This is a genomic window from Pseudomonas sp. N40(2020), from assembly GCF_014472415.1.
GTDB lineage: Bacteria > Pseudomonadota > Gammaproteobacteria > Pseudomonadales > Pseudomonadaceae > Aquipseudomonas.
In genome coordinates this window covers 1-90,661 of sequence record NZ_JACSZV010000026.1, presented here as the reverse complement: position 1 = coordinate 90,661, position 90,661 = coordinate 1, and the positions used below count along the sequence as shown (strand labels likewise).

78 protein-coding genes and 3 pseudogenes are annotated in these 90,661 nt (G+C 60.6%); 53 read left to right on the top strand and 28 right to left on the bottom strand.

Features of this window, described 5'->3' with window-relative positions:
* Nucleotides 1-134 precede the first annotated feature (134 nt).
* Nucleotides 135-1,619 carry a sodium/proline symporter PutP gene (gene putP / locus IAI51_RS17650; RefSeq protein ID WP_187679643.1) on the bottom strand — a complete coding sequence of 495 codons (1,485 nt, stop codon included), beginning with the start codon at nt 1,617-1,619 and terminating at the stop codon, nt 135-137.
* 456 nt (nt 1,620-2,075) lie between these two features.
* On the opposite strand from putP, the gene putA reads away from it, so the two are divergent.
* Both putA and IAI51_RS17640 read left to right on the top strand, forming a co-directional pair.
* Nucleotides 2,076-6,029, top strand: coding sequence for a trifunctional transcriptional regulator/proline dehydrogenase/L-glutamate gamma-semialdehyde dehydrogenase (putA, locus tag IAI51_RS17645; protein ID WP_187679642.1), 3,954 nt, complete (start codon nt 2,076-2,078; stop codon nt 6,027-6,029).
* Nucleotides 6,030-6,241: 212 nt separating this feature from the next.
* The gene (locus tag IAI51_RS17640) at nt 6,242-8,044 is read left to right on the top strand and encodes an acyl-CoA dehydrogenase (RefSeq protein WP_187679641.1); all 1,803 of its coding nucleotides are present in this window, start codon (nt 6,242-6,244) and stop codon (nt 8,042-8,044) included.
* A 147-nt stretch (nt 8,045-8,191) separates the two neighbouring features.
* On the opposite strand, the gene IAI51_RS28315 is transcribed toward IAI51_RS17640, so the two are convergent.
* The 4 genes and pseudogenes from IAI51_RS28315 to IAI51_RS17625 all read right to left on the bottom strand — a co-directional run bounded on the left by IAI51_RS28315 (nt 8,192) and on the right by IAI51_RS17625 (nt 10,758).
* Nucleotides 8,192-8,923: a methyl-accepting chemotaxis protein gene (locus IAI51_RS28315; protein ID WP_404943128.1), complete on the bottom strand. Its 732-nt coding sequence runs from the start codon at nt 8,921-8,923 to the stop codon at nt 8,192-8,194.
* Between the two features lie 135 nt (nt 8,924-9,058).
* A pseudogene (locus tag IAI51_RS28310) lies at nt 9,059-10,084 on the bottom strand (cache domain-containing protein); the annotation flags it as partial.
* Between the two features lie 144 nt (nt 10,085-10,228).
* Complete coding sequence (locus IAI51_RS17630; RefSeq protein WP_016987569.1) at nt 10,229-10,531, bottom strand: cell division protein ZapA; 303 nt, start codon at nt 10,529-10,531, stop codon at nt 10,229-10,231.
* A complete protein-coding gene (locus tag IAI51_RS17625) occupies nt 10,528-10,758 on the bottom strand; it encodes a hypothetical protein (RefSeq protein ID WP_016987570.1) in 231 nt (76 codons plus the stop codon). Before IAI51_RS17625 ends, IAI51_RS17630 begins: the two co-directional genes overlap by 4 nt.
* A 251-nt stretch (nt 10,759-11,009) precedes the next feature.
* On the opposite strand from IAI51_RS17625, the pseudogene IAI51_RS28305 reads away from it, so the two are divergent.
* The 5 genes and pseudogenes from IAI51_RS28305 to selO form a co-directional block, all read left to right on the top strand.
* Nucleotides 11,010-11,759: pseudogene (locus IAI51_RS28305) on the top strand (MCP four helix bundle domain-containing protein); the annotation flags it as partial.
* 30 nt (nt 11,760-11,789) lie between these two features.
* Nucleotides 11,790-12,662 carry a methyl-accepting chemotaxis protein gene (locus IAI51_RS28300; protein WP_371042268.1) on the top strand — a complete coding sequence of 291 codons (873 nt, stop codon included), beginning with the start codon at nt 11,790-11,792 and terminating at the stop codon, nt 12,660-12,662.
* 330 nt (nt 12,663-12,992) lie between these two features.
* Nucleotides 12,993-14,735, top strand: coding sequence for a potassium/proton antiporter (locus IAI51_RS17615; protein WP_187679638.1), 1,743 nt, complete (start codon nt 12,993-12,995; stop codon nt 14,733-14,735).
* A gap of 34 nt (nt 14,736-14,769) precedes the next feature.
* The gene (mscK, locus tag IAI51_RS17610; protein WP_187679637.1) at nt 14,770-18,123 is read left to right on the top strand and encodes a mechanosensitive channel MscK; all 3,354 of its coding nucleotides are present in this window, start codon (nt 14,770-14,772) and stop codon (nt 18,121-18,123) included.
* A gap of 48 nt (nt 18,124-18,171) precedes the next feature.
* Nucleotides 18,172-19,635 carry a protein adenylyltransferase SelO gene (gene selO, locus IAI51_RS17605; protein WP_187679636.1) on the top strand — a complete coding sequence of 488 codons (1,464 nt, stop codon included), beginning with the start codon at nt 18,172-18,174 and terminating at the stop codon, nt 19,633-19,635.
* Nucleotides 19,636-19,641: 6 nt separating this feature from the next.
* Here selO and IAI51_RS17600 read toward each other — a convergent pair whose 3' ends face one another.
* Complete coding sequence (locus IAI51_RS17600; RefSeq protein ID WP_187679635.1) at nt 19,642-20,043, bottom strand: type II toxin-antitoxin system HigA family antitoxin; 402 nt, start codon at nt 20,041-20,043, stop codon at nt 19,642-19,644.
* The gene (locus IAI51_RS17595; protein WP_187679634.1) at nt 20,040-20,336 is read right to left on the bottom strand and encodes a type II toxin-antitoxin system HigB family toxin; all 297 of its coding nucleotides are present in this window, start codon (nt 20,334-20,336) and stop codon (nt 20,040-20,042) included. The genes IAI51_RS17600 and IAI51_RS17595 overlap by 4 nt, the downstream gene beginning before the upstream one ends.
* 194 nt (nt 20,337-20,530) lie before the next feature.
* Here IAI51_RS17595 and trxC point away from each other — a divergent pair, with 194 nt between their 5' ends.
* Entirely contained in the window at nt 20,531-20,965 is a 435-nt protein-coding gene (gene trxC / locus IAI51_RS17590; RefSeq protein ID WP_187679633.1) for a thioredoxin TrxC, read from the top strand.
* Nucleotides 20,966-21,016: 51 nt separating this feature from the next.
* Here trxC and IAI51_RS17585 read toward each other — a convergent pair whose 3' ends face one another.
* Entirely contained in the window at nt 21,017-21,787 is a 771-nt protein-coding gene (locus IAI51_RS17585) for a ParA family protein (RefSeq protein WP_102355587.1), read from the bottom strand.
* A gap of 356 nt (nt 21,788-22,143) precedes the next feature.
* On the opposite strand from IAI51_RS17585, the gene IAI51_RS17580 reads away from it, so the two are divergent.
* From IAI51_RS17580 to IAI51_RS17475, 22 genes are all read left to right on the top strand, one after another.
* Nucleotides 22,144-22,869, top strand: a complete 726-nt coding sequence (locus IAI51_RS17580) for a beta-ketoacyl synthase chain length factor (protein WP_187679632.1) — start codon at nt 22,144-22,146, stop codon at nt 22,867-22,869.
* Complete coding sequence (locus tag IAI51_RS17575) at nt 22,845-23,654, top strand: lysophospholipid acyltransferase family protein (protein ID WP_187679631.1); 810 nt, start codon at nt 22,845-22,847, stop codon at nt 23,652-23,654. Before IAI51_RS17580 ends, IAI51_RS17575 begins: the two co-directional genes overlap by 25 nt.
* Nucleotides 23,635-23,895, top strand: coding sequence for a phosphopantetheine-binding protein (locus IAI51_RS17570; RefSeq protein WP_187679630.1), 261 nt, complete (start codon nt 23,635-23,637; stop codon nt 23,893-23,895). The genes IAI51_RS17575 and IAI51_RS17570 overlap by 20 nt, the downstream gene beginning before the upstream one ends.
* 9 nt (nt 23,896-23,904) lie before the next feature.
* Nucleotides 23,905-24,159 (top strand): acyl carrier protein, encoded by a 255-nt coding sequence (locus IAI51_RS17565; RefSeq protein WP_187679629.1) that lies wholly within the window; start codon nt 23,905-23,907, stop codon nt 24,157-24,159.
* Entirely contained in the window at nt 24,156-24,701 is a 546-nt protein-coding gene (locus tag IAI51_RS17560; RefSeq protein WP_187679628.1) for a hypothetical protein, read from the top strand. Before IAI51_RS17565 ends, IAI51_RS17560 begins: the two co-directional genes overlap by 4 nt.
* The gene (locus tag IAI51_RS17555; protein WP_187679627.1) at nt 24,698-26,377 is read left to right on the top strand and encodes an acyl-CoA synthetase family protein; all 1,680 of its coding nucleotides are present in this window, start codon (nt 24,698-24,700) and stop codon (nt 26,375-26,377) included. The genes IAI51_RS17560 and IAI51_RS17555 overlap by 4 nt, the downstream gene beginning before the upstream one ends.
* Nucleotides 26,370-27,104 carry a glycosyltransferase family 2 protein gene (locus IAI51_RS17550; protein ID WP_187679626.1) on the top strand — a complete coding sequence of 245 codons (735 nt, stop codon included), beginning with the start codon at nt 26,370-26,372 and terminating at the stop codon, nt 27,102-27,104. The genes IAI51_RS17555 and IAI51_RS17550 overlap by 8 nt, the downstream gene beginning before the upstream one ends.
* Nucleotides 27,101-28,048 (top strand): glycosyl transferase, encoded by a 948-nt coding sequence (locus tag IAI51_RS17545; protein WP_187679625.1) that lies wholly within the window; start codon nt 27,101-27,103, stop codon nt 28,046-28,048. The genes IAI51_RS17550 and IAI51_RS17545 overlap by 4 nt, the downstream gene beginning before the upstream one ends.
* On the top strand, nt 28,029-29,573 hold the full coding sequence (gene hutH / locus IAI51_RS17540; protein WP_187679624.1) for a histidine ammonia-lyase: 1,545 nt from the start codon (nt 28,029-28,031) through the stop codon (nt 29,571-29,573). Before IAI51_RS17545 ends, hutH begins: the two co-directional genes overlap by 20 nt.
* Nucleotides 29,566-29,991 carry an acyl-CoA thioesterase gene (locus tag IAI51_RS17535; RefSeq protein WP_095187415.1) on the top strand — a complete coding sequence of 142 codons (426 nt, stop codon included), beginning with the start codon at nt 29,566-29,568 and terminating at the stop codon, nt 29,989-29,991. Before hutH ends, IAI51_RS17535 begins: the two co-directional genes overlap by 8 nt.
* Nucleotides 29,988-30,590: an outer membrane lipoprotein carrier protein LolA gene (locus tag IAI51_RS17530; RefSeq protein ID WP_187679623.1), complete on the top strand. Its 603-nt coding sequence runs from the start codon at nt 29,988-29,990 to the stop codon at nt 30,588-30,590. Before IAI51_RS17535 ends, IAI51_RS17530 begins: the two co-directional genes overlap by 4 nt.
* Nucleotides 30,574-32,913 carry an MMPL family transporter gene (locus tag IAI51_RS17525; protein WP_187679622.1) on the top strand — a complete coding sequence of 780 codons (2,340 nt, stop codon included), beginning with the start codon at nt 30,574-30,576 and terminating at the stop codon, nt 32,911-32,913. The genes IAI51_RS17530 and IAI51_RS17525 overlap by 17 nt, the downstream gene beginning before the upstream one ends.
* Nucleotides 32,910-34,073 carry a sodium:proton antiporter gene (locus tag IAI51_RS17520; RefSeq protein ID WP_187679621.1) on the top strand — a complete coding sequence of 388 codons (1,164 nt, stop codon included), beginning with the start codon at nt 32,910-32,912 and terminating at the stop codon, nt 34,071-34,073. Before IAI51_RS17525 ends, IAI51_RS17520 begins: the two co-directional genes overlap by 4 nt.
* Nucleotides 34,060-35,307, top strand: coding sequence for an NAD(P)/FAD-dependent oxidoreductase (locus IAI51_RS17515; RefSeq protein WP_187679620.1), 1,248 nt, complete (start codon nt 34,060-34,062; stop codon nt 35,305-35,307). The genes IAI51_RS17520 and IAI51_RS17515 overlap by 14 nt, the downstream gene beginning before the upstream one ends.
* Nucleotides 35,304-36,029: a class I SAM-dependent methyltransferase gene (locus tag IAI51_RS17510; protein WP_187679619.1), complete on the top strand. Its 726-nt coding sequence runs from the start codon at nt 35,304-35,306 to the stop codon at nt 36,027-36,029. The genes IAI51_RS17515 and IAI51_RS17510 overlap by 4 nt, the downstream gene beginning before the upstream one ends.
* Nucleotides 36,030-36,157: 128 nt before the next feature.
* Nucleotides 36,158-36,625 (top strand): hypothetical protein, encoded by a 468-nt coding sequence (locus tag IAI51_RS17505; RefSeq protein WP_410458012.1) that lies wholly within the window; start codon nt 36,158-36,160, stop codon nt 36,623-36,625.
* Nucleotides 36,622-37,818, top strand: a complete 1,197-nt coding sequence (locus tag IAI51_RS17500; protein WP_187679618.1) for a beta-ketoacyl-[acyl-carrier-protein] synthase family protein — start codon at nt 36,622-36,624, stop codon at nt 37,816-37,818. Before IAI51_RS17505 ends, IAI51_RS17500 begins: the two co-directional genes overlap by 4 nt.
* A complete protein-coding gene (locus IAI51_RS17495) occupies nt 37,815-38,279 on the top strand; it encodes a hotdog family protein (protein ID WP_187679617.1) in 465 nt (154 codons plus the stop codon). Before IAI51_RS17500 ends, IAI51_RS17495 begins: the two co-directional genes overlap by 4 nt.
* Complete coding sequence (gene fabG / locus IAI51_RS17490) at nt 38,272-39,000, top strand: 3-oxoacyl-ACP reductase FabG (RefSeq protein WP_187679616.1); 729 nt, start codon at nt 38,272-38,274, stop codon at nt 38,998-39,000. The genes IAI51_RS17495 and fabG overlap by 8 nt, the downstream gene beginning before the upstream one ends.
* Nucleotides 39,000-40,226 (top strand): beta-ketoacyl-ACP synthase, encoded by a 1,227-nt coding sequence (locus IAI51_RS17485; protein ID WP_187679615.1) that lies wholly within the window; start codon nt 39,000-39,002, stop codon nt 40,224-40,226. Before fabG ends, IAI51_RS17485 begins: the two co-directional genes overlap by 1 nt.
* A 25-nt stretch (nt 40,227-40,251) precedes the next feature.
* Entirely contained in the window at nt 40,252-41,055 is an 804-nt protein-coding gene (locus tag IAI51_RS17480; RefSeq protein ID WP_187679614.1) for a hypothetical protein, read from the top strand.
* A gap of 279 nt (nt 41,056-41,334) precedes the next feature.
* A complete protein-coding gene (locus IAI51_RS17475) occupies nt 41,335-41,772 on the top strand; it encodes an excinuclease (protein ID WP_187679613.1) in 438 nt (145 codons plus the stop codon).
* Between the two features lie 36 nt (nt 41,773-41,808).
* On the opposite strand, the gene IAI51_RS17470 is transcribed toward IAI51_RS17475, so the two are convergent.
* On the bottom strand, nt 41,809-42,705 hold the full coding sequence (locus IAI51_RS17470; RefSeq protein WP_187679612.1) for a LysR family transcriptional regulator: 897 nt from the start codon (nt 42,703-42,705) through the stop codon (nt 41,809-41,811).
* 118 nt (nt 42,706-42,823) lie between these two features.
* On the opposite strand from IAI51_RS17470, the gene IAI51_RS17465 reads away from it, so the two are divergent.
* Nucleotides 42,824-44,098: an MFS transporter gene (locus IAI51_RS17465; RefSeq protein WP_187679611.1), complete on the top strand. Its 1,275-nt coding sequence runs from the start codon at nt 42,824-42,826 to the stop codon at nt 44,096-44,098.
* A gap of 79 nt (nt 44,099-44,177) precedes the next feature.
* Here IAI51_RS17465 and hemE read toward each other — a convergent pair whose 3' ends face one another.
* The 11 genes from hemE to IAI51_RS17410 form a co-directional block, all read right to left on the bottom strand.
* Nucleotides 44,178-45,245: a uroporphyrinogen decarboxylase gene (hemE, locus tag IAI51_RS17460; protein WP_100846503.1), complete on the bottom strand. Its 1,068-nt coding sequence runs from the start codon at nt 45,243-45,245 to the stop codon at nt 44,178-44,180.
* A gap of 252 nt (nt 45,246-45,497) precedes the next feature.
* Entirely contained in the window at nt 45,498-46,916 is a 1,419-nt protein-coding gene (locus tag IAI51_RS17455) for an FAD-dependent oxidoreductase (RefSeq protein ID WP_187679610.1), read from the bottom strand.
* Between the two features lie 33 nt (nt 46,917-46,949).
* Nucleotides 46,950-51,395, bottom strand: a complete 4,446-nt coding sequence (gene gltB, locus IAI51_RS17450; protein WP_187679609.1) for a glutamate synthase large subunit — start codon at nt 51,393-51,395, stop codon at nt 46,950-46,952.
* 350 nt (nt 51,396-51,745) lie between these two features.
* The gene (locus IAI51_RS17445) at nt 51,746-53,338 is read right to left on the bottom strand and encodes an AAA family ATPase (RefSeq protein ID WP_187679608.1); all 1,593 of its coding nucleotides are present in this window, start codon (nt 53,336-53,338) and stop codon (nt 51,746-51,748) included.
* 10 nt (nt 53,339-53,348) lie between these two features.
* Complete coding sequence (aroB, locus tag IAI51_RS17440) at nt 53,349-54,449, bottom strand: 3-dehydroquinate synthase (protein ID WP_187679607.1); 1,101 nt, start codon at nt 54,447-54,449, stop codon at nt 53,349-53,351.
* Nucleotides 54,450-54,601: 152 nt separating this feature from the next.
* Nucleotides 54,602-55,120 carry a shikimate kinase AroK gene (aroK, locus tag IAI51_RS17435; protein WP_187679606.1) on the bottom strand — a complete coding sequence of 173 codons (519 nt, stop codon included), beginning with the start codon at nt 55,118-55,120 and terminating at the stop codon, nt 54,602-54,604.
* 4 nt (nt 55,121-55,124) lie between these two features.
* A complete protein-coding gene (gene pilQ, locus IAI51_RS17430; RefSeq protein ID WP_187679605.1) occupies nt 55,125-57,212 on the bottom strand; it encodes a type IV pilus secretin PilQ in 2,088 nt (695 codons plus the stop codon).
* A gap of 13 nt (nt 57,213-57,225) precedes the next feature.
* On the bottom strand, nt 57,226-57,753 hold the full coding sequence (locus IAI51_RS17425; protein ID WP_187679604.1) for a pilus assembly protein PilP: 528 nt from the start codon (nt 57,751-57,753) through the stop codon (nt 57,226-57,228).
* Nucleotides 57,750-58,373 (bottom strand): type 4a pilus biogenesis protein PilO, encoded by a 624-nt coding sequence (gene pilO, locus IAI51_RS17420; protein WP_187679603.1) that lies wholly within the window; start codon nt 58,371-58,373, stop codon nt 57,750-57,752. Before pilO ends, IAI51_RS17425 begins: the two co-directional genes overlap by 4 nt.
* Nucleotides 58,370-58,936 (bottom strand): PilN domain-containing protein, encoded by a 567-nt coding sequence (locus IAI51_RS17415; RefSeq protein ID WP_187679602.1) that lies wholly within the window; start codon nt 58,934-58,936, stop codon nt 58,370-58,372. Before IAI51_RS17415 ends, pilO begins: the two co-directional genes overlap by 4 nt.
* Nucleotides 58,936-60,000 carry a pilus assembly protein PilM gene (locus IAI51_RS17410; protein WP_187679601.1) on the bottom strand — a complete coding sequence of 355 codons (1,065 nt, stop codon included), beginning with the start codon at nt 59,998-60,000 and terminating at the stop codon, nt 58,936-58,938. Before IAI51_RS17410 ends, IAI51_RS17415 begins: the two co-directional genes overlap by 1 nt.
* Nucleotides 60,001-60,220: 220 nt before the next feature.
* Here IAI51_RS17410 and IAI51_RS17405 point away from each other — a divergent pair, with 220 nt between their 5' ends.
* The gene (locus IAI51_RS17405) at nt 60,221-62,665 is read left to right on the top strand and encodes a penicillin-binding protein 1A (protein WP_410458011.1); all 2,445 of its coding nucleotides are present in this window, start codon (nt 60,221-60,223) and stop codon (nt 62,663-62,665) included.
* A gap of 237 nt (nt 62,666-62,902) precedes the next feature.
* Here the strand turns inward: IAI51_RS17405 and IAI51_RS17400 are convergent, their stop codons facing one another.
* From IAI51_RS17400 to rpmE, 3 genes are all read right to left on the bottom strand, one after another.
* On the bottom strand, nt 62,903-64,171 hold the full coding sequence (locus IAI51_RS17400; RefSeq protein WP_187679599.1) for a malic enzyme-like NAD(P)-binding protein: 1,269 nt from the start codon (nt 64,169-64,171) through the stop codon (nt 62,903-62,905).
* A 182-nt stretch (nt 64,172-64,353) separates the two neighbouring features.
* Nucleotides 64,354-65,154: a thermonuclease family protein gene (locus IAI51_RS17395; protein ID WP_187679598.1), complete on the bottom strand. Its 801-nt coding sequence runs from the start codon at nt 65,152-65,154 to the stop codon at nt 64,354-64,356.
* A 14-nt stretch (nt 65,155-65,168) separates the two neighbouring features.
* Nucleotides 65,169-65,396, bottom strand: a complete 228-nt coding sequence (gene rpmE, locus IAI51_RS17390; protein ID WP_187679597.1) for a 50S ribosomal protein L31 — start codon at nt 65,394-65,396, stop codon at nt 65,169-65,171.
* 167 nt (nt 65,397-65,563) lie between these two features.
* On the opposite strand from rpmE, the gene IAI51_RS17385 reads away from it, so the two are divergent.
* The 10 genes from IAI51_RS17385 to IAI51_RS17340 all read left to right on the top strand — a co-directional run bounded on the left by IAI51_RS17385 (nt 65,564) and on the right by IAI51_RS17340 (nt 78,400).
* Nucleotides 65,564-67,783 (top strand): primosomal protein N', encoded by a 2,220-nt coding sequence (locus IAI51_RS17385; RefSeq protein WP_187679596.1) that lies wholly within the window; start codon nt 65,564-65,566, stop codon nt 67,781-67,783.
* 213 nt (nt 67,784-67,996) lie between these two features.
* Entirely contained in the window at nt 67,997-69,733 is a 1,737-nt protein-coding gene (gene argS, locus IAI51_RS17380; RefSeq protein WP_187679595.1) for an arginine--tRNA ligase, read from the top strand.
* A gap of 1 nt (nt 69,734) precedes the next feature.
* On the top strand, nt 69,735-70,445 hold the full coding sequence (locus tag IAI51_RS17375) for an SPOR domain-containing protein (protein ID WP_187679594.1): 711 nt from the start codon (nt 69,735-69,737) through the stop codon (nt 70,443-70,445).
* Between the two features lie 232 nt (nt 70,446-70,677).
* On the top strand, nt 70,678-71,208 hold the full coding sequence (gene hslV, locus IAI51_RS17370) for an ATP-dependent protease subunit HslV (protein WP_016984593.1): 531 nt from the start codon (nt 70,678-70,680) through the stop codon (nt 71,206-71,208).
* 54 nt (nt 71,209-71,262) lie between these two features.
* Complete coding sequence (hslU, locus tag IAI51_RS17365) at nt 71,263-72,600, top strand: ATP-dependent protease ATPase subunit HslU (protein ID WP_187679593.1); 1,338 nt, start codon at nt 71,263-71,265, stop codon at nt 72,598-72,600.
* A 71-nt stretch (nt 72,601-72,671) separates the two neighbouring features.
* Nucleotides 72,672-73,049, top strand: coding sequence for a gamma-butyrobetaine hydroxylase-like domain-containing protein (locus IAI51_RS17360; RefSeq protein ID WP_187679592.1), 378 nt, complete (start codon nt 72,672-72,674; stop codon nt 73,047-73,049).
* 258 nt (nt 73,050-73,307) lie between these two features.
* Nucleotides 73,308-74,987: a class II poly(R)-hydroxyalkanoic acid synthase gene (gene phaC, locus IAI51_RS17355; protein ID WP_187679591.1), complete on the top strand. Its 1,680-nt coding sequence runs from the start codon at nt 73,308-73,310 to the stop codon at nt 74,985-74,987.
* Between the two features lie 86 nt (nt 74,988-75,073).
* Nucleotides 75,074-75,928: a poly(3-hydroxyalkanoate) depolymerase gene (gene phaZ, locus IAI51_RS17350; protein WP_187679590.1), complete on the top strand. Its 855-nt coding sequence runs from the start codon at nt 75,074-75,076 to the stop codon at nt 75,926-75,928.
* A 138-nt stretch (nt 75,929-76,066) separates the two neighbouring features.
* Complete coding sequence (gene phaC, locus IAI51_RS17345) at nt 76,067-77,749, top strand: class II poly(R)-hydroxyalkanoic acid synthase (RefSeq protein ID WP_187679589.1); 1,683 nt, start codon at nt 76,067-76,069, stop codon at nt 77,747-77,749.
* Nucleotides 77,750-77,779: 30 nt separating this feature from the next.
* Nucleotides 77,780-78,400 carry a TetR/AcrR family transcriptional regulator gene (locus IAI51_RS17340; protein ID WP_187679588.1) on the top strand — a complete coding sequence of 207 codons (621 nt, stop codon included), beginning with the start codon at nt 77,780-77,782 and terminating at the stop codon, nt 78,398-78,400.
* Nucleotides 78,401-78,657: 257 nt separating this feature from the next.
* On the opposite strand, the gene IAI51_RS17335 is transcribed toward IAI51_RS17340, so the two are convergent.
* The 3 genes from IAI51_RS17335 to IAI51_RS17325 all read right to left on the bottom strand — a co-directional run bounded on the left by IAI51_RS17335 (nt 78,658) and on the right by IAI51_RS17325 (nt 80,522).
* Nucleotides 78,658-79,572 (bottom strand): phasin family protein, encoded by a 915-nt coding sequence (locus tag IAI51_RS17335; RefSeq protein WP_187679587.1) that lies wholly within the window; start codon nt 79,570-79,572, stop codon nt 78,658-78,660.
* A gap of 10 nt (nt 79,573-79,582) precedes the next feature.
* On the bottom strand, nt 79,583-80,005 hold the full coding sequence (locus IAI51_RS17330) for a phasin family protein (protein WP_187679586.1): 423 nt from the start codon (nt 80,003-80,005) through the stop codon (nt 79,583-79,585).
* Nucleotides 80,006-80,246: 241 nt separating this feature from the next.
* A complete protein-coding gene (locus IAI51_RS17325; RefSeq protein ID WP_187679585.1) occupies nt 80,247-80,522 on the bottom strand; it encodes a polyhydroxyalkanoic acid system family protein in 276 nt (91 codons plus the stop codon).
* A gap of 154 nt (nt 80,523-80,676) precedes the next feature.
* On the opposite strand from IAI51_RS17325, the gene ubiE reads away from it, so the two are divergent.
* The 11 genes and pseudogenes from ubiE to IAI51_RS28290 all read left to right on the top strand — a co-directional run bounded on the left by ubiE (nt 80,677) and on the right by IAI51_RS28290 (nt 88,727).
* Complete coding sequence (gene ubiE / locus IAI51_RS17320) at nt 80,677-81,447, top strand: bifunctional demethylmenaquinone methyltransferase/2-methoxy-6-polyprenyl-1,4-benzoquinol methylase UbiE (protein ID WP_187679584.1); 771 nt, start codon at nt 80,677-80,679, stop codon at nt 81,445-81,447.
* Entirely contained in the window at nt 81,447-82,070 is a 624-nt protein-coding gene (locus IAI51_RS17315; protein WP_187679583.1) for an SCP2 domain-containing protein, read from the top strand. Before ubiE ends, IAI51_RS17315 begins: the two co-directional genes overlap by 1 nt.
* Nucleotides 82,067-83,671 carry a ubiquinone biosynthesis regulatory protein kinase UbiB gene (gene ubiB / locus IAI51_RS17310; protein WP_187679582.1) on the top strand — a complete coding sequence of 535 codons (1,605 nt, stop codon included), beginning with the start codon at nt 82,067-82,069 and terminating at the stop codon, nt 83,669-83,671. The genes IAI51_RS17315 and ubiB overlap by 4 nt, the downstream gene beginning before the upstream one ends.
* A gap of 81 nt (nt 83,672-83,752) precedes the next feature.
* Nucleotides 83,753-84,154 (top strand): phosphoribosyl-AMP cyclohydrolase, encoded by a 402-nt coding sequence (gene hisI, locus IAI51_RS17305; protein WP_187679581.1) that lies wholly within the window; start codon nt 83,753-83,755, stop codon nt 84,152-84,154.
* Complete coding sequence (locus IAI51_RS17300) at nt 84,147-84,479, top strand: phosphoribosyl-ATP diphosphatase (RefSeq protein ID WP_007909355.1); 333 nt, start codon at nt 84,147-84,149, stop codon at nt 84,477-84,479. The genes hisI and IAI51_RS17300 overlap by 8 nt, the downstream gene beginning before the upstream one ends.
* Nucleotides 84,480-84,504: 25 nt before the next feature.
* Nucleotides 84,505-84,786 (top strand): twin-arginine translocase TatA/TatE family subunit, encoded by a 282-nt coding sequence (locus tag IAI51_RS17295; protein WP_187679580.1) that lies wholly within the window; start codon nt 84,505-84,507, stop codon nt 84,784-84,786.
* A gap of 10 nt (nt 84,787-84,796) precedes the next feature.
* Complete coding sequence (gene tatB / locus IAI51_RS17290; protein ID WP_187679579.1) at nt 84,797-85,234, top strand: Sec-independent protein translocase protein TatB; 438 nt, start codon at nt 84,797-84,799, stop codon at nt 85,232-85,234.
* A complete protein-coding gene (gene tatC / locus IAI51_RS17285) occupies nt 85,231-86,022 on the top strand; it encodes a twin-arginine translocase subunit TatC (RefSeq protein ID WP_222944196.1) in 792 nt (263 codons plus the stop codon). Before tatB ends, tatC begins: the two co-directional genes overlap by 4 nt.
* A complete protein-coding gene (locus tag IAI51_RS17280; protein WP_187679578.1) occupies nt 86,019-86,726 on the top strand; it encodes a 16S rRNA (uracil(1498)-N(3))-methyltransferase in 708 nt (235 codons plus the stop codon). The genes tatC and IAI51_RS17280 overlap by 4 nt, the downstream gene beginning before the upstream one ends.
* 84 nt (nt 86,727-86,810) lie before the next feature.
* Nucleotides 86,811-87,872 (top strand): annotated as a pseudogene (locus IAI51_RS28295) (methyl-accepting chemotaxis protein); the annotation flags it as partial.
* Nucleotides 87,855-88,727 carry a methyl-accepting chemotaxis protein gene (locus tag IAI51_RS28290; protein ID WP_410458010.1) on the top strand — a complete coding sequence of 291 codons (873 nt, stop codon included), beginning with the start codon at nt 87,855-87,857 and terminating at the stop codon, nt 88,725-88,727. The pseudogene IAI51_RS28295 and the gene IAI51_RS28290, both read left to right, overlap by 18 nt.
* A 124-nt stretch (nt 88,728-88,851) precedes the next feature.
* Here the strand turns inward: IAI51_RS28290 and IAI51_RS17270 are convergent, their stop codons facing one another.
* Together IAI51_RS17270 and IAI51_RS17265 are read right to left on the bottom strand one after the other, a co-directional pair.
* Nucleotides 88,852-89,586 (bottom strand): amino acid ABC transporter ATP-binding protein, encoded by a 735-nt coding sequence (locus IAI51_RS17270; protein ID WP_077570385.1) that lies wholly within the window; start codon nt 89,584-89,586, stop codon nt 88,852-88,854.
* Nucleotides 89,579-90,538 (bottom strand): amino acid ABC transporter permease, encoded by a 960-nt coding sequence (locus tag IAI51_RS17265; RefSeq protein WP_187679576.1) that lies wholly within the window; start codon nt 90,536-90,538, stop codon nt 89,579-89,581. Before IAI51_RS17265 ends, IAI51_RS17270 begins: the two co-directional genes overlap by 8 nt.
* Nucleotides 90,539-90,661: the final 123 nt, after the last annotated feature.

The following is a 90,661-nucleotide window of genomic DNA, read 5'->3' as shown; positions in this document are numbered from 1 at the left end:
CTGATAAACCGCTATCGCGAGCAGGCTCACTCCTACAGGGGTTTGTGGTGAGTCAGAGCAATCACAGGCACAAAAAAACGGCCCGCCTCCTTGTAGGAGACGGGCCGTTTGTTTGTGAGCCTAAGCTCAACGCATCACTTGTTCAGGTGGAAATCTTTTTCCGCCGCTTCGAAGCGCTGCACCATGCCTTTGGATGGCTCGCCCATCTTGCTGACGATGAAGATGGCCAAACTGGCGAAGATGAAGCCCGGGATGATTTCGTACAGACCCATCACTTCCCAGTGCTTCCACGCCACCACGGTGATCGCGCCGACCAGGATACCGGCCAGTGCGCCGTCGCGGGTCATGCCTTTCCAGATTACCGAGATCAGCACAACCGGGCCGAACGCAGCACCGAAACCGGCCCAGGCGTAAGACACCAGACCCAGCACACGGTTATCCGGGTTGGCAGCCATTGCGATGGCGATCAGTGCAACCAGCAACACCATGGCGCGGCCGACCCAGACCAGTTCGGTCTGCGAAGCGGATTTACGCAGGAAGGTCTTGTAAAAGTCTTCGGTCAGGGCGCTCGAGCACACCAGCAACTGGCAGCTCAGGGTGCTCATGACGGCAGCCAGAATGGCCGACAGCAGCACGCCAGCAATCCATGGGTTGAACAGCAGTTTGGCCAGCTCGATAAACACGCGCTCGTGGTTCTCGGTCACGGGACCGGCAACTTCCGGGTGTGCCGAGAAGTAAGCGATACCGAAGAAGCCCACGGCTACAGTGCCGCCCAGGCACAGGATCATCCAGGTCATGGAGATGCGACGGGCGTTGGCAATCGACTTCACCGAGTCAGCGGCCATGAAACGCGCAAGGATGTGCGGCTGACCGAAGTAGCCCAGGCCCCAGCCCAGCAGCGAGATGATGCCGATGAAGGTGGTGCCCTTGAGCATGTCGAAGTTGCTTGGGTCGTTGGCTTCGATCGCCAGGAACGTGGTGTCGACGCCGCCGGTAGCCAGCAGGACGATGATCGGCGTCAGGATCAGCGCGAAGATCATCAGGGTGGCTTGTACGGTGTCAGTCCAGCTCACCGCGAGGAAACCGCCCACGAAGGTGTAGGCAATGGTCGCTGCAGCACCGGCCCACAACGCCGTCTCGTAGGACATGCCGAAGGTGCTTTCGAACAAGCGAGCGCCAGCGACGATGCCGGAAGCGCAGTAGATGGTGAAGAACACCAGAATCACGATCGCCGAGATGATCCGCAGCAGGCCGCTTTTATCTTCGAAACGGCTGGCGAAGTAGTCTGGCAGGGTCAGCGCATCACCGTTGTGCTCGGTCTGCACACGCAGACGGCCGGCGACAAACAGCCAGTTCAGGTAGGCACCGACGATGAGGCCGATGGCGATCCAGCTTTCGGACAGACCAGACATGTAGATGGCGCCCGGCAGGCCCATCAACAGCCAGCCGCTCATGTCGGAAGCACCGGCAGACAAAGCCGTCACGACGCTGCCCAAGCTACGGCCGCCAAGAATATAGTCAGAAAGGTTGTTGGTGGAGCGATAGGCCATGAGGCCAATCAGCACCATTGCTGCGATGTAGATCACGAACGTGATCAGTGTTGGATTGCTTACGCTCATTGAGTTACGCCCTGGCTTTGTTTTTATGTAGCAGCGGTGATGAATCACGCACAAACGAGGATGTTTGGCAGACGATTCCGGATCCCGCGCATTTAGGACTGATGTTTCCCCAGGAAAGCCACCAGCCGGTGCACCGGATATCCCGGTTGCACCTTGGGCGCGAATGCTATGCAACAAATCAAATAAGGTGCAACCAGTTTCGAGCGAATAAGTTGCACCTAGTCGGATTTCCTCCTGAAAGCGTCGTTCTTGCTCCCTTTTAGCGCAGTCATGCCGGTTTCTCAGAAGCAAATGCACCTAGTAAGAGCAGCACTTTCGTACCAGAAAATAATTCCTGACGAGCTGCTTATTATTCCGACAAAAAAAGGGTTGCACCCGGTTGCACCTCTTTCAGCGCACGGCTAATCTTGCGGCCAGCTGATGCCACGCAACTGTGGCAACCATGAGGATAAAAATATGGCTACCACCACCCTTGGGGTCAAACTCGATGACCCGACCCGCGAGCGCCTGAAGGCTGCCGCGACCTCGATTGATCGCACACCGCACTGGCTGATCAAGCAGGCAATTTTCAATTACCTGGAAAAACTCGAGGGTGGTGCAACCCTGACCGAGCTGAACGGCTTGTCCGCCAAGGACGCCGACGACGCGGGCGAAGTCCACACCGATCACGCTCACCAATGCTTCCTCGAATTCGCCGAAAGCATCCTGCCGCAGTCAGTACTGCGCGCTTCGATCACCGCCGCTTACCGTCGCCCTGAGCCGGAAGTCGTGCCGATGCTGATCGAGCAGGCTCGCCTGCCGGCACCGATGGCCGAAGCCACCAACAAACTCGCCGCCTCTATCGCAGAAAAACTGCGTAACCAGAAAAGTGCCGGCGGTCGTGCAGGCATTGTTCAGGGTCTGCTGCAGGAATTCTCCCTGTCGTCCCAGGAAGGCGTGGCGCTGATGTGCCTGGCCGAAGCGCTGCTGCGTATCCCGGACAAAGGCACTCGCGATGCGCTGATCCGCGACAAGATCAGCACCGGCAACTGGCATCCGCACTTGGGCAACAGCCCTTCGCTGTTCGTCAACGCCGCCACCTGGGGTCTGCTGCTGACCGGCAAACTGGTGTCGACTCACAATGAAGCTGGCCTGACCTCGTCGCTGAGCCGCATCATCGGCAAGAGCGGCGAGCCGATGATCCGCAAGGGCGTCGACATGGCCATGCGCTTGATGGGCGAGCAGTTCGTCACCGGCGAAACCATCGCTGAAGCACTGGCCAACGCGAGCAAGTTCGAAGCCAAGGGCTTCCGCTACTCCTACGACATGCTCGGCGAAGCGGCACTGACCGAACACGATGCGCAGAAGTACCTCGCCTCGTACGAACAAGCCATCCACTCGATCGGCAAAGCCTCCCACGGTCGTGGGATTTATGAAGGCCCGGGCATTTCCATCAAGCTCTCGGCACTGCACCCGCGTTATAGCCGTGCGCAGTACGAGCGTGTGATGGACGAGCTGTACCCGCGCCTGTTGTCGCTGACCCTGCTGGCCAAGCAATACGACATCGGCCTGAACATCGACGCCGAAGAAGCCGATCGCCTGGAGCTGTCGCTGGATCTGCTCGAGCGCCTGTGCTTTGAGCCGCAACTGACGGGCTGGAACGGCATCGGTTTCGTGATTCAGGCTTACCAGAAGCGTTGCCCGTACGTGATCGACTACGTGATCGATCTGGCACGCCGCAGCCGTCATCGCCTGATGATCCGTCTGGTGAAAGGCGCGTACTGGGACAGCGAGATCAAGCGCGCCCAGGTCGAAGGTCTGGAAGGCTATCCGGTCTACACCCGCAAGGTGTACACCGACGTTTCCTACATCGCTTGCGCACGCAAACTGCTGTCGGTACCGGAAGTCATCTACCCGCAGTTCGCCACCCACAACGCCCATACCCTGTCGGCCATTTACCACATCGCCGGTCAGAACTATTACCCGGGCCAGTACGAATTCCAGTGCCTGCACGGCATGGGCGAACCGCTTTACGAGCAGGTTGTAGGCAAAGTTTCCGAAGGCAAGCTGAACCGTCCGTGCCGCGTGTACGCTCCGGTCGGTACGCACGAAACCCTGCTGGCCTATCTGGTCCGTCGTCTGCTGGAAAACGGCGCCAACACTTCGTTCGTCAACCGCATCGCCGACCAGTCGATTTCGATTCAGGAGCTGGTGGCCGATCCGGTTGCTCAGATCGAGCAGATGGCGACCGTGGAAGGTGGTTTCGGCCTGCCGCACCCGCGTATCCCGCTGCCGCGTGACCTGTATGGCTCCGAGCGCGCCAACTCCAGCGGTATCGACATGGCCAACGAACATCGTCTGGCTTCCTTGTCTTGCGCATTGCTCGCCACCGCGCACAACAACTGGAAAGCCGCGCCGATGCTCGGTTGCGCTTCCAGCACTGAAACGCCGGCACCGGTGCTGAACCCGGCAGATCACCGCGATGTGGTCGGCCACGTTCAAGAAGCCACTGTCGAAGACGTCGACAACGCCATTCAATGCGCCCTGAATGCTGCGCCGATCTGGCAGGCCACCCCGCCCGCCGAACGCGCCGCGATTCTGGAGCGTGCCGCTGATTTGATGGAAGGCGAGATCCAGCCGCTGATGGGCCTGCTGGCCCGTGAAGCCGGCAAGACCTTCGCCAACGCCATCGCCGAAGTCCGTGAAGCCGTCGACTTCCTGCGTTATTACGCAGTGCAGGCGCGCAACGATTTCAGCAACGACGCCCACCGCCCACTTGGCCCAGTGGTGTGCATCAGCCCGTGGAACTTCCCGCTGGCGATCTTCAGTGGTCAAGTTGCCGCCGCGCTGGCTGCCGGTAACCCGGTACTGGCCAAACCGGCTGAACAGACTCCGCTGGTCGCTGCACAAGCCGTGCGTTTGCTGCTCGAAGCCGGGATTCCGGAAGGCGTGTTGCAATTGCTGCCGGGTCGCGGTGAAACCGTCGGCGCTGGCCTAGTGGGTGATGAACGCGTCAAAGGCGTGATGTTCACCGGCTCCACCGAAGTCGCTCGTTTGCTGCAACGCAACATCGCCGGTCGCCTCGACAACCAGGGCCGTCCGATTCCGCTGATCGCCGAAACCGGTGGCCAGAACGCGATGATCGTCGACTCGTCGGCCCTCACCGAACAAGTCGTGATCGACGTGGTGTCCTCGGCGTTCGACAGCGCCGGTCAGCGTTGCTCGGCACTGCGCGTGCTGTGCTTGCAGGAAGATTCCGCAGATCGCGTCATCGAAATGCTCAAAGGTGCGATGGCTGAAAGCCGTCTCGGCAACCCTGAGCGCCTGTCCGTGGACATTGGCCCGGTGATCGACGCCGAAGCCAAGGCTGGCATCGACAAGCACATCCAGGGCATGCGCGATAAAGGTCGCAACGTGTACCAGGTGGCCATTGCCGACAGCGAAGAAGTCAAACGCGGCACCTTCGTCATGCCGACCCTGATCGAACTGGAAAGCTTCGACGAACTGCAACGCGAAATCTTCGGCCCGGTGCTGCACGTGGTGCGCTACAAGCGCAAAGAGATCGATCAGTTGATCGGCCAGATCAATGCGTCCGGTTACGGCCTGACCCTCGGCGTGCATACCCGTATCGACGAGACCATCGCCAAGGTGATCGACAACGTCAACGCCGGTAACGTCTACGTCAACCGCAACATCGTCGGTGCCGTGGTCGGCGTGCAGCCGTTCGGCGGCGAAGGCCTGTCGGGTACGGGTCCGAAGGCCGGTGGCCCGTTGTACCTGTACCGCTTGCTGTCGACTCGTCCTACCGACGCTATCGAACAATCCTTCGCTCGCGGTGATGCTGCCGTGGCACCGGACGTTCGCCTGCGCGACGCCATGAGCAAACCACTGAACGCCCTGAAAGCCTGGGCCGACAGCAACAAGTTTGCCGACCTGAGCACTCTGTGCGTGCAGTACTCTGCACAATCGCAGAGCGGCATCACTCGTGTGCTGGACGGCCCGACCGGTGAGAAGAACAGCTATGCGATTCTGCCGCGCGAGCACGTGCTGTGCCTGGCGGACGTCGAAGGCGATCTGCTGACCCAACTGGCGGCGGTATTGGCGGTAGGCGGTTCGGCGGTATGGCCGGAGTCCGACATCAGCAAGGCATTGTTCGCACGCCTGCCGAAGGACATTCAGGCGCGGATCAAGCTGACTTCCGACTGGAACAAGGACGAAGTGGTGTTTGATGCGGTTCTGCATCACGGCCATTCCGACCAGTTGCGCGGGGTCTGCCAGCAGATCGCCAAGCGTGCCGGCGCAATTGTTGGCGTTCAGGGCTTGTCCCAGGGCGAGACCAACATTGCCCTGGAGCGTCTGGTGATCGAACGGGCGTTGAGTGTTAACACCGCTGCGGCGGGTGGTAATGCCAGTTTGATGACGATCGGTTAAACCGCTGCAAATCCAGGCGACCGCAATGGTCGCCTGGAATCACTCCTACAGAAGATCAAAAGATCGCAGCCTTCGGCAGCTCCTACACCGTCCCATGTAGGAGCTGCCGAAGGCTGCGATCTTTTGCTTCTGTATCACGCCCATCAATCATCCTGTTCAGCCTTTATCCGCACGCCTAGACTCGGCCCAACCCCAATTTCAGGTAGGCCGCCATGTCCGAGACGCTGCTCAGTTCCCGCAATCTGGCTTTCGAGCTGTATGAAGTCCTTGATGCCGAGGGCCTGACCCGGCGTGAGCGCTTTGCCGAGCACAACCGCGAGACTTTCGACGCTGCCATCGGCACCGCCCGCAGCATCGCCGAGAAGTATTTCGCGCCGCACAACCGCAAAGGCGACGAGAACGAGCCGCGCTACGAGGACGGCAAGGCGATTCTGATTCCCGAGGTGAAGCCGGCGGTGGATGCCTTCCTTGAGGCTGGTTTCCTCAACGCCGCGCGAAGTTTCGACGCCGGCGGCATGCAACTTCCTACACTGCTGTCGCAAGCCTGCTTCGCGCATTTCCAGTCGGCCAACGCCGCTTCGACTTCGTACCCGTTCCTGACCATGGGTGCGGCCAACCTGATCGAGAGCTTCGGCACTGACGAGCAAAAACAGCGCTTCCTGCAACCGATGATCGACGGGCGTTTCTTCGGCACCATGGCCCTGACCGAGCCGCACGCCGGTTCATCGCTGTCGGATATTCGTACCCGCGCCGAGCCAGCGTCCGACGGCACTTATCGCCTCAAGGGCAACAAAATCTTTATTTCCGGCGGCGACCACCCGCTCTCGGAAAACATCGTGCACATGGTCCTGGCCAAGCTGCCGGACGCTCCGCCGGGGGTGAAAGGCATTTCGCTGTTTATCGTGCCGAAGTTTCTGGTCAACGAAGACGGCAGCCTCGGCGAGCGTAATGACGTGTTGCTGGCCGGACTTTTCCACAAGATGGGCTGGCGCGGCACCACGTCCACCGCGCTGAACTTCGGCGATAACGGTGAGTGCGTCGGCTATCTGGTAGGCAAGCCGCACCATGGCTTGAGCTACATGTTCCAGATGATGAACGAGGCGCGGATCGGCGTCGGCATGGGCGCGGTGATGCTCGGTTACGCCGGTTACCTGTATTCGCTGGAGTACGCCCGTGAACGTCCGCAAGGCCGGGTGCCGGACAGCAAGGACCCGAGCACCGCGCCGGTGGCGATCATTCAGCACGCCGATGTCAGACGCATGCTGCTGACGCAAAAGTCCTACGTCGAAGGGGCGTTTGACCTCGGCCTGTACGCCGCGCGGTTGTTCGATGACACCACGACGCTTGAGACCGAAGCCGAGCGTAAGCAGGCCCATGAGCTGCTGGATCTGCTGACGCCGATCGTCAAATCCTGGCCATCGGAGTTTTGCCTCAAAGCCAACGAACTGGCGATCCAGATCCTCGGCGGTCACGGTTACACCCGCGAGTATCCGGTGGAGCAGTATTACCGCGACAACCGCTTGAACCCGATCCACGAAGGCACCCACGGCATTCAGTCGCTGGACTTGCTCGGGCGCAAACTGGCGCAGAACGGTGGCGCCGGGCTCAAGCAATTGGTTCGCCTGATTGCCGACTCCGCTGAACGCGCTACGGCGTACGAATCGCTGACTGCATTGCGCGAGCCGCTGGAGAAACTGGTCGCGCGTCTGCAAGTGGTGACCCTCGGTTTGCTCACCGATCTGGCGCAAGGCAAGGTCAACAGCAGCCTGGCGAACTCGGCGTTGTACTTGAAGGTGTTCGGGCACACGGTGATTGGCTGGCGCTGGCTGGAGCAGGCGATTCGCGCCGAGGAAGGCTTGGCCAAAGGAAATGCGGCGGATGCTGACTTCTATAAGGGCAAGTTGCAGGCGGCGCGGTATTTCCTGACGTGGGAAGTGCCGGGTTGTCACCATGAACTGGCATTGCTGGAGGCGCGGGATGAGACGTGTCTGGCGATGCAGGATGAGTGGTTCTGATCTGAATTTTGCGTAACGACTGGAGGCCATTCGCGAGCAGGCTCGCTCCCACAGGGGTTCTGTGGTGATCACACAATTTGTGAACACCCTGATCCAACTGTGGGAGCGAGCCTGCTCGCGAAGACGTCAGTTCAAACAACACATCTCTCAGGACAACTTGAACCCGCCCATCTGCCGCGCCAGATCATCCGCCAACCGCTGCAACATCTGACAATCCTCTCGACACGCCCGAACCTCACCCGCCGTCGCCCGGGCCAGATCGGAAATCCCCTGCACGTTGCGGTTGATCTCTTCGGTCACCGCCGACTGTTCTTCCGTCGCCGTGGCCACCTGATGGTTCATGTCACTGATGCGCTCGACCTGCCCGGTAATCGCGGTCAACGACGCGCCAGTGCGCTGGCTAGATTCAACCCCCGTGCCCGTTGCAGCCTGACCGGTGCGCATCGACGATACGGCGTTTTCGGCGCCCTGCTTGAGGCTGCCGATCATCTGCTGAATCTCATCGGTAGACGCCTGAGTCCGTCGCGCCAATGTCCGCACTTCGTCCGCCACCACCGCAAAACCACGCCCCATGTCGCCGGCACGCGCCGCTTCGATGGCGGCGTTCAGCGCCAATAAGTTGGTCTGTTCAGAAACCCCACGAATCACCGCCAACACCGAATCGATGGACGCCACTTGATTGGCCAGTTCCCCCACCGCGCCGGCCGCCACGCCGATTTCGTCGGACATGCTTTCTATATGCCGGATCGAACCACCCACCACTTCCCGCGCCTGCATCGCTTCATCCCGAGCGGTTTGCGAGGCGAGCGCTGCGTTGCCGGCGTTCTGGGCGATTTCCTGCACGGTCAGGCCCATTTCGTGGACGGCGGTGGCAACCATGTCGGTCATTTCCTGTTGGCGGCCGGAACGCTCGGCGGTGTTTTCCACCACTTTCGCCACTTGGCTAACGGCCGTGCGCAGACGCTCGCTGGTGGTCAGCACTTCGCCGATCATCCCGCGCTGGCTGTCGAGGAAGCGATTGAAGCCCCTTGCCAAGTCGCCGAGTTCATCGGCGCGGCTGGAATCTAACCGGTGGGTCAAATCTCCCCCACCGCTACCGATTGCTACCAGTGCCGCTGTTACCTGACGAATCGGCCGCACCAGCCCTTGGGCCAGCCACACCACCAGCGCCAGGCATACCAGCGCCACCGCCAGACCGATGCCGCCGCTCAGCCACATCGCCTTGCGGGCTTCCGCGTAGATCTGCGACTGCGGCACTTCGGCCACCAGCGTCCAGCCGAGGTCGCGCAACGGCAGGCTGAAGGCGAGGAAGTCTTCGCCTTCGCGCTGGAAGCTGCTGCTCACGGCATTTTTTTGACCGAGGACTGATTGCGCCGCCGAAGCACCAATCTGCTCGCTCAAGGTGCGTTTGCCACTGAACTGCGCCTCAGGATGCACCTGAATCAAACCGTCGGAACGCACGAGATAGACCTTGCCGCGCTCGCCAAAGCTGAAGTTGTGGATCAGCTCCGACAGCTCTTTCATGCTCAGCCCCAGCCCAGCGACACCGACCACTTTGCCGGCCTGCTCGACCTTCAGATCGATGAACAGCGCCAACTCGCCGGTGGCGCCATCGTTGTCGATATTGAGGGTGCGCGGCTGATTGCTATCGAGGAAGGAATAAAACCAGGCATCGGCCGGCTTGGCCCGACTCAGGGTGCGATCCAGGCCTTTTTCGGTGATGTAGTGATTGGATTCGGTGCCGATGATCAAAGCCGTAAATGCTTTGTGTTCGGCGCGGATGCCTTCCAGATACTGCGCGAAGGCCGCCGTTTTGCTGCTGTCTTCACCCGCTGCCAACCAGTCGCGCACCATGGAGTTGCTGGCGATATCTTTCGCGGCGGTCAGGGGTTGGACGAGGATGCGTTCGATGTCGTTGCGCGTCGCTTCGATGCTCGACGGCAGCGCTTGTTCGACCAGATAGCTCTGGGCGAGGCGGTTGACCACCAGGGTATAAATGCCAACCACGATCAGGATGCTGACCAGCAGGGCGGTGCCCATGCTGAGAATCAGCTGCCATTGAATACTGCGTCGCCACAACTGCATGGAGCACCCCCAAAGAATAAGAGGCGGAAGCAATGCAACAGCCGTGCCGATTGTATACAACCCAATCGACAATCTATTCTTTGGTTGTGCGCAACCCCATCAACCCTGATTGATGGTCTTGGCGATGGTATCGACCGTGGCGCTGACTTGCTCTTGGTAACGGTCGAGTTCTTCCTGATGCTGCTTCTTCATTTCAATCTGCTGCGAGCACAGATTCATCGCCGCCAGCACCAGCAGGCGGTCGCCGATCAGCGTCGGGTATTTGCGTTTGGTGTCATCCAGCGCGGCCTTGAGCATCATTGCCGCGTCCAGCAGGGTCTGTTCTTCCCCGGCCGGTGCCTTGATCGAATAGTCCTCCCCGAGAATGGAGACGACTTTTACCCCTGCTGTGTGGTGGTTCATGCGCTGACAGGACCTGCGTTGACGCGATCAACCAGGGCTTGAATGCGTGCGGCGGTGGCGCCGTGCTTTTCTTCCTGTTCCATCAGGTTCAGTTGCAGGCTTTCGTTCTCATCCTTGGCCTGGGCCAGTTCCGTAGACAAGGTCTGGTTGGTTTGCGCAAGGCTCTGGTTCTGTTGCACCAGGTCGCTGACGAGCTGTTCCAATTGGCTGAGGGATGCTTCCAACATTTTGATCTTCCAAGCGTTTTTCAAAGGGCGCGTACGATAAAGAAAAGTCACCACGGATGCCAGGGTTAAACCGGTGCAAAGCCTTGATTTTCCTGGCGGGAGACCGTTCTCGCGAGTTTAAAAGACTGTGATCTGCCGATCTGGTTCCTGCACTTCGTCGCTCAAACCCGGATGCGACAAATACGCACATGGACTAAAGAGTTCATCCGCCTGACCGATAAGTCACTCAACAGCAGTCTCAGCCCGCATGGATGCGGCCCTCTCTTGGTATCCGCACCATGTCCCTTCGTAATATGAATATCGCCCCCCGGGCGTTCACCGGTTTTGCCCTGATCGGCGGCCTGATGCTGATTCTCGGCGTGTTCGCCTTGAATCAAATGAGCAAAATCCGCGACGCCGCCGAGGACATCTCGTCGAGCAGCGTGCCGAGCATCAAGAACCTCGACGAATTCACTCAGTTGACCCTGCGCCTGCGCGTGCTGTCATACCGCTTGCTGGTCAACCGCGAGCCGGACGTGCAGCAGAAAACCATGGAACTGCTGGACATGCGCAATCAGCAGATCCGCAAAGCCCAGTCTGATTACGAGCCGCTGATCGGCAGCCCGGACGAGCGTTCGGCCTACGACCAATACGTGCAGTTGCTGGGTCAGTACCGCCAGATCGAAGACCGGATGAAGACCCTGTCGCGCAACAATCAGGTGGATGAGTTGCGCAACCTGCTCAACACCGAATTGCTGAATAACTCCGAAGCGATGAACGGCGTGCTCAACCGCCTGATGCAGATTAACGGCGAGCAAATCAGCCAGACCAATCAGCAAGCGGCCGATCAATATTCCTCGGCATTTAATCTGGTCGTCACGTTGCTGGTCATCGCCACCGGCCTGACTGTCCTGTTCGCCTGGCTGCTGACCGTCAGCATCACCAAGCCGATCTCCAAGGCACTGGACGCAGCGGAAACCATCGCCGAAGGCAACCTGACCCAGCCGATCCATGTCGACGGCTCCGATGAAGCCGGACGTCTGCTGGCGGCCATGGCCAAGATGCAATCGAAACTGCGCGACACCTTGCAGCGGATTTCCGGTTCGGCCACGCAGCTGGCCTCGGCCGCTGAAGAGCTGAACAGTGTCACCGACGAAAGCGCTCGCGGCCTGACTCAGCAGAACAACGAAATCGAACAGGCTGCTACCGCCGTCAACGAGATGACAAGTGCGGTAGAAGAAGTCGCGCGCAATGCGGTCAGCACCTCGGAAGCCTCGAAGAACGCCACCACCTCTGCCGGCGACGGCCGTGATCTGGTCCAGGAAACCGTCAGCGCCATCGAACGCATGAGCGCCGACGTGCAGAGTACGGCGAGCCTGATCGGTGATCTGGCCAATGAATCCCGCGACATCGGCAAGGTGCTGGACGTGATCCGTGGCCTGGCTGACCAGACCAACCTGTTGGCCCTGAACGCAGCGATTGAAGCGGCGCGCGCCGGTGAGGCCGGTCGTGGTTTTGCGGTGGTGGCTGATGAAGTTCGTGCCCTGGCGCATCGCACCCAGCAGTCGACCAGCGAAATCGAACGCATGATCGGCAGCATTCAGAGTGGCACCGAACACGCTGTGGATTCGATGCGTAACAGCACCGAGCGCGCCGAGTCGACGCTGAACATTGCCCGTGGTGCCGGGATGTCGCTGGACACCATCAACACCGCCATCGTCGAGATCAACGAGCGCAACCTGGTGATCGCCAGCGCCGCCGAAGAACAGGCGCAAGTGGCGCGGGAAGTGGATCGCAACCTGGTGAACATCCGTGATCTGTCGGTGCAATCGGCGACCGGCGCGAATCAGACCAGTGCGGCGAGCAATGAGCTGTCGCGCCTGGCGCTGGATCTGAACAATATGGTTGGGCGGTTCAGCCTCTAAGATCAAAAGCAGGATCAAAAGCTCCCCCCTCACCCCACCCAGCCCTCTCCCCCAAGGGGGCGAGAGGAAAGGGAGCAGTTCTTCATACTTTTCAAAGTCTGAGTTCGACTAGGACTTTCAGGTCGGCGTACCACGCACAAACACCTCGATCAGTCCCCTCTCCCCCCGGGAGAGGGCTAGGGTGAGGGCAGCAATAGCCCGCCGAACACAAAACCTGATGCCACACTGAAAAACCTTTTTGACAGCATCACATTTCAACAGGTTAGAATCGCTGGCACGCAGACTGCATGGTCAGTTTGTGCCCGTCTTTACGCTTCTGGAGTACTGCCTTTGAATGCGACGACCATCAACAGCCTGTTCTTGATCGGCGCGTTGCTGGTAGGCGCAAGCATTCTTGTCAGCTCTCTTTCTTCCCGTCTCGGCATTCCGATTCTGGTCATCATTCTCGCGGTCGGCATGGCGGCCGGGGTCGATGGCGGCGGGATCATTTTCGATAACTACCCCACGGCCTATCTGGTCGGCAACCTCGCACTGGCAGTGATCCTCCTCGACGGCGGCTTGCGCACGCGGGTTTCAAGTTTTCGCGTGGCGTTATGGCCGGCGCTGTCGCTGGCCACGGTCGGGGTGTTGATCACCACCGGGCTGACCGGCATGGCGGCTGCGTGGCTGTTCGATTTGAACATGATTCAGGGCCTCCTGATCGGCGCCATCGTCGGCTCGACCGACGCCGCAGCGGTGTTTTCGCTGCTCGGCGGCAAAGGTCTGAACGAACGGGTGACCGCCACCCTGGAAATCGAATCCGGCAGCAACGATCCGATGGCGGTGTTTCTCACCGTGACCCTGATCGATATGCTCGCCAGCGGCCAGACCGGGTTGCACTGGAGCCTGCTGACGCACCTGATCCGCGAGTTCGGCATCGGTGGCGTGATCGGTCTGGGCGGTGGCTGGCTGATGCTGCAACTGGTCAACCGGATCAACCTCGCCGCTGGTCTGTATCCGATTCTGATGATCGCCGGCGGTCTGGTGGTGTTCGCCCTGACCAACGCCTTGCATGGCAGTGGTTTCCTCGCGGTTTACCTGTGCGGCCTGGTGATCGGTAACCGTCCGGTGCGCAGTCGCCACGGCATTCTGCATATGCTCGACGGCATGGCGTGGCTGGCGCAGATCGGCATGTTCCTCGTGCTGGGCTTGCTGGTTACCCCGCATGATTTGCTGCCAATCGCCCTGCCCGCCCTCGGTCTGGCGCTGTGGATGATTCTGTTCGCGCGGCCGCTGTCGGTGGTGGTGGGCCTGCTGCCGTTCAAGGCGTTCCATGGCCGCGAAAAAGCCTTTATTTCCTGGGTCGGCTTGCGCGGCGCGGTACCGATCATTCTCGCGGTGTTCCCGCTGATGGCCGGGCTGCCGAATGCGCAGCTGTACTTCAACCTCGCGTTCTTTATCGTGCTGGTGTCGCTGTTGGTGCAGGGCACGAGCCTGCCGTGGGTGGCCAAACTGCTGAAGGTGACGGTACCGCCCGAGCCCGCGCCGATTTCCCGATCCGCACTGGAAGTGCACGTCACCAGCGAGTGGGAACTGTTCGTTTATAAGCTCGGCGCGGAGAAATGGTGCATCGGTTCGCCCCTGCGTGAGCTGAAAATGCCCGAGGGAACACGTATTGCCGCGCTGTTTCGTGGCCAGCAACTGCTCCATCCGTCGGGTAGTACGGTGCTGGAAGTCGATGATTTGCTGTGTGTTATCGGCCACGAACACAACTTGCCAGCCCTCGGAAAACTGTTCAGCCAGGCGCCACAACGCGGCCTCGATCTGCGCTTCTTCGGTGATTTCGTGCTCGAAGGAGACGCCCAGCTTAAAGCCGTTGCAGCGCTTTATGGCTTGCCGGCCGAAGGCATCGACCCAGACATGACCCTCGGCACCTTCATTGCCCATAAAGTCGGCGGTGCTCCTATCGTCGGTGACCAGGTGGAGTGGAACAACACCCACTGGACCGTCGCGGTCATGGACGGGAACAAGATTGGCAAAGTGGGCGTCAGATTCCCCGAAGGAAGTCGCCCGGGCCCCGGGCTCTTCCTCTAAACTGCGTCCACTATCACTTGCTTGACCGGTCTCTATGCCTAACCTGCGCTCCTTTTTCGCCGCGGCCCTGCTGGGCCTGAGTCTTACTGTCGGCCCGCTTTATGCCGCCGAACCACCGTCCAGCGAAGCCGTGCAGGCCAGTCTGGACAAGCTCGCCGACAGCAAACTGCCGGAGGCCGATAAAAAGTCCCTGCAGTCCGTCCTGCAGAGCACGCTCAATCAGCTGAACAATCAGCGTGATTACGCACAGAAGCTGATCGACCTCAAGCAGCAGTTGGCCACGGCGCCGAAGCAGACGATCGAGAATGCCCGCGAACTGACGCGCCTCAAGGCCACTGCGGTGGTGCCGGTCGCACAGCGTTTTCCCAAGGAGTCGATCCCGCAGCTGGAGCAGATCCTCACCGACCGCTCGACTCAGCAAAGTGATCTGCAAAAGGCCTTGGCCGACGCCAACAGCCTGATCATCACAGCCCAGACCCGCCCCGAACGCGCCCAGGCAGAAATTTCCGCCAGCCAGACGCGCATCCAGCAGATAAACAACATCCTCAAGTCCGGCAAAGACGCCGGCAAGACTGTCAGCAACGAGCAACGCGACCAGTTGAACGCCGAGCTGGCGGCACTGAATGCGCTGATCCCGCTGCGCCGTCAGGAACTGGCCGGTAACAGCCAGTTGCAAGACCTGGGCAACGCTCAACATGACTTGCTCTCGGAGAAGTCCGACCGCCTCGACCGCGAGATTCAGGAACTGCAAACCCTGATCAACCAGAAGCGTCTGGCGCAATCTCAGGAAACCGTCACGCAACAGTCAATCGAGGCGCAAAAGGCCGGCAGCAGCAGCCTGCTTGCCACAGAAAGCGCAGCCAACCTCAAGCTCTCGGACTACCTGCTCAAAAGCACCGACCGCCTCAACGAAGTCACCCAGCAAAACCTGCAAACCAAACAGCAACTCGACGCCCTGACCCAGAGCGATTCGGCCCTCGACGAGCAGATCAACGTGCTCAAGGGCAGCCTGTTGCTGTCGAAGATTCTCTACAAACAGAAGCAGGCCTTGCCACGGCTCAAGGTAGACCGTGATCTGGCCGATCAAATCGCCGACATTCGCCTGTATCAGTTTGATGTCAGCCAGCAGCGTGAACTGCTGAGCAATCCGGCGGCCTATGTCGACAATCTGCTGGCCACCCAGTCGCCAGAGCTCGTCACCCCGCAGTTGCGCAAAAGCCTGCTGGATCTGGCCAACACTCGCGTCGACCTGCTGGAGCGTCTGAACCGCGAACTGAGTGCGATGCTCAATGAATCGATCACTCTGCAACTCAACCAGAAGCAACTGCTGAGCACGGCCCAGAGCCTGCGCGCGACCCTCGATGAGCAAATGTTCTGGATTCCCAGCAACAAGCCGCTGGACCTGGAGTGGATGCGTGGCGTGCCGGAGCGGCTGAAACGTCAGGTCGACACGCTGCCATGGGCATCCAGCCTGAGCGAACTGACCGACGGTCTGACCCAGCGCCCCTTACTGTTCCTGCCGCTGGCGTTGCTGATCGGCGCACTGCTGTGGCGGCGCAAAAGTCTCTACGGTCGGCTGAACAAGGTTCACCAGGACATCGGCCATTTCAAACGCGACAGTCAGTGGCACACCCCGCAGGCGATTCTGATCAACATTCTGCTGGCGATGCCAGTGGCGCTTGGTCTGGGACTGTGCGGTCTGGCCTTGCAGATCGATGCCCGCGGCCAGAACGCCAACATGGGCGCGGCACTGCTGCAAATGGGCCAGGCGTGGCTGGTGTTCTACACCGCCTACCGGATTCTCGCGCCGGGCGGCGTGGCTGAGTTGCATTTCCGCTGGGAAAAACCCCAGGTCGAATTCCTTCAAGGCTGGGTACGCCGACTCGGGCTGGTGGTCATGGCGCTGGTCGCCGTGGTGGCCGTCGCCGAGTTGCAACCGGCGGCGCTCGCCGACGATGTGCTTGGCATGCCGGTGGTGCTGACCTGCTACGCGTTGATGGCGTGGTTGCTCAGTCGCTTGCTGATCAGCAGCCCGGCCCACGAAAACGCCTCGCTGTTCCGCAAGGCTGTCGGGGTGATGTTCACCCTGCTGCCAATCGCCCTGTTCGTCGCGGTGTGCTTCGGCTACTACTACACCGCGCTGAAACTCAGCGACCGCTTGATCAATACCCTCTATTTGCTGATGTTCTGGTTGGTGATCGAAGCCACTTTCGTCCGTGGTCTGAGTGTCGCGGCGCGACGTCTCGCCTATCAGCGCGCCTTGGCCAAACGCCAAGCGGCGAAAGAGGCCGGCGACGGCGAAGCGGTGATCGAAGAGCCGACCCTGGATATCGAAAAGGTCAACGAGCAGTCTCTACGCCTGATTCGTCTGGCCCTGCTCGGCGGCTTTATCGCGGCGCTGTACTGGGTCTGGTCGGACCTGATTTCGGTGTTCTCGTACCTCGACAACATCACCCTCTACGAATACACCAGCGGCACCGGCGCCAACATGAGCATGGTGCCGATCAGTATCGGCGACATGCTGGGTGCGCTGATCATCATCGGCATCACCTTCGCTCTGGCGCGCAACTTGCCGGGCCTGCTTGAAGTGTTCGTGCTGTCAAAACTCAATCTGGCCCAAGGCAGTGCCTACGCGACGACGACGCTGCTGTCGTATGTGATCGCCGGCGTCGGTTTTGTCTCGACCCTGTCGACCCTCGGCGTGAGTTGGGACAAGTTGCAATGGCTGGTGGCGGCGCTGTCGGTCGGCCTCGGTTTCGGCATGCAGGAGATCTTTGCGAACTTCATCTCCGGCATCATGATTCTGTTCGAACGCCCGGTGCGGATCGGCGACACCATCACCATCGGCAACCTGTCGGGCACGGTGAGCAAGATCCGCATTCGTGCCACGACCATCACCGACTTCGACCGCAAGGACATCATTGTCCCGAACAAGACGTTCATCACCGGGCAACTGATCAACTGGTCGCTGACGGATACCATCACCCGAGTCACGCTCAAGCTTGGTGTCGATTACGGTTCCGATCTGGATCTGGTGAAAGAACTGCTGCTCAAGGCTGCCCGGGAAAATCCGCGCGTGCTCAAGGAACCCGAGCCGCACGTGTACTTCCTCAACTTCGGCGAAAGCACCCTCGACCACGAACTGCGCATGCACGTGCGTGACCTGGGTGACCGCAACCCGGTGCTCGATGAGGTCAACCGCTTCATCAACCGCGAGTTCAAGAAACAGCAAATCAACATCTCGTTCCGGCAGATGGAGGTTTACCTGAAGAACCTCCACGGTCAGGAATACAAGATGGTGCCAATCGAGCCGGAAACCAAAACCATCGTCGCGGTGCCCGACGAGCAGAAACCGCTGCAAGAGCCGCCGCCGGCCAAACTCGACTAACCGGTCTAATCCCAGCAGAATGCTCGGACATTCTGCTGGAGCCGGCCCTTGAAAGCCCTCGACGAACTGACCTTCGACAATCGCTTCGCCCGCCTGGGCGACGCGTTCTCCGCCCACGTGCTGCCCGAGCCGATCGACAACCCGCGTCTGGTGGTGTCGAGCCCTGCGGCCATGGCCCTACTCGACCTCGACCCGACGACAGCTGAAACCCAGGAATTTGCTGAATTGTTCGGCGGCCACAAACTATGGGCCGATGCCGAGCCACGGGCGATGGTCTATTCCGGGCATCAGTTCGGCGGCTACACCCCGCAATTGGGCGATGGTCGCGGCTTGCTGTTGGGCGAGGTCTACAACGAAGCCGGCGAACACTGGGATCTGCACCTCAAGGGCGCCGGGCAAACACCCTTTTCGCGTATGGGCGATGGCCGCGCGGTGCTGCGTTCGTCGATACGTGAATTCCTGGCTTCCGAAGCCCTGAATGCGCTGAACATTCCGTCCTCACGCGCAGCCTGTGTGATCGGCTCCGACACCCCGGTCTGGCGCGAAAAGCAGGAACGCGCGGCGATGGTGCTGCGTCTGGCGCCGAGCCATATCCGCTTCGGCCACTTCGAATATTTCTACTACACCAAGCGTCCCGAGCAGCAGAAGCAGCTCGGTGAGCATGTGCTGGCGATGCACTTCCCGGAATGCCTGGAACAGCCTGAGCCGTATCTGGCGATGTTCCGCGAGATCGTCGAACGCAACGCCGAACTGATCGCCAAATGGCAGGCCTACGGCTTCTGCCACGGCGTGATGAACACCGACAACATGTCGATCCTGGGCATCACTTTCGACTTCGGCCCGTTCGCCTTCCTTGACGACTTCGACGCCAACTTCATCTGCAACCACTCCGATGATCAGGGCCGCTACTCGTTCAGCAATCAGGTACCCATCGGCCAATGGAACCTCAGCGCACTTGCTCAAGCGTTGACGCCGTTCATCAGCGTCGAAGCGTTGCGCGAAACGCTGGGTCTGTATTTGCCGCTGTTTCAGGCGCATTACCTCGACCTGATGCGCCGTCGCCTCGGCTTCACCATGCCTGAAGATGACGATCAATTGCTGCTGGAAAACCTGCTGCAACTGATGCAGAACAGCGGCGTTGATTACACGCTGTTCTTCCGCCGGCTCGGTGATCAATCCGCAGAACTGGCCGTTGCTCAATTGCGTGACGACTTCGTCGATATCAAAGGCTTCGATGCCTGGGGCGAACGTTACGTCGCCCGTGTTACGCGCGATGGCGCGCTCGATCAGGAACAGCGCCGCGCGCGGATGCACGCGGTGAATCCGCTGTACATCCTGCGTAATTATCTGGCGCAGAGAGCGATCGATGCCGCCGAACAAGGGGATTACTCAGAGGTGCGCCGGCTGCATGCGGTGCTGAGCAAGCCGTTCGAGGAGCAGCCGGGGATGGAGAGCTACGCCGAGCGTCCGCCGGAGTGGGGCAAGCATTTGGAAATCAGTTGTTCGTCTTGAGTAGGCTTAGATAAATACATCTACGGGCAGCTTGAAATACTCGGACAACCAGCGGACCTGTCTCAAGTTCAGCTGCCTCTTGCCGCTCAGGATTTCCGATACGACCGACTGAGTACCGACACCGGGCAAATCGCTCTGGGTCAAACCATGTTCACGCATCAGATATCCCAAGACCTCAAAACCGGGTGGTTTTGGCGCTGGGTGATGCGTGCGATCCCATTCTTCGATCCAGTCGCCGATTATGTCCACCAAACTCATCAACGGATTGGACTCGTCATCACCAGTCATCTCGAGCAACTCGTCAAGCGCCTGTACCAGCATGTCGTAATCGTCTTCGCTTTTCGGCTTGCGCAGTAATGGCGACACGAATTCCCAGTGCTCGGCGGCTTTTTTGATCAGAACACTCATGCCCTTCCCTCCTTCCATTTGCCGCGGTCGTACTCGCGGTGATCCAACACGTGCTTGATGTAAAGTTTTTGAGGTCGATATCTGACGTAGGCAATCAGCCTCAGCTTATTCCCACCAATATCGAAAACATGAAATTCAACCACCTTATCGATGGCGGGAAACAGCGCCTTCATGGCGGCAAAGTCCGTAGGTTTGCCCCCTTTGGCCACTTCAAGCCAATGATCCAGCGCATTGGCCGCATTAGGCCATTTTTCCTTTGCTTCTCGTATTCGTTTGTCAGTGATGACATGCATGCAACATCCTTATCGCATTCTGCTATGGGGAGTTAATCACAAACCAAAAATATCGCAAGTTGCGATACTGGAAGGCAGACCAACGGACTCGCCTGCTTCGTCCTCAGCCTAGGCATAACGCGAAGAGGTGCACGATTGAAATATGAGCAAACGTCTCCAACTAGCTGTTATCAGCTCTCCCTTGGATCTCGCTTATGACCAACCCACTGCTAATCCCCTGCCCATCCTGCAACGGCCTCAACCGCATCCCCGCCGAGCGCCTCGCGGACCAGCCGAAGTGCGGGCGCTGCAAATCTGCGGTTCTGTCAAGCAAACCGTTCGAACTCAAGCAAGGCGATTACGCCAGCCAGATCAAGGGCGATCTGCCGCTATTGGTGGACGTGTGGGCGGACTGGTGCGGGCCGTGCAAGTCGTTTGCACCGGTGTTTGAGCAGGCGGCGGCACAATTGGCGGGCAAGTGCCGGTTGGCCAAGCTCGATAGCGAAGCCAATCAGCAGTTGTCGGCGCAGTTGGGGATTCGTTCGATTCCGAGCCTGATTCTGTTCAAGAACGGCCGGGAAGTGGCACGGCAGAGTGGCGCGTTTCCGTTGCCGCAGTTGATGAGCTGGCTGCGTAGCCAGGGGATCTGATACCCCGCGCATCCCCTGTGGGAGCTAGCCTGCTAGCTCCCACATTGGTTTTCAGGCATCTTCGAGCAGATTGTGCAGTTCGACAAATTGCTGGGTCAGCTTGTGCCGCGGATCGAGGTGGATCAGCGGCGTATTGGCCTGATGCGACTCGCGCATCCGCACTGAACTGGTCAGATACACCGGCAACACCGGCAGACCTTCGGCGATCAACTCATCGAGAATCTGCTGCGGCAGGCTTGCCCGGGCCTGGAACTGGTTCACCACGATGCCTTCGACTTCCAGCCCTTCGTTGTGGTCTTCCTTCAATTCTTCGATTTCCGCCAGCAAGCCATACAAGGCTTGGCGCGAGAAACTGTCGCAATCGAAAGGAATCAACACGCGATCAGCAGCAATCAGCGCCGATACCGCGTAGAAATTCAGCGCTGGAGGCGTATCGAGGTAGATCCGGTCGTAATCTTCCGATAGCTCATCTAGCAACTTACGCAGCTTGTTGATCTTGTGCTTGGCCTCAAGCTTGGGCTGCAGGTCGGCCAGCTCGGCCGTGGCGGTGATGATGTGCAGGTTGTCGAACGGGGTTTCGTAGATATCGGCCTGGTTCTTTTTCGAAAAAGGTCCGGAAGACAGGGTCTGCTTGAAGAAGTCGGCAATGCCCATCGGGATGTCGTCGCCGGTAAGCCCGGTCAGATACTGAGTGGAGTTGGCCTGGGCATCGAGATCCACTAACAGCGTGCGATACCCCTCGCTCGCGCTGACCGCCGCCAGATTGCAGGCAATGCTGGATTTGCCCACGCCACCTTTCTGATTGAACACCACGCGCCGCATGACCAAACCTCCGTGTATCAAAGAATGATCGAGTGTAGATGCGCGCGGCCTCGCTTCGCTACCTTCACAGCGGTGGACTACAAGGTCAGGTGCAAATATCCGCGTGCAGACCGACTAAAAACCGCCATCAATTGCCGAGATGCCCGACAGACAAGCCTCTGCCAATCTGGATAATGGCCAATTGACAGTTTTTCAGCGAACCATTCGGTACATTTCGTTGCGCAAAATGTAACCAGCATTTGCTACACACTCGTCGCACCGGGATAATGCGCGCCACCCGGTGCCTAGCGCCACGTCAAGCCTGCTGCGGTTTTGGCGACTCAACGCGTCAACAAATGCCCGCAGGGGCGGGATGAATGTCCGTGATCAACTTCAACATCGCCCAATGGCGCGCATGGGCCCCGGGGCTCGATAGCGTGGACGCCTGGCAGGCCTGGAGCCGACAACCGGTCGTGCTCCAGAGCAGCGATGCCGCGCCCGATGTGTCGTTTTTGCCGGCCATGCAGCGCCGCCGTCTCAGTCGGTTGGCGCGAATGGCCTTCAGTGTCGGCTGGCCATTGGCCGACGGACGGGACAACCTGCCATTGGTGTTTGTCTCGCGACACGGCGAAACTCCGCGTACTTACGAGATTCTCAGTGATCTGGCCAAGGACGAACCGCTGTCGCCGACCCAGTTCAGCCTGTCGGTGCACAACGCGATCATCGGTCTGTGGTCGATTATGCGTGGCGAAACCAGCGAAATGACTGCCCTCGCCGCCGCGGGTGACGGTCTGGAACACGGCATGCTCGAAGCCGCGGCCCTGCTCAATGAGGGCGCGCAGGCCGTGCTGTTGGTGATCACCGAAGAACAACCGCCCGAAGCCTATTCGCGGTGGATAGACGACGTGCCGTTTCCTTACGCGGTAGGCCTCTTGCTCACCCCGGGTACCGACTGGCGGCTGACCCTGAACAGCACCTCAGAAGCACTGTCCAAGGCGCACTGGCCACACGCGTTGAATCTGCTGCGTACCCTGCTCGGCCAGCAAACCCTTTGCCAACATGCCTGGAAAAATCGTGTATGGACCTGGCAACGCAAACCGTGACCGAAAAGCACCGCGACGCCTATTACTGGCGCCTGCTGGCCACCGCCGCAAGCTTCGCTCTATTCGGGCTGGGCGGGCTGTGCCTGCGGATACTGGTGTTTCCGCTGCTCGGCTGCCTGCCGGGCGATGCCCTGAAACACCGCCAACGCGCGCGGCAGACCGTCAGTCGGCTGTTCTGGTTTTTTGTCCGGTTCATGGCCCGCACCGGCGTGCTCACTTACGACATTCAAGGCGCTGAACGTCTCGGCCGTCCCGGGCAGATGATCATCGCCAATCACCCGTCGCTGATCGACGTGGTGTTCCTGATCGGCCTGGTACGTCAGGCCAATTGCGTGGTGAAGAAAAGCCTGTGGGAAAACCCTTTCACCCGTGGCCCGCTGCGCAGCACCGAATACATCAGCAATGACGGCAGCATGGACATGCTCGATGCCGCCGCCGAGTCCCTGCAAAACGGTCAGACCCTGATCATTTTCCCCGAAGGCACCCGCACTCAACCGGGGCAGGCACCGTCCTTTCATCGGGGCGCGGCGGCGATTGCCCTGCGCGGTGCGAAAATTCTTACCCCGGTGATCATCAAGGTCAGCCCGACCACGCTGACCAAAGCCGAGCCCTGGTATCGGATCCCCAGCCGTCGCGTGCATTTCAGTTTTCGCGTCGGGGCCGATATAGATCCACAGACATTCGCAGCGCTTGGCCCGGCACCGCAGGCTTCGCGCAAGCTCAACGATTATTTGCACTCTTACTTCATCAAGGAGCTCGCCGAAGATGAGCGATCTGCACCGTGATATCAAACTGCTGATCATCGACGCCCTAGGTCTCGAAGACATCAGCGTCGACGACATCGGCGACGACCAGACGCTGTTTGGCGAAGGCCTGGGCCTGGATTCGGTCGACGCGCTTGAACTGGGTCTGGCGATCCAGAAAAAGTACGGCATCAAGATCGACGCCGACGCCAAAGACACCCGTAACCACTTCACCAACGTGACGAGCCTTGCGGCCTTCGTCACGGCAAAACAGGCAGCTTGAGACCGGACCATGCAAACTCGTGACGACATTTTCAACACCCTGCGCGATGCCCTGGTCGAGCTGTTCGAACTGGAGCCTGCGCGCATCAGTCTGGAATCCAACCTGTATCAGGATCTGGAAATCGACAGCATCGACGCGGTCGATCTGATCGATCACATCAAGCGTCAGACCGGCAAGAAAATCGCCGCCGAAGAATTCAAATCGGTGCGTACCGTGCGTGACGTGGTCGAGGCGGTGTACCGCTTGGTTCAACCGGCCGCATGAGCCGATTGATCGGCCTCGGCCTGCTGCTGGCCGGCCTGCTGTACCCCTTTGCGGTGTATTTCGGCATGGAGCACTTCGCCCCGTGGCAGTTCGGTCTGCTGCTGGGCAGCCTGTGGCTGGCGCGCGCGCTGACCGGCGAGCGCAAACCCGGCAGCCTGTGGATGGCCGGCGTTGCGATCGGGTTCTGCCTGCTGCTGGCAGTGTTCGACAGCCCTTTGCTGCTGCGCTGGTATCCGGTGCTGATCAGCGGCTTCATGCTGGTGCTGTTCAGCCTGAGCCTGAAATTCGGCCCGCCGATGGTCGAGCGTCTGGCGCGGCTACGTGAACCGCAACTGCCGCCCGAGGCGATCCGCTACACCCGTCAAGTCACGGTGGCCTGGAGCGTGTTTTTCTTCTGCAACGGTTTGTGCGCCGCCCTGCTCACCCTTTGGGCGCCGCTGAATTGGTGGATGTTGTACACCGGCCTGATCTCCTACGGATTGATCGGCCTGATGTTTGCCATTGAATGGCTGATACGACAACGGGTAAGAGGCCGTACATGAACTGGATAAAACTTGAGCAGCTGTTGCTCAAGGCCCTGCCGGCGCGGGCGATCAGCCACGCACCGGCACTCGATCACGCGCAACTGTGCGAACAGGCGTTGCGCCTTGCCGCCGGCCTGCAAGCCAAAGGCGTGCAGCGTCTGGCCGTGCATCTGGAAGATGCCGCCGAACTGGCCATCGCCCTGCTTGGCGCGTGGCGTGCTGGCGTCAGTGTCTTGCTGCCCTCGGATCTGCAAGCGCAGACCCGTCAGCGCTGGTCGGGTGAAGTCGATCTGTGGCTGACCGATCAAACCGGTGACAGTCGCTTGGCTGACTTGCATGAACCTGCAATGCCAGGCGCTGAACTGGATCTCGATGAGTGCCGCTTGAGCCTGTGTACTTCCGGCTCCAGCGGTGAACCCAAGCGCATCGACAAGACCCTGCGTCAATTGGCCAATGAGGTCGAAGCGCTGGAACAACTGTGGGGCGCGGATCTCGGCGAAGCCTGCATAATCGGCAGCGTTGCCACCCAACACATCTACGGTTTGCTGTTCCGCGTGCTATGGCCGCTGTGCGCCGGGCGGACGTTCGTGCGCAAGCAACTGGCCTTCCCCGAGGATTTGCAGCGCGCCAGTCGCGAGCATTCGGCTTTCGCCTGGGTCGCCAGTCCGGCGCTGCTCAAGCGCATGGGCGATAACCTCGACTGGCCGGCGCTGAGTGCGGTGCGTCGGGTGTTTTCCTCCGGCGGTGCGTTACCGGCCGAAGCGGCGCAGAGCCTGCATCAGCGTCTGCAGCAATGGCCGACGGAAATCCTCGGCAGCTCGGAAACCGGCGGTATCGCCTGGCGCCAGGGCGAAACCCTGTGGCAGCCGTTCGCCGCTGTCGAACTGAGTCAGGACGCCGACGGCGCCCTGCTGATCGCCTCACCATATCTGCCTGCCGGGCATGTTGAACACACCGCCGATGCCGCGCGCATTGCAGCCGACGGTCGTTTCCAATTGCTGGGGCGACTGGACCGGATCGTCAAACTCGAAGAAAAACGCATTTCCCTGCCGATGCTGGAGCAAGCGCTGGTCGCCCACGACTGGGTCGCCGAAGCGCGGCTGGGTGTGGTGCAGGAAAATCGTGCCGTCCTCGGCGCATTGCTGGTGCTCAGTGAAGACGGTTTGTTTGCGTTACGCGAACATGGCCGCCGCAGCCTGACCGAAACCCTGCGCAAGCACCTGAGTCAGCATTGCGAAGCCCTGGCCCTGCCGCGTCGCTGGCGTCTGGTGCGGCAACTGCCGCTGAACAGCCAAGGCAAACTGCCGCAAGCCGATGTCGAAGCGCTGCTGCTGGCGTCTCGACCGAAAGCCCCCGAAGTGCTGGAGCAAGTCGAAACCGACGGCGAATGGAGCCTGCAACTCAGTGTGCCGCCGGACCTGGCCTACTTCAGCGGCCACTTCCCCAAAGCCCCGGTGCTGCCCGGCGTGGTGCAGGTGGAATGGGCGCTGAACCTCGGTCGCCAACTGCTGAACCTGTCCGGCACGTTCGCCGGCATGGAAGTGCTGAAATTCCAGCAACTGGTGCGCCCCGGCGATGAAATCCAGCTGCACCTGCGCTTCGATCCCGAGCGCGGCAAATTGTATTTCGCCTACCGCAACGACAGCGCCACGTGCTCCAGCGGGCGGATTTTGCTGGAGGCCGATCATGCATAACCCCTGTGCCGTCATCCCGGTCTACAACCACGAAACCGCAATCGGCACCGTGGTCGACGCCCTGCTCGCCCAGGGCCTGCCGTGCATTCTGGTGGACGACGCCAGCACACAATCCTGCGCACGCTTACTCGATGCTCTGGCCGAGCGCGACAACGTGTTTCTGGTGCGGCTGACCGCCAATCAGGGCAAGGGCGGCGCGGTGATGACCGGTCTGCGTGAAGCGTCGCGACTGGGCTTCAGCCATGCCTTGCAGGTCGACGCCGACGGCCAGCACGACCTGCACGATGTCGCCCGTTTCGTCGAGGAATCCCGCGCCTGTCCTGAAGCAATGATCTGCGGTTTTCCGCTGTTCGATGAGAGCGTGCCCAAGGGCCGTTTGTACGCGCGTTACCTGACCCACGTGATGGTGTGGATCAATACGCTGTCGCTGCAAATCCGCGATTCGATGTGTGGCTTCCGCGTTTATCCGCTGGCGCCGACGCTGGCCGTGATCGACTCGGCCAAAGTCGGCAAACGCATGGATTTCGATTCGGACATTCTGGTGCGCCTGTCGTGGCGCAATCAGCCGATGCGCTGGCTGCAAACCAGCGTGCATTACCCGCTCGATGGCGTGTCGCACTTCCGGCTGTTCCACGACAACGTGCTGATTTCCAGCATGCACACGCGGCTGTTCTTCGGCATGTTGCTGCGCCTGCCCGTCATCCTCTGGCGACGGTGGCGCACATGAGCGTCGAGACCGACAAGAAGCACTGGGCCGACCGCGAAGAGCGCGGCAGTTTTCTGCTGATGAAATTCACCGCGTTCGCCGCCAAAGTCCTTGGCCGGCGGCTGCTGAGCCCATTGCTGTACGGCATCGTTCTGTACTTCTTCCTGTTTGGCCGCACCGCGCGGCGCAGTGCCTGGCAGTACCAGCAGCGACTGGCCGAATGGAGCCAACGCGACGACTTGCGTCCGAGCCATTGGCGGGTGTTCGGCCAGTTCATGGCGTTCGCCGATTCGATGCTCGACAAGCTCGACGTATGGAATGGCAAGCTGCGTATCGAGCAGATCGAAATCATCGATCCGGCGCTGCTGCGCAATCAGTTGCGCGGCAGTCGCGGGCAACTGCTGGTCGGCGCGCACCTGGGCAATCTTGAAGTGTGCCGGGCGCTGGCCGAGATCGGCGAGAAGGTCACGATGAATGTGCTGGTGCACACCAAGCACGCCGAGCAATTCAACCGCTTGCTCGGCGAGGCCGGGGCGACCAATCTGCGCCTGATTCAGGTCAGCGAACTCGACCCGGTGATCATGCTGCAACTGCACGAACGCCTGGAGCGCGGCGAATGGCTGGCGATTGCCGGCGACCGTGTACCGTTGCACGGCGGGCGTAGCGTCAGCGTGGACTTTCTCGGCCACCCGGCGCCCTTTCCGCAAGGCCCGTGGTTGCTGGCCGGCCTGCTGAAGTGCCCGGTCAATCTGCTGATGTGCCTCAAGCAATCCGACGGCCACTATCGCCTGACCCTCGAACCCTTCGCCGATGCTGTGGTGTGGACACGCCGCGAGCGCGAGCAGGTTATTCACCAGTGGGCCACTCGCTATGCGCAGCGCCTGAGTCACTATTGCCTTGAAGCTCCGCAGCAATGGTTCAACTTTTACCCTTTCTGGAAGACCGATGACGACGCCAACTCATGAGCCGGTAACCTTCGGCGAACGCCCTTTGCGCATCGAAGACGTGCTGGCCCTGGCCAACCGTCAGGCGCCCGTGCAGTTGCAGAGCGACGCGGCTTACCGCGAGCGCATCGCCAAGGGCGCGCGGTTCCTTGATTCGTTGCTGGACAAGGAAGGCGTGATCTACGGCGTGACCACCGGTTACGGCGACTCCTGCGTGGTCGCGGTGCCGCTGCATCACGTCGAAGCGCTGCCGCGTCATCTCTACACTTTTCACGGTTGCGGGCTGGGCAAACTGCTCGACGCGCAAGCCACCCGCGCCGTACTGGCGGCGCGTTTGCAGTCGCTGTGCCACGGCGTGTCCGGGGTGCGTGTGGAACTGCTCGAGCGTCTGCACGCCTTCCTCGAACACGACATCCTGCCGCTGATCCCGGAAGAAGGTTCGGTCGGCGCCAGCGGCGATCTGACGCCGTTGTCCTACGTCGCAGCAACCCTGTCCGGCGAGCGCGAAGTGATGTTCCGTGGCGAGCGCCGTCAGGCTGCCGATGTGCATCGCGAATTGGGCTGGACACCATTGGTGCTGCGCCCGAAAGAAGCGCTGGCCTTGATGAACGGCACCGCCGTGATGACCGGCCTCGCCTGCCTCGCCTACGCCCGCGCCGATTACCTGCTGCAACTGGCCACGCGCATCACCGCGCTCAACGTGGTGGCGCTGCAAGGCAACCCGGAACACTTCGACGAACGCCTGTTCGCCGCTAAACCGCATCCGGGGCAGATGCAAGTCGCCGCGTGGCTGCGCAAGGATCTGGCGATCGATGCGCCGACCGCGCCGCTGCATCGCTTGCAGGATCGCTACTCGCTACGCTGCGCCCCGCACGTGCTTGGTGTGTTGGCCGACAGCCTGAACTGGCTGCGTTCGTTCATCGAGATCGAACTCAACAGCGCCAACGACAACCCGATCATCGACGCCGAAGCCGAGCGCGTGCTGCACGGCGGGCACTTCTACGGCGGGCACATCGCGTTCGCCATGGACAGCCTGAAAAACCTCGTGGCCAACGTCGCCGACCTGCTCGACCGCCAACTCGCGTTGCTCGTGGACGAACGCTACAACCACGGTTTGCCGAGCAACCTGTCCGGCGCCAGCGCCGATCGAGCGATGCTCAACCACGGCTTCAAGGCTGTACAGATCGGCACCAGCGCGTGGACCGCCGAGGCGTTGAAAAACACCATGCCGGCCAGCGTGTTCTCGCGCTCCACCGAGTGCCACAACCAGGACAAGGTGAGCATGGGCACCATCGCTGCCCGCGATGCGATCCGCGTGCTGGAGCTGACCGAACAAGTCGCCGCGGCCACGCTGCTCGCTGCTAACCAAGGGGTGTGGCTGCGGGGTCAGGCCGAAGACGCCCGACCACTGCCGCCAGCGTTGGCCGCCATGCACGAGGAGCTGGCCAAGGACTTCCCGCCGGTCATCGAAGACCGTGCACTGGAGGGCGAGCTGCGCCTGTGCCTGCAACGCATCGCCGCACAACACTGGAGGCTGCATGCGTAGTGCCGGAGTGCTTCACGCCGATACGGAAATCCTCGTGCCGTTCTTTGACGTCGATACGATGCACGTGGTCTGGCACGGCCATTACGTCAAATACCTGGAAGTGGCGCGTTGCGCGCTGCTCGACAAGATCGGCCACAACTACACCCACATGGTCGAATCCGGTTACGCCTGGCCAATTATCGACCTGCAATTGCGCTACGTGCGTGGCGCGGTGTTCGGCCAGAAGCTGAACGTGCGCGCCAGTCTGGTCGAGTGGGAAAACCGCCTGAAGATCAATTATCTGATCACCGACCTGCAAAGCGGCGAACGCCTGACCCGCGCCAGCTCGGTGCAAGTAGCGGTCGAAGTGAGCAGCCGCGAGATGCAACTGGCTTCGCCGAAAGTCTTCACCGATGCCGTGGAAAGGATGCTGCGATGAACCTGATTTCCAAAAGTCTTGGCGCTCTGGCGCTGCTGGCCGTTTCAACGCTGGCCAACGCCTTCGACCTGCAACAACTCAGCCAGCAACTGGCCAGACCGGACGTGATCCACGGCCAGTTCATCCAGGAAAAACACCTGCGCGCCCTGCCTCAGCCGCTGATCAGCAAGGGCAGCTTCGTCCTCGCGAAAAATCACGGCCTGCTCTGGCTGCTGAAAACCCCGCTGCAACAGGATTACCGCATCAGCGCCAAAGGCATTGCCCGGCGTGACGGCAACGGCTGGCAATTGCTGCCGAACAAGAGCGCCGGCGCCGAGCAGAACCGTTTGTTCCTCGCTGTGTTGCAGGGCGACAGCAGTGGCCTGCAACGGGATTTCGAACTGGCCCTGAGCGGCGATGCGCAGAAATGGAAACTGACTCTGACCCCGCGCTCGATGCTGCTCAAGCAAGTGTTCAACCAGATCAACATCGACGGCGGCGAGTTGGTGCAAACCATCGAACTGCTGGAAACCCAGGGCGACAGCACCGTGCTGCGCATGCAGGACAGCACGGCCGGCCAACCGTTGAGCGACGCGGAGCAACATGACTTTGCCGAGTGAACGCAAGCTGCCCTGGCTGTTCCTGATTCTGCTGCTTGCGGTTGTCGCCCTGGCCGGTTGGCAGTGGCGCGACGGTGCGCCGCTGTCGGCGAACCTGATGGAGTTGGTGCCGGGCACCAATCCCGATGCACTTGAACTGCGCGCCGAACAACGCATGCAGGAACCGCTCAACCGCGAAATGCTGGTGTTGGTCGGCCACGCCGATCGCCAGCAAGCGGTGGCCATGGCGCAGACGCTGGGCGAGCAATGGCAGGCCAGCGGCTTGTTCGAAAAAGTGCAGTGGAACCTGCAAGCCGACCTGCCGGCCCTGCGCACGCAATTGCTGCAAGGGCGGCTGGCGATGCTCTCGGCGGATGATCGGCAACTGCTGATCGAACATCCCGACGCCTTTATTCAGCAACGGGTGCAGGCGCTGTTCGACCCCTTCACCGGTTTCAGTCTGGTGCCGAACCAGGATGACTGGCTGGGCCTCACCGGGCGCATCCAGAACAGCCAGCCGCAACACGGCGCGGTGCAACTGGACATCGGCAGCGGTGCATTGGTCGCCGACGCCGACGGCAAGAGCTGGGTGCTGCTGCGTGCGCGCACCACCGGCAACGCTTTCGATATGAACCTGCCGCTGCAAGTGGCGGATCTGCTCCAGCACAGTCGCGAGCAGGCGGCGAAATCCGATGTGCAATTACTGGCCGCCAGCGGATTGCTCTACGCCGCAAACGGTCAGCAGCAAGCCACTCGCGAGATGACTTGGGTCGGTGGTGGTGCCACCCTCGGCATCCTGCTGCTTTTGCTATTGGCGTTCCGCCGCTGGCGGGTGTTGCTGGCGTTTGTACCGGTGCTGGTCGGCATGCTGTTCGGGGCGGTAGCGTGTGTAGCGCTGTTCGGCCGTATGCATGTGATGACCCTGGTACTGGGTTCCAGCCTGATCGGCGTGGCAGTGGATTACCCGCTGCACTATCTGTCGAAGAGCTGGAGCCTCAAGCCTTGGCGCAGCTGGCCGGCCCTGCGCCTGACCCTGTCCGGGCTGACGTTGAGTCTGATCACCAGCGCCATCGGTTATCTGGCGCTGGCGTGGACACCGTTCCCGGCGCTGACACAAATTGCCGTGTTCTCCGCCGCCGGGTTGCTCGGCGCCTATCTGTCGGCGGTGTGCCTGCTGCCGGCGCTGCTGAACAATGTCGAACTGCGCCCGGCGCAATGGCCGCTGCATCTGGCCGAACGCCTGATTAGTCTGCGGGAAAAATTGCTCGAGCGTGTCCATACACCGGTGCTGCTCGCACTGCTGATCGCCTTCTGCATCGGCGGTCTGTTGCAACTGCAAAGCAAAAACGACATCCGCCAATGGGTCGGCGCACCGCAACGCCTGACCGATGAAGCGCAGACCATTGCACGCATCACTGGCTATCAGCCGACCAGTCAATTCTTCCTCGTTCGCGCGGCCAACCAGCAAGAATTGCTCGAACGTCAGGCCGCGCTGAGCGATCGGCTGCAGCAACTGGTCAACCTCGACAAACTGCAAGGCTATCTGGCGCTGGATCAACTGGTCAGCCCGCCGAGTCAGCAACAGCAAGTGCGCGACGCGCTGAACAAACTGCCACAGGTCTGGCAGCCATTGCTTGATCTCGGCGTCCCCCTCGCCGCCCTGCAAACCGAGCTGCAACAGTTGCAGGCGCTACCGCTTGAAGACATCGACGCCGCGCTGGCCGGCCCGCTCGGCGAGCCCTATCGCACGCTGTGGCTTGGCCCCACCGAAGACGGTGTGGCAGCGATGACCAGCCTGCAAGGCCTGAACAACCCTTCACTGCTGCGGGTGCAGGCGCTGGATCTGCCGGGCGTGGTGCTGGTGGATCGACTCGGTGAGCTGAACAACGTTTTCGCGGCCACGCAGATCAGCGCCGCCGAACTGAAACTCGCCTCCTGCGTGTTGATCGTGCTGGTATTGATCCTGCCATTCGGTTTCGGCGGCGCGTTGCGCATCGTCGCCCTGCCGTTGCTGGCGGCGCTGTGCAGTCTGGCCAGCCTTGGCTGGCTCGGCCAGCCGCTGACCCTGTTCAGTCTGTTCGGCCTGTTGCTGGTGACGGCGATCAGCGTCGACTACGCGATTCTCATGCGTGAGCAGGTCGGCGGCGCGGCGGTAAGCCTGCTCGGCACCTTGCTGGCGGCCGTGACCACATGGCTGTCGTTTGGCTTGTTGGCAGTTTCCAGCACACCGGCAGTGAGCAATTTCGGCCTGTCGGTGAGTCTCGGTCTGGCGTTCAGTTTCATGCTCGCGCCGTGGGCCGGGCGTCATGAACACACGGCCACCGTTACGGAGCATGCCGCATGATGGTCATCGGTTTCTGGTTGCTGGCCCTGGCGTTGTTCGCCGTGGCCACTCGCATCGGTCGCCACTTCGGCCTGATCCCGATTGTCAGCCAGTTGCTGCTGGCGAGTTTCGGCTTGCCGCTGCTGATGTATTTCTGGATCGAACCGGGCTGGCAACTCAGCGGCGCTGAACTGATCGCGCCGGTGTGGCTGAAAAACCTCTACAGCCTGAGTTTCGCGCTGTTGCTCGGGCATATCCTCAGCGATGTGATCGACCTGCGCCTGGATCGCCAGAGCGTGAAAATCGCCGTGCCGAGTTTCGCCGTGCCGTTCGCCTGTGGTCTGGCGGCTGCGTACTGGTTGCTACCCGCGCAACCGTGGCTGAACTCACTGGCCATCGGACTGGTGTTCGCGATTACCGCGATCCCGGTGCTGTACCTGTATCTGCGTCACATCGATTACCCACCCGCTGCCACCCGGCGTCTGGTGCAAACCGCGATCCTGATCGACCTGACCTGCTGGACGTTGTTCGGTCTGGCTCAGGGCAGTCTGCATTTGAGCAGTCTGTTGCTGCCGCTAGGGCTGGCTTGCGTGCCCTTGCTGCTGCGTCTGTTCGGTGTTCGCCGACCACTGACCTACAGCCTCGGTTTCTTCGCGCTGCTGGTCATGGCCGAGCACTACAAACTCAACGCGCTGATCTTCGGCATCGGTTATCTGCTGTGCATGGCGGCGTTGAAAGTGCCGCTGGTTTTGCCGCTGCCGGCGCGCTGGATGAGCCGTTTGCAAACGTGGATCGCGATCCCGCTGATCCTCACGTTCGGCATCGTCCAGATCGACGTACACGCCGCCCTCGCCAGCCTCGGCGCCGTGCAATGGGCGGCGCTGCTGCTGTTGCCGATTGCCAGTAAAGTGCTCGGCAACTGGCTCGGCCTCGGCTGGGCTGGCGCCTCCTTCGAAGGCGCCAGCCGCTGGCGCGAAAGCGTGCTGCTGAATATTCGCGGCCTGAGCGAAATCGTCTTTCTCAACTTGCTGTTGCAACAACAACTCATCACGCCTGCGCTGTACTTCGCGCTGATGGTGATGGGCCTGATCGCGACGCTGTTGCCGGCCCTGATCGGCCTGCACCGCACGCCCCTCAAACACACCGCCATCGCGCCCGGGAGTTCACGTGCCAACCGTTGAAATGCAACGTCGTCAGGTAGTGATCATTGGCGCCGGCCCGTCCGGCGCCATCGCCGCCGCGCTGCTCAAGCGCAAGGGCCACGACGTGCTGGTGATCGAGCGCCAACACTTCCCACGGTTTTCCATCGGCGAAAGCCTGCTCAGCCACTGCCTGGACTTCGTCGAAGAAGCGGGCATGCTCGACGCCGTCAACGCCGCCGGATTCCAGCGCAAGACCGGCGCCGCGTTTGCCTGGGGCGAGCGCTACAGCGCGTTCGATTTCGGCGACACCTTCACCAACGGCAAGCCGACCACGTTCCAGGTGCAGCGCGCCGATTTCGACAAGCTGCTGGCCGATCAAGCGGCACTGCAAGGTGCCGAGATCCGCTACGGCGACGCCATTGTCAGCGTTGATTTTGACCGAGCCAAACCGCTGCTGAACGTGCTTCGCGAAGACGGCAGCGAATACCGCGTCGAGGCCGATTTCGTCCTCGACGCCAGCGGTTACGGTCGTGTGCTCTCGCGCTTGCTGGATCTGGAAGCGCCGTCGAATTTCCCGGTGCGTCAGGCCGTGTTCACCCACGTCGAAGATCACATCGACAACCCGGCCTTCGACCGCGAAAAAATCCTCGTCACCACGCACCCGCAGCATCGCGATATCTGGTTCTGGACGATCCCGTTCAGCAACGGTCGCTGCTCGGTGGGCGTGGTCGCCGCCGCTGAACATTTCCACGGTCGCGACGCGGACCTCGACGCCTGCCTGCGCGGTTTCATCGCCGAAACGCCTAGCCTTTCCGGCGTGCTGAACAACGCCGTGTGGGACACCCCGGCGCGCACCCTCGGCGGCTACGCGGCCAACGTCAAAACCCTGCATGGTCCGGGCTTCGCGCTACTGGGCAATGCGGCGGAATTTCTCGACCCGGTGTTCTCCTCCGGCGTGACCATCGCCATGCGTTCGGCGAGCATGGCGGCCGCTGTGCTGCATCGTCAGTTGCAAGGCGAAACCGTCGACTGGCAAAGCGAATTCGCCGAACCGTTGAAGCGCGGCGTTGACACCTTCCGCTGCTACGTCGAGGGCTGGTACGCCGGGACCTTTCAGGACGTGATTTTTTATGAGGACAGCCAGGCGGAAATTCGCCGGATGATCTGCTCGATCCTCGCCGGTTACGCCTGGGACGAACGCAACCCGTTCGTCAGCGAAGCGCGTCGCCGGTTGAAGATGATTTCCGAACTTTGTGCAAAGGACGCCCCATGAGTTACCTGAGCGACAGCTACGTCGAGGAAACCCGCTTCGGTTTCTGGTTCCTGCGCAGCCATACCTGGCAGCACCATGTGTTGCGCGTGGCGATCAACGATCTGCGCGGTCTGTTCAGCGAGTCGCTGCCGGCGAACCCGGTACTGCTGGATGCCGGTTGCGGTCAGGGCAAGTCGTTCCGCCACCTGCGCCAGACCTTCGCGCCACAGCGTTTGATCGGCGTTGACGCCGATCCGCACAGCCTTGAGTTGAGCGGCGAAGAAGCGGCGCGCCAGGGCCTGGACGTCGAGTTGATCGGGAGCGATTGCGCGACACTCAACGTGCCGGATGCCAGTGTCGACCTGCTGTTCTGTCATCAGACCTTTCATCATCTGGTCGAGCAGGAAAAAGCCCTCGCCGAGTTCTATCGCGTACTCAAACCGGGCGGTTATCTGCTGTTCGCCGAGTCCACCGAGGCTTACATTGATACCTGGGTGATCCGCTGGCTGTTCCGCCATCCGATGCATGTGCAGAAGAGTGCGGCGCAGTATCTGCAGATGATTCGCGAGCAGGGTTTCGAGTTTGACGAGCGCAATGTCTCGTACCCGTATCTGTGGTGGAGCCGCTCGAAGGACTTCGGTTTGCTGGAGCGCTCCGGGTTGCGCAAACCGAAGCCGTTTGGCGAGCGTGAGGAAACGCTGGTGAACGTCGTGGCGCGCAAGCCAATGGCAGAGGCCTCATGATGTACCCCATTACCTGTAGGAGTGAGCCTGCTCGCGATAGCGGTGGGTCAGCCAACCTGTATTTTGAATGTATGAGCGCTATCGCGAGCAGGCTCACTCCTACAGTGACCGCATTGCTGCGACTGGTGATGATCGGCGCAATATGTCTGTTAAGTGCATGCGCCAGCCAGGCGCCGCTGCCCGCAGGCAGTCCGACGCTGCCCCTACCGCTGCAACTGCACATCGAGCGCCAACAAGCCGATCAGCGTCAGGACTGGCTGCTCGTGATCCAGCGCGAAGGCCCGGGCATCCGCTGGTCGATGATGGACCCGCTGGGCATTCCCCAGGCGCGCCAGCAACTGATCGACGGCCACTGGCAGGCCGACGGCCTGCTGCCGCCCAACCCGGAAGCCAGGGAGCTCTTCGCCGCGCTGCTGTTCGCCCTGACACCACCGGGCGAACTGCTGCGCAATTACCCCACCGCGCAGCAACAGGACGGGCAACGTTCGCTGCCGACGCGCTGGGACATCCGTTATGCACAACCGTTGAGCTTCGAATTGAACCTGCCCCAAGGCCCGCACTATCGCGTCTCCCCCCTAGGTGAACCGACGCCATGACTGCCTACCTGAATGCCCTCGGCTTAATCTGTTCCCTGGGCCGCGCCAAGCAAGAAATCGCGCGCAATCTGTTCGCCGGCGATTGCTCGGGCATGCGCCCCGAGGCGGGCTGGGTGGCGGAGCGTGAGTTGCCGGTGGCCGCCGCACACGGTGAACTGGCGCCGATCCCGGCAGCGCTGGCCGACCAGAGCAGTCGCAACAATCAGTTGCTGCTGGAAGCCGCGCTGCAGATTCGCACCGACATTGATCACGCGATCCAGACCTACGGCCGCGACCGCATCGGCATAGTGCTCGGCACCAGCACCTCGGGTATCGACGAAGCCAGCCGTGGCCTGGCGCATTTCCTCCGTGAGCAGCATTTCCCGGCGCAATACGACTACGGACAACAGGAACTCGGCGCCCCGGCGAATTTCCTCGCCGACTGGCTGCAACTGAGCGGCCCGGCCTATGTGATTTCCACCGCGTGCACCTCCAGCGCCCGCGCATTGATGAGTGCACAACGCCTGCTCGATCTCGGTCTGTGCGACGCGGTGTTGTGCGGTGGCGTCGACAGTCTGTGCAAGCTGACCCTTAACGGCTTTTCGTCGCTGGAAGCGGTGTCCGACGAGCGCTGCAATCCGTTCTCGGCCAACCGCAACGGCATCAACATTGGCGAAGCGGCGGTGCTGTTCGTGATGAGCAAGCAGCGTGGCGACGGCCCGGCCATCGCCTTGCTCGGTGCCGGTGCCAGCTCTGACGCGCACCACATCTCGGCGCCGGAACCGAGCGGTCGCGGCGCCCTGCAAGCGATGCAAAAAGCCTTGAGCCGCGCCCATCTGCAAGCCGCGCAGATCAACTATCTGAACCTGCACGGCACCGCGACCCAACACAACGACGCCATGGAAAGTCTGGCAGTCGCCTCGCTATTCCCCGAGGGCGTTGCCTGTTCTTCGACCAAACCGATGACCGGCCACACTCTCGGCGCAGCCGGCGCATTGGAAGCAGCGTTCTGCTGGCTGAGCCTCAGCGCCGACAACCCGCAACACGCGCTGCCGCCGCACGTCTGGGATGGCCAGGCCGATCCCGATCTGCCGCCGCTGAAGTGGGTGACCGCGAACGAACGCCTGTCGTCCATTGCACCCCGCTACCTGATGAGCAATTCGTTTGCCTTCGGCGGCAATAACGTCAGCCTGATTATCGGAGACGCCCCATGACCGACTGGCCGCTCGCCGAACTGTTGCCCCACGCTGGCGACATGATCCTGATCGACAAGATCCTCAGCTTCGACGAAGAACAGATCTACACCCGCCTCACGGTCAAGTCCGAGGGTTTGTTCAACCTGCCCGACGGCAGCCTGCCGGCGTGGGTCGGCATTGAGTTGATGGCGCAAAGCGTCGCCGCGTTCGCCGGATGCCACGCGCGACAGAAAGGCAATCCGGTGGAGCTGGGCTTTCTGCTCGGCACGCGCAAGTTCGAGTGCAACGTCGACGCGTTTCCCGCGGGCAGCGAGTTGACCATCCATGGCATCCGCTCGCTGGAAGACGACAATGGCATGGGCGTGTTCGAGTGCCATATCAACGCGCCCGGCATCGAGGTCAGTGCTCGACTGAATGTGTTCCGCCCGCCACAGCCAACCCAATATCTGCAACAAGCACAGGAGTCGAACGATGACTGAATCCGTACTGGTCACCGGCTCCAGCCGTGGCATCGGCCGCGCCATTGCCTTGCGTCTGGCGCAGGCCGGGCATGACATCGTCCTGCATTGCCGCAGTGGCGTTGCCGACGCACAAGCCGTGCAGGTCGAAATCGAAGCGCTGGGCCGCAGCGCGCGCATCCTGCAATTCGACGTCGCCGACCGTGAAGCCTGCAAAAGAATTCTTGAAGCCGACGTCGAAACCCATGGTGCCTATTACGGCGTGGTGCTCAACGCCGGTCTGACCCGCGACGGCGCTTTCCCGGCCCTGAGCGATGACGATTGGGACGTAGTCCTGCGCACCAACCTCGACGGTTTCTACAACGTGCTGCACCCGGTAATGATGCCGATGATCCGCCGCCGTGCCGCTGGTCGCATTGTTTGCATCACCTCGGTATCGGGATTGATCGGCAACCGTGGCCAGGTCAACTACAGCGCCTCCAAGGCCGGCGTGATCGGCGCGGCGAAGGCATTGGCGATCGAACTGGGCAAGCGCAAAATCACCGTTAACTGCGTCGCGCCGGGCCTGATCGACACGGCGATGCTCGACGAAAACGTGCCGGTGGAAGAACTGATGAAAATGATACCCGCGCAACGCATGGGCACCCCGGAAGAGGTGGCCAGTGCGGTGAATTTCCTGATGTCGGCGGAAGCCTCGTACATCACCCGCCAGGTGCTGGCGGTCAACGGAGGCCTGTGCTGATGAAGCGCGTCGTCGTCACCGGCATGGCCGGCATCACCTCGCTGGGCAGCGACTGGAACACCATCGCCGGCAACTTCGCGGCCAACCGCAGCGGCATCCGCCGGATGGACGAGTGGGATCGCTTCAGCGAACTCAACACGCGCCTGGCCGGCCCTATCGATGATTTTGTGGTGCCCGCACACTGGACCCGCAAGCAATTGCGCAGCATGGGCCGGGTGTCGCGGCTGGCAGTCGGTGCGGCGGAACAAGCCTTGGCCGATGCCGGTTTGCTTGGCGACGAATCGATCAAGGACGGACGCATGGGCGTAGCCTGTGGTTCGTCCACCGGCAGCACCGACGAGATCAAAGCGTTCGGCAACATGCTGCTCAACTCGGTGGCCGAAGGCCTGAACGCCAACTCCTACGTGCGGATGATGCCGCACACCACCGCCGCGAATATCAGCATCTTCTTCGGCCTCACCGGACGCCTGATCCCGACGTCCAGCGCCTGCACCAGCGGCAGCCAGGGCATCGGCTATGCGTATGAAGCGATCAAGTTCGGTCGGCTGCCGTTGATGCTCGCGGGCGGCGCCGAAGAACTCTGCCCGACCGAAGCGATGGTCTTCGACGCGCTCTACGCCACCAGCCTGAAAAACGATGCGCCACAAACCAGCCCGCGCCCGTACGACAAGGGCCGCGACGGCCTGGTGATCGGCGAAGGTGGCGGCATGTTGGTGCTTGAGGAGCTGGAGCACGCCCTCGCTCGCGGCGCCCACATCCACGCCGAGATCGTCGGTTTCGGCAGCAACGCCGACGGCCAGCACACCACGCGCCCTGAACAAACCACCATGCGCCGGGCGATGGAACTGGCGCTGGAAGACGCTGGCCTCACGCCCGATGCCATCGGTTATGTAAATGGTCACGGCACGGCTACAGAACAGGGCGACATTGCCGAAACACTGGCAACCAGCAGTTTGTTCGGTGCGCGCATGCCGATCAGTTCGCAGAAGAGTTTTCTCGGCCACACGCTCGGGGCCTGCGGGGCGCTGGAGTCGTGGTTCAGCATCGAAATGCTCAACCGCGACCTGTACGTGCACACGTTCAACCTCGACGAGGTCGATCCGCATTGCGGCAAGCTCGATTACCTGCGCGGCGAATTCCGCCAGATGCATCACGAGTACGTGATGAACAACAATTTCGCTTTTGGTGGCGTCAACACCTCGTTGATTTTCCGCCGCTGGCACTGACCGCAACACGTTTGGAGTGAAGGGAATGACTCAGTTTCACCGCATCGCCGCCCTGTTGGCCCTGGCCTTTGTACTTGGCGGTTGCACCAGCAAACCGGTGTACAACGCCAAGGAAGAGTTCTCGCCGAACCTCGGCTTTACCCAGTCACAAATGAGCCGCGCCATCGTCACTGCGCTCAACGACCGTCAATGGGTCGTGCAATCGGTACGCCCGGGCATGATCAAAGCCGCGATCACCGTACGCGGTCGCCATCATGCCGAAGTCGACATCCCGTTCACCCCAACCTCGTTCGAAATCGACTACCGCAGCAGCTACGGCCTGAACGCCAAGGACGGCAAGATCCACGGCAACTACAACCGTTGGGTCAACCGCCTGCGCGACAACGTGCTCAAAGAGCTGTCGATCAACCCGGACATCGAATTCGTCAACGACCTGGGCATCGTCAAACAAGGCGCCGACGAGCCGACCTACCTGAGCTTTCGCGAAGGCGTCAAACGCGCCACCGACGCCGGCCTGCTCGACGGCAGCGTGAAGTTCTACCTGGCCGGCGAAACCCTGCCCAAACAAGTGCGCAAACTCGACACCGTGAGCAGCAGCCGCAAAACCAACGGCTCGAACAAATCCGACGAAGACGCCTGCTTCTGGGCCCTGCAGTCGGCCCTCGCGACCCTGCAAAACGCCGCGAAAAAAGCCGACGCCAACGCCGTGATCAACATCGCCAGCGTCGACCAGCGCGACCTGTACAAAGACACCGAAAAATTCCAGTGCCGCGCGGGGATGGTGGTGTCGAGCGTGGCGTTGCGTGGAGATTTGGCGCACGTGGATTGATTGAATAAAATCCTGTGGTGAGGGGATTTATCCCCGATGGGTCGCGCAGCGGCCCCAAACCAAAACCTCGAAATATCAGACATGCCGAGTGCACAGGTTTGGGACTGCTGCACAGTCCATCGGGGATAAATCCCCTCGCCACAAAGGGCGCCATTTGGCGCCCTCTTCATTTTCAGCATCTACACTCGTTCCGGCAGGTCGCCGAATCGCGCCTGCCAGAACAGCGAGCCACAATCAGTCAAGCACTCGCTGCTCTCTTTCACCGTCAAGGAGATGACCATGCAAGTGAAAGCCCTGATCGCCGCCACGCTCTTCGGCCTGCTCCCCAGTGCCAGCCATGCCACCAATCTGATGTACATGCCCTTCGAGACGGTGTTGTCGGACGCGATTCGTGCCGGGCGGCTGGATGGCAGTGTGAAGTTTTATCTGGCCGGGAATGGGCCTCAGGGCACTCAGCGGTTGTTGCAGCGCGATGTGACCAGTGATCTGAAGACCAATGGCTTCAACAAGAGCGATCACGATTCCTGCGAGTGGGTGTTGCAGTCGAACCTGATCAAGTTGCAGGCCGAGGCCAAGCGGGTCGGGGCGAATGCGGTGGTCAATATCGTCAGTTATTACGACCAGCATGTGCGCAAGGATCTGAATACCTATGAGTGCCGGGCGGGGATTTTTGTCACGCGGGTGGCGTTGAAGGGGGATTTGGTGCGGTTGCCTTAACGGCAAGATCAAAAGATCGCAGCCTTCGGCGGTTAATCAATCACCTTCAACCTTGCGCGTGAGCAATTCGACAAAGGCCTTGGCCATCGGCGATTTCTGATCCTTGCGCTGCACCAGCCACACCGCTGAAATCGCTTCAGGATCCAGCAGCGGCCGGTAGACCACGCCGTCGATGCGCATCCGCTGATAGGACGCAGGCAATACCGACACACCCAACCCCGCCGCCACCAGCCCGATGATGGTCATCGCCTCCCCGGCCTCTTGGGCAAAATGCGGACTGAATCCGGCATCGCGAGCCAGGCTGAGCAGTTGTGCGTAAAGACCGCTACCATAGCTGCGCGGGAAAAACACGAACGGCTCCAGCGCCAGCGCCGAGAGAAACAGACCTTCTTCGCTGCCTTGGGCCAACGGATGCTTGGCACTGAGCACCGCCACCAAAGGCTCGCGCATCAGCTCCACCACGCTCAACGAATCGGGCAGACCCAGCGGGCGCATGATGCCAACTTCAATCGACTCGTCCACCAAGGCGTCGGCAACCATGGTGCTACTCATCTCACGCAGGTTCAGGTGCACCGCCGGAAAACGCTGACGAAACGAGAAAATCGCCTGGGGAATGGTCGAGTTGAACGGCGCCGACGAGGTAAAACCGATCTTCAATTCACCGAGTTCGCCGAGTTGCGCACGCCGGGCGACATCCGCCGCTTTGTCGACCTGCGCCAGAACCAGCCGCGCCTCCTCCAGAAACAAACGCCCGGCCTCACTCAGCTCGACCCGACGATTGGTCCGCTCGAATAGCCGCGCGCCAACTTCTTGCTCTAGCGCCTGAATCTGCTGGCTCAGCGGCGGCTGAGAAATCCCCAGCACTTGTGCGGCGCGGCCGAAGTGCAGTTCTTCGGCGACGGCGATGAAGTAGCGCAGGTGACGCAATTCCATGAAAACCCCATTAGGTCGTGAAAGCTATCAAACAGGTCGAACAATATATTGGATAGAAACATTAGCCAGCTATATGATTTTTTCATTGCCTGCCTGGCCGTGCTCTCCGAGGTCTGATGTGAAAACCGCCGCCGCCCCTCTTGCCCATGAAGTCCCGCCCGCTGCGGCCGACGATGTCGTCGCCGAGATGCAAGAGATCTATATCGAAAAAGGCACGCCGATGTTCATGCGCACGGTGCTGGCGTTGTTCAGCGGCGGGTTTGCGACGTTTGCCCTGCTGTATTGCGTGCAGCCGATGATGCCGCTGCTATCTCACGAATATTCGATCAACGCGGCGCAGAGCAGCCTGATCCTCTCGGTCGCCACCGGCATGCTCGCCATCGGCCTGCTGATTACCGGGCCGATTTCCGATCGGATCGGACGCAAACCGGTGATGGTCACTGCACTGTTTGCGGCGGCGCTGTGCACCATGGCCAGTGCGATGATGCCGAGCTGGGAAGGCGTATTGATCATGCGCGCGCTCATCGGTTTATCGCTGAGCGGGCTGGCGGCGGTGGCGATGACTTACTTGAGCGAAGAGATTCATCCGCAGCACATCGGCCTGGCAATGGGCCTGTACATTGGCGGCAACGCGATTGGCGGGATGAGCGGACGCTTGATCACCGGGGTGCTGATCGACTTCGTCAGTTGGCACACGGCGATGCTGGTGATCGGCGGTCTGGCGCTGATTGCGGCGGCAGTGTTCTGGAAGATTCTTCCGGAGTCGCGAAATTTCCGCTCGCGTTCGCTGCATCCGCGCAGTCTGCTTGATGGCTTCACCATGCACTTTCGCGATGCCGGTTTGCCGCTGCTGTTTCTCGAAGCGTTCGTGCTGATGGGCGCGTTTTTCACGCTGTTCAACTACATCGGTTATCGCTTGCTGGCTCAACCATACAACCTCGATCAGGTGTTTGTCGGTTTGCTGTCGGTGGTGTACCTGTCGGGTATCTACAGCTCGGCGAAAATCGGTTCGCTGGCGGACAAGCTGGGACGGCGCAAAGTGTTGTGGGCGACGATTGCGCTGATGTTCGTCGGCCTCGCCCTGACGATGTTCACGCCGTTGCCACTAGTGATCATCGGCATGCTTATCTTCACCTTCGGCTTCTTCGGCGCGCACTCGGTGGCGAGTAGCTGGATCGGCCGGCGCGCAATCAAGGCCAGGGGCCAGGCGTCGTCGTTGTATCTGTTCAGCTATTACGCCGGGTCGAGCATTGCCGGGACGGCAGGCGGGGTGTTCTGGCACTTGGGCGGATGGAACGGGATTGGCTTGTTCATCGGCGCGCTGTTGCTGGTGGCGCTGTTGGTGGCGTTGAAGCTGGCGAAGTTGCCGCCGCTCGGCGGAGTCAAAGCCTGACGCAAAACCCATTGCAAAACAAAAACGCCCGGCATAAGCCGGGCGTTTTTGTTTTGCAGAATTTAAAGCTGGGCGTCGATCACTCGTGATACTGCGCCGACAGCTCATGCACTGCGCGCAGGAAGGCGCCGGCGTGTTCAGGATCAACCTCAGGGGTGATGCCGTGACCGAGGTTGAACACGTGGCCGCTGCCTTTGCCGTAGCTGGCGAGGATGCGCCCGACTTCGGTGCGGATGGCTTCCGGCTTCGCGTAAAGCACGGTCGGGTCCATGTTGCCTTGCAGTGCAACCTTGTCGCCGACGCGGGCGCGGGCGTTGCCGATGTCGCAGGTCCAGTCCAGGCCCAGTGCGTCGGCCCCAGCCTCGGCGATGCTTTCCAGCCACAGGCCGCCGTTCTTGGTGAACAGGATCACCGGCACCTTACGACCGTCGTGCTCGCGGATCAGCCCGCTGACGATTTTCTTCATGTAGGCCAGCGAGAACTCCTGGTACGCCGCCGCCGACAGGTTGCCGCCCCAGGTGTCGAAGATCTGCACCGCTTGCGCACCAGCCATGATCTGGCCGTTGAGGTACGAAGTCACCGACTGCGCCAGTTTATCCAACAGCAGGTGCATGGCTTGCGGGTTGTCGTAGAGCATGGCTTTGGTCTTGCGGAAGTCTTTCGACGAGCCGCCTTCGACCATGTAGGTGGCCAGCGTCCAAGGGCTGCCGGAGAAACCGATCAGCGGCACACGGCCGTTGAGTTCGCGGCGGATGGTGCTGACCGCGTCCATCACATAGCCGAGGTCTTTGTGCGGATCAGGGATCGGCAGGGCTTCGATGTCGGCCAGGGTGCTGACGACTTTCTTGAAGCGCGGACCTTCACCGGTCTCGAAGTACAGGCCTTGGCCCATCGCGTCGGGAATGGTGAGGATGTCGGAGAACAGAATCGCCGCGTCCAGTTGTGGATAACGGTCGAGCGGTTGCATGGTGACTTCGCAAGCGAATTCCGGATTCATGCACAGGCTCATGAAGTCACCGGCGTGGGCACGGCTGGCGCGGTATTCCGGCAGGTAACGGCCGGCCTGACGCATCATCCACACGGGGGTGACGTCTACGGGTTGCTTGAGCAGGGCGCGGAGGAAACGGTCGTTCTTCAGGGCAGTCATGTCGGCATCCGGAAAAAAAGTGCGGGCATTTTCTCAGAGCGCGACGCAAAAGGCACGGATGCAGGTCAGCCTTTTGTCTATCGGGTCAATTAATTGCGCTGGAATGCGCTACTAGCAACACTGAGAAACAACTGTGGGAGCGAGCCTGCTCGCGAAGAGGCCGGTACATCCAACATTGAAGTTGGCTGACAGACCGCTTTCGCGAGCAGGCTCGCTCCCACAGGGTTATTGCATTTGGCTCAGGGCCCGGGGTTAGACGCCCAGGTAATCCAGAATCCCTTCAGCCGCATTACGGCCCTCGAAGATCGCCGTCACTACCAGATCCGAACCGCGCACCATGTCGCCACCGGCGAAGATTTTCGGGTTGCTGGTCTGGTGCTTGTACTGACCTTGCTCCGGGGCCACCACGCGGCCCTGGCTGTCGGTCTGGATCTCGAACTGTTCGAACCACGGCGCCGGGCTCGGGCGGAAACCGAAGGCGATGACCACGGCGTCGGCCGGGATGATCTCTTCGGAGCCCGGGATCGGCTCGGGGCTGCGACGGCCACGGGCGTCCGGTTCGCCGAGACGGGTCTCGACCACTTTGACGCCTTCGACCTTGTCTTCACCAACGATGGCGATCGGCTGGCGGTTATAAAGGAATTTCACGCCTTCTTCCTTGGCGTTCTTCACCTCTTTACGCGAGCCGGGCATGTTCGCTTCGTCACGACGATAGGCACAGGTCACCGACTTGGCGCCCTGACGGATCGACGTACGGTTGCAGTCCATCGCCGTGTCGCCGCCGCCGAGTACCACGACCTTCTTGACCTTCATGTCGACGAAATCTTCCGGCGACTTTTCAAAGCCCAGGTTGCGGTTGACGTTGGCGATCAGGAAGTCCAGCGCGTCATAAACGCCCGGCAGATCCTCACCGGCAAAACCGCCCTTCATGTAGGTGTAGGTGCCCATGCCCATGAACACGGCATCGTATTCGGCGAGCAGTTGCTCCATGGTCACGTCTTTGCCGACCTCGGTGTTGAGGCGGAACTCGATGCCCATGCCGGTGAAGACTTCGCGGCGATTGCTCAGCACAGTCTTCTCAAGCTTGAACTCGGGGATGCCAAAAGTCAGCAAGCCACCGATTTCCGGGTTCTTGTCGAACACCACCGGAGTCACGCCGCCACGTACCAGCACGTCAGCACAGCCCAGACCCGCCGGGCCTGCACCGATGATCGCGACACGCTTGCCGGTCGGTTTGACCTTGGACATGTCCGGACGCCAGCCCATGGCGAACGCGGTGTCGGTGATGTACTTCTCGACCGAACCGATGGTCACCGCGCCGAAACCGTCGTTAAGGGTGCAGGCACCCTCGCACAGACGATCCTGCGGGCAAACCCGGCCGCAAACCTCAGGCAGGGTATTGGTCTGGTGCGACAGCTCGGCGGCCTGGAGGATGTTGCCCTCGGCCACCAGCTTCAACCAGTTGGGAATGAAGTTGTGCACCGGGCACTTCCATTCGCAATACGGGTTGCCGCAACCCAGGCAGCGGTGGGCCTGATCGGCCGACTGCTGGGGTTTGAACGGTTCGTAGATCTCGACGAACTCTTTCTTGCGTTGACGCAACAGTTTCTTCTTCGGATCTTTGCGCCCGACATCGATGAACTGGAAGTCGTTATTCAGACGTTCAGCCATTGTTAAAACCTCATCAAACTCTTCAGGCGCATATCACTGCGGGTTGGCACGAGTGCTGGAAAGCAACGACTTCAGGTTGGCAGCCTTCGGCTTGACCAGCCAGAAACGGCGCAAGTAGTCATCGAGGTTTTCGGCGAGTTCACGACCCCACTCGCTGTCGGTTTCGGCGACGTACTCGTTCAGCACGTTTTGCAGGTGGCTGCGATAAGCCTCCATCGCTTCGCCGCTGATCCGCTGGATTTCCACCAGTTCGTGGTTGACCCGGTCAACGAAGGTGTTGTCCTGGTCGAGCACGTAGGCGAAACCACCGGTCATGCCAGAGCCGAAGTTGTAACCGGTCTTGCCCAGAACGGCGACAAAACCACCGGTCATGTACTCGCAGCAGTGATCGCCAGTGCCTTCAACAACCGTGTGGGCACCGGAGTTACGCACGGCGAAACGCTCGCCTGCGGTGCCGGCGGCGAACAGCTTGCCGCCCGTGGCGCCGTACAGACAGGTGTTGCCGATGATGGCGCTTTCCTGAGTCTTATAAACGCTGCCCTTCGGCGGCACGATGGTCAGCTTGCCACCGGTCATGCCTTTGCCGACGTAGTCGTTGGCATCGCCTTCCAGATACATGTTCAGACCGCCGGCGTTCCACACCCCGAAGCTCTGCCCGGCAGTGCCTTTGAAGCGGAAGGTGATCGGCGCCTTGGCCATGCCCTGGTTGCCGTGCTTGAGCGCGATTTCGCCGGAGATCCGTGCACCAATCGAACGGTCGCAGTTGCAGATGTCCAGTTCGAACTCGGCACCGCTCATGTCGTTGATTGCCGACGTCGCCATCTCAACCATTTCCTCGGCCAGCAGGCCTTGGTCGAATGGTGGGTTGCGCTCAACGCCGCAGAACTGAGGCTTGTCCGCCGGGATGTGATCGCTGCCCAGCAGCGGAGTCAGATCCAGGTGGTTTTGCTTGGCGGTCTGGCCTTCGAGGATTTCCAGCAGATCGGTGCGACCGATCAGCTCTTCGAGGGAGCGCACGCCGAGCTTGGCCAGCCACTCACGGGTTTCTTCGGCGACATAGGTGAAGAAGTTCACCACCATGTCGACGGTGCCGATGTAGTGATCCTTGCGCAGCTTCTCGTTCTGAGTCGCAACGCCGGTGGCGCAGTTGTTCAGGTGGCAGATACGCAGGTATTTGCAGCCCAGCGCGATCATTGGCGCAGTGCCGAAGCCGAAGCTTTCGGCGCCGAGGATCGCAGCCTTGATCACGTCGAGGCCGGTTTTCAGGCCGCCATCGGTCTGCACCCGGACTTTGCCGCGCAGGTCGTTGCCGCGCAGGGTCTGGTGGGTTTCGGCGAGGCCGAGTTCCCACGGCGCACCAGCGTACTTGATCGAGGTCAGCGGCGAAGCACCGGTGCCACCGTCGTAGCCGGAGATGGTGATCAAGTCCGCGTAGGCCTTGGCCACACCGGCAGCGATGGTGCCGACGCCTGCTTCTGCTACCAGTTTCACCGAGACCAGCGCCTTCGGGTTGACCTGCTTGAGGTCAAAGATCAGCTGCGACAAGTCTTCAATCGAATAGATGTCGTGGTGCGGCGGTGGCGAAATCAGGGTTACGCCCGGCACTGCATAACGCAGCTTGGCGATCAGCCCGTTGACTTTACCGCCCGGCAGTTGCCCGCCCTCGCCCGGCTTGGCGCCCTGGGCAACCTTGATCTGCAGCACTTCGGCGTTGACCAGGTATTCCGGGGTTACCCCGAAACGGCCAGTCGCGACTTGCTTGATTTTCGAGCTCTTGATGGTGCCGTAACGCGCCGGGTCTTCGCCGCCTTCGCCGGAGTTGGAACGCGCGCCGAGGCGGTTCATGGCTTCGGCCAGGGCTTCGTGAGCTTCCGGCGACAGGGCGCCCAGCGAGATACCGGCGGAGTCGAAGCGCTTGAGCACCGATTCCAGCGGTTCGATTTCACTGATGTCCAGCGGCGTGTCGAGGGTCTTGACCTTGAGCAGGTCGCGAATCATCGACACCGGACGGTTGTCCACCAGCGAGGTGTATTCCTTGAACTTGGCATAGTCGCCCTGCTGCACAGCGGCTTGCAGGGTGTTGACCACGTCCGGGTTGTAGGCGTGATATTCGCCACCGTGGACGAACTTCAGCAGACCGCCCTGCTGGATCGGCTTGCGCGGACTCCAGGCTTCGGTGGCCAGCGCTTTCTGCTCGGCTTCGATGTCGACGAAACGCGCACCCTTGATGCGGCTCGGCACGCCACGGAAGCTCAGCTCGCACACTTCTTCAGACAGACCGATGGCTTCGAACAACTGAGCGCCACGGTACGAAGCGATGGTCGAGATGCCCATCTTCGACAGGATCTTCAGCAGACCTTTGGTGATGCCTTTGCGGTAGTTCTTGAACACCTCGTAGAGGTCGCCCAGCACTTCACCGGTACGGATCAGGTCGCCCAGCACTTCGTAAGCCAGGAACGGATAGACCGCCGAGGCACCAAAACCGATCAGCACCGCGAAGTGATGCGGATCGCGTGCAGTAGCGGTTTCAACAAGGATGTTGGAGTCGCAGCGCAGGCCTTTTTCGGTCAGGCGGTGGTGTACCGCGCCGGTGGCCAGCGAAGCATGGATCGGCAGTTTGCCCGGAGCGATATGGCGGTCGCTCAGAACGATCTGGGTACGACCGGCACGCACGGCTTCTTCAGCCTGATCGGCGACATTGCGGATGGCCGCTTCGAGGCCGACGCTTTCGTCGTAGTTGAGGTCGATGATCTGCCGCTCGAAACCCGGGCGGTCGAGGTTCATCAGCGAGCGCCACTTGGCCGGGGAAATGACCGGCGAGCTGAGGATCACGCGCGAGGCGTGTTCCGGCGACTCCTGGAAGATGTTGCGCTCGGCACCGAGGCAGATTTCCAGCGACATCACGATCGCTTCACGCAGCGGGTCGATCGGCGGGTTGGTCACCTGCGCAAACTGCTGACGGAAATAATCGTACGGCGTGCGCACACGCTGGGACAGCACGGCCATCGGCGTGTCATCGCCCATCGAACCCACGGCTTCGTAGCCTTGCTCACCGAGCGGACGCAGTACCTGATCGCGCTCTTCGAACGTGACCTGATACATCTTCATGTATTGCTTGAGCTGATCAACGTCGTAGAAGGCCGAACCGTGATCGTTGTCTTCCATGGTCGCCTGAATGCGCAGGGCGTTCTTGCGCAGCCATTGCTTGTACGGATGACGGGATTTCAGACGGTTGTCGATCGCATCGGTATCGAGGATCTGTCCGGTTTCGGTGTCCACGGCAAGGATCTGGCCCGGGCCTACGCGGCCCTTGGCGATCACGTCTTCGGGCTGGTAGTTCCAGACGCCGATTTCCGACGCAACGGTGATGAAACCGTTGGTGGTGGTGACCCAGCGCGCCGGGCGCAGACCGTTACGGTCGAGCAGGCACACCGCGTAGCGACCGTCGGTCATGACCACGCCGGCCGGGCCGTCCCACGGTTCCATGTGCATCGAGTTGTACTCGTAGAACGCACGCAGATCCGGGTCCATGGTTTCGACGTTCTGCCACGCAGGCGGAATGATCATCCGCACGCCACGGAACAGGTCGATGCCGCCGGTGACCATCAGCTCAAGCATGTTGTCCATGCTCGAGGAGTCGGAGCCGACACGGTTGACCAGCGGGCCGAGCTCTTCCAGATCCATCAGATCATTGGAGAACTTGGTCCGACGGGCCTGTGCCCAGTTGCGATTACCGGTGATGGTGTTGATCTCGCCGTTGTGGGCGAGGAAGCGGAATGGCTGAGCCAGCGGCCATTTCGGCAGGGTGTTGGTGGAGAAGCGCTGGTGGAACACGCAGATCGCGGTTTGCAGGCGCTCGTCACTCAGGTCCGGATAAAACGCGGCCAGGTCGGCCGGCATCATCAGGCCTTTATAGATGATGGTCTTGTGCGAAAAGCTGCAGATGTAGTGGTCGGAGTCGACGGCGTTAGACACCGACGAACGACGACGGGCGCTGAACAGCTTGACCGCCATGTCCTGATCGCTCAGGCCTTCACCGCCGATGTACACCTGCTCGATCTGCGGCAGGCGCTCCAGGGCCAGGCGGCCGAGGACGCTGGTGTCGATGGGCACTTTGCGCCAGCCGATCAGTTGCAGGCCTTCAGCAAGGATCTCGCGGTTCATGTTCTCGCGAGCGGCTTCGGCCTTGGCCGGATCCTGATTGAAGAAGACCATGCCCACGGCATATTGCTTGGGCAACTCGACGCTGAAGGATTCCTGGGCAATGGCACGCAGGAACGCGTCAGGCTTTTGAATCAGCAGACCGCAACCGTCACCGGTCTTGCCGTCGGCATTAATCCCACCGCGGTGGGTCATGCAGGTCAGGGCCTCAATGGCCGTTTGCAAAAGGGTATGACTGGGCTCGCCCTGCATGTGGGCTATCAGGCCGAAACCGCAGTTATCCTTGAATTCATCTGGTTGGTACAGACCTGCTTTCATAGACACTTTCTCACCAGGCTGCCTCTTTTCGAGGCAAATTTCTTTTCAATTCAACCACTTGCGATCCGCGCCGAACGTACGCCGGCTTAGCGGGGGCAAAAGGGTGGTCATTGTACACAGCGACACAGACGCTCACAAATTTGACGACGAAATGTCGCAAATCTATGTCGCATTTGTGAAAGGTTTAAAGCGATCTGCTGTGCTAGTCAAAACTTTTTTAATTTTGACTGCAACGACTCAAAGACTACTGTGACGCAGACACCACAAGGCACGCGGCCTGTAGAGGCGGCGCGCACTTGCGGAAATTTTGAGGTGCCTGGAGTGGCGGCCTGGGTAAGGCCGCCGAATCTTCAGCGAGTTGTTGCCAGTTCCTGTTGGACGCTGGCGACAGTGCGAGGCCAAGGTTTACCAGCCTGAACCTTCGCTGGCAAGGCCTTGATGGCAGAAACAGCCGCATCACGATTGGCGAAGTTGCCGTAGGTGATCACGTAGAGAGGCTTGCCGTTGAGGACTTTCTTGAAATAACGGTACTCGCCGCCCTGTTCCTTGACGAAGCTTTGCGCGGCCGCTTCGGAGCTGGTGCCTAGGATCTGCACCACGTAGTTGCTCGTCGGCTGACCGGCATACCAGCTGCCACCGGCGGCTTTGGCCACGGTAACCGGCTTATCGGCCGGTTTGGCGGCGGCGACTGGCTTGGCTGGCGCTGGCGCCGGTTTCGCCGCTGGTGCTGCCGGAACCGGCTTGGCGGTAGCGATTTGCGTCGGAGCAGGCACAGGCTTGGCAGCAGGCACTGGAACCGGAGTCGGTGCAGGCCCGGCCGGAACGCCCGCTGGTGGCGCCGAAGTGGTCACGGTTGGCGGCGTATCGCTGGAGCCTTCCAGTGGCACGCCGTCATCGCCTTCGGTGATTCCGCCAGCGGCTTCAGCCAACGGGCCGCGCATCACCGGTTGCGAATTGCCGACCAGCGGCAATGGCATCGGCTGCGTGTTGCCGGCGAACTCGACGTTCGGTGCAGCGCCATTGGCAGCGCCCTGGCCCAATGGCAGTTGTGCCTGTTCGTTGGCGGGTGCGCCGGTGGTTGGCGCCTTGTTGCGACCCGGCATCAGCCAGGCGGCGGCGACCGCGACCACAACGACGGCGGAAATCGCCAATACGTGTTTCTTCGGCATGTTGAACCCCATACTTGGACGCTTGACCGCAGAGCGGCTGGCAATCATGACTTCTATCAGAGCATCGCGAGCGACCTGGTTGATGTTGCCCGGCCAACCCTCGGAGCTTTCGTGAATATCAGAGATCTGATCTGCGGTGAAAAGTTCGACACCCCGGCCGGCACCTTCCAGCCGTTGGTCGAGATACTCGCGGGTCTCTTCTTCGGTGTACGGCTGCAGTTCGATGACGTGGAAGCGCTCTTCCTCGAGGTGCAAAGCCTCGAGCTGAGCGATCAGCGACGACTCACCGAACAGGAACACATGCGGACGACCTTCCGGAGCGCCGGCACCCAGCGCCATCAGCGCTTCGAGAGCGGACTCGTCGAGTTGCTCGGCGTCATCCACCAGCAAATAGACTTCCTGGCCAGTCAGCGCGAGTTGCACCACCTGATCCAGAATCGCGCCGACTTCGGCCTGGGCCACGTTCAGCGCCTGAGCGACCTGACGCAGCACGCCCGCCGCATCGCCGGCACCGCGTGCGGAGACAACAACGCTCTGCACCGATTGCTTGTTGGTGCTGGCCACCAGTGCCTGACGCAGCAGCGTCTTGCCGCTGCCCTGCGGGCCGGTGACTACCAACAGCAACTGGCTGTAACGCGCCAGGTGATGCAGTTGACCCAGCACCGGTTTGCGCTGGGCCGGGAAGAACTTGAAGCCCGGCACCCGCGGAGCGAAGGGGTCGTGACTTAACTGGAAATGGCCGAGGAACGCCTCGTCGGCATGCAAACTAGTCATCGGAATCTTATTAACCTTTAAGCTGAGCCAGGGCGCGGTAATCCGCTCCCAGCGTGGCCTGTAGAACTTCTTTCGGATAATCGTCGGTCACTACCGCTTCACCCATCCGGCGCAGCAGCACCAGGCGCAGACGACCGTCGATCACTTTTTTATCAATAGCCATGTGTTCGAGAAAATCAGCTTCGCTCATCTCTATAGGCGGAACCACCGGCAGACCGGCGCGCTGGAACAGACGAATGCCGCGATCGCGCTCCTGTTCGCTGATCCAGCCCAGACGCGCAGACATCTCCAGCGCCATCACGGTGCCAGCCGCCACCGCTTCACCATGCAGCCAGACACCATAGCCCATGTGGGTCTCGATGGCGTGGCCGAAGGTGTGGCCGAGATTGAGCGTGGCACGTACGCCGGTTTCCTTCTCATCGGCGCCGACCACCGCAGCCTTGGCTGCACAGGAGCGCTCGATGGCATACGTCAGGGCTTTCTGGTCCAGCGCGCGCAGGGCGTCAACGTTGTCCTCCAGCCAGGTCAGGAACGGCTCGTCGCAGATCAGGCCGTACTTGATGACTTCCGCCAAACCCGCCGACAGCTCACGCGGTGGCAGGGTTTTCAGGGACGCGGTGTCGATCAGCACCACGTTCGGCTGATAGAACGCGCCGACCATGTTTTTGCCCAGCGGATGGTTGATCCCGGTCTTGCCGCCCACCGACGAATCGACCTGGGACAGCAATGTAGTGGGGATCTGTATGAAATCGACGCCACGCTGGTAGCAGGCAGCAGCAAAACCGGCCATATCGCCGATCACGCCGCCGCCAAGGGCGATCACGGTAGTGCGGCGATCATGACGAGCGGTCAGCAGACCGTCGAAGATCAGTTGCAGGGTTTCCCAGTTCTTGAAGGCTTCACCGTCCGGCAGCACCACGGAAATCACTGAGAACTGCGCAAGGCTGCGAGTCAGACGCTCGAGATAGAGCGGCGCAACGGTCTCGTTGGAGATGATTGCCACTTGTCGCCCATGGATATGCGGAGCCAGCAGCTCGGGCTGATCCAACAAACCTTCGCCAATATGAATCGGGTAGCTGCGCTCGCCTAGATCGACCTTGAGTGTCTGCATGTGTCCCCACAGTGAAGATGGAAGCAGGCGTCCTGCCCTGAATTATTGGTTATCTGCGGCCTATAGCGGGTATGACGCCGCTCGCACGCCATCCGCCACAACCTCGCCGGGCTGTGACAGGACGCCGAGGATAGCGCATTTCGGGCGATGCTTTAACGGGGTGGAAGCTGCGCCAGGCGGTCGAGAATGTCGAGCACTACCATGCGCGGTGGCCGTTCATCGGTTTCCACTACCAGATCGGCGATTTCCCGATAGAGCGGATCACGTATTGCGAGGAGGTCGCGCAGGGTTTTCTCGGGATTGGCGGTGCGCAGCAGCGGCCGATTGCGATCGCGCGCCGTGCGGCCGACCTGCTGTTCGACGGAGGCGTGCAGATACACCACACGGCCGCCTTCATGCAGGGCCTTGCGGTTGGCGTCACGCATTACCGCGCCACCGCCGGTCGCCAGCACCACGCCGTCGAATCCGCACAGTTCGGCGATCATCGCCTGCTCACGGTCACGAAAGCCGGGCTCGCCTTCCTTGTCGAAGATCCACGGGATATTGGCGCCCGTGCGCAGTTCAATTTCCTTGTCGGAATCTTTGAACGGCAGGCGCAGCTCTTTGGCCAGCAACCGGCCGATGGTGCTTTTTCCAGCGCCCATCGGTCCTACAAGAATCAAATTTCGCACAGAATCAACGACTCACAGCAATCGCCTGGTTATTCATGATACGCGGAGTGAGAAATACCAGCAGCTCGGATTTTTTCTCCGAAACCACATCACGCCGGAAAAGGCGGCCAAGATACGGCACATCGCCAAGAAATGGCACCTTATCTACAACCTTGCTTTGAGTATTTGAGAAAACGCCGCCAATCACGATGGTTTCACCGTCATTGACCAGCACCTTCGCGTTGACCTCGTTCTTCTTGATCGGCGGTACATCCTGCACTTTGTTCAAGTAGTCCGGTTCGTCCTTGGTGACCTTGACCTCCATGATGATGCGGTTGTCGGGGGTGATCTGCGGCGTCACTTCCAGCGACAGGGAAGCCTCCTTGAACGACACCGACGTGGCGCCGCTGGAGCTGGCTTCCTGATAGGGAATCTCGGTGCCTTTGAGGATCTTCGCGGTTTCCTTGTCGGAGGTGACCACCTTCGGTTGCGAGACGATTTCGCCGTTACCGGTCTTCTCCATGGCCGTCAGCTCAAGATCGAGCAGAACATTGTCAGTGATGAAGGCAATACCAATCCCGGACGTGTTGTTGACGGTGCCCATGTCGACGAATGGCGAATTGGTGCTGGTGCTGCCCGGCGTGCCGATGGTGGTCGATGAGCCGTTACTGACCCCGGAAGTGTTCCAGTTGCCCTTGTTCTGGATCGACCCACCCCAGCGCACGCCCAGGCTCTTGTCGTAATCCACGTTGGCTTCAACGATCCGCGCCTCGATCATCACCTGACGCACTGGAATATCCAGTTGCGCCACGATGCGCCGCAGTTCATCGAGACGATCCTGAGTCTGGTAGGCAATGATGTTGTTGGTGCGCTCATCGACGGTAATCGAACCACGCTCGTCGATTTTGGCCTCGGCACTGGTCACCGACTGGAACAGCTTGGCGATGTCCGCTGCCTTGGCGTAGTTCACTTGCAACAGCTCACGGCGCAGCGGCGCCAGTTCGGCGATCTGTTTCTGGGATTCGAGCTCCTGGCGTTCGCGGGCGGCGATTTCATCGGCCGGAGCGACCAGCAACACGTTGCCGATCTTGCGCTTGTCCAGCCCCTTGGTTTTCAACACCAGATCCAGCGCCTGATCCCACGGCACATTTTGCAGACGCAACGTGATGCCGCCCTGAATCGTGTCACTCGCCACCAGATTGAGGTTGGTGAAATCGGCGATCAGCTGCAGCACCGAGCGCACGTCGATGTCCTGGAAGTTCAGCGATAGCTTGTCGCCGACGTAGGCCTGTCGATCAGCATTGCGTTTTTGCAGGTCGTCCGCCGTGATCGGCCGGATGCTGACGGTCAGTTTGTTATCGGTCTGGTAGGTGGAATAGTCGAAGGTGCCGCTGGGCTCGACGGTAATAATTGCGCGATCACCGGTCGCGGCAGCGTTGATGAACTGCACCGGCGTGGCGAAATCCTTCACGTCGAGGCGTACCCGCAGCTTGTCGGGCAATTGCGTGCGGGCGAAGCTGAGGATGATCTTGCCGTCATGTTCCTGGATATCCGGGGCGATGGTCGGATCGGACAGGTCGATGACCACGTTACCCTCGCCCGCCGTACCGCGTTGAAAATCCACGCCGCGAATGGCTTTGGTTTTCGGCACGAACGCCTTGGCGGGTGCGGGAGTCGGTGCCGCGGTCGCACGGGATGCCGCCGCAGCGACCGGGCGCGCAGCGGTTGTCGGCGCACCCTGACCTACCACCACAAAAAGATTGTTGCCCTCGACCCGCGTGTCATATGGCGCCAATTGCGTGAGATTGACGATCAGGCGCGTCCGATCCTTGGCTTCAACCACCGTGGCCGTGCGTGCATTGCCCCTACCCAGATCGACATGCTTGCTGGCCAACTGGCTGGCGACACCGGGCAAATCCAGCGCGATCCGCGCCGGCGAATCGGTGGTGTAGCCCTTGGGCTGCGGCGGCGGCCCGTCGAATGACAGCTTCAACTCGACACGGTCACCCGGCAACGCTGCCACATCCAGCGTCTTCAGATTAGCCGCCTGAACCATCGGTGACATCAGCGCTATCCATAGCGAAAAACCGAGGGTGGAGAAAATCCTGTTCATTATTCGACTTCCACTATGAGTGCTCTTTCAAAGGAATGGTGCGCGGACGCTCCAGCCAGGCGCCGTCGCCATCAGGCACGATTTCGACTACATCGACCTGGGTGGCGCTGATGGCAACGATGCGGCCATCGTTGCGCCCCAGGTAATCGCCAACCTTCAGGCGATGCACGCCACCCGCTCCGCGCAACAGCGCGAAAGAACCGGCGGCATTGCCGATCGTACCGACCATCTCGAACTGCTCGATGTTGAAACCTTCGAGGTATTGCTTGATCCGGTTGGGATCAGGTTTTACGTTGCGCGAGCCCTGTTTCTGCCCGGCCAGATCGACGCGCACCTGGCGCGAGAACGGGCTACGCAGGTTGGCGGCGCTGTAAGTGAATGTCGGGTAAGACCGAAATGTCGGGGTTGGTTCAATCTTGCCTGCCGGGCGCAGCCGTACTTCATTCATGTAGGCGTCGAGGTCGCTGACGTCATCGCTGCCACCACACCCGCTTAATGCCAGCAGCACCATCGACAAGGCCGAATAACGAATCAGGCTCATTTTTGCAGCCCTTTGTCGTTATAGCGGTAAGTCTTTGCAAGGATGCTCATGCGCAGTTTCGGCCCGCCCTCCTTATTGGCGGGGGCCAGTTCGAAGTCATGCAGGGTGACGATGCGCGGCAACCCGGCCACTCCGCTGACGAAGGTAGCGAGGTCGTGATAGGCGCCAGTGACGGTGATCTGAATCGGCAGTTCGATGTAGAACTGCTGGGCGACCTCCGGCAACAGTTTGATCTCTTCAAACTCCAGGCCGCTGCCCAAACCTGTACGCGTGATGTCTTCCAGCAGGCCTGGAACCTCCGTGTCGCTGGGCAGTTGCCGCAGTAACACGCCAAAGGTGTTTTCCATCTCTTTCATCTGCTGGGTGTAGAGCTCCAGATTGGCCGACAGTCGCGCCTTGCTGGCGAATTGCTCCTTGAGCGTGGTCTCCTCCTCGCGTTTGGCATCGAGCTGGTTTTCCATGTCACTGATGAAAAAGTTGTAACCAAGCGCCAACACCAACACCATCAACAGCGCCCCGGCGATGGCCTTCACTGCCGCCGGCCAGGAACCGATATTGCTGGTATCCAGATCGTTGAAGTCGATGCTGCGCAGACTGTCCAGCCATTCGGACGGCTTCATGGCTCGTCCTCCACGGTTTTGGGCTGGGTCTGACGAACAGTCAACTGAAAGAGATTGGCCTGCTCCTGCTGATCGGCGGAGGTTGATTTCACTTCGTTCAGGCTAGGGGCGTCGAACCAGTCGGACGCATCCAGATTGCGCATCAACTCGGAGACACGATTGTTCGACTCCGCCGCTCCGCTGATCGACAGGGTTTTGCCGGCCATTTTCACGTCGGTGAAATACACGCCGTCAGGCAACGTGCGCGCCAGTTGATCGAAGATCCGCCCGCTGACCTGCCGATTGCCTTGCAAGTCCTGAATGATGCGCATGCGTTCGACCAGTTGCTGGCGATGGGCCTTTAGCTCGCTGATCTGCTTGATCCGCTCGTCGACCACAGCAATCTGCTTGCCGATATAGTCGTTACGCGCCACTTGCCGGGCGATGGCGTTGCTGATGATCTGATCGGCAATGAATACGGCGCCAACCGAACCGACCACCACGCCGATCAAGGTCAACAGGAAGCGTTTGCGCCGCTCTTCGCGGCGCTCTTCACGCCACGGTAACAGGTTGATCCGCGCCATCAGTCGAAACTCCTGAGCGCGAGCCCGCAGGCAATCATCAGGGCCGGCGCATCACTGGCCAGAGCCCCTGCGTTGACCTTGCTGCTCAAGGCCATGTTGGAAAACGGATTGGCCACCTGGGTCGGGGTACTCAGACGCTGCTCGATCAGCCGGTCCAGCCCTGGCACCGACGCCGTGCCGCCGGCCAGCAGAATGTGGTCGACCGCGTTGTATTGCCCGGAGGCGAAGAAGAACTGCAAAGAGCGCGACACCTGCTGCACCAGCGCCTCGCGAAACGGCTGCAGCACCTCGCTGACGTAGTCGTCGGGCAGGCCGCCCTGTTTTTTCGCAAGGCCCGCCTGCTCGATGGTCAGGCCATAGCGACGCTGGATTTCCTCGGTCAGTTGCCGGCCTCCGAACAGTTGCTCGCGGGTATAGATGATCTTGCCGTTGTGCAGGACGCTGAGGGTGGTCATGGTCGCACCGATGTCGACGACCGCCACGGTCAGGCGCTCCTGGGAAGCGGCCAACTGCGTCGCGAGCAAGCCGAACGAGCGCTCCAGTGCATACGCCTCGACGTCGACCACGCGAGCGGTGAGCCCGGCCAGCGCGAGCGCAGCTTCGCGGACTTCGACGTTTTCCTTGCGACAGGCGGCGAGCAGCACGTTGACCCGTTCCGGGTTGCGCGGCGACACGCCTTGGACTTCGAAGTCGATGGCGACCTCGTCCAGCGGATAGGGAATGTATTGGTCGGCTTCAATCTTGAGCTGGTTCTCCAGCTCGTCGTCGGTCAGGCCCGCATCCATTTCGATGATCTTGGTGATCACCGCCGAACCGGCCACCGCCACCGCCACGTTCTTGTTGCCGGTGCGTGCCTTGACCAGCACCCGGCTCAGGGCCTGGCCCACACCTTCGAGCTCGGCGATGTTTTTTTCGACCACGGCGTTCGCCGGCAACGGCTCCACCGCGTATGCCTCGACCCGGTAGCGGTCGCCCTGACGGCTCAATTCCAGCAGCTTCACTGACGTGGAGCTGATGTCGATCCCCAGTAACGTATTGGTCTTTTTATTGAAGAGTCCCAGCACTACCAATTCCCTATGACTTTCCGTGAGTTACGGACTCTGTAATACGCATTGCGTTCCTTCACCCCGTCTTGACAGAAGCGCAAATGACGCCTCCAGCAGAAAAGTGCTTATAATGCCCAGCGATTTTTTCCGCTTTTTACTGCCAGCGCGGGTCGTTCTGTGTGTCGCCACAACCCCCGTTGCCAAATTCATTCTTTGCCCTGGATGTCCAAACGCCTTGATTCGTTTGCTGAAATTTTTCGGTTGGTCCATCGTCGCCGTTTTCTGCGGACTGCTTTTAGGTCTCAGCGGCGCGTATCTTTACCTTAGTCCGGGTTTGCCATCCGTGGAGGCTCTGAGAAGCATTCAGTTGCAGATTCCACTGCGGGTCTACAGCAGCGATAACAAGTTGATCGCAGAATTCGGCGAAATGCGCCGGACTCCGATCCGTTTCGCCGACATTCCCCCCAATTTCATTAATGCGTTACTAAGTGCTGAAGACGACAATTTCGCCAATCACTACGGTGTCGATCCAAGCAGCCTGATGCGCGCCGCGACCCAACTGGTCAAGAGTGGACACATTCAATCCGGCGGCAGCACCATCACCATGCAGGTGGCGAAGAACTTCTTCCTGACCAGCGAACGCAGTTTCTCGCGCAAAACCACCGAAATCCTCCTGGCTCTGCAAATCGAACGTCAGCTGACCAAGGACGAGATCCTCGAGCTGTATGTGAACAAGATCTATCTGGGCAACCGCGCCTACGGCATCGAGGCGGCGGCGCAGGTTTATTACGGCAAGTCGATCCGTGACGTCAGCCTCGCGCAGATGGCGATGATCGCTGGCCTGCCGAAAGCTCCGTCGCGTTTCAACCCGCTGGCCAACCCGGCGCGCAGTAAAGAACGTCGCGACTGGATCCTCGGGCGCATGTACAAGCTTGGCAAGATCAACGAAACGGACTACACCGCTGCGATCAACGAGCCACTGAACGCCAGCTATCACGTGCCGACCCCGGAGGTGAACGCACCGTACATCGCCGAAATGGCCCGTGCCGAAATGGTGGGCCGCTATGGCAGCGACGCCTACACCGAAGGTTTCCGCGTCACCACCACGGTGCCAAGCAATTTGCAGGAAATGGCCAACACCGCGCTGCACGAAGGTTTGATGACCTACGACCAGCGTCACGGCTACCGTGGCCCCGAGTCGCGCCTGCCGGGCAAGACCCGTGAAGCGTGGGCAACCGAACTGACCAAACAGCGCACTATCAGCAGCCTGGAACCGGCGATCGTCACCCAGATCGACAAGAACGGTCTGCAAGTGCTGACCCGCACCGGCGAAGAGCACGTTGCCTGGGACACCATGAAATGGGCACGGCCGTTCCTCAACACCAACAGCATGGGCGCCAACCCGCGCCAGCCCTCGGATGTGGCGCAGGTCGGCGATCTGGTTCGCGTGCAACGCCAGAAAGACAATTCGTTGAAGTTCAGCCAGATTCCGCAGGCGCAAGGCGCGCTGGTATCGCTGGATCCGCAGAACGGCGCGATTCGCTCGCTGGTTGGCGGTTTCGCTTTCGAGCAGAGCAACTACAACCGCGCCATGCAGGCCAAGCGTCAGCCAGGTTCGAGCTTCAAGCCGTTCGTCTACAGCGCGGCACTGGATAACGGCTACACCGCCGCCACGCTGGTCAACGATGCGCCGATCGTGTTCGTCGACGAGTACCTGGACAAGGTCTGGCGTCCGAAGAACGACACCAATACCTTCCTCGGCCCGATCCGTCTGCGCGAGGCGTTGTACAAGTCGCGCAACCTGGTGTCGATCCGCTTGCTGCAGGCGATGGGCGTGGGCAAGACCATCGACTACATCACCCGCTTCGGCTTCAACAAGCAAGACTTGCCGCCGAACCTGTCGCTGGCGCTGGGCACTGCGACTTTGACGCCAATGGAGATCGCTACCGGTTGGAGCACCTTCGCCAACGGCGGCTACAAGATCACCCCGTACATCATCGACAAGATCGAAAGCCGTAACGGCGACTCGCTGTTCGTCGCCAACCCGCCGACCGTACCGCAGGGCGGCTCGGCCACCGACGGTATCGCAGTACCGGCCGAGCAGTCGTTCACCGTCAACGCGGCGCCAGTTCCGGGTGAAGCCCCGGGCGCCGCAGCGGCACCACAAGCGCCGGCCGTGGCGGAGCGGATCGTCGATGGTCGCACTACTTATATCCTCAACAGCATGTTGCAGGACGTGATCAAGCTCGGCACCGGTCGTCGCGCACTTGCTCTTGGCCGTACCGACATCGCCGGTAAAACCGGTACCACCAACGAATCGAAAGATGCCTGGTTCTCCGGTTACAACGCCGACTACGTTACCACCGTGTGGACGGGCTTTGACCAGCCGGAAAGCCTTGGTCGCCGCGAGTTCGGTGGCACCGTGGCGCTACCGATCTGGATGAACTACATGGCCGCCGCGCTGAAGGACAAGCCGCCTCACGTCCAGCCTGAGCCGGAAGGGTTGCTCAGCCTGCGGGTGGACCCGGTCAGCGGTCGCGCGGCGACGCCGAGCACGCCTGGGGCGTACTTCGAGCTGTTCAAGGCTGAAGACACGCCACCGTCGGTGAACGAGCTGGGTAATGGCTCGGCACCGGGTAGCCCGCTGCCGGCGGATGAGCAGGCGCCGATCGATTTGTTCTGATCCTGATCTGGCAAAAAGCCCCGCCTTCGTGAGAAGCGCGGGGCTTTTTTTGTGCTTCAAAGCAAGATCAAAAGATCGCAGCCTGCGGCAGCTCCTACAGAATCGGCGCCGATCCGCAAAATCGGCGGCGACAGGGCCAACTGTAGGAGCAGCCGCAGGCTGCGATCTTTTGATCTGCCAAACAAAAAGCCCCGACTCATAACGAGCCGGGGCTTTTGGTTGAAGCACTACAACGACTTAGCCGCTGAACACGTCATCCACGCTTTTCAGCGGGTAGTTCTTCGGATACGGCAGGGTGGCCACACCGGTCTCGATCGCGGCTTTGGCCACAGCATCGGAGATCAGGGTGATCAGGCGCTTGTCCATTGGCTTCGGAATGATGTACTCACGGCCGAATTCCAGCGGGGCACCGCCGTAGGCGTCGCACACGTCCTGTGGCACCGGCAGTTTGGCCAGTTCACGCAGAGCGTTGGCTGCAGCCACTTTCATTTCTTCGTTGATGCGCTTGGCGCGAACGTCCAGGGCACCACGGAAGATGAACGGGAAGCCCAGTACGTTGTTGACCTGGTTCGGGTAGTCCGAACGGCCGGTGGCCATGATCACGTCGCTACGGGTGGCGTGCGCCAGTTCCGGGGAGATTTCCGGATCCGGGTTCGAGCAGGCGAACACGATCGGGTTCGGCGCCATCGACAGCAGGCCTTCAGCGCTCAGCAGGTTCGGGCCGGACAGACCGACGAACACGTCAGCGCCTTTCAGAGCGTCAGCCAGGCTGCGCTTGTCGGTGGCGTGAGCGAACACGGCTTTGTACTGGTTCAGGTCGTCACGGCCGGAGTGGATCACACCGGTACGGTCAACCATGAAGATGTTTTCAATGCGTGCGCCCATGCTCACCAGCAATTTCATGCAGGAGATGGCGGCAGCGCCGGCGCCCAGGCAGACGATCTTGGCTTCCGGCAGGGTTTTGCCAGCGATTTCCAGGGCGTTGATCATGCCGGCAGCGGTCACGATAGCAGTGCCGTGCTGGTCATCGTGGAACACCGGAATGTCGCACTGCTCGATCAGAGCGCGTTCGATCTCAAAGCACTCAGGTGCCTTGATGTCTTCCAGGTTGATGCCACCGAAGGTGATGGAGATGCGTTTTACGGTGTCGATGAAGGCTTGCGGGCTTTCGGAGTCGACTTCGATGTCGAAAACATCGATGCCGGCGAAGCGCTTGAACAGTACGCCTTTACCTTCCATGACTGGCTTGGAAGCCAGTGGGCCGAGGTTACCCAGCCCCAGAATCGCGGTGCCATCGGAAATGACTGCAACCAGGTTGCCCTTGCCGGTGTATTTGTAGGCCAGTTCAGGATCGCGAGCGATCTCACGCACTGGTTCAGCTACGCCGGGGCTGTAGGCCAGCGACAGGTCGCGGGCGGTAGCAGTGGCCTTGGTGAGCTCGACACTCAGCTTCCCTGGACGAGGATGGGCATGATATTCGAGAGCGGCAGTTTTCAGATCAGACATTTTGGCATTCCGCTTTTTACTGTTGGACAGACTGGTCAGCGAGGATACGCGCCTCGCAAAGTCCCCACAAGACTGAGCGGTCACCACTGTCAAGCGCCCTGCCCTACGACTTTGGGCCAAGAGCCACGGCGCACAAGGGCTTGACTGTTCACAATCGACAGAAAAAATGTCTACAATTTTCTTCAGCGGGAAGTTTGCAGCATCGAAGGATCCGTCAGCGGCAACAGCCAACGCGCTTGACCCGATTGCAGTCCACCGCGTCGCGAGCGATCAACCACCCAGCCGCGCGCCTCGACCTGCATGCCCTTCAGCGCTTGCAAGCGAGCATTGTCGAATTGTCCGACTAGATTGGGTGCAACACGCAATACAAGTGAGCCCTGTAACTCGATCCAGATTCCGCCGCGATTGCGTTGCACCTTGCTCACGCGACCGCTGATCACAGCAAAACCCGAGCGCTGGATCTGCTCCGCTTTCAGTACAGGTGATTGCCGCCAGAGACCTCGCCCAGCCTGTCGCGCGTTGCGCTCGGCGGCTTGCTGACAGGCAACCAGATCGACATTCGGCGCCACGGCGACTTGAAAGCCGAGGCCATCGGCGAGCATCTGAGCTTCGAGATTGGCGCCGCTGACGCTATAGAGGTGGGCGAGCGTACGTCCGTAATGATCTGTCGCTTGCTTGCCGGGGAGCAAACCGACGCGTCCGCCGCTGTCAGCCACCAATGATTCCAGGCGTTTGCGCGCCGCCACGGCGAAAGGCTCGTCACTGCGACCCTGCTTGCCCAGTTCAGGTGTGTTGAGGCCGATCATGCGAACACTGCGGCCGTCGCTCAGGCGCAAGGTGTCGCCATCGACCACGCGCTGCACCGCGACGGTGGCAAGTCCCGAAGGAGCCGGACAGAAGGCTTGCGCGGCGGACAGCCAAATCGCGGACACAAAAAAGGCGCCCGCGAGGGACGCCTTTTTCAGCAGTGAGGAACAGCCCACCGGGCTCTTCAACCTTACTCTGCAGCAGCAGGTTTCTTGCCGAAAGCACCGAAACGGTCGGCGAAGCGCTGAACGCGGCCGCCAGTGTCCAGAGTCTTTTGCTTACCGGTGTAGAACGGGTGGCATTCGTTGCAAACGTCGATCGACAGGGCTTTGCCGAAGGTCGAACGAGTTGCGAATTTGTTACCGCAGCTGCAGGTAACAGCGATTTCTGGGTAGTTCGGGTGGATATCAGCTTTCATGGTGTCTTCCTCAGCTAGCGTGCCGCCATCCAACACTATTGTTGAATACCGCACGTAATTAGGCCGCGGATTCTACCAGACAATGTCAATCGCGCAAGCTGTCCCTTAGACCGACCGTCTGCTAGGCTCCCGGCCTTGTTCACCGCCCGACATCGAGATCCCCCCGCGTGCCCGACGCCATTCTGCGCCTCGCCCTGCCTTCGCCCTTGCGCCGCCTGTTCGACTATCGAGCCCCGGCGGGCGTGCTGCGCGCCCAGTTGCAGCCGGGCATGCGCTTGCGGGTGCCGTTTGGCCGGCGGGAGATGATCGGGATTCTGGTCGAAGTGACCGATACCAGCGAAGTACCGGTGGAAAAACTCAAACCGGCGCTGGCCTTGCTCGATGCCACGCCACCGCTGCCCCCGGCGCTGTTCAAGCTGTGCCTGTGGACTTCGCAATATTATCAGCACAGCCTCGGCGATACCTTGAGTTGGGCGCTGCCGGTGCTGTTGCGTCAAGGCGAATTGGCCGAGGCCCGCCAGGAACGCTTTTGGTCAATCGTTCCCGGCGCCAGCGTGGATGATCCGCGTATCGCCCGAGCACCGCGCCAGCGTGAGGCGCTGACAACGCTCGCCCAACACCCGCACGGCGTCGCCCATCAGTTGCTGAGCAAACTGATGTTGAGCAAGGACAGCCTCGACCTGCTGCTGGCGAAGAATCTGGTGCAGGTGGAAATCCGTCGACACGCACCCGGCGCACGCCATGAACATTGGCTCGCGCAGCCGGAACTGCCGCTCAACGCCGAGCAGCGCGCCGCCTATGAAGCCATTCGCGCCGGCTTCGACTGTTATCACGCGTTCCTGCTGGCCGGCGTCACCGGCAGCGGCAAGACCGAAGTCTATTTGCAGTTGATCCGCGAAACCCTTGAGGCCGGCAAGCAGGCGCTGGTGTTGATCCCGGAGATCAACCTCGGCCCGCAAACCCTGGCCCGTTTCGAGCAGCGTTTCAATGCACGTATCGCCCTGATCCACTCGGCAGTCAACGATCGCGAACGCCTCGAAGCCTGGCTCGCTGCCCGCGATGGTGAGGCCGACATTATTATCGGCACCCGTTCGGCACTGTTCACCCCGATGAAAAACCCGGGGCTGATCATCATCGACGAAGAGCACGATGGCTCTTATAAACAGCAGGAAGGTTTGCGTTATCACGCCCGCGATCTGGCGCTGGTGCGCGCGCGACAGGAAAACATCCCGATCGTCCTCGGCTCCGCCACGCCTTCACTGGAAAGCCTGCACAACGCCTACACCGGGCGGTATGGCCTGCTGCGTCTGAACGAACGCGCTGGCGGCGCGAAACAACCGCGCTTCCTGCGCCTGGACGTGAAAAGCCGTCCACTGGACAGCGGCATCTCCGGGCCGATGCAGCAAGCCATCGGCCAGACGCTGGCGAACGGGCAACAGGTGTTGGTGTTCCTCAACCGCCGCGGCTTTGCTCCGACGCTGCTTTGTCACGATTGCGGCTGGATGTCCGAATGTTCGCGGTGCGATGCGCGGATGACTGTGCACCAGCGCCACGGTGAACTGCGCTGCCATCACTGCGGGTACGTCGAACGCACACCGCGCCAGTGCCCGAAGTGCAACAAGGTCGACTTGCGGCCCGTCGGCGCCGGCACCGAGCGTGCTGAAGAACGGCTGGCGATTCTGTTCCCCGATTACCCGGTGTTGCGCGTTGACCGCGACAGCACTTCGCGCAAGGACGCGATGAATCAGCTGTTCGCTACGATTCAGAAGGGCCAGCCGTGCATTCTGGTCGGCACCCAGATGTTGGCCAAGGGGCACCACTTTCCGCGAGTGACGCTGGTGTCGATCCTTGATGCCGACGGCGGGCTGTTCTCCGGCGACTTCCGCGCCAGTGAGCGCATGGCGCAGTTGATCGTACAGGTTGCCGGGCGTGCCGGGCGCGCGGAGGAGCCGGGCAAAGTGATCATCCAGACCCACCTCGCCGACCATCCTTTATTGGTGCAACTGACCGAACAGGGTTACTTCGCCTTTGCCGAACAGGCCTTGAGCGAGCGCCGCGCTGCCGGGCTACCGCCCTTTGCACATTTGGCGTTGTTGCGTGCCGAAGCGCACAAACCGGGGCAGGCTGAAGGCTTTCTCGATGAAGCGTGCAGCGAGGCTGAGCGCTTGCTGACCGAGCAGAATCTGAACGGGATTGAATTGCTCGGACCGGTGCCGGCGCCTATGGAACGTCGTGCCGGGCGTTATCGCGCTCAGCTACTGTTGCAAGCGACAGCGCGAGCGCCATTGCATCGGCTGCTGGCCAGTTGGTTGCTGGTGCTTGAGCAAATGCCAAGCGGGCGGGCGGTGCGCTGGTCGCTGGATGTCGATCCCGTCGATTTGTACTGAAAATCAAAAGATCGCAGCCTGCGGCAGCTCCTACAGAGGGATTCGCATTTATCTGTAGGAGTTGCCGCAGGCTGCGATCTTTCGCTCTTAATGTCACCACATATCCATAAGCTGCCTGCTAAGGTTGGCAAGCCCGTCTTCGCAACGGATAATGCCCAGTTTTTCCACCCGCGCATCGATGCGCCGCCGCGCTTGCGGTCGAAAGAGAAGACCATGAAAGACACCATTCGCCAGCTGATCCAACAAGCCCTCACCCAACTCGTCAACGAAGGTGTGTTGCCTGAAGGCCTGTCGCCGGCGATCCAGGTGGAGAACGCCCGTGACAAGACTCACGGCGACTTCGCCAGCAACATCGCGATGATGCTGGCCAAGCCTGCGGGCATGAAGCCACGCGATCTGGCGGAAAAAATCATCGCCGCGCTGCCGGCCGACGAAAACGTCACCAAGGCCGAAATCGCCGGCCCGGGCTTCATCAACTTCTTCCAGAACACCCAGGCCCTGGCCAACCGCCTCGACGCCGCCCTGGCCGACGCCCATGTTGGCGTGCGCAAGGCCGGCCCCGCACAACGCACCGTGGTCGACCTGTCGGCACCGAACCTGGCCAAAGAGATGCACGTCGGCCACTTGCGTTCGACCATCATTGGCGACGGTGTGGCGCGCGTTCTCGAATTCCTCGGCGACGAAGTGATCCGCCAGAACCACGTGGGCGACTGGGGCACCCAGTTCGGCATGCTGATGGCTTACCTGCAAGAAAACCCGATCACCAGCGACGAGCTGTCCGATCTGGAAAACTTCTACCGTGCCGCCAAGCAGCGTTTCGACGAGTCCGCAGAGTTCGCCGACCGCGCCCGTGGTCTGGTGGTCAAGTTGCAGGCCGGCGATGCCGAGTGCCTGGCGCTGTGGACCAAGTTCAAGGACATCTCGCTGTCGCACTGCCAGAAGATCTACGAACTGCTCAACGTCAAACTGACCATGGCCGATGTGATGGGCGAAAGTGCCTACAACGACGACCTGATCAACGTGGTCAACGACCTCAAGGCCGCTGGCATGCTGGTCGAGAGCAACGGCGCTCAGTGCGTGTTCCTCGACGAGTTCAAGAACGCCGATGGCGACCCGCTGCCGGTGATCATCGTCAAGGCTGACGGCGGTTACCTGTACGCCACCACCGACCTGGCGGCCGTGCGCTACCGCAGTGGCAAACTGAACGCCGATCGCGCGCTGTACTTCGTCGACCAGCGTCAGGCCCTGCACTTCCAGCAAGTGTTCGCCGTGGCGCGCAAGGCCGGTTTCGTGACCCATCCGATGGAGATGGAGCACATGGGCTTCGGCACCATGAACGGCGCAGACGGCCGTCCGTTCAAGACCCGTGACGGCGGTACCGTGAAGCTGATCGATCTGCTGACCGAAGCGCAAGAGCGCGCCTACAACCTGGTGAAAGAGAAGAACCCGACGCTTGCCGAAGACGAACTGCGCAACATCGCCAAGGTCGTCGGCATCGGTGCGGTGAAGTACGCCGACCTGTCGAAACACCGCACCAGCGACTACAGCTTCAACTTCGACCTGATGCTGAATTTCGAAGGCAACACCGCGCCGTACCTGCTGTACGCCTACACCCGCGTGGCCGGCGTGTTCCGTAAACTGGGCAAGGACTTCAGCGAAGTCGACGGCCAAATTGTCCTCGAAGCGGCGCACGAACAAGAGCTGGCAGCGAAGCTGGCGCAGTTCGGCGAAGTGCTCAACAACGTGTCCGACAAAGGCACCCCGCACATCCTTTGCACCTACCTGTACGACGTTGCCGGTCTGTTCTCCAGCTTCTATGAGAACTGCCCGATCCTCGCCGCCGAGACCCCGGCACAGATGCAGAGCCGTCTGCGCCTGGCCGCGCTGACCGGCCGCACCCTCAAGCAAGGCCTGGAGCTGTTGGGTCTGGAAACTCTGGAGCGTATGTAAGTTGGCTGCCAAGAAAAAACCTGCACCCAAGCGTGGCGCCAGCCGTTACCAAGCTCCTGCGAAGCAACCGATCCCGGGTTGGCTGTGGATGGCCATCGGCCTGACGGTCGGTGCTTTCATCGTGTTCCTGATGAAGCTGGAACCGGGCAAGGGCAGTGACACGGTCAAGCGCGAGAAGGTCGAACAACAGCAGAAAGCGTCAAAGATCGCCGAGGCCAACAAGACCCCGCCGAGCCCGACGCAACCGGTGAAGCCGAAGTACGATTTCTACACCCTGCTGCCGGAATCGGAAGTGATCGTGCCGCCGGACGCCGTGCCGGAGAAAACCCTGCCGACGCCGCAAGTGCCGAACATCCCGACCACGCCGGTGACCCCGGCGGAAGCGGCGAAGATCGACACCGCCCGCGCTCAGGCGGCATTGGCCGGGATTACCCCGCCGCCAGCGCCTCCTGTCAGCAAAGCGGCACCCGTGACCAAGTTCTTCCTCCAGGCCGGCTCTTTCCGCAAAGAGGCGGATGCAGATAAGGTCCGCGCGCAGATCATTCTGCTTGGCCAGGCCGTTTCGGTTGAGTCGGGCACGGTGAAGGACGAAACCTGGTACCGCGTACTGGTCGGCCCGTTCAGCAACCGCGAACAACTGACCACGGCGCAGAAACAACTGGCCGGCAGCGGTTTCAGCAACCTGTTGTTACAACAACGCCAGAGCCGCTGACCCGCGGCCGATCGTTCCCACGCTCTGCGTGGGAATGCCTCAAGGGACGCTCCGCGTCCCAGCGGTTAAGTGACGCGGAGCGTCACGGGCTGCGTTCCCACGCAGAGCGTGGGAACGATCAGATGTAGAACGCCGTTCGTCCCTCTGTGCCGCCCCCGGTTGAAATCCTCTCCACCACCCCCATATGAATGGGCATAAGGCATTTTCGCCCCGCAGTGTGGAGACTCTTCCCTTGACCACCATCGTTTCAGTCCGCCGCCACGGCAAAGTCGTCATGGGCGGCGACGGCCAGGTTTCTCTTGGCAACACCGTGATGAAAGGCAACGCGAAAAAAGTCCGTCGCCTGTACCACGGTCAGGTCATCGCCGGTTTTGCCGGTGCCACCGCCGACGCCTTCACCCTGTTCGAACGTTTCGAAGGCCAGCTTGAGAAACATCAGGGCCATCTGGTACGCGCTGCCGTCGAACTCGCCAAAGAATGGCGCACCGACCGCTCGTTGAGCCGCCTCGAAGCCATGCTTGCGGTCGCCAACAAAGACGCCTCTTTGATCATTACCGGCAACGGTGACGTGGTCGAACCTGAAGATGGCCTGATCGCCATGGGTTCCGGCGGCGGCTACGCACAGGCAGCGGCCAGCGCACTGCTGAAGAAGACCGACCTGTCGGCCCGGGAAATCGTCGAAACCGCGCTCGGCATCGCCGGCGACATCTGTGTATTCACCAACCACACCCAGACCATTGAGGAGCAGGATCTCGCTGAATAAGCCTGACGCGGCCCTGTGCCACGGCTTGTTTTTGCTTGAGGACCGTCAACTACTATGTCCATGACTCCCCGCGAAATCGTCCACGAACTCAACCGCCATATCATCGGCCAGGACGATGCCAAGCGCGCCGTCGCGATTGCCCTGCGCAACCGCTGGCGCCGGATGCAGCTGCCTGAAGAGCTGCGCGTTGAAGTGACCCCGAAAAACATCCTGATGATCGGCCCGACCGGTGTCGGTAAAACCGAGATCGCCCGTCGCCTGGCGAAACTGGCCAACGCACCGTTCATCAAGGTCGAAGCGACCAAGTTCACCGAAGTCGGCTACGTCGGCCGTGATGTCGAATCGATCATCCGTGATCTGGCCGATGCCGCGATCAAGATGCTGCGCGAGCAGGAAATGACCAAGGTTCGCCACCGCGCCGAAGACGCTGCCGAAGACCGCATCCTCGACGCGCTGCTGCCGCCGGCACGCATGGGCTTCAGCAACGAAGAAGCGCCAAGCTCGGATTCCAACACTCGCCAGCTGTTCCGCAAGCGCCTGCGCGAAGGTCAGCTGGATGACAAGGAAATCGAAATCGAAGTCGCCGAAGTGGCCGGCATCGAGATCGCCACGCCGCCGGGCATGGAAGAGATGACCAACCAGTTGCAGAGCCTGTTTGCCAACATGGGCAAGGGCAAGAAGAAAGCTCGCAAGCTCAAGGTCAAAGAAGCGCTGAAGATGGTGCGCGACGAAGAAGCCGGGCGTCTGGTCAACGAAGAAGAGTTGAAGGCCAAGGCCCTGGAAGCCGTCGAGCAGCACGGTATCGTGTTCATCGACGAAATCGACAAGGTGGCCAAGCGTGGCAACGTCGGCGGCGCTGATGTGTCCCGTGAAGGCGTACAGCGCGACCTGCTGCCGCTGATCGAAGGCTGCACCGTCAACACCAAACTGGGCATGGTCAAAACCGACCACATCCTGTTCATCGCTTCCGGCGCGTTCCACCTGAGCAAGCCGAGCGATCTGGTGCCGGAGCTGCAAGGCCGTCTGCCGATCCGCGTCGAACTCAAGGCTCTGAGCCCGGAAGACTTCGAACGCATCCTCAGCGAACCGCACGCCTCGCTCACGGAGCAGTACTGCGCGCTGCTGAAAACCGAAGGCCTGAACATCCAGTTCCAGCCCGAAGGCATCAAGCGCCTGGCGGAGATCGCCTGGCAGGTCAACGAGAAGACCGAGAACATCGGTGCCCGTCGCCTGCACACGCTGCTTGAGCGTCTGCTCGAAGAGGTGTCGTTCAGTGCCGGCGATCTGGCCAGTGCTCATGACGACAAGGCAATCCTGATCGACGCCGAGTACGTCAACAGCCACCTCGGCGAATTGGCGCAGAACGAAGACCTGTCCCGTTATATCCTGTAGGTCACCTACTCCTTGTAGGAGCTGCCGCAGGCTGCTCCTACAGGGGGATTCATTTAGTCGGATGACCTTCAATGACTACTATCCCCACCGACATCAAACTGCACAAAGCCTCGAAAACCCTGACGCTCACTTACGCGTCCGGCGAGGAGTTCACCCTGCCCGCCGAATTCCTGCGCGTGCATTCCCCCTCCGCCGAGGTCCAGGGCCACGGCAAGCCGATCCTGCAATTCGGCAAGCTCAACGTCGGCTTGACCAAACTGGAACCGGCCGGTCACTACGCACTGAAACTGACCTTCGACGACGGCCACGACAGCGGCCTGTTCACCTGGGACTATCTCTACGAACTGGGGCGACGTCATGACGCACTCTGGGCCGATTATTTGGCCGAGCTCAAAGCCGCCGGCAAAACCCGCGACCCGGACCAGTCGATCGTCAAGCTGATGCTCTAGCCCAAGTGTCTTGCTCTTTAGAGGGCATTTTCTAAATTCATCTGTTTGAATGCTCTGCTGCGTGGTCGAGGATCGGCCTGCTTGCGAAAAAAATTAAACTCGGGTAACCAATGGAGCTGGCAAGTTCCCTGCAGTGCTCTACGACTGTAAAGCAGCTATGCAGAATTAACGGTCACCCGAGCAGTAGTACCTGGCATTGGCTGTGGAACTGCACAGCAGAAAACCGGGTACTCGTCTCAGGACAATGGAGCGTCGTAGATGAGTAACAAGAATAACGATGACCTGAAGTACCAAGCCTCGGAAAACACCCTGGGGCTTAATCCCGTCGTTGGGCTGCGCGGAAAGGATCTGCTGGCCTCTGCTCGTATGGTGCTGAAACAGGCCATCAGACAACCTATCCATAGTGTCAAACACGTCACCCATTTCGGCCTTGAACTGAAGAACGTGCTGTTAGGCAAATCCGAACTGCAACCGGCCGGCGATGACCGTCGCTTCGCCGATCCCGCGTGGAGCCAGAACCCGCTCTACAAACGTTATCTGCAAACTTACCTGGCGTGGCGCAAGGAACTCCATTCCTGGATCGACGACAGCAGCCTTTCACCCAAAGACATCGCCCGCGGCCACTTCGTGATCAACCTGATGACCGAAGCCATGGCCCCGACCAACACGGCGGCCAACCCGGCGGCGGTCAAACGCTTCTTCGAGACCGGCGGCAAAAGCCTGCTCGACGGCCTCTCCCATCTGGCCAAGGATCTGGTGCACAACGGCGGCATGCCGAGCCAGGTCAACATGGGCGCGTTCGAGGTCGGCAAGAGCCTGGGCGTGACCGAAGGCGCGGTGGTGTTTCGCAACGATGTGCTGGAGCTGATCCAATACAAGCCGATCACCGAGCAAGTCCACGAGCGCCCTCTGCTGGTGGTGCCGCCACAGATCAACAAGTTCTATGTATTCGACTTGAGTCCGGACAAGAGTCTGGCGCGTTTCTGCCTGCGCAATAACGTGCAGACGTTCATCGTCAGCTGGCGCAACCCGACAAAGGCGCAGCGCGAGTGGGGCCTGTCGACGTACATCGATGCGCTCAAAGAGGCGGTCGATGTGGTCACCGCGATCACCGGCAGTAAAGACATCAACATGCTCGGCGCCTGCTCCGGCGGCATCACCTGCACCGCCCTGCTCGGCCATTACGCAGCGCTTGGCCAGAAGAAGGTCAATGCCCTCACGTTGCTGGTCAGCGTGCTCGATACCACGCTCGATAGCGACGTCGCGCTGTTCGTCGATGAACAGACCCTTGAGACCGCCAAGCGCCACTCGTATCAGGCTGGTGTGCTCGAAGGCAAAGACATGGCCAAGGTCTTCGCGTGGATGCGCCCCAATGACCTGATCTGGAACTACTGGGTCAACAACTACCTGCTCGGCAACGAGCCGCCGGTGTTCGACATCCTGTTCTGGAACAACGACACCACAAGGTTGCCGGCCGCATTCCACGGCGATCTGATCGAGATGTTCAAAAACAACCCACTGATCCGCCCCAATGCACTGGAAGTGTGCGGCACACCGATCGACCTCAAGCAGGTCACGGCGGACATCTTCTCGCTGGCCGGGACCAACGACCACATCACCCCGTGGAAGTCCTGCTACAAGTCGGCGCAGTTGTTCGGTGGCAAGGTGGAATTCGTGTTGTCGAGCAGCGGACATATCCAGAGCATTCTGAACCCGCCGGGCAACCCGAAATCGCGTTACATGACTGGCGAAGAAATGGCTGCCAATGCCAATGACTGGCAAGAGAACTCGACCAAGCACACCGATTCCTGGTGGCTGTACTGGCAGGCGTGGCAGGCCGAGCGTTCGGGCAACTTGAAAAAAGCCCCGACCAAACTGGGCAACAAGGCGTACGCGCCAGGTGAAGCATCGCCGGGCACTTATGTACATGAGCGGTAACTGACACATCTCGCTCTCAATGTAGGAGCTGCCGAAGGCAGCGCCTACATGAGGCGCGGTGAATTTAAATTCACAGGGCCTGAAGCATGCCGCAACCGTTCATCTTTCGCACCGTCGACCTGGATGGCCAGACCCTCCGCACGGCAGTACGCCCCGGCAAGCCTCACTTGACGCCCTTGCTGATTTTCAACGGCATCGGCGCCAACCTGGAGCTGGTGTTTCCGTTTGTCGCAGCGCTGGACCCGGATCTGGAAGTGATCGCCTTCGACGTGCCCGGTGTCGGTGGTTCCTCGACGCCGAACCGGCCGTATCGCTTTCCCGGCCTCGCCAAACTGACTGCGCGGATGCTCGATTACCTCGACTACGGCCAGGTCAATGTGATTGGTGTGTCGTGGGGCGGCGCACTCGCGCAACAATTCGCTTACGACTACCCCGAGCGCTGCAAGAAACTGGTGCTGGCCGCGACCGCAGCCGGTGCAGTGATGGTGCCGGGCAAGCCGAAAGTCCTGTGGATGATGGCCAGCCCCCGACGCTACATTCAGCCGTCCCACGTGATCCGCATCGCGCCGTTGATCTACGGCGGTTCGTTCCGCCGCGACCCGACCCTGGCCGCCAGCCATGCAGCGAAAGTGCGTTCGGCGGGCAAGCTCGGTTACTACTGGCAACTGTTCGCCGGCCTTGGCTGGACCAGCATTCACTGGCTGCACAAGATCAATCAACCGACGCTGGTGCTGGCCGGCGATGACGATCCGCTGATCCCGTTGATCAACATGCGCATGCTCGCCTGGCGGATTCCCAATGCTCAGTTGCACATCATCGACGACGGTCATCTGTTCCTGATTACCCGCGCCGAAGCGGTGGCGCCGATCATCATGAAATTCCTCGAAGAGGAGCGACAGCGGGCGGTGATGCACCCGCACCCGTCACCGCTGGGCGGTTAACCGCCGCGGCAGGCTTTATGCAGGGCTTCGAACAACATGCGCGGCAGGACGCCGCGCAGGCAACAAGCCACAACAGCGTCTATGGTGTTCTGGTTCGGTGAGTTTGTTTTTGGCCTGAAGACGAAGGAGTGTTGAGTCATGCGCGAAAAACCAGCGACGGGCGTGGTCCCCAGCCCCGCCGTGTTCATCAACGCACAAAGTGCGATCACCGGCTTGCGTGGTCGGGACCTGCTCTCGACCCTGCGCAGCGTCGCAGCCCATGGCCTGCGCAATCCGATCCACAGTGCCAAGCACGCCCTGAAACTTGGCGGCCAGCTCGGCCGAGTGCTGCTTGGCGAAACCCTGCACCCGACCAATCCACAGGACACTCGTTTTGCCGACCCGGCGTGGAGCCTGAATCCGTTTTACCGGCGCAGCCTGCAGGCCTATCTGGCCTGGCAGAAACAGGTCAAAAGCTGGATCGACGACAGCGACATGAGCCCGGATGACCGCGCCCGGGCGCAGTTTGCCTTCACGCTGCTCAACGACGCCGTGGCGCCGTCCAACACCCTGCTCAACCCGCTGGCGATCAAGGAGTTGTTCAACTCCGGTGGCAACAGTCTGGTGCGCGGTCTTAGTCATTTGTTCGATGATTTGCTGCACAACGACGGTCTGCCACGGCAAGTCACCCGGCAGGCTTTCGAGGTCGGCAAGACCGTCGCTACCACCACCGGCTCGGTGGTGTTTCGCAACGAAATGCTGGAACTGATCCAGTACCGACCGATGAGCGAAAAGCAATACGCCAAGCCGCTGCTGGTGGTGCCGCCGCAAATCAACAAGTACTACATTTTCGACCTCAGCCCGCAAAACAGCTTCGTCCAGTACGCCCTGAAGAACGGCTTGCAGACGTTCATGATCAGTTGGCGCAACCCTGATGTGCGCCATCGCGAATGGGGCCTGTCGACCTACGTCGAAGCGGTGGAAGAAGCGATGAACGTGTGCAGGGCGATTACCGGCGCCCGTGAGATCAACCTGATGGGCGCCTGCGCCGGCGGCCTGACCATCGCCGCCCTGCAAGGGCATTTGCAGGCCAAGCGGCAGCTGCGGCGCATATCCAGTGCTACCTATCTGGTCAGCCTGCTCGACAGCGAGATCGACACCCCGGCCACACTGTTCGCCGATGAGCAGACCCTGGAAGCCGCCAAGCGTCGTTCCTATCAGAAAGGCGTGCTGGATGGTCGCGACATGGCCAGGATCTTCGCCTGGATGCGCCCCAACGACTTGATCTGGAGCTACTTCGTCAACAACTACCTGTTGGGCAAAGAGCCGCCGGCCTTCGACATCCTTTACTGGAACAATGACAACACCCGGCTGCCCGCCGCGTTTCATGGCGACTTGCTGGACTTCTTCAAACATAACCCGCTGACCCATCCGGGCGGCCTCGAAGTCTGCGGCACGCCGATCGATCTGCAGAAAGTCACCGTCGACAGTTTCAGCGTCGCTGGCATGAACGACCACATCACGCCGTGGGACGCGGTGTATCGCTCGACCCTGCTGCTGGGTGGTGACAAGCGCTTCGTGCTGTCCAACAGCGGCCACGTGCAAAGCATCCTCAACCCGCCAAGCAACCCGAAAGCCGCTTACGTCGAGAACGGCAAGATGAGCAGCGACCCGCGCGCCTGGTACTACGACGGCAAACACGTCGACGGCAGTTGGTGGCCGCAGTGGCTGGAATGGATTCAGCAGCGCTCGGGCGCCCAGCACGAAACCCAGATGACCCTCGGCAACCCGAACTATCCACCGATGGAGGCAGCACCCGGTACTTACGTGCGTGTGCGCTGACGCTTAACCGAACTTTTCTAAGAAGACTGGATGAAAACCCGCGACCGGATTCTCGAATGTGCTCTGCAACTGTTCAATGAGAAGGGCGAACCGAACGTCTCCACCATGGAGGTTGCCAACGAAATGGGGATCAGCCCCGGCAACCTCTACTACCACTTCCACGGCAAGGAGCCGCTGATACTCGGGTTGTTCGAACGCTTCCAGAATGAACTCGCGCCGCTGCTCGATCCACCGCCGGATGTGGAATTGGCGCCGGAGGATTACTGGCTGTTTTTGCACCTGATCGTCGAGCGCCTCGCGCAGTACCGGTTCCTGTTTCAGGACTTGTCGAACCTGGCCGGACGCCTGCCGAAACTGGCGAAGGGGATTCGTCATCTACTCAATGCATTGAAGCGCACGCTGGCGTCGTTGCTGGCGCGTTTGAAAGCGTCGGGGCAGTTGGTCAGCGATACCCAGGCACTGGGGCAACTGGTGGAGCAGATCACCATGACGCTGCTGTTTTCGCTGGACTATCAGCGCATTCTTGATCGGGAGGGTGAGGTCAGATTGGTGGTTTATCAGATCATGATGTTGGTGGCGCCGCATTTGTTGCCGCCGGTGAAGGTGGCGACAGAGCGGATGGCCCTGCAATACCTCGAAGATCACGAATGAAATCAAGAGCCCCTCACCCTAACCCTCTCCCAGAGGGAGAGGGGACTGACCTTATTGTCTTACGCGATACGGCGACCTGAAAAATCCAGTCGATTATGAATTCAATACGACACTTTCAGGTCGGTGTAAGGCTGAAGCATCCCCGAATCGGCCCCCTCTCCCTCGGGGAGAGGGCTGGGGTGAGGGTAAGCTTTTAAAAAGCACAAACAAAAACGCCCGACCTTCACAGGCCGGGCGTTTTGTTTTGCCCTGAAAAATCAGGACTGACTGGTTGGCGTCGACGGGGTCGATGCTGCAGTCGGAGTGGCTACCGGAGTCGGTGCCGCGGCGGAGTTTGACGCGCTCACCGGAGCTGCCGGGGTAGCAGGCTTGGCCGCGGGAGCTGCCGGTTTCGGCGCTGCGGCTTTCGGTGCGGCCGGTTTTTTCACTGCCGGTTTCTTCGCCGCAGCCGGTTTGGCCGCTGGCTTGGCAGCAGGTTTGGCGGTAGCGGTTTTCGCTGCTGGCTTGGCTGCTGGCTTCGCCGCGGTTTTAGCGGCGGGCTTCGCGGCTGCCTTGGCGGCTGCAACCGGCTTGGCCGCTGCTTTCGCAGCAGGTTTGGCGGCAGCAGTTTTTGCTACGGATTTAACTGCTGCTTTAGCCTTCGCCACCGGTTTGGCAGCCGCTTTGGCCAGTGGCTTGGCGGCTGTTTTGGCTGCCGGTTTTGCCGCTGCAGTTTTAGCTGCTGGCTTGGCCGTAGCGGTTTTCGCGACAGGACGGGCCTTCTCGCCAGTCAGTTTTTCGATCTGCTTGGTCAAGGTTTCCACCTTGCTGTGCAGCGCTTTGACTTCATTGCGGCTCGGTACGCCCAAGCGCGAAATCGCGCTGTTCAGACGCTTGTCGAAAGCCCCTTCCAGCTCATCCCACTTGCCCAGTGCGCGATCTTTCACGCCGCTGATGCGCGACTTGGCCGAGGAAGCGGAATCCTTGGCGGCATCGACTTTTTTGCCGACTGCAGACTTGGTGAGCTTCTCGGCTTTCTCGCCGTCTTTGACCAATGTATCGAAGAGCTTGCTGCCGTCAGTGTCGATCTTCGAGTACACGCCTAAACCAGCCAGCCAGATTTTGCGGGAGTAGTCTTCGACTTTCCCAATCCACGAGCTGCCTTCTTTATCGGTGTTCTTTTTACCAGCCATCCCGTTCTCCTTAAGATTTACGCGCGACGCGTTCGAGCAATGCCGTCAGCTCATCGAGCTTAGCAGAGAGTGTCTCAACGTCATGTTTAGACGGAATGCCGATACGATTCAAGGCGCTTGCTACGCGGCTGTCGAACGCCTTCTCGACCTTGTCGAGCTGAACTTCGACACGGCCTTTGAAAGAACTGACTTCGTCACGGGCTTCATCGATCTCGGCGTTGGCCGCTTCGAGTTTTTCGGTGACGACTTTTTTGCCTTTCTTTTCAACAGTTTGACCAGCCTTGATCAACTCTTGAAAGTAGTCACTACCCTCTTGGCCGACCTTGGCGTAGGCACCCAGGCCTGCCAGCCAGATCTTGCGGGCATAGGATTTGACGTCGCTCAGAGCGGTTGTCGAAGCGTCGATTTTTTTCTTCAAAATAACTTTGGCCATGGTGCACCTCACGCGCAGAAGGTTTGAGGAACTGCCCGCGAAAGTGTCGGGCTCTGGCACAAAGTAGGTAGAAAAATTAGAAACGGCACCCTAACAACTGACATAAACCTCTGGCTTCACACGAAACGAATGTGGGAGCGAGCCTGCTCGCGAAAGCGTTTTATCAGTCGGATTTTCTGTGACTGACACACCGCATTCGCGAGCAGGCTCGCTCCCACACGGGATTCGTTTCAGGCAGAAATCAAACCAGCGCTTTGTCCAACGCCTTCTCGATCTCGGCTTTGATCATGCCGCTCATGGCCGACATCATCAGGCCCAGTTCCACGTCGACCTTGATCGAATCGTCAGCCACATGCACCGCGCCTTTAACGCCCGAACGCTTGAGGTTCAAGGTGTCGCCCGACCACTGCGGCTCCAGGCCGTATTGCTCGGAAAGTTTCTGCGCCAGCTTGTCGGCCTTCTCGCGGGCAGCTTCCTTGCCCAGGCTATGGGCACGTTCAACACTAATACGGGCCATCGAATGACTCCTGACTTATGAATGTTCATCGGTAAATCTTGACCGCGTCTGCGGCAAATCGTCCCGAAGGTTGTCCATCTTACCTTTAGCCATTCCAAGACAAAGCATGGCTTGGGGATTAGAATGTCGCGCATTCTCTTTTGGTGACAGCGATATGACTGATCAGCGCAAAGGCAGCGATGCCGAACCCACCACTCACTTCGGCTTCAAAGACGTTCCGGAAAGCCAGAAAGCGGAAAAAGTCGCTGAGGTGTTCCACTCCGTAGCCGCCAAGTACGACCTGATGAACGACCTTCTGTCGGGTGGCATGCACCGCTTGTGGAAGCGTTTCGCGATCGAATTGTCGGGCGTGCGTAGCGGCAATCGCGTTCTGGACATTGCCGGCGGCACTGGTGACCTGACCAAAAAATTCTCCCATCTGGTAGGCCCTACCGGTCAGGTGGTGTTGGCCGACATCAACGAATCCATGCTCAAGGTCGGCCGCGACCGCCTGCTGGATCTGGGTGTGGCCGGCAACGTCGAATTCGTTCAGGCGGACGCTGAAAAACTGCCGTTCCCGGACAACCATTTCGACTGCGTGACCATCGCTTTCGGCCTGCGCAACGTGACGCACAAGGAAGACGCCCTGCGCTCGATGCTGCGTGTGCTCAAGCCCGGCGGTCGCTTGCTGGTGCTGGAATTCTCCAAGCCAACCAACGCGCTGATGTCCAAAGCCTACGACGCCTACTCGTTCGCCTTCATGCCGCTGATGGGCAAGCTGATCACCAATGACTCGGAAAGCTATCGCTACCTGGCCGAATCGATCCGCATGCACCCGAATCAGGAAACCCTGAAGTCGATGATGGTCGACGCCGGTTTCGACCGCGTGACCTATCACAACATGACCGCAGGCATCGTCGCCCTGCACCGCGGCATCAAGCCCTGATGCTGCTCACCGGGCTGCTCGCCAGCGTCGAACTCGGCCTCAACCGGGTGCTGCGTCTCGACAGCACGGCGCTGCCGCGGCTGGCGCATCTGACCGGCAAGGTGATTGCCATCGACTGCCGTAGCCCGGCGCTGCAACTGTTCATTCTGCCGAGCGATGAAGGTTTGATGCTCGCGTCCCACTGGGAAACCGGTGTCGACTGCACCCTGCGCGCCCCGGCTTCGAGCCTGCTGAAACTGGCCCTGAGCAAAGACAAGACAGCGGTGCTGCACGCCCCGGAAGTCGAGCTCGACGGCGACAGTGGCGTGCTGCTGGAACTGGCCGGTGTGCTGCAGGATCTGGAGCTGGACTGGGAGTACGAACTCTCGCGCTGGCTGGGACCTGTCGCCACGCAACTGGTTGGCGGTCATTTGCGCAGCCGCGCACGCTGGTATCAACAAGGATTTGCCAGCCTCAACCAGAACCTCGCCGAATACCTCGCCGAAGAATCGCGCACCCTCGTCGGGCAGCGCGAAGCCGAAGCGCGGTTCAGCGAACTGGACCGGATCAAACTTGATCTGGAACGTCTCGAGGCGCGTTTCGAGCGCCTTTCCCGATCCCTCGACCCAAGCGATAACGCATGAAGCTGCTTGCCGTCCGCCGTCTGTTGCGCATCCAGCGCGTCGTGATCCGCTACCGTCTCGATGACCTGCTGTTCGATCTGCCGCTGCCCTGGTTCCTGCTGGCGCTGCGCTATGTGCTGCCGTGGCGCTGGTTCCCGCGCAAGCCGCTGGACCTGAGCCGTGGCGCGCGCCTGCGCCTGGCATTACAGGATCTGGGGCCGATCTTCATCAAGTTCGGGCAGATTCTCTCGACCCGCCGCGACTTGCTGCCGGAAGACATCGCCGATGAGCTGATGCTGTTGCAGGATCGTGTACCGCCGTTCGATTCGCAGCTGTCGATCAAGCTGATCGAAGAACAGCTCGGCAAAAAAATCAGCGAAGTCTTCAGCCGTTTCGACGTCGCTCCGCTGGCTTCGGCCTCGGTGGCGCAGGTGCATGCCGCGCAGTTGAAAACCGGCGAAGAAGTGGTCGTCAAGGTGATCCGCCCAGGCCTCAAACCAATCATCGCCCAGGATCTGGCGTGGCTGTTCATCCTCGCCCGCGCCGCCGAAAAGGTCTCGGCTGACGCCCGCCTGCTGCACCCGGTGGACGTGGTGCAGGACTACGAAAAAACCATCTACGACGAGCTCGACCTGCTGCGCGAGGCGGCCAACGCCAGCCAGTTGAAGCGCAATTTCGAGGGCTCGCCGTTGCTTTACGTGCCGCAAGTCTATTGGGACTGGTGCCGGCCGAAGGTGCTGGTGATGGAGCGCATCTACGGGATTCAGGTGACGGATCTGGCGACCCTTGCCGATCAGCGCACCGACATGAAAATGCTTGCCGAACGTGGTGTGGAGATCTTCTTCACCCAGGTGTTCCGCGACAGTTTCTTCCACGCCGACATGCACCCGGGCAACATCTTCGTCAGCACCGTCAACCCGTGGAGCCCACAGTACATCGCGATCGACTGCGGGATCGTCGGCAGCCTGACCCCGGAAGATCAGGATTATCTGGCGCGCAACCTGTTCGCCTTCTTCAAACGTGACTACCGCCGCGTGGCGCAACTGCACATTGATTCGGGCTGGGTGCCGGCGGAAACCAAACTCAACGAGTTCGAAGCGGCGATCCGTACCGTGTGCGAACCGATCTTCGAAAAACCGTTAAAAGATATTTCATTTGGCCAGGTGCTAATGCGCCTGTTCCAGACCGCGCGGCGATTCAACATGGAAGTGCAGCCGCAACTCGTACTGCTGCAAAAGACCTTGCTGAACATCGAAGGCCTCGGTCGTCAGCTCTATCCGGATCTGGATCTGTGGAACACCGCACAGCCGTTCCTTGAACGCTGGATGCGCGAACGTGTCAGCCCGAAAGCCTTGCTCGGCAACGTGCAGAGCCAGTTCGAACAGATTCCGCATCTGGCCAACATGGCCCGCGATCTGCTTGAACGCATGTCCCAGCCTCACGCCAAAGACCCACCGCCGCCGTGGCACAAACGCAAGGACGACTGGTTCCTGCGCCTGCTCGGCAGCGCCCATCTGGCAGGCGGTGCGATCCTCGCCGCCGGTGGCCCGCTGAACGAATTGGGGCATTGGCCCGCCGGGATCATGGTAGCCGTAGGCTTGTATCTGGTCGTTCGCCGATAGCCAGTTCCGTGATCGGCTGGCACACTGTTTCAACGCCTGAACCCGACTATTTGAAGTGTGGGTTCGCTGTCGGAGTCGAAGATGAAAAACTGGCTGGACGAGATCAAGTGGGACGCTGACGGCCTGGTGCCCGCGATTGCCCAGGATCACAAGACCGGACGTGTACTGATGATGGCCTGGATGAACCGCGAAGCGCTGGAACTGACCGCTGCGGAAAACCGTGCAATCTACTGGTCACGTTCCCGTGGCAAGCTGTGGCGCAAGGGCGAAGAGTCCGGCCACGCACAGACCTTGCATGAGATGCGTCTGGACTGTGACGCCGACGTGATCATCCTGATGGTTGAACAGATCGGCGACATCGCTTGCCATACCGGCCGTCAAAGCTGCTTTTACCGCGTCTTCGAAAACGGCGACTGGAAAACGGTCGACCCGGTGCTGAAAGACCCGCACGCAATCTATTCCGCAGGACACAAACATGAGTGACACCCTGACCCGCCTGGCCGAAGTGCTCGAAGAGCGCAAAGGCGCAGCGGCCGACAGCTCGTATGTCGCCAGCCTGTATCACAAGGGTCTGAACAAGATTCTGGAGAAAGTCGGCGAAGAGTCGGTCGAAACCATTATTGCCGCCAAGGACGCCGCCATCAGCGGCGACTGCAGCGACGTGATCTACGAGACCGCCGACCTGTGGTTCCACAGCATGGTCATGCTCGCTCAACTGGGGCAGCATCCACAGGCTGTGCTTGATGAACTGGATCGTCGCTTCGGCCTGTCCGGACACGTCGAGAAAGCCTCGCGCCCGTCCGCCTGAACAACTATTAGAGAGGAACAGCAACATGGGCATTTTTGACTGGAAACACTGGATCGTCATTCTGGTAGTCGTGGTGCTGGTGTTCGGCACCAAGAAACTGAAAAACCTCGGCACCGACGTGGGTGAGTCGATCAAGGGCTTTCGCAAAGCCATGAACGACGACGACAAGCCGGCCGCCGATCCAACCGTGACGCCTGCGCAGCCAGTGCCACCGGTGCAGCCGCAAGCCACCGCTCAGGCCAACCCGCCGCACACCATCGACGTGCAGGCGCAGAAAGTCGAAGAGCCGATCCGCAAAGACGTGTGAGCACTGACTAATGTTTGGTATCAGCTTCTCTGAACTGCTGCTCGTCGGCCTCGTTGCCCTGCTGGTGCTGGGCCCCGAGCGTCTGCCGGGCGCTGCACGCACCGCCGGCCTGTGGGTCGGACGGCTGAAGCGCAGCTTCAACGCGATCAAACAGGAAGTTGAACGTGAAATCGGTGCCGACGAGATTCGTCGGCAACTGCACAACGAGCACATTCTGTCGTTGGAGCAGGAGGCACGGAAGATTTTCAATCCGGTTCAGCAGGAACCGACGCCAGTTGAGCATGTGGGCGAGCAGACGATTCACAGCGCTGCCGCTGCGACAACACCTGCGACTGTTGCCGCTGTCGAAACCGTGTCGGTCACGCCTTCCGTAGAACCTGTTGCCCCTGCGGCTGCGCCTGTTGCGCCAGCCCCTCATGATCCAACATTACCGCCGCGAGCCCCATGAGCGATCTCCCCGAAAACGACCAGCACATGCCGCTGGTTTCGCACCTCACCGAGTTGCGCACCCGCCTGCTGCGTTGTGTGGCGGCGATCTTCATCATCTTCGCCGGGCTGTTCGCCTTCACCCAGCAGATCTACACCTTCGTCTCGACGCCGTTGCGTCAGTACCTGCCGGTCGGCGCGACGATGATCGCCACCGACGTGTCGTCGCCGTTCCTGACGCCACTGAAGCTGACGATGATGGTCTCGCTGTTCCTCGCGATTCCGGTGATCCTGCATCAGATCTGGGGCTTCATCGCGCCGGGCCTGTACAAGCATGAGAAGCGCATCGCGGTGCCACTGCTGGTCTCCAGCATCCTGCTGTTCTACACCGGCATGGCTTTCGCCTATTACTTCGTGTTCCCTCTGATCTTCAAGTTCTTCGCCGCCGCCACCCCGGCCGGCGTGGAAATGATGACCGATATCGCCAGCTACCTCGATTTCGTCATGACGTTGTTTTTCGCCTTCGGCGTGGCGTTCGAGATACCGGTGGCCGTTGTGCTGCTGGTGTGGATCGGCGTGGTCGACGTCGCCTACCTGAGAAAGATCCGTCCGTACGTGATCATTGGCTGCTTCGTAGTCGGCATGATCCTCACGCCGCCGGACATTTTCTCGCAGACCCTGTTGGCCGTGCCGATGTGGATGCTGTTTGAAATCGGCATTCTGTTCGGTGGTCTGGTCAGCAAGCGCGAACGTCCGGATGAAAAACCGGCCGACGATCACAACGACCAGCCGCCAGCGACCCAGGCATGAACCTGCTGCTGCTCGAAGAGGCCGACTTCATTGCGGCCGACCGTGTGGTGCTGCGTGATCGACGCCTGACGCACATGCAGGAAGTTCATCGCTCGCAAGTGGGTGACAGCCTGCGGGTCGGGCGCATCAATGGGCTGATGGGTTCGGCTGAGCTTTTGCGGCTGGAGGCTGGTGAAGCTGAACTACGCGTCAGCGTCGATCAGCCGCCACCGGCCAAACTGCCGCTGACCTTGGTACTGGCCCTGCCGCGTCCAAAAATGCTGCGGCGGGTGTTCCAGACCGTGGCGACCATGGGTGTGTCAAAGGTCATTCTGGTCAACAGCTATCGGGTCGAGAAGAGTTTCTGGCAGACACCGTTTCTCGAACCTGACGCAATCCGCGAACAGCTGATCCTCGGCCTCGAACAGGCGCGGGATACGGTGCTGCCGCAAATCATCATCGAGAAACGCTTCAAGCCGTTTGTCGAAGACCGCCTGCCAGCGATTACTGAAGGCACACTTGGTCTGGTCGGCCATCCCGGTAACTATCCGCCCTGCCCGCGCGCATTGAGCGAACCGGTGACTTTGGCCATCGGCCCCGAAGGTGGCTGGATTCCTTACGAAATCGATCTGCTGGCCAAATCCGGCCTGCAACCGGTGCAACTGGGCGAACGCATCCTGCGCGTCGAAACCGCCGTCACCGCCCTCCTCGCCCGCCTCTTCTAGCCCGGACAGATGGCATTACAGAATGCCATCACGCAGCCGATACAGCTCCCATAAGTCCAATGAGTGGTCTGAGGGAGTCGTCGCATGTACCGTTGGTTAGCCGAGAGTCTTGGAAACGTCAGCGTCAAACGCAAACTGGGAATCGGTTTCGGCCTGGTGCTGGTGCTGACGCTGTTGATCACCTTTACCGGCTGGACCGGCATGAGCGGCATCATCAGCCGTGGCGACAAGCTCGGTTTCATCTCCAGCCTAAACGAGCTGACCAAAGACCTGCGCCTGGCGCGCGTGGACTATGACGCACGCCGTGGTGAACAAGGCCCGGGCGCGGTCAACGAGTTGCTGAACAAACTCGACAGCGGCCTGCAAACCGCACGCGGCCTGATTGAACAACCATCCGACGCCGCCATGGTCGATCAGCAATTGGCCGCCGTTGCCGAATACAAACGTGCTTTTGCCGACATGACTCAAGCCACCGTCCAGCGCGAAGACGCCCGCAGCAAGCTGGGCGCCAGCGCCGACAACGCCGTGGCAAAGGTATCGGAAGTTGAAAAATCCTTGCTGCAAGGTGACAGCGTCGCGCAGTTCAACAGCGTGATCGAACTGAGCAAACTGCTCCAGCAGGCGCGCTATCAAGTGCGCGGCTACACCTACAGCGGCAAGGCTGAAGCAGAACAACCGGCACTGAATGCCATCGACAATGCCCTCAAAAACCTTGAAAGCCTGCAGTCGGAACTGCCGGAACAACACATCGCCAACCTGCAACAGGCCACCGAATCGATCAAAGCCTATCGCGCGGCGGTCGCTCAGTTCCGCGATTCGCAGGTCACCAATGCCAAGTCACTCGCGCGCATGTCCGCTCAGGGCGACATCTTGATCGACCTCAGCAAGAAGCTGACGGCTTCGCAAACTATCGTGCGCGACACCGATGCCGCCCACGCCAAGAACATGCTGTTGATCGCCACCCTGCTGGCCCTGGCTTTCGGCTTGCTGGCGGCATGGGCGATCACTCGTCAGATCATCATTCCGCTGAACCAGACCCTGAAAGTCGCCGAGCGCGTCGCTGCCGGCGACCTGACCCACAACCTGGTCTCGTTGCGCCGCGACGAACTTGGCCAGTTGCAGCGTTCGATGCAGAGCATGACCCAAGGCCTGCGCGAGTTGATCGGCGGGATCAGCGATGGCGTCACACAGATCGCCAGTGCCGCCGAAGAGCTGTCCGCCGTGACCGAGCAAACCAGCGCCGGGGTCAACAATCAGAAAATCGAGACCGATCAGGTCGCCACCGCCATGAACGAAATGGCTGCCACCGTGCAGGAAGTTGCGCGCAACGCTGAAGAGGCTTCCGAAGCCGCTGTCGCTGCGGACCAACAGGCCCGCGAAGGCGACAAAGTCGTCGGCGAAGCCATTGCGCAGATCGAGCGTCTGGCCGTTGAAGTCGGTCACTCCACCGAAGCCATGGGCGAACTCAAGCGCGAAAGCGACAAGATAGGCAGCGTCCTCGACGTAATCAAATCCGTGGCCCAGCAAACCAACCTGCTGGCGCTCAACGCGGCCATCGAGGCGGCGCGTGCCGGTGAGGCCGGTCGTGGTTTCGCCGTGGTTGCCGATGAAGTACGCAGCCTCGCCCAGCGCACGCAGAAGTCAACCGAAGAGATCGAAGAGCTGATCGTCGGCCTGCAAAACGGCACCCAGCAGGTGGCGACGATCATGGACAACAGCCGCACCCTGACCGACAGCAGCGTTGAGCTGACCCGTCGGGCCGGTGGCTCGCTGGCAAGCATCACCCGCACTGTTTCGGCGATTCAGGCGATGAACCAGCAGATCGCTGCGGCGGCAGAGCAGCAGAGCGCGGTGGCGGAAGAGATCAACCGTAGCGTGCTGAATGTGCGCGATGTGTCGGATCAGACATCGGCGGCGAGTGAAGAGACGGCAGCGTCCAGCGTTGAGCTGGCGCGGCTGGGGACGCATCTGCAGACGCTGGTTGGCAAGTTCAAGGTCTAAGTAGTCGGACTGATCGTTCCCACGCTCTGCGTGGGAATGCATCCTGTGACGCTCTGCGTCACGCTTGAGAAGGGACGCGGAGCGTCCCGGGCGGCGTTCCCACGCAGAGCGTGGGAACGATCAGTTACAGAACCTGACGCAGGAATGCCTGAGCGCGCGGATCCTTCGGCGCATCAAAGAACTCCGCCGGCGACGCATCTTCCAGCAACTTGCCGTGATCGAAGAACAGCACCCGATCTGCCACTTCCCGGGCGAAGCCCATTTCGTGGGTGACGCAGACCATGGTCATGCCTTCCACGGCCAGGTTCTTCATCACATCCAGTACTTCGCCGACCATTTCCGGGTCGAGGGCCGAGGTCGGCTCATCGAACAGCATCACCTTCGGCTCCATCGCCAGCGCCCGGGCGATTGCCACGCGCTGCTGCTGACCGCCGGACAGGCGTGACGGAAACTCGTTGGCTTTCTGCGCGATACCGACCTTTTTCAGCAACTCCATGGCCTTCGCCTCGCGCTCTTTCTTGCCGCGCTTGCGCACGACTTTTTGCGCCAGACAAAGGTTTTCCAACACGGTCATGTGCGGGAACAGGTTGAAATGCTGGAACACCATGCCGACTTCGCGGCGGTAGGCGTTGACGTCGGTTTTCGGGTCGGCCAGTTGCAGACCGTCGATGCTCACCGAACCCGAATCGAACTCTTCCAGGCCATTGAGGCAGCGCAGGAAGGTCGACTTGCCGGAACCGGACGGGCCGATCACCACCAGTACTTCGCCCTTGGCCACCGTGGTGCTGACGTTATCCACCGCGCGCACTACCTGGCCACGGGTGTCGAAGACTTTTACCAGATCGCGGACTTCAATCACTTTGCGCGAGCCTCCGCTCAAGCCGGCTGGCGATTTTCGACAGCGGCAGGTTGATCAACAGGTACAGACCGGCCACGCAGAACAGAATCTCGAACGGCGAGAACGAAGTCGTGATGACTTCACGGCCGCTTTTCAGCAATTCGGTGATGGCGATTACCGACACCAGCGAGGTGTCCTTGACCAGACTGATGAACTGCCCGGCCAGCGGCGGCAGCACGCGCTTGAACGCTTGCGGCAGTACCACGTGACGCATCGACTGGCCGGCACTCAAACCGAGCGAGCGCGCGGCTTCGTTCTGCCCACGGGCAATCGACTGCACGCCGGAACGGATGATCTCGGCCACATAGGCGCCGGTGAACAGCGACAACGCGGCGATCCCGGCGAACTCCCGGGACAGGTTCATCACCGTGCCGATGAAGAAGTAGAAAATGAAAATCTGCACCAGCAGCGGCGTGCCGCGTACCAGTTCGACGTAGATGCTCGACAGGTCGCGCAGAGTCGGGTTGCTCGACAAGCGGCACAGCCCGGTGACCAGACCGATCAACAACCCGAGAATGCCGGAGACCACCGACAGCCAAAGCGTCGTCCACAGCCCCCACAACAGCGGCCCCGCCGCCCAATGCCGAGTGACACCCACGACGTCGCCTTCGGCCACATCGTCGCCCTGAGCGAATTGCAGGCTGTTCTCGTCGACGGTCAGGTGCTGCTCGTCACCGGCATCGTTGCGCAGAGTGACTTGCGCGCTACTGCCCTTGCGCACCAGTTCGGTGACGGTGGAAATGTCGGCGGCACGCTGGGTTTCTTCGGCCTGATAGGCGAAGTACTGCGGCACGCGATTCCAGCGCCATTCGTAGGACATCAGCGACGTGGCGTAATACAACGCACCGGCCAGGCCGATCAGCACCAGCACGGTGAGGACGTGCCAGGGCCATTGGGCTTTTTTATGTTTCATTGCAGGTTCCGGGATTGGTGTTGCTTACAAGGTCCTCTTCGCGAGCAGGCTCGCTCCCACATTTGAAATGCATTCCAATGTGGGAGCGAGCCTGCTCGCGAAAGGGGTAACGCGGTCTTGCAG

Bases quoted from the DNA above. Each gene is read 5' to 3' on its own strand.
- putP (WP_187679643.1), bottom strand. From the start codon at position 1,619: ATGAGCGTAAGCAATCCAACACTGATCACGTTCGTGATCTACATCGCA.
- putA (WP_187679642.1), top strand. From the start codon at position 2,076: ATGGCTACCACCACCCTTGGGGTCAAACTCGATGACCCGACCCGCGAG.
- IAI51_RS17640 (WP_187679641.1), top strand. From the start codon at position 6,242: ATGTCCGAGACGCTGCTCAGTTCCCGCAATCTGGCTTTCGAGCTGTAT.
- IAI51_RS28315 (WP_404943128.1), bottom strand. From the start codon at position 8,923: ATGGTTGCCACCGCCGTCCACGAAATGGGCCTGACCGTGCAGGAAATC.
- IAI51_RS17630 (WP_016987569.1), bottom strand. From the start codon at position 10,531: ATGAACCACCACACAGCAGGGGTAAAAGTCGTCTCCATTCTCGGGGAG.
- IAI51_RS17625 (WP_016987570.1), bottom strand. From the start codon at position 10,758: ATGTTGGAAGCATCCCTCAGCCAATTGGAACAGCTCGTCAGCGACCTG.
- IAI51_RS28300 (WP_371042268.1), top strand. From the start codon at position 11,790: ATGGCCAAGATGCAATCGAAACTGCGCGACACCTTGCAGCGGATTTCC.
- mscK (WP_187679637.1), top strand. From the start codon at position 14,770: ATGCCTAACCTGCGCTCCTTTTTCGCCGCGGCCCTGCTGGGCCTGAGT.
- IAI51_RS17600 (WP_187679635.1), bottom strand. From the start codon at position 20,043: ATGAGTGTTCTGATCAAAAAAGCCGCCGAGCACTGGGAATTCGTGTCG.
- IAI51_RS17595 (WP_187679634.1), bottom strand. From the start codon at position 20,336: ATGCATGTCATCACTGACAAACGAATACGAGAAGCAAAGGAAAAATGG.
- trxC (WP_187679633.1), top strand. From the start codon at position 20,531: ATGACCAACCCACTGCTAATCCCCTGCCCATCCTGCAACGGCCTCAAC.
- IAI51_RS17585 (WP_102355587.1), bottom strand. From the start codon at position 21,787: ATGCGGCGCGTGGTGTTCAATCAGAAAGGTGGCGTGGGCAAATCCAGC.
- IAI51_RS17580 (WP_187679632.1), top strand. From the start codon at position 22,144: ATGTCCGTGATCAACTTCAACATCGCCCAATGGCGCGCATGGGCCCCG.
- IAI51_RS17575 (WP_187679631.1), top strand. From the start codon at position 22,845: ATGGACCTGGCAACGCAAACCGTGACCGAAAAGCACCGCGACGCCTAT.
- IAI51_RS17570 (WP_187679630.1), top strand. From the start codon at position 23,635: ATGAGCGATCTGCACCGTGATATCAAACTGCTGATCATCGACGCCCTA.
- IAI51_RS17565 (WP_187679629.1), top strand. From the start codon at position 23,905: ATGCAAACTCGTGACGACATTTTCAACACCCTGCGCGATGCCCTGGTC.
- IAI51_RS17560 (WP_187679628.1), top strand. From the start codon at position 24,156: ATGAGCCGATTGATCGGCCTCGGCCTGCTGCTGGCCGGCCTGCTGTAC.
- IAI51_RS17555 (WP_187679627.1), top strand. From the start codon at position 24,698: ATGAACTGGATAAAACTTGAGCAGCTGTTGCTCAAGGCCCTGCCGGCG.
- IAI51_RS17550 (WP_187679626.1), top strand. From the start codon at position 26,370: ATGCATAACCCCTGTGCCGTCATCCCGGTCTACAACCACGAAACCGCA.
- IAI51_RS17545 (WP_187679625.1), top strand. From the start codon at position 27,101: ATGAGCGTCGAGACCGACAAGAAGCACTGGGCCGACCGCGAAGAGCGC.
- hutH (WP_187679624.1), top strand. From the start codon at position 28,029: ATGACGACGCCAACTCATGAGCCGGTAACCTTCGGCGAACGCCCTTTG.
- IAI51_RS17535 (WP_095187415.1), top strand. From the start codon at position 29,566: ATGCGTAGTGCCGGAGTGCTTCACGCCGATACGGAAATCCTCGTGCCG.
- IAI51_RS17530 (WP_187679623.1), top strand. From the start codon at position 29,988: ATGAACCTGATTTCCAAAAGTCTTGGCGCTCTGGCGCTGCTGGCCGTT.
- IAI51_RS17525 (WP_187679622.1), top strand. From the start codon at position 30,574: ATGACTTTGCCGAGTGAACGCAAGCTGCCCTGGCTGTTCCTGATTCTG.
- IAI51_RS17520 (WP_187679621.1), top strand. From the start codon at position 32,910: ATGATGGTCATCGGTTTCTGGTTGCTGGCCCTGGCGTTGTTCGCCGTG.
- IAI51_RS17510 (WP_187679619.1), top strand. From the start codon at position 35,304: ATGAGTTACCTGAGCGACAGCTACGTCGAGGAAACCCGCTTCGGTTTC.
- IAI51_RS17505 (WP_410458012.1), top strand. From the start codon at position 36,158: ATGATCGGCGCAATATGTCTGTTAAGTGCATGCGCCAGCCAGGCGCCG.
- IAI51_RS17500 (WP_187679618.1), top strand. From the start codon at position 36,622: ATGACTGCCTACCTGAATGCCCTCGGCTTAATCTGTTCCCTGGGCCGC.
- IAI51_RS17495 (WP_187679617.1), top strand. From the start codon at position 37,815: ATGACCGACTGGCCGCTCGCCGAACTGTTGCCCCACGCTGGCGACATG.
- fabG (WP_187679616.1), top strand. From the start codon at position 38,272: ATGACTGAATCCGTACTGGTCACCGGCTCCAGCCGTGGCATCGGCCGC.
- IAI51_RS17485 (WP_187679615.1), top strand. From the start codon at position 39,000: ATGAAGCGCGTCGTCGTCACCGGCATGGCCGGCATCACCTCGCTGGGC.
- IAI51_RS17480 (WP_187679614.1), top strand. From the start codon at position 40,252: ATGACTCAGTTTCACCGCATCGCCGCCCTGTTGGCCCTGGCCTTTGTA.
- IAI51_RS17475 (WP_187679613.1), top strand. From the start codon at position 41,335: ATGCAAGTGAAAGCCCTGATCGCCGCCACGCTCTTCGGCCTGCTCCCC.
- IAI51_RS17470 (WP_187679612.1), bottom strand. From the start codon at position 42,705: ATGGAATTGCGTCACCTGCGCTACTTCATCGCCGTCGCCGAAGAACTG.
- hemE (WP_100846503.1), bottom strand. From the start codon at position 45,245: ATGACTGCCCTGAAGAACGACCGTTTCCTCCGCGCCCTGCTCAAGCAA.
- IAI51_RS17455 (WP_187679610.1), bottom strand. From the start codon at position 46,916: ATGGCTGAACGTCTGAATAACGACTTCCAGTTCATCGATGTCGGGCGC.
- gltB (WP_187679609.1), bottom strand. From the start codon at position 51,395: ATGAAAGCAGGTCTGTACCAACCAGATGAATTCAAGGATAACTGCGGT.
- IAI51_RS17445 (WP_187679608.1), bottom strand. From the start codon at position 53,338: ATGACTAGTTTGCATGCCGACGAGGCGTTCCTCGGCCATTTCCAGTTA.
- aroB (WP_187679607.1), bottom strand. From the start codon at position 54,449: ATGCAGACACTCAAGGTCGATCTAGGCGAGCGCAGCTACCCGATTCAT.
- pilQ (WP_187679605.1), bottom strand. From the start codon at position 57,212: ATGAACAGGATTTTCTCCACCCTCGGTTTTTCGCTATGGATAGCGCTG.
- IAI51_RS17425 (WP_187679604.1), bottom strand. From the start codon at position 57,753: ATGAGCCTGATTCGTTATTCGGCCTTGTCGATGGTGCTGCTGGCATTA.
- pilO (WP_187679603.1), bottom strand. From the start codon at position 58,373: ATGAAGCCGTCCGAATGGCTGGACAGTCTGCGCAGCATCGACTTCAAC.
- IAI51_RS17415 (WP_187679602.1), bottom strand. From the start codon at position 58,936: ATGGCGCGGATCAACCTGTTACCGTGGCGTGAAGAGCGCCGCGAAGAG.
- IAI51_RS17400 (WP_187679599.1), bottom strand. From the start codon at position 64,171: ATGTCTGATCTGAAAACTGCCGCTCTCGAATATCATGCCCATCCTCGT.
- rpmE (WP_187679597.1), bottom strand. From the start codon at position 65,396: ATGAAAGCTGATATCCACCCGAACTACCCAGAAATCGCTGTTACCTGC.
- argS (WP_187679595.1), top strand. From the start codon at position 67,997: ATGAAAGACACCATTCGCCAGCTGATCCAACAAGCCCTCACCCAACTC.
- hslU (WP_187679593.1), top strand. From the start codon at position 71,263: ATGTCCATGACTCCCCGCGAAATCGTCCACGAACTCAACCGCCATATC.
- IAI51_RS17360 (WP_187679592.1), top strand. From the start codon at position 72,672: ATGACTACTATCCCCACCGACATCAAACTGCACAAAGCCTCGAAAACC.
- phaC (WP_187679591.1), top strand. From the start codon at position 73,308: ATGAGTAACAAGAATAACGATGACCTGAAGTACCAAGCCTCGGAAAAC.
- phaZ (WP_187679590.1), top strand. From the start codon at position 75,074: ATGCCGCAACCGTTCATCTTTCGCACCGTCGACCTGGATGGCCAGACC.
- phaC (WP_187679589.1), top strand. From the start codon at position 76,067: ATGCGCGAAAAACCAGCGACGGGCGTGGTCCCCAGCCCCGCCGTGTTC.
- IAI51_RS17340 (WP_187679588.1), top strand. From the start codon at position 77,780: ATGAAAACCCGCGACCGGATTCTCGAATGTGCTCTGCAACTGTTCAAT.
- IAI51_RS17335 (WP_187679587.1), bottom strand. From the start codon at position 79,572: ATGGCTGGTAAAAAGAACACCGATAAAGAAGGCAGCTCGTGGATTGGG.
- IAI51_RS17330 (WP_187679586.1), bottom strand. From the start codon at position 80,005: ATGGCCAAAGTTATTTTGAAGAAAAAAATCGACGCTTCGACAACCGCT.
- IAI51_RS17325 (WP_187679585.1), bottom strand. From the start codon at position 80,522: ATGGCCCGTATTAGTGTTGAACGTGCCCATAGCCTGGGCAAGGAAGCT.
- ubiE (WP_187679584.1), top strand. From the start codon at position 80,677: ATGACTGATCAGCGCAAAGGCAGCGATGCCGAACCCACCACTCACTTC.
- IAI51_RS17315 (WP_187679583.1), top strand. From the start codon at position 81,447: ATGCTGCTCACCGGGCTGCTCGCCAGCGTCGAACTCGGCCTCAACCGG.
- ubiB (WP_187679582.1), top strand. From the start codon at position 82,067: ATGAAGCTGCTTGCCGTCCGCCGTCTGTTGCGCATCCAGCGCGTCGTG.
- hisI (WP_187679581.1), top strand. From the start codon at position 83,753: ATGAAAAACTGGCTGGACGAGATCAAGTGGGACGCTGACGGCCTGGTG.
- IAI51_RS17300 (WP_007909355.1), top strand. From the start codon at position 84,147: ATGAGTGACACCCTGACCCGCCTGGCCGAAGTGCTCGAAGAGCGCAAA.
- IAI51_RS17295 (WP_187679580.1), top strand. From the start codon at position 84,505: ATGGGCATTTTTGACTGGAAACACTGGATCGTCATTCTGGTAGTCGTG.
- tatB (WP_187679579.1), top strand. From the start codon at position 84,797: ATGTTTGGTATCAGCTTCTCTGAACTGCTGCTCGTCGGCCTCGTTGCC.
- tatC (WP_222944196.1), top strand. From the start codon at position 85,231: ATGAGCGATCTCCCCGAAAACGACCAGCACATGCCGCTGGTTTCGCAC.
- IAI51_RS17280 (WP_187679578.1), top strand. From the start codon at position 86,019: ATGAACCTGCTGCTGCTCGAAGAGGCCGACTTCATTGCGGCCGACCGT.
- IAI51_RS28290 (WP_410458010.1), top strand. From the start codon at position 87,855: ATGCAGAGCATGACCCAAGGCCTGCGCGAGTTGATCGGCGGGATCAGC.
- IAI51_RS17265 (WP_187679576.1), bottom strand. From the start codon at position 90,538: ATGAAACATAAAAAAGCCCAATGGCCCTGGCACGTCCTCACCGTGCTG.